The following is a 103,085-nucleotide window of genomic DNA, read 5'->3' as shown; positions in this document are numbered from 1 at the left end:
CCAAAAGGTTGCCGGCTTTATTGTCAAGCATGGATGATTAGAAATTCCATGGATTTCATGAATGCTTTAATGCAACGCTAGTGCTTAACGGCTGCTTTTTCTGGTCCAAAAGTCGGGTTTCCCCCGCCTTACTTCAAGATTTCGCTCATTTCAACGATAAAATGATAGAAGGACTACCCCCTTAAACGAATAAGATATTACGTAATAGGAAGTGATCCGCTGTGTTGGACAGACCGATAATCGAAATACTGCATCAGGCTCAAGCGGGGAACAAAGCCGAGCGGGACCGGCTGATCGACTTCTATCGACCTTTTATCATCCGAGCGGTATCCCATGTATGCAAGAGGCAGGTTAGCTGGAACCAGGATGAGGCAAGTATCGGGATGATTGCGTTAAACGAGGCGATTGACCGATATAATGAGACGTCTGGGAAGTCGTTTGACAATTTTGCTTACATGATCATTCGCCACCGGCTTGTCGATGAATTTCGCAGGCAGGGGAAATATGCGCAAATGGAAAGCGCCGTTTGGAACGGGGAACAGGAGGATTCTGCCCAAATCGCGCTGGAGGTTGCCAGTTCCCTGGAGTTATATGACCGGGAACAATCGGCCCAAGCGCTTGCCGAGGAGCTTCGGTTGTACGATGAGACGCTGCAGCAATACGGCGTTGCCCTGGAAGAGTTGGAAGCATGCTCGCCCAAGCATCGCGACACGAGAAGCCAACTGATTCGGATGGCCCAAACGTTCGGTGAACATCCGCAATGGCTGTCCACGTTGAAATCGACCAAAAGACTGCCGGCCAAAGAAATGTTGTCCGTATTCAAGGTCAGCTCCAAAACCTTGGAACGCAACCGAAAATATTTGATCGCGTTAATTCTGATTTATGCTTGCAGCGAGTTTAAGCGTATTAAAAATACTGTCTCTTTTGCGGAGAGGGAAGGGGAATGAGGATGTACGGAACGGTCATGAAAATTACGGAAAAAAGTATCGTAGTCCTCTGTGAAGACGGAACATTCCGCAATCTCCCCAGGCCATCGGTTCTGCCGGGGCTAGGCGATAAAATCCCGGTGACAGTGACCGAAAGGCCAACCGGCGCGAGAAAACGAAGTTTCAAAGCGGCGAGGATTGCCTGGCCTGCAGCCGCGTCCATACTGCTGTTGCTCGGCATCGTTATTTTGCTGAATTTCATGCCGCGATCTACGGGGCCGCTTACGGTGGTTGCGATCGATATCAATCCGAGCATTGAGCTCGGGGTTGCTTCAACCGGAAAGGTTGAGGAAGTGAAGCTGGTCAACGATGACGCCAAGTCGTTCGTCACGAAACGACAGCTTGAGGGAAAAACGTTCGATGAGGCCGTCGGCCAAATCATCATTGAAGCGGAGAAGCAGGGGTTTTTAGAGGCGGGAACGGCCAAAACCTGGATTTGGATGACCCTCGTTCCGCCGGAGAATAACGACAATCCCGCTTTTGCGATAGACCGATCCTCGATCGCGATCAAGGATAGCTATAAGCTGGAGCTGTTCACGGCGACCCCCGAACAGGTCAAAAAGGCGGCCGAGGCCGATTTATCCATCAACAAATATTTGGTGTATGAGCAGGCCGAAGCGCAAGGCGTTCAGCTCGACATTGCGGAGCTGCGCACTCATTCCATCGTCTCGGTGCTTCAAGCCGCGGGCATCGCGCCAAATGTTCTTATAAAAAACAATGCCGGGGCTGCAGACACGAGCTTCGGGGATTATCCCGCAGGCAACCGTCCGACTGCCGATCCGGCGCACCTGCAGGATCCCGTTATGGACCTGTCCAACGTCAATGAGCAGGATGCGAATAAGAGTATGACGGACGATCATCAGCGATCGACTCCGCAGGCAACCGTCCCGCCTGGGGAAGGGGTTAAGAATAAACCGAGTGTACAGGCTAAGAATCCAAACCTGCAGGCATCGAGTCAGGATTCCAAGCCTACCGGCTCCCCCGGTTCTCCTGCCGAAACGCGAATCAAACGCGATCAAGGGATTGCAGATGAGAAGCAGGAGAAATCATTGGAGGACAACACTCTGGTCAACGATACGCTTCAAAGCTCTGCGAAGCAAGACCCGGCCAAGATGACCGGGAACCATGGACAAGAAAGCGAAAGCGGGTTAACCCCGGCGGAGAGCGAACAGCAAAAAAGTAAAGGCAACGAGAAGAAGAGCGAACCGTCTGTTGATTCACCTCAAGATAAGGCGGCCCGGGAAACGAATGAGGAGGATGTCTTCGAGCCGCCAGCACCACCGGTGGCCGAACAACAACACGAACCCCCGGGACAAACGGATCTTTCCCGGGATGAGGTCAGGCCGCAGGCGGCCCCTCCCGATACCTCTTCCCCCTCCCGACCTTCTTCCGCGGACCAGGCGGCTCCGGGGAACAGCGCAGGGAAAGGAAAACCATAGTGCCCCCCCATAAGTTTCATCATGAAAAGGCGCAGAAGACCTGGCTGAACGTCATAGGTTTATGTGCCTTTTTTTTGGCGTGGCCCCCCACAAATCGATATATTCTATTCGTATTAGGTAATAAGTCGCGAAATAACTTATTTGCGAATACATCAAAGGGGGAAGCACAGATGAGATTAATCCCGATCACCGACTACAACGAACAGACCATGCAGCTGGCAAAGGCCGTTTACGACGGCCGAGGACGCGTGCTGCTGGCGGCTAACCACACAATCCATTCCCGCTTTCTGGAACGTTTCAGGCAAATGGGAATCTCCCATATCGTCGTCGAGGATACCGTATCGAAAGGCATCACATTGGAAGAGATGCTGGATATTCCTACCTGGCTGGAATTAATCGAGCACGTCAAAACGGCCTACGACGCAGCCGCCGGGAACAAGCCTTTTCCCATAAAATCATTGATGCAAGGGGCAGGGAGCTTGGTTGATGAAGTAAAGCGGCGGCCGATCGCCATCTCCGTGCCGGTTACGGCCGTCGTCGCGGAGCTTCACTCCTTTGCCCATGCGGTGAATGTCGCTTTGATCGCCTTACAGATCGCGAAATCTTTATCCTATAACGACCTTCAATTGCGGGATCTGGCAATAGGCTGCCTGCTGCATGATATCGGCAAAGGAATCAGTTTGGAACGGAAGACGCATCCGGAAACCGGTTTTCAATACTTGCGCACAATTCGCGAGATCAGCTTGCTATCGGCCCATGTCGCTTACCAGCACCATGAGCGATATAACGGAACCGGAGCTCCGCGGGGGATAGCCGGATCGGAAATTCATGAATATGCCCAAATTTGCGGCCTGGCCAACTTCTATGAGAATCTGGCTTCCGTGCTGAGGATTCCTCCGCATGAAGCCGTGGAAGCGGTAATGGCTCAGCTTGGGAGCGGTTATGCCGAACGGATCGTCCAGGCATTCGTCCAAGGGGTGGCACCGTATCCGCCCGGATCCAAGGTTGTCCTGAGCAATGGAGAGCTTGCCATCATTACCCGGATCGATTCCCATATGCAGCGGCCGGTCGTACGTTACCTAACCACGGGACAGGAAGTATCGTTAGCAGAATACCCCACCTTGATGATCACGGAGCTTGTGGTTTGCTGAAATTCGATGAGTGTTAGCAGCCAGAAACTTTCCACTTTGCCTTTGGACGGGTACAATAGGTTCGAGACGTACTTTGGAGGGCATTCATGGAGAAAACGAAAATTCTCATCATCGACGACGAAGAGGCGATTGCCGATCTGCTCGCTTACGGGCTGTATAAGGAAGGCTTCGACATCCGCACGGCGGGAACCGGGGCGGACGGTCTTGAAATGATGAAAACGTTCCGGCCCGATCTGCTGCTGCTGGACTGGATGCTGCCGGATCAAAGCGGGCTGGACATTTGCAAAAAAGTGACGGCAGCCTATAACATTCCCATCTTGATGATCACGGCGAAATCCGACATCACCGACAAGATCCTCGGTTTGGAATTCGGCGCCGACGACTATATTACGAAGCCGTTTGATTTGCGCGAGGTACTCGCCCGGATCCGCACGATCCTCCGCCGGGTCCAGCCGGCAGGCCACGGGCTTGAGGAATCCCGCGAGGAAGAGCGAATCCGCATCAGAAACATCGAGGTGATCGAAAGCGAACGGTTTGTCCGCAAGGACGGGGCCCCCGTCGATTTAACGCCGAAGGAATACGATCTACTGCTGCGGCTGTATCATAACCGGGGTAAAATCTATACGCGCGCCGAGCTGTTGGACCTCGTTTGGGGCTACGATTTTGCCGGGGATACGCGCACGGTGGATACCCATATCCAGCGGCTGCGCAAAAAGCTGGACGCCGGCGATCTGATCACGACCGTGTTCGGGATTGGCTACAAATTCGAAAAGCAGGTGGATTAGGGAAATGATCCGCACCATTCGGGGCAAGTTTCTCGTCGGTTTTTTTCTCATTTTCGCCCTATCCTTCCTGCTGCTTAACCAAACTGTCGCTCACATCATCCAAACCAGCAACCAGAAGATTATCACCGATGATCTGATCGGCTTGAAAAATAACAGCAACGTCTATGTGCGCCAGGCTTTCCTGATCAATCACTTTACGAACGACGACCTTTACTTCGGACAAATGGCCGAGGAGATGGTCACGGACCTTAATCGGGCTTCCAGCGAGGTGAGCGCCTACACGGTGGACGGCGTGCTGCTGTACTCCACCTCCGGAGAGGCTTTTGCCGGCGCCTCCGACGATGATTTGAAGCAGGCGATTGCGGGAAAAACCGCATACACGATCTCCTATGAAGAGGGGACGGCTGCCGTTCGCTATTCATATCCGGTCGTGATCGACGGAACCAAAGTGGGAATTCTGCGGTTCGCCAAAGACTTCACCCTGCTGTACGAGCAGACCGGCACGATTTTGAATACGATCACCTATCTGGCGCTGGCGATTTTCGCGGCGGCATTCCTGTTTTCGTATATCCTGTCCCGCAACATTACCATTCCACTGGTCAAGCTTAGCAAAGCTTCCAACGAAGTGATGAACGGGAATCTCGACGTCCACATCGACATCAAACGGACGCGGCGGGACGAAATCGGCCGGTTGGCTGCCAACTTCAACGAAATGATCGGTCAAATCAAGCAGCAAATCGCCCGAATCGAACGCGACCGCGATCGCCTCGAGCATTTGAACCGGCAGCGGAAGAACTTCTTCGACAATGTGACCCATGAGTTAAAAACGCCGTTGACATCCATTCTCGGCTACGCGGAAATCATCCGGCAGCAGGGCGAATCGGATCCGGCCTTTTTCGACAAAGGGATGAACCACGTTGTTCAGGAAAGCGAGCGCCTGCACGCGCTGGTGATGAGGCTGCTGGAGTTATCGCGGGAGACCGCCGGCCAGGAGGAGTTCAGTCGCGTCGAAACGGGACGGATCTTGCGTGATGTATGCGAGGCGCTGACGTTTAAGGCCAAACGCTACCAAAAGACGATTCGCTGCCATATCGCGGAAGAGCTCCATGTATACGCCCAAGGAGACCGGATCCGGCAATTGTTCATCAATTTACTGGATAATGCGGTCAAATATAGCGACGTCCATTCGGAGATCAAAGCCGAAGCCGTGCGTGCCGGGGAGACGGCTCGATTCGTCATTGCAAACCGCGGGGAGACGATTTCACGGGAGCATCTGACGGAAATTTTCGAGCCGTATTATGTGCCGGACCGCCAAGGCGCCAAGGAAGCGGGCAGCGTCGGTCTGGGGCTTGGCATCGCCAAATCGATCGTCGATGATCACGGAGGCAGCATCCGCATGACTAGCGAGAACGAAACAACCACCGTCGTGGTGGACCTGCCTTACATGAAAGCGGAGAGGGAGCGGCCATGAGCAAAAAAATAACGTTCCTGTTGGCTTCGGTCGTGCTGGCCGGCTTCTTGCTGTCCGGATGCATGAGGGATCAGCGCACCCAAACCATCATCATTCCCGACACGGAGGAAGATCGCGAGCAAAGCCAAACCAACGGGCCGTTCGAGGTCAAAACGATATTCCGGCTTCCGGGGGAAGTATGGAGAGGCGGCAGCGTTTTGGGCTGGTACGGACCGGACAAGCTGTTAAGGCTTGCTCAGGACTCCGGGGTTTCCGGGCAAACCCTGGAGAGCCTTGCTGCTCCTTTCGAGTCCGGGAAGAAGCTGTATCAGCTTGACAAGAAGACCGCCATCATGGGCTTGTCCCCGGATGGACGTTATGCCGTATCCTACGGGACGGGAAGCGACGGGCCCTTCTCGTTAAAGTTGATCTCGATCGCCGACCGATCGGAGAAAGTCGTCGACAAGTCCACTTCAAGAGAATTCCTTTCCAAATGGTTCATGTGGTCCGATAATAGCCGCTATCTCTCTTATTTAACTTCCGACGAAAGCATGAAAAGTGTTACCGTTAACGTATACGATTCGGATAGCGGGGAGCTTCGGCACTATGCTATGCCGGGAGGAAGCAAAGAGAATTTTAATGCTGCCGTCAAGTTCTCGGATGACGGAAAAACCGCCCTGATCGTCAACGGTTATTCGGATCGATCCGAATTAACCATCGGGATATGGGAAGGCGATAAGTTTAGCGCTCTTTATCAACATGAGCTTGCCGGCGGGACCCTTGTGGCCTGGATAAATAGCGATCAGGCGGCATTTATCGGCCGGGACGGCGCGCTGTATACGTATGATCCCCGAAACGATGCGGTCGCCGTATTGCTGGAACGCGCGGATGACTTTCAGCTGTCCCCCGATCGGAAATTCATCGCTTATACGAAGGATAAAGATACGATTTATGCCGGGAAGCTGCAGGGGAATAACATTTTGAACCCCAAATCCCTATATCAAGGCGTGATTCCCTGGCAAATGGCGTGGAGCCCGGACAACGGCAAGCTGCTGGTTCAAGGGCAAAAATCTTATACGATTTTGCCGAGCGAGCAAGAGTCAAAAGTGACCGAAATCAAGCCCGGGCCGGTTGGAAATGACTACATGCCTTTTGTTATCGAGTTTAAATAAATTCATATTTTAAACAAGCATCTTGAGGATAACGGAGCTTACTTTCGTAAGGCAGCCGTTTTTCGCAGGATGCTTTTTGTTTTGGAGACATTTTGTTTACAACTCGGCCAAACCTTGATGACATCTCTCCTTTACATTAAAGGGGCCGGTATTTAATCCGATATCGGCCGAAAGGAGGCTTGCGATTATGAAGAAAAAAATATCGCTTGTTTTAGCGAACTGTCTCATGTTATTCACGGTAGCCGCTTGCAGCGGAGGCGGAGGAGGTTCGCAATCCGGTGCATCCGGGACGAATGCGGCCGATTCGAACAAGGCAAAGACGGGAGATAACGCGCCTCAGGATAGCGGCGGCGGGTCCGGAACAGGCGGCAAAAAGACCATCGTGTTCCAAATGTTTTTCCCCGACGAGCGTTTTCAGGAAGCGAAAAAGAAATATGAAGCGCTGCACCCGGACGTCGAGATCAAGCTGGAGGATGTCCAGACCGACGATGCGCATTTGGAAGCGGAGATGGAGAAGTTTCAGACCGGCGTAAGCACCGCGATACTGGCAGGCAAAGGCCCCGATCTCATCCAGCTCGATGACTTGCCGGTGGAAAGTTATGTACGCAACGGGTTGCTTGTCAATCTCGAGACGCTGATGAGTCAGGACGCCTCTTTCAACAAGGACGATTACTTCACCAACATTCTCGAGAACGCCAAAACCGGCGGCGGGATTTATAAAATGCCGCTGTCTTTCTTCCTGTTAGGTCTTTCGGCGAACAAGGAGGCCATCGCACAGTCGGGCGTACAGATTGACGATCAAACGTGGTCGTGGAACGATTTTGCCGAAATCTCCAAAAAACTGGTAAGCAGCGCTTATCCGAACATCATCTACGCAGAGCCGCAAGATATGCTGAATTGGATGGTATCCGACAATGCTTCCTTGTTTATGGATGAGGCCAAGGGCGAGGCATATTTTGATTCCGCCTCCTTCACGGGACTGATGCAGCAGGTCAAAACGATGTCCGAAGACGGCATTATTGGAACGGACGGCAACCCCTTCTTTTTCCCCGTCCAAATCAACTCCCCCGGGGATTATTTCAAAGCGCTTGACGGCGGGGGACGCGGTTTGGATATGAAGCTTATCGTTAAGCCGCATGCGCAGGATATCGGCGTCGGAGGTTATTTTCAGGTATACCGCGGCGTCGGCATCAGCGCGAATTCGAAGGTGAAAGAGCAGGCCTGGGATTTCATCAAGTTCATGATGTCAGATCAAGTCTCGGCTTCCCCGATTCATGCCGGTTTTCCGATTAACAAAAAGCTGTATGACCAGGAAGTCGCCCAGTTGAAAAAGGACGGGACGGTGCCGACCGAAAAAGAGGGGCCGCATCATGGCGTACCCGTTAAGGTCAACGAGGAAGAGCTTGACGGACTGAAGAAGTATCTGACCGGAGCGATCCATCCGGTACCCAGAAACACCAAATCCACGAAGATTAACGAAATGATCCGCGAAGAGTCCAGGGCTTTCTTTAGCGGGCAAAAATCGGCGGAGGAGGTCGCGAAGCTGATTCAGAACAAAGTCACGACCTTTCTCAATGAATAAGCACCGTTCAGCCCTGCGGCTGCGCGGAGACGGCGCGGCGGCGCTGTTGTTTTTGGCGCCAAGCGCGATCGGCTTTTCGCTTTTTTACCTGATCCCTTTTGCTTTCGGCATTTATGAATCGTTTACGGACCGCGCGGTCGGCGGCAAATTCGTCGGGTTTGAAAACTACAAGGAACTGCTCTCCAGCGGTTCCTTCCGGAAAGCGGCGGTGAATACGCTGCTGTTTACGGGGGTCAGCGTTCCGGTCCTGATTGCGATATCGTTGACGCTTGCGCTACTGCTGAATCAACGGCTCTTTTTCCGCCATGGGCTGCAGACCGCGTTTATTTTGCCGCTTGTTGTCCCGGTCGCCTCGGTGGTGACGGTTTGGCAAATTTTTTTCGACTGGAACGGGACCCTGAACGCTTGGCTGCACTACTTTCACATCGGGAGAGTCGATTGGCTCCAGTCGGACGGGGCGATGGCGGTGATCGCCGTGATGTATCTCTGGAAAAACATCGGCTACGACATGATTTTATTTCTGGCCGCCCTGCAATCCATTCCGAAGGATTATTACGAGACGGCACGGATTGAAGGAGCGGGCCCCGTCCGCCAATTTCTCCAAATCACGCTGGTTTACCTGACGCCTGCGATGTTTTTCGTCGTTCTGATTTCGATCATCAACTCGTTTAAAGTTTTTCGCGAAACGTACCTGCTTGCCGGCGGTTATCCCTATGACCGGATTTACATGCTGCAGCATTACATGAACAACATGTTCGCTTCGCTGGATATCCAGAAGATGACGGCAGCGGCAACGCTGATGGTCGCCTGCATCGTCGTCCTGGTCACGGTTCTCCTGTCCGTAGAGCGCCGGTTTCGGGATGTCATGGAGTAAAGGGGGGCTTGTCATGAAAATATCGCAGTGGTTTCCCAAACTCGCTTTAACGGCGGCGATCGGCGGGTTTGCCGTTATCATGGCGGTTCCGCTGGTCCTGACCTTCACGAATTCGCTGATGACGGAACGGGAAATCGGATTGAATTACGACCTCATCGGACAGATGACGGATGTGGCGGCGGGAGGCAAGGACAGCTTCGTGAACCTGAAGCTTCTTCCCGACTGGCTGAGTTTGGGGCAATACCGGCAGGTATTGATCATGAATTCCCAATTCCTGCGGATGTTTTGGAATTCGACCGGCATGGTGGTTCCGATCGTAGCCGGCCAGACGCTCGTCGCCTCGCTGGCGGCCTATGTGTTTGCGAAGCTTCGCTTTCGCGGCAGGGACAAGCTGTTTCTGATTTATGTAATGACGATGCTGATGCCGTTTCAAGTGACGTTAGTCCCGAACTATTTGGTAGTGGACGAGCTTGGGCTGATGAATACGGAAGCGGCGATTGTTCTGCCGGGCATCTTCGGCGCGTTTGGGGTATTTATGCTGCGCCAGTTCATGGCCCACATCCCGAACGCTTATGCCGAAGCGGCGAAAATGGATGGGGCGGGACAGTGGACGATTTTTGCCCGCGTCGTGCTGCCGCTCGTTAAACCGGGGCTCGCCGCACTGACGGTGCTCTTGTTCGTGGATTACTGGAACATGATCGAGCAGCCGCTGATTTTCCTCCAGGATGCGTTCAAGCAGCCGTTGTCGCTGTATCTGGCGCACATTGCGGCGGAGGCGCGAGGGATTGGCTTTGCCGCGTCGGTGTTGTACATGACGCCGATGGTGCTGTTGTTTTTGTACGCGGAGTCTTATTTTATCGAAGGGGTTCAGCTATCGGGCATTAAAGGCTAGAGGACGGAGTGATACGCATTGGATACGCAAGGGAATGAAGAGCGGCGGCATAGCGCCCGGCAACGCAAAATCAGGTTGCTTGCCGGGTTGTTTATCGGCTCGCTGCTGGTATTTACACTGTTGGGCAACACGCTGCAGGGCTTGACGCTGCCCAAAGTGCTTATTGCCGAAGCGAGTCCGGGCGAGTTGGTCCATTCTTATGAAGGTACGGCTATGCTGCAGTATGAAGCCGAGCGGGCTTTACCGAATCCGGCGGGATGGAAGGTCGCCAGGGTGCTGGTTCAGGAAGGGGACAAGGTTCGAAAGGGAGATACGCTGGTCGAGTATGATCCCGGCGAAGCGCAGCAGCAATTGGTCGACATGAAAGCGAGCCTCGAGAAGCTTAAGCTGTCGCTTGGCGGACTGGAGGCAGCTTATAAGCAAGCGGCGCAGGATGGGGATGAAGCGGCGAAGCAAAACGCCAAAGCCGCGATCGAGACCGCGAATATCGATATATCCGCGCAGGGGCAGCATTTGGCGGCCTTGCAGCAAAGTCTGGAGGAAAACCGACGGCTGAAGGCACCGTTCGACGGGATCGTTATCGAGGTAGCGGCGGAGGAAGGGCTGGCTTCCGCCGGCGAGCCGGATATCCGCATGTCCAATGCCACCAAAGGCTTTCGCATGGAACTGCAAATTCCAAACGATGTCGGGGATTTGCTGCGGATCGGCGACGAGTTGGATGTCCTGCTGCCGGACCGGGATAACCTTTCGGTTGCGGGCAAGATTTCCGGCCTGAAAGCGGGAACGGGCGGCGGCGCGTCCGGCAGCGGGACGAACGGTACGGCCGGGGACGCTGCTCCTGGGCAGCTATTGACGGTTTCGCTGCAAGGGGAAGATCTGCGCAGCGGGGAAAAAGCGCGGATCACGGTGGAGAAGTCGGGAAACGCGGGGACGCTGCTGATTCCGAACGCGGCGGTCCGGGAGGATGATGCCGGAGCTTTCGTCTATACGGTCGAGTCCAGGGAAGGCCCGCTCGGAAATGCGCACTACGTCGTTCGGACCGAGGTCGACGTCGCCGGCAGCAACGGGCACGCGACCTCGGTGGTCGGCGGGTTGTTCGAAGGGCAGCAGATCATCGTCGACAGCACGGATCCGATCATCGAAGGAAGCCGCGTGCGTTATTGAGAGGGAGAAGAGGAGAAATCGAGGGGAGACCAACGAAATGGGGAGAATGGCTAAAATACTTTATTTCATCGCGGTAATTATCATCGTGTTAGGTTTGCTGTCCTTCGGCGGCGTTTTTTCGATCGGCGGCGAGCGAACCGGCGCTGGCAACGGGAGCAGTCTTTTGTCCTCTGCGCCACCGTCGGCCGGGGAGGAAACCGTCGTCCCGGGCAAGACGGAAGGGGCGTACCGGATCGTCATCGATCCCGGCCACGGAGGAAAGGATCCGGGGGCGAACAGCGTCAGCGGCATGGAGGAGAAGGGCTTTACGCTTTCGCTGGCGCTGAAGGTCTATGATTTGCTGCGGCAGGAGCCGATGTTCGAGCCGTATTTGACGCGAACCGACGATCGATTCATCAAATTGGAGGACCGCTCGAGGTTCGCCAACGAGATGCAGGCTGACGCATTGATTTCGCTCCACGGCAATACGTTTGAGGGGCCGGAGGAGGTGTCCGGCACGGAAACGTATTATTTCGCCGAGGGGGATGGCAGCAGCGGGCTGGCGCAGGACATTCATCAGCATTTGATCGACGCTTTGGGTTTCGAGGACCGAGGTGTTCGTCAAGAGGACTGGAAGGTGCTGCGAACGAGCGAAGTACCGGCGGTTTTGGCGGAGGTCGGCTTTTTGACGAATCCCGGCAACGAAGCCGTGTTGTTAAGCGAGGCGGGGCAGGAAAAAGCCGCCCAGGCGATGGTGGACGCGTTGAAGCAGTATTTTTCCACGGGGAGTCAAGGCCACTGAAATCGGCGGCCGTCATTTGACCGAGTATTTCGTTTATGATATTTTAGTTTATAAGTAAACGATATGGAGAGTGACGCGAGGGGAATGGATTCTTCCGATAGTATCAAGTCGTTGATTTACGGGCAGGTTCTGCATTATTCCCATTTATATGAACAAATGCTGGATCTGGAGCTCATGGAACTAAAGGCGTGGGGGGAGGCCAGGGAACTGCCGGGTTTACCGGGCAATTTATCGACCATCCACGTCCTGGCTTGCATCGGCGATCACGAACCGATCAACCATTCAGGGGTTGCGGAAAAAATGAATTTATCGAAAGCGAGTATTACGAAGATCAGCACGAAGCTGTTGACGCACGGATATATCGAGCGAATCCAGCTTAACGATAACCGCAAGGAAGTGTATTACCGGCTTACGGCCCAGGGCAACAAGCTGTACAAGCTGCATGAAGCTCTGCATCAAGAGGAAGAACAGCGATTCATGCGGTTTTTGAACGACTATTCCGATAGCGAGCTGCAGACGATTTTGCGGTTTTTTCAAGCGATGGCGAAACAGATAGACGAGTGGAAAACGTAAATTTTTTTACGATTATAGTTTACTGGTAAACAAATTATAGGCGAGAGGGGGATAATGATGGATTTTTCCCAAACGATCCGAGAGCGCAGAACGATCCGGAAATTCAACGCTTCGCCGGTATCTCAGGAACTGGTCGTGGCTCTCTTAAACGAGGCGGCGGAATTATATGAATCCGAAGGAACGCCGCGTTGGCGTTGCATCTACGCCGGTACGCCGGAGTCGCGTGAGCGGCTCGCGGGTTTTATGCTGGGCAGGATGAAGGAAAGCAAATTGGGGAAGCTGATTCCATCCAAAATGATCGATCTCTACGTCAAAAGGGTGGTAGACATTCCGGCGCATCTTATCGTCGTAGCGGAAGCCGCTACCGACCGGCGCCAAAGCGATGAAAATTACGCCGCCGCCAGCAGCGTCATGCAGACGTTGCAGCTGCTGTCCTGGGAGCGGGGATTGGGCGTGCTATGGGATACGGAACCGGTCGTTCAAAGCGAGTCGTTGTTTGCTGGAATCGGTTTGCGGGAAGGGGATCGATTCGTCGGTGTTTTGCACATGGGTTACTTTGATAAAGCTCCGAAAGGAAGGAGAAGAACGCCGGCGGAACGGAAATGGACCGCGATTAGCGGCAGCGTTCAGCCGTCCGGACCGCATGCTGCCGTTTCGATTTCTGAGCATGACGTTCTGGAGGTGCTTAACGATGCGGTCTGGGCGCCGAATGACGGGATGAGGGAACCGTGGCGATTTATTTTCGTGACCGGCGGGGGGGCGACCGGATATCCCGGAGCGACTATCCCGGGAAATGCACCGGCGTATCTCCTCGTCGTGGCGAAGGAAGAGTCGGATCCGCACAAGCGTGAGGAGGATTACGCGGCGGTGTGCTGCCTGATCCAAAACTTTGAGCTGTTGGTCAAGTCCAAACCTTGGGGCGTGCGCCGGACCAGACCCGAATGGATTTACGATCCGCAGCCGTGTCGGCTTTATGGCGTTGAACCGGGGGAGCGGATCGTGGCGGTGCTGGAACTGGGAGGCGAGGAAGCCCATCCGACAACGAAAAAAGCCGCTCCCTGCGAGATCCGGTTCGAACTTTAATTACCTGCCGTTTCTCCCGTCGTCGTAACTGAGCTGCCACTCGATGCCGTATCGGTCCGTAACGTTGCCGTAGCAGGGGCTCCAGAACGTTTCCTGCAGCTCCATGCGGACCGAGCCGCCTTCCTTCAGCCGTTCGAAAGCGGAAGAGATTTCATCGCGGTTTTTGCTGACGAGCGCCAAACTGATATTGGTGCCGACGGTATAGGGCGAACCCGGGAACACGTCGGAGAACATCAGGCTGCTGCCGCTGACCTGAAGATTGGCATGCATGACCGGTCTTTCGCTTCTTCGGGAAGCGTATGACTCGGCTCGGCGGAATGCGCTTCGCCAAAGGTCATGATCTGCGGCTGCTCTACGCCAAACGCTTTGGCATAAAACTCGACCGCTTCGCGGCAGTTGCCGTTAAAATACAGATAAGCTTCAACAGGCATAGGGATTCACTCCTCCTAGGGGATATTTGATTGCCCATCCCCCATCATTGCCACAACAGGCCTCATCGAAACCTATTCGACAGGGACACGCCAATCCTACCAATCCATACTTAAATTTCTTTGCGTTATCCAGTCATCCATCCAAAAATGGATATAAATAACTTCGGCCGTTTGATCCGGAAATTTATTTGGTTTTTACGCGTATTTGCCCGATCCGTCGCTATTTTGGCGCATTTATAACTAAAGTCGGTAATAATATTTAGAATTAAAATTCATAAAGATGAAATAGCTTTAAAATATATCTTCAATTTTAAGGTCTGCCATTTCCAGAAATTTAACCTAATTCGCTTGTTTTTTGGGATGCTAACGCTTAATATATGATTGCGAGTCTAGTAGTTAAAACCATAGTGAGTAGGTAATGAACCATGGCGATCAATGATAATATTCTAATCAAAATCAGGGATATGAAGGAGAACCTGACGCCGGTCGAGCGTATGGTGGCGGAGTATATACTGGCCAATATGGAAGAGATTCCTCATCTGTCGATCAAGAGTTTGGCCAAGCTCAGCAAGACGAGCGACGCCTCTGTCCTCCGGTTCTGCAAGACGATGGGGTATGGAGGCTACCGCAGCTTTATCGTCAGCATCTCCGCCGCGCTGGGCTCAATGGATGACGAGCGGAAGGATCAGTACACCGATATCCAACCCGGCGACGACCTGACGACGATTATAGCCAACATTTCGCGCAACAATATGAAATCCATCGAAGATACGTTAAGCGTACTGGACCGCGGCGAGGTCGCCCGGGCCGTCAAAGCGCTGCGGGCTTCGGGCCGCATCGTGTTTTTCGGGATCGGCGCATCCGGACTAGTATGCCGGGACGGGGAGCAGAAATTCTCGCGGATCAATAAGATGAGCCACGCCTATACCGACGGCCATAGCCAACTGACGGCCGCGACGCTGCTAGGCAAGGGAGACGTGGCGATTTTCGTCTCCAATTCCGGCGATACGGTAGAGATACTGGAAGCTCTCGATATTGCCAAGAAGAACCACGCCATGACGATTGCGATCACGAAATACAATAAGAGCGAACTCGCCGACAAAGCGGATATCCTGCTCGGGATATCGACGCCGGAAATTACGATGCGCAGCGGAGCCATGGGATCGCGAATCGCCATGCTAACGGTGATCGATATGTTGTTTGCCGGCGTAGCCAGCGCGGAATACCAGAACGTGAAGAAGTATTTGTCCAAAACGCATAGCATTTTGGCTGGCAAGCACAAAAAATAAACGCAAATCCTGCGAAAAGAGACAACGGAGAAACCTGGACGTTGTCTTTTTTTGTAGAAAAAAAGGAGTAAAAATTCAAAAATATATTTCACTATAAAATTTTATTTCAAATTCTATTGACGTTGTTGAGCTGACCCCCTTAATATTAGACTCAAGAAACGGGTGTCATCAGATCATCAGTGAGGAGAATGAAACGCCATGGAAGAGTATTTTGCAGGACTGACGACGGAGGCCATGAACCGGAACACGCAAATGATTGATGAGTGCACGACCGAAGAAATGCTGCATCTGCTCAATCAGGAGGATGCCAAGGTTCCCGCCTCCGTAGCTGCGGAAATTCCCCAGATCACCAAGGCGGTTGATATTCTACATCATCTGCTGAAAAGCGGTGGGAGAATGTTTTATATAGGGGCGGGCACTTCGGGACGTTTAGGTGTCCTGGACGCTTCCGAATGTCCGCCTACCTTCGGCGTCGATCCGATGCTGGTGCAGGGTCACATCGCCGGTGGAGATATCGCGTTAAGAGTGGCAGTAGAAGGTTTTGAGGATAACGCAGAGGAGGGGGTTGCACTCATTGAACGGATCGGAGTGACGGACAAGGACGCCGTAATCGGCATTTCCGCCAGCGGCAGCGCCAGCTTCGTCATCGCCGGACTTACCAAAGCCGCCGAAATCGGGGCAACGACCATCGGCATCGTGAACAACAAGCATTCGAAGCTGGAGGGAATTTGCGATATTTGCATCGCCCCCGTGGTCGGGCCGGAAGCGATTGCCGGGTCGACCCGGCTCAAGGCAGGGACGGCGCAGAAGCTGGTGCTTAACATGCTCACGACCTGCACGATGGTGAAGCTGGGCAAGACATACAACAACCTGATGGTCGATTTGAAAGCCAGCAACAAGAAGTTATATGACCGTTCCATTCGCATCATAAAAATCGCCACCGGCGTAGACAGCGAGACCGCGGCCGAGGTTCTGGAGAAAGCGGCGCTCAACTGCAAGCTGGCCATTCTGATGATCAAAACCGGAATGGACGCCGGGCAAGCCGAATGCTTACTGAGCGAATGCGAGGGCAATCTGAAGCTCGCGATCCGCAAGCAAAACGAAGTCTTCTAGCACGATAATCCAGGGGGAGGATTTTCTATGAGAAAAAGGCATGTACTGGCATCCGTATTGGCTTTAACCATGTCCATCACCGTTTTAACGGCATGCGGCACCGGCAACAATTCCGCAAACGGCGGCAACGCCCCGGCCTCGAACGATTCGGCGGGGTCGTCGAATACGAAGACGGAAGCGAAAGATACGATTACCGCGTTGCTTCCGCCGGTATCCGGCAATTTTCAAAGCCATTTCGCGCAGATGGAACAAGACTTCAATGCCCTTTATCCCCATTTGACCTTGAAAATCGAACCGGCCAGCTGGGAAGACATGACGCAAAAGCTTGATACGCAAGTCAATGCCGGCAGTCCTCCGGACATCGCCTTCATCGGATCGGACGGGATCTCCAAATACGTACAGCAGGGCATGCTGATGGATATCACGGATACCGTCACGCCGGACATGATCGGGGACTATGATCCGGCTCCGCTCGAATACATGAAAAAGGCCGAAGGACTTTACGGATTCCCCGCCTACATGGAAGTCCATGCGCTCGGCGGCAACAAGCAGTTCCTGGAGGAAGCGGGCATCGATTGGAAGAGCGTACAGCAAAACGGCTGGACGTACGAAGAGTTCCGCGAAGCGATCAAAAAAGGCGTCGTCAAGGAAGGCGAAGCGACAAAACGATACGGTTTCGTGTTTGCGACCTCCGGCGTGACGGCCAAGGACTATTTGAACATTCTGATCAAAAATGCGGGAATGCCGGCGGCGTTCACGAAGGATTTGAAATTCGCCTATACGAGCAAAAATTACCTGGAAGTGCTGAAAGCGGTGCGCCAGCTCATCGACGACGGCTCCATGCCAAAGGAACTGAGCTCGGTCGATGCCGGCAAACGCTGGAACATGTTCCTGACCGGTCAAACGATGATTACCGGGAAAGGCTTGGCCACCTTCGAAAATTCGGCCAACCAAAACAACGAGAAGCTCAAAGCGAACGACGGCAGCGCGGTGGCGGGCAGCATCCCGGTGGAATACATCGTGCTTCCGGTGCCGGCGTTCCTGGGTCAAGCGCCGATCTCCAGCACGGTCGTGGACGGTTACGTAACCTTCCGCGGCAAAAAGGAACCAACCGCCGAGCATAAAGCGAACGTGGTTAAGGCCGCTTACTTCCTGGCCAGCGGCAAAGTGGCGGCCACGACGAACAACGACCTGTTTGCGGCCCATATCACGAAGAGCGCCAGAGAAGCTGCCAAAGACATGACGGTGAACCGGAATCCGGACAACGTCGCCGCCGTGGAAACGCTGCTGTCGCACGCCAACCCGGCGCGTCCGGACATCCCGGTGGAGTTGGGCGCGCAGGCGATCAAGCTGGAGGACGAGGTGATCATCCCGAAACTGCAGGCCTTGCTGGCGGATGAAATCACGCCGGAGGACATGTATGAGGCGGTGAAAAGCGAAGCGATCAAGCTGTTCGGCGAAGACGGCGTGGTGATCGACTAAACTACGTGGCTTCGGGTAGCCGGGCGGAGATACTGCGGCTATCCGAGCCGTATTTTCCTACTACTTGAGCGAAAAAGGAGTTTGGACGCTATGGCCCAGTTGGCAAAAACGCAGGCGGCAAAGACGGCGAAGAAGACGCGGAAGATCCGGCTCACCGGAGACGCCTCCTGGGCTTATGCTTTTATCGCCGTGGCGCTGGTCGTCTATGCGGTGTTTACGGCATACCCGGTCGTCAGTGCTTTGATCATCAGTTTCCAGGAGTATAAACCGCTGGGCTCCAGCTATGTGGGGTTGGATAATTACGCGAACACCTTCGCGGACTCCCTGTTTTGGAAATCGATCAAAAATACGGTCGTGTACACGCTGCTCACCGTTCCCGTGTCGCTTCTCCTGTCCTTCGCGGTAGCGATCATGATCCTTCCGCTGCGAAAAGGGCTGCAAACGGCTTTCAAGGCGATCTATTATTTGCCGGCGGTGGCCTCCGGCGTGGCGCTTTCGGTCGTTTGGCTATGGATCTTCGACCCGATGACGAGCGGAATCCTGAACCAGCTGCTCGGCCTGTTCGGCATCGGCAACCGGAATTGGCTGGGTTCCAGCGCGACGGCGATGTGTTCGCTTGTGCTGATGGCCTGGCTGTCCAGTCACGGCACCAGCATCATCATTTATTTGGCGGCGCTGCTCGGGATCGACAACAGCTATTATGAGGCCGCGGAGCTGGACGGCGCGTCGTTCTTCCAGAAACTGCGGCATATCGTCGTCCCTTGCCTCAAGCCGACGACGTTGTTTCTGCTCGTCACCGGAGTCATCGGATCGTTCCAGGTGTTCCAGAACGCCTATCTGATGACCGGCGGGGGGCCGGATAACGCGACCACGATGGTGGGGCTGCTCATTTTCAACAATGCGTTCAAATATTTCGAATTCGGCGAAGCGGCTGCGCAATCCCTGGTCCTTACGGTGATCATTGCCGGCATCTCGCTGATCCAATTCAAATTTATGGGTAGCGACGTTGAATATTAGCGCGAAAGAGGAGGAATGAACCGATGGCATTGTACAGCACCCACGCGGGCCGCAAGCCCGTCAAATCTATCCGGAACGCAGGGCTCATGATCGTTCTTCTGCTTTTCGCGCTCGCCACGATTTTCCCCATTTATTTCATGATCATCTCCTCCTTCGGGGACCCGGTGGAAGCGGGGGCGCTCAGCTACTCCCTATGGCCGGGCAAATTCTCGCTCGACTCCTACCGTTTTTTCTTCGATTACAGTGAGCATTCCTACCGCTGGCTGCTCAACTCGCTGGTCGTGGCTGCAAGCGTCATGGCCTTTAACGTGATCTTTGCTGCCCTGGCGGGTTATGCCTTCTCCAAAATCCGCTTTCGCGGCAGAACGGTGCTGTTTTCGATTCTGTTGTGCGCGATGATGATTCCTTACCAGGTGACTCAGGTGCCGCTGTACATTTTGATCGTCAACGTTTTTCAAATTGAAAATACGTACAGTGCCTTGATCCTGCCCGGGCTTGTCACGGTGTACAATATTTTTCTCGCCAAGCAGTTCATGACGTCGATTCCGACCGAGATCCTCGAATGCGCCAAGGTGGAGGGCTGCAACCCGTTCCAAATCTTCACCAAAGTGGTCGTGCCGCTGTCGAAAACGGTCATGGCGGTGATGGCGATCCTCACCTTCATGGATAGCTGGAACACGTTCTTCTGGCCGTTTCTCGTCACGAACACGATGGATATGCAGACGATCCAGGTCGGACTGAAGAACTTCCGCTTCGCCAACACGACGTATTTTGCGCCGATGATGGCGGGAGCGACCATTTCGGCCCTACCGATGTTCGTATTGTTCTTCAGCCTGCAGAAGTATTTCCTGGAAGGCGTGACCGTGGGAGCGGTGAAGGGGTAATAAAGGAGGGAGAGGACATGAGGGGTGCGGACTTTTCGGGCGGAGACACGCAATATGCGGTTGGTCTGATGTCCGGCACCTCCGTCGACGGCATCGATGAGCGTAGCGGTGCTGACGCAGGAGGAGATCGGGCACAGCAGCGACGCCAAGGAGGCGGTTGCGTTTGTGCTGCTCGCCGGCTATGCGTTGGCCGGGTTGCCGAACAATCTGCCGGGCGTGACCGGGGCGTTCCAGCCGGCGGTGATGGGGAAGATCAGTTATAGTTATTCGCCTCTGCAAAGGATGTGACTTGGGATGGGATTTGTGGCAGGGATCGATGGCGGCGGCACCAAGACGACCGTAACCGTAGCCGAGCGGAGCGGGAAGGCGGTCGATACGTTCACGGCCGGAGCCCTGAATTGGAACGGTCAGGATGAAGCCTCGTTCGGGCGGAGCCTGCGGGAACTCCTGACGGTGATGGCGGGAGTCATGGGCGGCTTGGAGCATTGCGAGCATATTTGCCTCGGCGCAGCCGGGGTCAGCAACCCGGAGGCGGAGGAGCGGCTTGCCGCTTGCATCAGGGAACACGGGTATGCCGGCGGGCTGACGATTACCGGGGATCACGAGATCGCGCTGCGCGGCGCGATCGACCGCCCGGCCGGGATCATTCTGATCGCCGGCACCGGTTCGATTTGCTACGGACGAAACGCGGACGGCCTGACGCATCGGACGGGGGGGTGCGGCCACCTGATCGATGACGAGGGCAGCGGCTATGACATCGGCCGCCGGCTGCTCGGCGCGGTCGTCCGGGCTGCGGACGGGCGGATCGCCCCCACCGCGATCACGGAGCTGGTCTATGCGCAGCTGCAGCTTGGCTCGGTGCGGCAACTCATCGGGTTCGTGCACGACAAGCGCACGAACAAGCAGGACATTGCCGCACTGGCCCCGTTGTTGTCGCAAGCCTGCGGCCTTGGCGACGAAACGGCGCTGGCGATCGCGCGGCGTTGCGCGATCGCCCTGGTGGAGCTGGCCGCTCCCGTGGCCGAACGACTCGCCCTCGAGGAGGGCGAGCTGGCGATGGCGGGGAGCGTGCTGCTCCACAGCGGGCAGGTGCAGGCAGTCTTCCGGGAGGCGCTGAACCAGTGCTTCCCGGCGCTCGCCTGCACGCTGCCGAAGCATGACGCGGCCTATGGCGCGGTCATGCTGGCGCTGCGCGAGCGGGGCGCGCAGCAGGAGGGATGACGCCGTGCCGCAGGCCGGCGCCGGCAGCGAAAACGGCGGTTTCCGTTCGGAGTGAACGGTAAACCGCCGTTTTGATTTAGAGGGCAATTAGTACATGAAGGCCCTCCTATATCTCGAATCAGGTTCATGCATCCTTGTTACGTCCATATATGCAAGTGATAAATTATACCATGTTGCTTCATCGACTATCCCTATATTTTTCTTGTTTTTTTTGACTTTAGTTTGATACGCAATAACTGCTTCACGGGTTTTTTCATCAAATTCTCCAGTTACATCAACGGGAGATATTTCTTTCGTAAACTTTTTTTCACGGATTACTTTCAAAAATTCTTGCAAAGTTTTGACACTTGCGTCTACCATCCCCAATTGCAATGGATATCCGGGATATGATTTAGGAATGCCTTCGACAATTTCAGCTGTTACGATTTCAAATTCTATGCCTTGTTTATCGTAATAATACTTCAGCAACTCTTCATAATTAAAGTTGGGCTTAGATAATGATAATTTATTCATCGCTATTTGCGGAATGCCCCGATTTTTACAATAGCCTCCACTTCCTGCGCAATACTGTGCTAATAGAGGTTGCTTCTTACTGGTTATCTTTATATACTTTCTGAAATGTTCGTCCACTACCTCGTCAATCTCCTGAAATATATTTCCCCCTGCCGGGTAGTGTTGGTCCATGTTCACCGAATTTGTAATTGTAAAGTCATATCCTTTATTCTTATAAAACTCCGTATAAACCCTGTTCAAAGCAAATGAATTTACTAATAACAAATTAGCAATAGCGGCTTGTTTAGTTAGTTTCGGAATTCCTCCAAACTCTTGGGTCGATACAAGTTTCAGGTATTTCTTATAGCTTTCTTTTAATATTTTCTTGGCGTTGATAGGCTTTACGGGAGGATTTGGATTTACATAACCTAAATATATGCGAATTTCGGTAGGAACAAATGGTTCTGTTTCAAAAGACCATATCCAATAAGGATTATACGGATCAGGAATATTTAACGGGTCTTGATAAATAGTTTCATTATCGGGTTCAACGATACTATTGTCGGGTATCTCAATAACGTCGTTCCGTGTTTCATCCATACTTTTGATCTGGTTGATTTGGATAAGTTCATCTTGGTTAATCGTTACTTTGTCGCTCCATAGTTGCACGCCTGACTTTATATATTCTTGTGGCTGTTCGTATCTTCCTTCAATAAGCGGTACTTGTACAACTAAATCATATTTTTTATAGGGTTCGGCTGAATAACGATCGTTTCTTGAACTTAACTCAATATTGTTAACTTGACCTATGTCATTGGTTATGACGGTTTTATAAACCTTTTCCCTATTGTTGTGTTCGGTAATTAATACCTTTGCCCCTTTTACTGGATCAGTTTGATTACGATCGTTGATGGAAATATTTAAATAACCCACCATTTACTCACATCCCGTAAAGTGTTTTCTAACACATTACGCAGGACTTTGTATATAGGTGCTTGACTATTATTGGATGCCGGGCCTATGGTCAGACTGTCGTTGGAAGCGCCCGGCACCTCCGCAAGCTATCTCACCCGTCTGCCCAGCAACACGAGCAGCCACACGATGCCCGCTCCAAGGATCATATGGCCCAGTCCGGCGATATAGGGGAGCGCGCTGAGGTCGTTACCGTCGACCTGAAGCATGCCTCGAGCAGCCATCGTGCCCACCGTTACCAGCAGCCCCAGGTTATACACCGCATACCAGGCACCAAACGATTTGGCTTCATGCACGTCGAACAGTTTGCCTAAACACAACACGATCAAGAAGAACAAAAAGCCCAACGCCAAAAGATGCGTATGCAGTGCGCCAAGCACCGTTTCGCCGGTAAATCCGTTGTGCTTGGCTTGGTCACCTCGCGATAGAAGATCCCCGCCAGCAAACCGAGCAGGGCATAGAAAAAAGAAGTATAATAAAGCTTTTTCATGAATCTGCCTCCTATTTATTCACGGCATTAATTAACTGTCCAAATTATACCATGCCAATGCAGCCGGTTATGCGACTAAATATTACAGATTAAGGAAAGGTAAACCAGGCCCCTTTACAGGGCCCGGTCGAGCAAATCCATGATGTGTACGGCTTCCATTCGGTCTTCGAGGCCGGCGCGGAGGATGCCCTGCTTCATTTGCAGCAGGCAGCCGGGATTGGAGGTGACGATCAGGTGGGCATGGGTTTCCCGCACCTGAACCATTTTGTCGTCCAGGATCCGCATCGACATCTCGAACTGGGTGAGGTTGTAGGTGCCGGCGGAACCGCAGCAGCTGTCAGGCTGCCGCATTTCCAGGAGCTCAAGCCCGGGGATCCGGCGCAGCAGCTGCCGGGGCTGGGTACGCACGCCCTGGCCGTGCGCAAGGTGGCAGGAATCCTGATAGGTTACTTTGACCGGCAGCGGCTTGCGAAAATCAAGCGGAGGAAGCTCGGCGAGAATTTCGTTGGCATCGCGGTTCCTGGCGGCGAAGCGCCGGGCGCGTTCCTCCCACTCGGGATCGCCCTCGAACCAGTGGCCGTACTCTTTCAATGCCGCACCGCAGCCGCCGGCATTGTTGACGACAAAATCGACGCCGGCCCGTTCGAATGCCGCGATGTTGCGTTTGGCAAGCTCCTTCGCGCCTTCCATCTCCCCGGAATGGGCATGCATCGCCCCGCAGCAACCTTGCTCTTCGATAAACACGACGTCGCAGCCGGCTTTCGTCAACAGTCGCGCCGTCGCTTGGTTCGTTTCGAAGAACATCACGTCCATGATGCAGCCGGTGAACAAACCGACGGTGTAACGCGTTTCGCCAGCAGCCTTCATCAACCGCTGCCGTCCTTTGCGCTCCCGGGGCGATGCGACGGTGCCAACGCTTTTTTGCATTTCGGCCATGGGACGCGGCAGCAGGCGGATCAACCCCGTCCGGTTAGCGAAAGTTTGCAGCCCCAGCGCCTGCGCCCCCCACAGCAAACGCCCCAGGCGCTTAACACGTTTGGGGTACGGGAATATGTGCTTGAATACCAGATCTCGCACGGCGGAAGGCTTCTTCGCCGTTTTTTTCGTTTCCTGCACGACGTCGCGGGCCGTTTCCAGCAAACCGCCATAGGGGACGCCGGCCGGACAGGCCGTCTCGCAAGCCCGGCAGCCGAGGCAGGCGTCCATATGCTGCTCGAATTCCCCGTTTACCGTCAAGTGGCCCATGGCCACGCCTTTCATCAGCGCGATCCGCCCCCGCGGGCTGTACGTTTCCAAGCCGGTCTGCACATAAGTGGGACAGGTCGGCAAACAGAAACCGCAGTGCATGCAGTTCATGATTTCATCCATATTAAAACGGCGCAGCAGCCCGTTTTCGCCGGGAACCCCCGATTCGGGAAAAGCATGCATGGCCACGCTGGCGCCCCGATCTTTTGAACTGCCTGCCCCGGCGGGATTCAGCCCGCGGTTGGAGGGGATCTTACCCGTGTCTGTGCCCTTGTCAGTCGCGGCTGCGCCATCGCCGATGGCGGTGCACGGAGCCGGTCTCAACCCGGCTGCCGCTTCCTTGGATTCGCCGTTCATCGTTTCACCACCAGCCTGCGGCGTTCGGACGCCGCGAAGATTTTGCCCGGATTCATGATGTGATGGGGATCGAACGCTTCCTTGATCCGCTTCATCAGTTCCAGCCCGAACTCGCCGACTTTCAGATGAAGGTAATTCATTTTGGCCAGGCCGACGCCATGCTCGCCGGTAATCGTGCCGCCCAGCCGGATCGAGGCGTGAAAAATCTCCTCAAACGCCTGCTCCACGCGTTCGATTTCCTCCCGGTTCCGCTCATCCGTCATGCAGGTAGGGTGCAAATTGCCGTCTCCGGCATGGCCGAACGTGCAGATTTGCAGCCCGTACTTACCGGCCACGCGTTCGATCTCGGCAACCATTTCCGCCAAGCGGGAGCGAGGGACCGTGGCGTCCTCCATGATCGTGGTCGGCTTTAGCCGGGACAGGGCGGACAAAGCCGCCCGCCGCGCGGTCAGCAGTTTGGCGCCTTCTTCGGCCGAACCGGCGACCTCCACGCCCGCCGCGCCGTTCGCCCTGGCGATTTTGGCGATGCTCTCGATGTCGCGGACCACGACTTCTTCCGGACCGTCCTGTTCGATCAGCAGCATCGATTTCATATCCAGCGGCAGTCCGAGATGGGCGTATTCGTCGACGACCCTCATCGTGCCTTGGTCCATGAATTCGACCGTTGCCGGGATGATTTTTGCTGCAATGATTTGCTCGACCGTTTTGGCCGCATTCACCAGGTTGGTAAAAAAAGCGACCAGCGTGCGCTTCGTTTCCGGCAACGGCAGCAGTTTGAGCGTGATTTCCGTAATTACGGCCAGCGTGCCTTCGGATCCGACCAGCAGCCGGGTCATGTCGTAGCCGGCGACATCCTTGACGTTTTTGCCGCCGCAGCGCAAAATTTCGCCCGAGGGCAGCACGTATTCCAGGCCCATGACGTAATCCTTGGTTACGCCGTACTTGAGCCCGCGCATACCGCCGGCTCCTTGGGACAAATTGCCGCCGATCGTGGAAATTCGCATGCTGCCGGGATCCGGCGGGTAAAACAGTCCCAGCGCTTCCGCGGCTTGATGCAGCTGCGCGGTCACGACGCCGGGGCCGACCGTAGCGGTCAGATTCCGGGGATCGATCTCAAGAATGCGATTCATGCGGTTCATATTCAGGACGATGCCGCCGTGCACAGGAATGGAGCTGGCCGCCAAATTCGTGCCCGAGCCCCGGGGAACAATGGGAATCCGGTGCTCGTGGGCGATTTGCAGAACCGCGGAAACTTCCCGGGCCGAAGCGGGGAGGACGACGGCGTCCGGCAAGGCTTGATACATCGGGGTTGCGTCGTAGGAGTAGGCGTAAAGGTCGGCGGGACGATCCAGCAGCCACTTGTCGCCGACGATGCTTTGAAGCTGGCGCTTGATTTCCGGGGTAATCAACAAACATTCCTCCATTCCCATTTGTTATAATAAGCATCATATGGTTAGTCAGGTCATCAGATGAATTTTAAATTTGAAATAAATCTATCATATCCGAAAGGGATTGTATAGACTGTTATTTAGGAATAATGTTCGTTAGTATTCATCTGATCGGGAGAGGAAGGAACCATGGAACTAGGCAAAAAAAATGTTGAGATCATCATCGAGGAACTGCAGCGGATCATCGAATCGGGGATGGTTAAGCCTGGCGAAAAGCTCGACACGATCGAAAACCTGGCCAAACTCTACCGGGTCGGGCGCTCCACCGTACGCGAGGCAATCAGCCATTTGAAAGCCTGCGGCCTGTTGGATACGAAGCAGGGCGGAGGGACGTATGTCCGGACACGGGCGTTGGAATCGATGGCTGCCCGGCAGATCCGCGACCGCGAGGATTTGGCGAGGCTGCTTGAGGTGCGGCGCATTCTTGAAGTCGGGAGCATCGAGCTGGCGGCTAGACATCGGAGCGAAGCGGATCTGGACGAGCTCTCGCGCATCGTGCGCCATATGGAGGATGCGATCGGCAACGAAGAAATCAGCCAGGTGCATGATGTCAATTTCCATCTCGCCGTCGCCAAAGCGACGCAAAATCCGCTGCTTGGGCAAATGATGGAAAGCATTTCCGCCATGATGATGCGGACGATCCGGGACAGCCGCAGCCTGTGGTTGTTCAGCGAGCAGGAGTCGGCCCGCCGCCTGTTTCAGGAGCATCAGCAGATGCTGCAGGCGATCCGGGACCGGGACAGCGGTAAAGCGGCCGAGCTCATGGCCATTCATCTGACCAAGGTGGGGAATTCATTGATTGGGGCTGCGGACGAGCAGGGGGCCGACGGAACAAGGCAAGGATTCTAAGTCTAAAAAGATTGCTCTTGGATGCAAAAGCAACAGAGTGAGCATGAACGTGGCTAGTGCCCAAACTTAGGGGGTAGCAACGATCGGCGTATCCCGCTCGACGGATTTGACAGAAACGGTGAATTCTATTCGGTTTTTCGCATATAATCCTTAAGAGTCGCCTGATATTTTCGGATTCCTTGCTGGGGGACGTTGGGTCCACCGTTACCGCAGATTTTCCATAACAAAGACCTGGCCGATTGGCCAGGTCTTTGTTTGCTTACTCGGGAGCGGCTTGCAACTGCAATGCGGTCTCGGCCGCTTCCGCGCCGTTCACGAGCAGCACGATGCGATGCTCGCCGGGATAGTGGCGGCGCGTCGTCAGGTCGGCCCAGCTGTGACGGCGCGTTCCGGTCAAGCGGGCGCCGCCGGGGACGGTTTTGTCCGACAGCAGGAACAGCTTGCGGGAGGTGCGCCCGCCGGCTTTGACAAAGTCTATGCCGTATTCGATGCGAACCTTGGCCGGCTCGCCTTCGCGTACGGTCAACTCGTAGCGGAGGTCGCAGCCGTCGCCGATGCTCAGCACGGCCGGCTCCACCGCGAGCGTCGCCGCCGCCGCAAGCGGCTCGCTCTCTCCCGCGGCGGCGTAGCCGAACAGCTCCAGCACCTCGGGGCCGCCTTTCCGAATCAGGGTGCGACAGCCGTGGCGCACGATCCAGTCGGTATGCGGATGCGCGCCTTTCCAACGACGGGCAATCTCCAACACCAACTGCGGATGATCCTTGGCGATGTCGTTCAGGTTGTTGGCGACGCTCTTGCGCACATACAAGCTGGGATCCGCCTTCAACTGCTCGAGGATCGGCAGGATGGGCGCGGGGTCGCGCTTGAACATCGGCAGGGCTTGTCCCCAGGGGAGGCGCGGCCGGCACCCTTCGCTCGACAGGCGGCGCACATGCTCATTGCCGTGCCCCGACCATTCCACCATCTGCCGCATCATCCGTTCGGGATCGCGCAGCAGGAAGGAGCGTACGGCGAACTCGGCGGACGACTTCGGCGTGAACCGCTCGAACGCCTGCATGGCCAGCGGCCAGTCGGCCTCGGCGCGGCCGAACACCTCCACGAAATCGGGGAAAAACAGATAAGGGAAGCCGGTGCAGGTCTCGTCGATGGCGTACAGCACGCCGACCGCTTCGGAAAAGGCGACGGGCAGCTGCTCGCCCAGCTTCAGCGTGATTTGCCGCATCCGCGCTTTGAGCTCGAGCCCTTCCCACGCGGCATCCATCGTCTGCGCGACGAATCGCTCCGGATCAAACGGAGCGTAAGCCCCGTGCACCTTGCTGCCGAAGCTCCGCAAAAAGGTTTCGCTATATATCGATTTCAACGTTTCGGCCATGATCATTCTCCGTTCCGCGCCTAAATAATAAGGTTCAGGGATCTATTTTACTATTCCCCGTGCCTTGTGTCACGTCGGCGAAGGGCTCGCCTTGCTCGGCCGATCTTTTTTATACAGCGCAAACACCGGCAAAACACCGCGTTAATCCTTTGCTTCTATAATCAAACCATTTGGTAATGGAAAGGGACATGACGATGAACAAATCGGCTGTAAGGTCTTGGATCATGTACGACTGGGCCAATTCGGCGTATTCCACCACCGTGCTCGCGGCGGTGCTGCCCATTTTTTATAGCAGCGTTGCGGCCCAAGGGCTAAGCGATAACTTAGCCGCCTCTTATTTGGCTTATACGCACGCCATCGGCATGGCGTTGGTGGCCGTCATTTCGCCGCTGCTCGGCTCCATCGCCGATCTGTCGGGGCGCAAAACGACGTTTCTGGCCGGGTTCGCACTGCTGGGCATGATATCGACCGCAGGGTTTGCGCTGGTCGGCCCCGGGGATTGGCTGCTGGCCTCGGCGATGCTCGTCGTGTCGACGGTCGGCTTCTCCGGAAGCCTGACGTTTTACGATGCGATGCTGCCCGATCTGGTACCGTCCAGGCACAGGGACGATATCTCGGCCAAAGGATATGCGGCCGGTTATGTGGGGGGAGGCCTTCTGCTTGCGGTCAATTTGCTGATGATCCAGCAGCCGCAGCGGTTTGGTTTAGGGGACGAACTCGCGGGAACGCGTCTTTCATTCCTGACCGTAGGCGTATGGTGGCTGCTGTTCTCGCTGCCGGTCATGCGGAAGGTGCCGAATTTGCCGAAGCAGGCGAACGGCATGACGGCGGGAGGGTACCTGCGGGCGGCCGCGCAGAGAATCGGCGGCACCTGGAAGGATGTTCGGCGCTACCCGCAGCTGTTTCGGTTTATCGCCGCCTTCTGGTTTTATAACGACGGCATCAATACGATCATCCTGATGGCGACGATCTACGGCACGACGCTGGGGATCGGCACCAGCGATTTGATCCTGGCGCTCCTGATTACGCAGTTCGTCGGCTTCCCCAGTACGATCCTGCTCGGCAAAGCGGCGGCTCGCCTGGGACCCAAGCGGGTGCTGATCGCTTCGTTGCTCACGTACGTGCTGATCGTCCTTTTGGGCTTCGGCATGACGAGCGCGCCGCATTTTTACATCCTCGCCGTCATGGTCGGGCTGGTGCAGGGCGGAAGCCAATCGATCTCCCGCTCTATGATCAGCGATTTGATGCCGCCGCATCGGACGGGCGAGTTTTTCGGCTTCGTCAACATCACGAGCAAATTTTCCTCGATATTCGGACCGTTTGCGTTCGGTCTGATCGGACAGCTTACGGGGAACCCGCGCCTCGGCATTTTGTCGCTGCTGCTGTTTTTCGCTTTAGGCATCGCCGTGGTGGCCAAGCTCAACCTGAATCAAGGCAAAGCGGACGCCTTGCGCCATGGCGGAGGCGATGGTAAGGAAGGCGCACTCCCGCAAGCTACGGCTTGATCAACCGGTTCTTTGCCGGCCCCAGATCGGTTCCGCGTAAAGGTTGACCAGGTTGCTGCCGCAATCTTTACCCGTATCATACGAGCGGTCCCCGAGCAGCTGCCGGAAGCTTTCCAGCTTCGGCGCGGACGTCTCGGGGGCTTTGTCGTTCAGCCAGTCGGCCAGCGCGCCTAGCACCCGCCTTGCGTCCTCCAACGCCTGCTCCCACAGCTCCCAGACGCTGTCCTTCCTTACTTCGGAATACAGGGCCGAATGCCGCCACTCGGTTCGTTGTTCGTTCAAGTAATCCGGCATGTCCATGCCCCGGGAGGCGGGAACGGAAGGATAGAACAGGCGCCGGACCGGACCGGCAACCAGCGTCTTCTTCCAACCGCTCGGGTCGTGCAGGAGCCGATGCGCCAGCCGCATATCCCGGTAGGCTTCCTGCCAACTGGCAAAGGGAAGGCGGACGGCCTCGGGGTAGTGGGCTAGGACGGTATCGTGCAGGATTTGCCGAATCGGGCGGGGGAGTCCCGGGCCAAGGTCGATTTCCTTCCAACCGGCCGCGCGCGACACGTCCACCTGCTTCAGCCGTCGCATAAACACGGCGTCGAGGGCGATCTCGAAGCGCTGATGGTCCAGCCGCTTATAGCCGGCTTTCCAGTTGATATAGGGGTGAAGGTTGCGGTCGAGCAGATGATGGGTCAGAAAGCCGAGGAAAAAGAGCTGAGCTTGCGCTCGCACCGATTCGGGGAGCGTCAAGCTTCTCCGCCACAAATCGATCAAGACCGGGCCGCAGCTCCGGCTGTGCATCAGGTTGCCGAGCTTAACCGCCCCGCTGGGCTTGCGCCAGGACAGGAAGCCGTGGAAGAGCAGAAAATCCGGCCCCTGGCAGCCGACGTGGTAGAGGTTGCGATTCGTGTGAAGCTCGTTCAAAATAGGAAAACGGTCCTGAAACTCGGCCGCAAGCCGTTGACCGTATTCAAGATGCATCCAAATGGCCGGCATGGTTTCCCTCCTGCTGCTTTTTTTCTCAGCATAAGGAGCGGATGTTAAGGGAGCGTGAAAACCGATGCGGATTCATGTTAAGATTGGTTCTTCGTCCAGGCCATACGTACGGCGAAAACGAGCAGGACAAGGCCCACGACGAGGTTCAAGGCCTGCGACAGCAGCGGGGTGAAGAATGCGTAAGTCAAACTGCCGAGGAGCGCGATCGAGCTCAAAAAGGCGAAGGTGGCCAGCAAAGCCCCAAGCGCGAATCGGGAAAGACCGGCTCCAGGCAAGCGCATTTCACTCATTTTGGTCGCGAATACCCCGGCCCAGAACAAAATCGTCAACGGGTTCGAAGCGGTCAGCAGCACGGCGTAAACGAACGCGCCGCTTTCGCTGTCGCCAAATCCGGATAGCCCAAGGTTTGGCAGCAGCGCGATCCCCAAAGAGCCGAGTACCATGCTAAGCCCAAACAGGAATAAGATCGCGGCGCCAAGCCGTTGGATCACCGGCCGTATACCTTCATGCTCGAGCAGCGGGCCGATGCCAAGCATGGCGGCCAGCATGAACAATCCGTCGACGAGTACCACGCCAAGCACGCCGTACTCCGCGGCAAGAAAACCATCGTTCGATCCGGTTTGAAAAATAAACAGGCAGACCGGGCCGACGGCCAATTGCAGCAGCATTCCGAATTTGAAACCTCGGATCAGCATGGCTGATCGCCTCCAATCAGATGTTGATATTTTCCTTGAGCGAGGAGAGAGAGATCATCGTGTTGCTCTTCATCACGCCCGGCAATTTCTTGAGGGTCCCGGTTAAAAAAGCCTCCAGCTGCATCGTATCTTCCACCAATACTTTCAGCAAATAATCGTATTCGCCGGCGAGATGATGGCATTCCAGGACCGGCTCGCAGGCCACGATCGCCTCCCGGAACGGTTCAATCTGTTTGGTGTGCTCGATGCCGACCCTTTTGCCGATATCGGAGGCGGTCATGCGGCTATTGCGTTTCAGTGCATTCAGGATGTTGTGGTCCGTGCTGTCCATGCGAATCCCTTCTCTCTGCATTGAATTAACTCCATCATAGGAGGAAGTTAAAAAGATGTAAATCTTTATCGGAAAATGCGTTAATCATTTAGCCAAAATAGATGATAGAGTTAAATAATTACGGCAGCACTAGAGGATAAGTAGGGCCCTGCCAAATGATTTAAGGCGCCGGACCTGTTCCAGGCTATACGGAAATGCTAGGATAATGATAAGAGACAAAGAAGGATAGAAAAGGAGTGGCTGATATGGCAGAGGTCAAGACGAATGCCATGCGGATGCTGGACAAGTCCAAAACGCCTTACCGGATTTACGGCTACGATGCCGAAGACGGGCAAATACACGGGACCGCCGTGGCGGAGAAGATCGGCAAACCGCCGGAGAAGGTGTACAAGACGTTGGTCGCCCACCATGGGGTAGCTCTCTACGTATTCATCATTCCGGTTGCCGAGGAGCTGGATCTGAAGAAGGCGGCCAAAGCAGCCGGTGTCAAAAAAGTGGAGATGCTGCCGCTAAAGGATTTGCAGCAGCAGACCGGTTATATACGCGGGGGCTGCTCGCCGGTAGGCATGAAGAAGCTGTTTCCGACGTTGATCGACAGCCGCGCGGAAAGCCTGGACACCATCCTGGTCAGCGCCGGGAAAGTCGGGATGCAGATGGAGCTGGAGCCTCAGCAATTGGCCGAACAGGTCAAGGCGAAATTTGCCCCGCTTATCCGGGAGGAAGATCGACATGGAAATGATATCCTTTCGTAATGAGATTGGTTCTATTGTAAACAAAGCCATTGCTCTTGAGCAATGGCTTTGTTTGACATGAAGGTCTCTTTGTTTATTGGGCCAGGTTCGACAACACTGCAAATCCTGCCCGTGGAGAATTTTGGCAAGCGGGGCCTATACGGAAATGACGTTTGCTGAATAAGGTGAATTAATTTCAAGCAAACAAGCGAAAAGTCCAGGGGGTGAGGGGATGGTGAACATGAGGGAGCAAGCGCCGAACCGTCCTAAGGCCGACGGGTATCGCATGCCGGGCGAATTCGAACCGCATGAGGGGACGTGGATGCTGTGGCCGGCGCGGACGGATACGTGGCGCCTCGGGGCGAAGCCGGCCCAGGACGCCTACGCTCGCGTGGCGTCGGCAATCGCGAAGTTTGAACCGGTGACGATGGGGGTCATCGGCGGCCAATACGAGCATGCCCGCAACCTGCTTCCCCCGCAGATCCGGGTCGTCGAGTTATCTTATGATGATGCCTGGATGCGGGATATCGGCCCTACGTTCGTCAAGAACGATCAGGGGGAGGTTCGCGGCATCGACTGGGGGTTTAACGCCTGGGGCGGCTTGCAAGACGGGCTGTATTTTCCTTGGAATCAGGATCAGCTGGTAAAGCGGAAGGTCCTCGAGCTGGAGCGGATTTTCCGTTATGATGCCGGGCATCTGATCTTGGAAGGCGGCGCGATGACGGTGGACGGCGAAGGGACGTTGATCGCGACGAAGCAAAGCGTGCTGAATTCGAACCGGAATCCGCATTTATCCCGCAAAGAATTGGAAGAAGAGTTAAAGGCCTATTTGAATGTCCGGAAGATCATCTGGCTGAGACAAGGGCTACACCATGACGAGACGGACGGGCATATCGACGAGGTGGCGGCATTCGTCAGACCGGGCGTCGTGGCTCTGAGCTGGACGGACGATCCTGCCCATCCGCAGTTTCCCTTGCTGCGCGAAGCCTACGAAACGCTGAATATAGCAAGGGATGCCGCCGGGCGGAAGCTGGACATCCGAAAAATCCATCTCCCGGCGCAGCTGTTCCTAACAGCCGAAGAAGCGGGGGGCATCGACCGGTCAAGCCTGAGTTATGCGCGGCCTGCCGGCACGGCCATCGCCGCCAGTTACGTCAACTTTTACATTTGCAACGGCGGCGTCGTGATGCCGGCCTTTGGCGACCCGCTTGACGAAGCGGCTTTGGGGCAGGTACAAGAGCTGTTCCCGGAACGGAAGGTCGTGCAGGTGAACACCAGGGAAATCGCTTATGGCGGCGGCAATATTCACTGCATTACGCAGCAGCTGCCGGAACGCCGGCGTTCAATGCTCGGGCTGTTCCTCCAACAGCTCGATCAATCGCTCTAAATACCGGATGCCGCGCATGCGGTTGCGGTTCTTCACGTTGAGGTAGTGCAGCGCATCTCTGGCGATCCGCCGCGCCTGCTCAAGATTGTTGTGATCCAGCTCCCGAATCACTTCCTTGATCGTGTCGAGCGACCACACGGCCATGCGCAGCGTGCCGATAATGAGGATCTGCCGAATCTGCGTCGGGCTGAAGGAACGGTAGCTGTTTTCCGGATTGCGTCCCACGCGGATCAACCCCATTTTCTCCCAGTGGCGAATCGCCGTGGCCGGAATCAGCGTTTCCCGCGAGACTTCCCCAATTGTCATCCAACGTTTTCGCCCCCGGGCATCCACATTGTCCAGTTCCTTCGTGTCCAGCACCAGAATCGTTTTGTCCGCCATCAATTTCTCCCTATGAAGCTCGGCCTGCGCTTGGGTAACCAGCCACAAGGCTTCGTCGTATTCCTGTTTCAGCAACTTGCGCAGCACGACTTTCGTCAATTCCATGCCGAATCCCGGGCTCATGGCCCGGATGCATTCGAAGTAAGCGATATGCGTGGCCGTGTAGATCCGGTAACCGTTCGATCCTCGCTCTACCGGCGGGATGATGCCCCACTCCTCGTAGTGCCTTAATGCGCTCGTACTGATGTTCAGCTTTTTGGCGATATCGATCGGCCTGATGCTCATTCCCTACCTCCGCTTTGTAAAAAAAAGTTTAAACTGCACGTAGAAACCTTATTCATCAAAAATGCCGATAAATCAAGGGATAATTTGCCCAACCTTACCAATTGCACGAATGTTATAAGATTAAGGTATCAAATTTGCAAAGGAGGAGCAAATGTCGAGAATGGGGTATGCGATTGAAGTGGAGAGGCTGACTAAATCGTACGGCAGCGTGGAGGTGCTGCGGGGGATTGATCTCAAGGTGAAGCAGGATGGAGGTACCCATTGAACGAGATGATCGAAATCCGGGGCGCCCGGGAAAACAATTTGAACAATATTACGCTTCGCATTCCCAAATACAAGCTGGTCGTCCTGACGGGACCTTCGGGTTCCGGCAAATCGACGCTGGCGATGGACACGCTGCAGCGGGAATGCCAACGGCAGTACATGGAATCGATGGGAATGACGGCGGAGGCGCTGCAAAAACCGAAGGTCGACGCGATCGTCGGCCTTTCCCCCTCGATCAGCGTAGGGCAGCACGTCACGAACCGCAATCCGAGATCGACGGTGGGCACTGTGACGGATATCCATACGTATTTGCGGGTCATTTATGAGAAGCTGGGAGAGCGGCCTTGCCCGCACTGCGGGTTTCGCTTTGTCCCGGGGCCGGTAAGCGCGGAGGAGGAGGATTCCCTCGCGGATGAAGCGGCAGGGGAACCGGAAGGGCCTTATGCCAAGATTCGTTGTCCGGAGTGCCGCGGGGAGATGACGCGTTGGACGCGGCGGCATTTTTCTTACAACACCCCGGAAGGGGCTTGTGATGGCTGCGGCGGACTGGGCTTTACGGTCAACCTGGATATGGACGCCGTCTTTGACCAGGAACGGAGTTTGCTTGGCGGCGGGGTCACCATCTGGTACGACATGTACACCCAGTATCAAACGAATACCTTGACCGCAGCGGCCGCCTATTACGGCATCGGCTTCGATCCAGACCGCAAACTGAAGGATTACGGCGAGGCGGAGCGCGATTTGCTGTATTACGGGGTGGAAAGCGAACGGTTTACCCGCCATTTCCCGGATGCCAAACCGCCCAAATCGGTCAGTGCCGGGAAATTTGAAGGCGTGGTAACGGGCATCTGGCGCAGGTACAAGGAAAAAGGCGGGGAATCGGGGGAAGCGGCGCTGTTCCACGAGCAGACATGCGAGCGCTGCCACGGCGCCAGGTTAAAGGAGGAACTGCGCCGGGTTACGGTCGGCGGACGATCGATCACCGAATTATCCGAGATCTCGCTGCAGGATGCCCACGGCTTGCTGCTGCAACTTATGGATGCATTGCGGCCGGACGAGAAGGAACAGATCGAGACGCTGCTGCACGACATGACGGTACGCCTGAAGCGGATCGTCGACGTCGGTCTCGGGTATCTGTCGCTCAACCGCCAGACGGTGACGTTGTCCGGCGGCGAAGCGCAGCGGCTGCGCCTTGCTTCGATTCTCGGCTCCGGTTTGACCGGCGTTCTGTATATCCTCGATGAGCCGACCGCCGGGCTGCATCCGCGCGACACCGCGGGTTTGATCGACGTGCTCAAGCAGCTGCGCGATTTGGGCAATACGGTGCTGGTGATCGAGCACGACGTGGAAATGATGCGGGCGGCCGATCATGTGATCGATATGGGCCCTGGCGCCGGAAGCTTCGGCGGCCGCGTCGTTGGCGAAGGAACGCTGCAGGAGCTGATGGAAAGCGGGGAGTCGGCGACGGGAACCTTCTTGCGGGAAGCCGCCCTCGTGAATGAGCCGCGGTCTAGACGTCCGGGCAACGGACAGGCCATCCGCGTCCATGATGCGTATGAACGCAATTTGAAGCACATCGACGTCACCTTGCCGCTCGGCTGCCTGGTTGCGGTGACCGGTGTTTCCGGTTCGGGCAAATCGACCCTGCTGTTCGATCTGGTCGCCGCCGGCGGCCGGGACGACCAGAAGCGCAGCGGCTGCGGCAGCATCACCGGCTTCGCGGCGGTCGATAATATCGTAACGGTCGACCAATCGCCGATCGGACGCATGAGCCGGTCCAACGTCGCTACGTATACCGACGTGTTTACCGGGATGAGGAACCTGTACGCCGGTTTGCCGGAGGCGAAGGCGGCGGGGCTGACCTCCAAGCATTTTTCCTTCAACACGCCGGGGGGCCGCTGCGAGCACTGCCAGGGTCTTGGCGTCGTGCCGATGGACATGTTTTTCCTTCCCGGCCTGGAGGTTCGCTGCCCGGTTTGCCACGGCAAACGTTTTAAACCGGAAGTGCTTCGGGTTACCTACAAAGACCTGACGATTTCCGATCTCTTGGACCTGACCGTCCAGGAGAGCTTGCCGCTGTTGGAGGTGCAGAGCAAGATGGCTGGGCAGATCGCCCTGCTGCACGAGGTGGGGCTGGGGTACCTGCATTGGGGCCAGTCGCTTCCGACCTTGTCCGGCGGCGAAAGCCAGCGGATCCGGCTGGCCAAGGAGCTCGGCGGGAAGGGGAAACGCCATACGCTGTATTTACTGGACGAACCGTCGACCGGTCTCCATCCGCGCGATACCCGGCAGCTGCTGGTGCTGTTGAACAAGCTGGTCGATGCCGGGAACACGGTGATCGTGGTGGAGCATAACCTTGACGTCATTCGCGAATGCGATTGGGTCGTCGATATCGGCCCGGAAGGCGGCGACGAAGGCGGGCAGGTCGTGGCGATGGGAACCCCGGAAACCGTGGCCTCCGTAGAGGAGTCGCATACGGGGCGATTTTTAAGAGCGTTGATTTAATCAAAGAGGAGACTTTAGCCGGCGGCCGAAGTCTCCTCTTTGATCGGAAAGGATAGCGTAAACCGGGCCCCGCCTTCCGGCCGGTTGCCTGCCGTAATTCGTCCCCGGCAGCGTTCCACGATCGCCCGGGAGATCGCTAGGCCGAGCCCCGTTTCACCGTTCTTGCCCTTGGCGAAGCGCTGGAATAGGCGAGGCAGCAAAGGCTCGGCAATGCCGTCGCCGTCGTCGGCGATTTCGATCAACAAGGCATCGCCGCGGACCGAGGCGCCAATATCGATTTGCCGTTTGGCATAACGGGTGGCGTTCCCGGCAACATTGATCAGCGCCTGCAGCAATTTCTCCCGATCGGCGAAGATCGTACGGTCAAGCGCTCGATCCTCGTCCGACAATCGGAGTTCCAGTCCGTTTTGCACCAGCAGCGGATTGATTCGCATCACGGTTTCGTCGACCAACTCCCGGACGGAAACCCGATCCGCATGAAAAATGCCGTCTTCGCTCTCCAGCTTCGCCAGCAATATCAGCTCCGTGACGATTTTCTTCAACCGGGCGCATTCGCTGATGATGACGCCCAGTCCTTTCTCCGCTTTCTCTCCCTCGAAAACGCCGTCCTTGATGCCTTCCGCATATCCTTGGATCGACATCAGCGGCGTCTTGAGCTCATGCGAGGCGTTCTGAAAAAACTCCCTTTGCGCCAGCTGATATTTATCCAATTCAGCCGCCAGTCGGCAAACGCTCCTGGAAACCTCGCCGATTTCGCCATCCGCCTCCACGAGCCGCACGTCGGAAAAACGCCGATGCTCCACTTTTTTGAGCTCCTGCCGCAGCTTCGACAGGGGGGTTACGAGCCGCTTCGTGATATACGTGCTGAGCAGAAACGCGACGATGCCGCCGCCGGCGAGAACGATCATCATGCGGAGAAACAGGGCGCTTTGCACCGATTCGATTTGGTTCATGGGCGTGGCCATGATCGCGGACACAGCCGGCTCCGCCAGGCCGTTAACTCCGGTAGCGTCGGTCATCGTTTCGACGACATAGTTCCCGCTCGGCTGCCGCCAGACGCCGTTGACGAACTCCTGCGTCCTCGAAAGCTTCAGCCATTCGGTGGCTTTGTCGTCGGGCAGGCTGCTGTAGACGATGCGATCGCGGTAGGCAACCAGGGCCACTTCGCCTGCCGGTACCGCGGGGGCTGACTGGACAGCCTGGACGGCTTCCTTACTTAGGACGGAAGCCGCGCTGCCCGACAACGGCATGCTGCGAGAGGCGACGGCGATCAGCCGGCTGCCCGTGTCGCGCAGCTCTTTCCGCTCGTTATCGATGAGCGAGTTCAGCAACAGTGGGTACATGACCGCGGCGGTCATGGCGATGACGCACAGGAGCAACAGCCCGAACGAAAGGTTTAATCGGTAAATCAGCTTCACGTTATTTCCCCTCGCTTTCCAGTCGCAGCCGGTAACCATATCCCCAAACGGTTTCGACCGGCAGCTCTTTCATCTTTCGGCGCAGACGTTTGACCAGGTCGTCGATCGCCCGGTCGCTGCCGAAGTAGTCCGCGCCCCAAACCAGCGATAACAGTTCATTGCGGGTAAAAGCCCGATTCGGCTGCTCGACCAGCGTTGCTAGCAATTGAAATTCCTTCAGGGTCATTTCGATTTCCGCCTCCCGCCAGAATACCCGGCGTTCCTCCAGGGCGAGCCGCAACGGGCCGAATTCCAACTGTGCCTGCCGCAGCGAAGATACGGGGGACATCGCCTCCTGACGCTGCCAAATGGAGCTGGACCGCTGGAATAACCGATTCACCCGGGCCACGAGCTCCCGGGGGCTGAACGGCTTGGTCATGTAGTCGTCGCCGCCGAGCTCCAGGCCGAGTATCTTGTCCACTTCCTCGTCGCGCGCCGAAATCATGATGATCGGCACTTCCGCTTCCTGGCGGATACGGCGGCACAGTTCGAATCCGTTCATCCCGGGGAGCATGATATCGAGAATCCACATGTCGGGCGGATCGCTTTTCCATAAATCCCAGGCTTCCTCCGCCGAAGCTAACGGTATCGTCCGGTAGCCCTCCTTCTGCAGATAAGCCTCCACAATGGCGCTGATTTGCCGGTCATCATCGACAACGGCGATTTGGTATGACTTCATGCCGGTCATTCCTCCACCCGTGTAATCTGCCCTCATTGTAGCAAATATCCAGGGGGAGAAGGACAATTCCATACTTTTTCCATACTTCCTCCGAAGTTTTGCCATGGCCGGTTTTTATAATGGTTAACCGAGGGGCAAATCGGAAGGGGCCGTTTCGTCGGCTGCCGCAGGGAGGTGGAGAAAATAGGGAAGACATCGCGTTCGGTCCGGCAGGAGTTGTTCGCCGCAGGCTGCTTTTTAGCGCCGAGTCTGATCGGCTTTGCCGCGTTCTATCTGATTCCGTTCCTGCAAAGCATCGGGCTCTCCCTCATGGCGCAGGAGGATGGGGGAGGGCTTACGCTGCGCTATTACGCCGAAGTGCTGGGCAGTTCTTCCTTCCAAAAGGCCGCGGCGAATACGCTTTGGTTTACGGCGATCAGCGTTCCCCTGTTAAGTTGCGCGTCTTTAGGTCTGGCGCTTCTGCTGAATCGGCGGGTCTTCATCCGTAAGTGGCTTCGCGCCGGATTCGTGCTCCCTCTCGTCGTTCCGGCCGCTTCGATCGTGCTCGTCTGGCAGCTGCTGTTCGATTGGAACGGGGCGATCAATGCCGTTATGGCCGGACACGGCTACCCTCGCACGGATTGGCTCAAATCGGACTTCGCGCGGCTTGCCGCGATTTCGATTTACGTGTGGAAATACGTCGGCTACAATGTGGTGCTGTTTCTGGCCGGTTTGCAGAACATCCCGCAGTCCTATTATGAAATTGCCGATCTGGAAGGGGCCGGACCGGTGCGCAAGCTGTTCGTGATCACGCTGACGTATTTGACGCCAACCACGTTTCTGGTCTTGCTGATGTCGATTCTTAATTCATTCAAGGCCTTTCGGGAAACGTACCTGATCGCCGGGGCTTACCCGCACGATTCCATTTACATGACGCAGCACTACATGAATAACATGTTCCTGTCGCTCGATGTCCAGAAACTGTCCGCTGCGGCGGCGTTGACGGCGACCGGGGTATTTGCGCTGGCCGTCCTCTTCCTGCGCACGGAGCGAAGGTTCCGTTCCTACATGGAATGACGGAGGGCGGGCGGAGAGCGAACTTATGATAAGGAAGGGGGAGCGTACTTGAATAAAGAATTTGTACGGTCCGTGCTGCGTACGGGTGTGCTGCTGCTCCTCGTTGCCTTGTTTATCATGCCGGTGGTTTTCACCCTGGTCAATTCGCTGACGACGGAGCGCGAGATCATGGCGAATTACGGCATGCTGGGGAAACCGGAGGTGAACGCCATGGTCAATGTTAAATGGATCCCGGACCGGGTTAGCTTGGATCAGTATGCCAAGGTGTTGGTGGCAACTCCTATGTATTTGCGTCTGTTCTGGAACTCGGTTTTTCTGGTCGTGCCGATCGTTGCGGGTCAAACCGCCGTGGCACTCTTGGCTTCCTTCGCGCTGGGAAAATTGCGGTTTCCCGGAAGGGAAGCGCTATTCTTGACGTATTTGATCACGATGCTGCTGCCTTTTCAAGTCACGCTGGTTCCCAATTACCTCATGGCCGATCGGCTCGGCCTGTTGGGTGATCGCGGCTCCGTCATATGGCCGGGAATCTTCGGCGCTTTCGGCGTGTTCCTGCTCAGGCAATATATGCTGCATATCCCTTCGACTTATATCGAAGCGGCCAAGATCGATGGGGCCGGTTACGCCAGAATCTTTGCTTCCGTCGTGCTGCCGATGGTCAAGCCGGGGATCGCTGCGCTGGTCGTGCTATTGTTTGCCGATTACTGGAACATGGTAGAGCAGCCGCTTATTTTTCTGCGGGATGCGGACATGCAGCCATTGTCGGTCTTCTTGTCCAGAATCCAGCAGGAAATGCTCGGCGTCTCCTTTGCGGCCTCGGTGGTATACATGGTGCCGATGGTGCTTCTGTTCCTGAGCGCCGAGCCGTATTTCATCGAGGGGATCGAATTGTCGGGGATCAAAGGATAGGCCGGCCACATGGCTGCGAAGGGTGAATAACATTGAACGCTTCGCTTGCCGCGGCGTTCCGGCTCAAACGAAAGGGGGGGGGCATTCTGGGCAAGCCAACCTGGATTCGAACGGCGGTAGCATTGTTCTTGTTCGCGATCGCCGTCCTTACGTTATTCAGCAATACGATGCAGACAGCCATGCTGCCGAAGGTGGCGACGGAGAAGCCGTGGACGAAACAACTGGCGCATCCGATCAAAGGGAGCGGTGTTCTCGTTCCCCGGCGCCAAACCGAGTTGTCCAGCGATACCGGATGGAAAATCGGCAAGGTTCACGTGAAAGAGAAAGAACGCGTGAAGAAAGGTCAGGTTCTGGTAACGTTCGACAGTTCGGACGGGGAGTCGCAGCTGCAGGATGCGGAAATTAGCGTGCGCCGTCTCCGCTTAGACATAGAGCTTCTGCAGGATCAATATATCGCCGCGCAGCATGACGGGGACGCCGAGGCGATCCGCAAGGCGAACCGCGATTTGCAAAGCGGGCGTCTGGAGTTGGAGGCGGCGCAGCGAAATGCGGATAAACTGCGGCGGGGCATTGCGGAGAAGCGCGCACTAACCGCGCCCTATGACGGGCAGGTCCGAGAGCTTGAAGCCGAGGAGGGCATGAGCGTTCCGGCTGGCCAAAAGCTGCTGACGCTGGTCAAAAGCGAAGAGGGATTCGAGTTCTCTTTCGAGTTGCCGCAGGGTTCGGCGGAACGGCTCGATTTGAACGAAGAAATCCCCGTTGCCGAGCAAGGCCGATCGTCGGGTAAGCTGATCGGCAAGGTCGCGGAGATCCGGGCCGCATCCGGCGGGGGAAGCGGCCCGGATCAAAATTCAGGATCCGGGGGGATGGAGCTGGACGCCCAACGGTGGACCGTTACGGTGGCCGTATCGGCACCCGATCTTGAAGGCGGGGAAAAGGTCTCGGTGGATATCGAGAAACCGGCTCCGGAGCAAGGTTTGGTCATCGACAAGAAATGGCTCCGGCAGGATGCGGAAGGTACCTATGTGTTTGTGATACGTGAAGAACGAAGCGCGCTTGGCAACACTTATACAGCGCAAAAGGCTTACGTAGTAACGGGAGAAGAGGCCAAGGACGAAATCGTCATCCTGCGGGGGTTATCGCCGGAGGACGAAATCATTGCCGAATCCAGCGATCCGCTTCAGCAAGGCGATCGGGTCGCCTGGAGCGGGTAAGCATTTAAGAGAGGATGATCCGGATTGAAGAAGACAGGTTTGAGGTTGCTGCTGTTCACCATGTTGATCACATTAACGGCTTGTTCCGGAGGCGGCGGGGGAACCGGGGAGAGCGGCGAGAACGGCGGGCGGAAGATCGTCGTGGTCGCCGTCTTGAGCGGCAGCCGGTTTTTGGACGCAGCCGCGCAAAAGTTCGAGGATAAACATCCCGATATCGATATCGAGATCAAGGAGTACCTGTCGCTGCCGAGACCGGCCGAAGGCCAGGCCATGATCGCGCCTTCCCAGACGGATATCGAAAAATACGTGCAAACCCTCACGACGCAGGCGATCGCCGGGGAAGGCACGGATATTATCTCGCTAAGTGCCTTGCCTTTGGATCAGTTCGTGGCCAAGAACGTACTGGCCGATTTGAAAGCCCGGATGGAGAAGGATGCCGCCTTCGATCCGAGTTTGTATTATAACGGAATTTTGGAATCGATGCAGCATGGGGACGGCTTGTATGCACTCCCGATCGGGTTCTATCTGGAGGGGATCATCTCCGCGAACTCCGGCTTGTTGAAGCAGGCGAATCTTTCGATCAACGATTCGACCTGGACCTGGGATGAGTTCAAGGATATTTCCAAGAAGCTTCAGGAGCAGGTCGGCAGCGACTATACCGCGTTCGCCAACGTTTGGCCGTTTCAGTTGCTTTACGAATCCGTGGATGCCAATTATGAGGCGTTTGTCCAGGGGAAGCAGGCGAATTTCGACTCCGATTTATTCCGAAGCTTGATGCGCCAAATCAAATCCATGTATGACGAAGGCGTGTTAAGCGCCACTCCTACGCAGGAATTCAGCAAAACGCTGTTTACTTCCTATGCGCTGGCTACCCCCCGATCCGCGGTCATGGAAATGGCGCAGCCCCAGGCAGCGTTCTATCGTAAACCTACGGTAGACGGGCATGCCGGAGGGATTTCCGTCTCCCCCTTCAATACGTTCGGATTGAACAGCAAGTCGAAGGTACAGGACGAAGCTTGGGAATTTCTGAAGTTCCTGTTATCGGAAGAGATGCAATCCTCTCCGGAACTGGAGGCCTATCCGATGCATAAGCAAGCGGTCGAGAACAAGCTCGAGGAAGTCCGGGCAAGTCTGGAGCGCGGCGACCTTGCCGGGGATGTCCCGGACCCGGAGGCCTTTGCGAAGCATTCGCAAATGCTGAAATCGATGCTGGAACAAGCAGGTACCTCCCGTTCCAGCGATATCAAGATCGTGACCATGCTCGAGGAAGAGTTCGATTCGTACATGAACGGGCAAAAAACGGAAGAGGAAGTGAGTCGGCTGATTCAAAGCCGGGTGTCGACGTATTTGAACGAGTAGGTGGAAAACGCTGGATTTGACGTTTCGTTAACAATCGCCGTCTATACTCGGAGTATAAACTCCATATAGAAAGATGGCTGATCCGATGGGCATTCATACGTACTTTCGGTCATTAAACGAGCTGGAACGCATCTACCGCTGTCCCGGAAGGTTCAAGTTTGAAGAACATAGCGTGGCGGCGCACTCCTGGAAGGTTGTGCAGTACGCCAAAACATTGGCCGATATCGAAGAGCAGCATGGCGCGATCATCGATTGGAAGAAGCTGTACGAGATTACGAGCAGCCATGATTACGGCGAAATTTTCATCGGCGACATCAAAACGCCGGTCAAGCATGCTTCGATCGAGCTGCGGAACCTGATCCAGCAAGTCGAAGAGGGCATGGTCCATAATTTCATTGATGAGCATATCCCCGAGGAGTTTAAAGCCATTTTTCGCAACCAACTGCGCGAAGGGAAAGACGATTCCGTCGAGGGACTGATCCTGGAGGTTGCGGACAAGCTGGACCAGGTTTATGAGGCATTTGCGGAGTTGCAGCGGGGCAACACGGAAAAAGAATTCGTCAAAATGTACCGCGACGCTTTGGTGAAAATCAAAAACATCAAGCTCGAATGCGTCGATTATTTCCTCCGCGAAATATTGACGGACATGGTGAACGAGGGGACGACCTCGCCGATCGACATCAAGCGGATTACGCAGGAAGCGCTGGAACATTGAAGGGATGAAATAGGGGAATATATCGGTAAACGAACGATTTGTGCATAGATCCAGCTCAAAGAACCGCAAGGATTTCCTTGCGGTTTTTAAGCTGCTGAGGAAGAGGCTTGGCCTAACGTCGGAGGAAAGCATCGATCGGTACCGTTTGTGGAATAGTGATGATCAAGAGGAGCGATTTCATGTACGAGGATATTATCGCAGCGATAACTAAAGCTAAAGGGAGAAAGTCGCTGTATCACTTCACGAGAACGGGCAATCTGCCGGCGATGGCGCATGACGACGCATTGCTGTCCAGCTACCGAATCCATCCGCAGGCGGCGGGCATCCGGCGGGTAAATCCGGTTACCACGCGATGGGGTGGACTGGACCGAACCGTCAATGCGAATTTGCGCATCCCGGCATCGATGATCGACGAATCCTCGACGCTGGATGAATTTCGCAATTACCTGGACCGGCACGTGTTTTTTTGGCCCACCCTGAATGACTGCCGGAAAATGCTGGAGACGTACACGCGGAGGGAGCCTGAAGAAAGCTTTGCTGTGTTGGAGTTCGATGCGGCATCCCTGCTTGCCGAACACGCTGCGGACGTGAAATTGTCCAAATACGATTCGGGCAGCTCCCCCCGTTTCCCGGCGAGGTGCTCTTATAAGAAGAGCCCGGACATGTTCGTGCCTATGTCCTTATTCGGCATGCCGACGAAGAGCAGCGTACCGACGCGCGCCTCGGACATCCGGGAGGTCCTGGTCGAAGGGCAGGTCAAGCATCTCGCCCGGCATCTGAAGTCGGTGTACGTTTCTCCCGTCGAAGCGGTGCCTCCTGCCTGGGCCGGCATCGCGCGGCCTTTAGGGAATTTTCCGGGCAGCCCTGAATAAGGATGCTGCCGATGGCCATTTATGTCCCGGAGCTTAATCCCTCCACATATTCGATGAACCGTCTGGCCGCCGGCGACACGTAGCGGTCTTTTCGCCATTTCAGGCCAAGCTCCCACTGCCAGCCTTCTTCTTCGATCGGGATCCAAACCAGCCCGTCGAGCGTCAGTCCCATCGTCTTCGGCAGCACGGAGACCCCCAGGCCGGCCTTGATAAAACCGGCCACGGTGATCAAATCCTCGGCATCATAGGTGGATGTCAGCATAAAGCCGGTGTGCTGGAACCGGGAGAGAATGGTCGCTTTGAGGCCGCAGTTGTTTTTCAGTCCGACGAACGGCTCCCCGGACAGCTCTGTCAGGCTTAACGACGCACGATCCGCGAAGCGGTGCTGCGCCGATACGACGATATAGAGCGGCATCGTTTGGATCACGACCCATTCGTGCAGCTCCATAAAGGATTCCCTGGACGTAATCATGAGATCCGAGAGGCCTTTGTTCAAATGCTCGTCGATATCCCCGAGATTCCCCTGCGTCAGTTCAAACCGGACCTGCGGGTGGCTTTGCCGGTAGTTCCTGACGAGCGTAGGCACCAAATCCACGCCCAAAATATTCAGATAGGACATGGCAACGACCCCCGTATCCGGATTCGTCCATTCCTCCAGCTCCCGCATGCCGTTACCGAGGTTTTGCATCGCCTGTTCGACCCATTTCACGAACATTTCTCCGTATCGGTTCAGCTCCAGGCTGCGTCCGCCGCGTTCGAACAAGGGAACGCCCAGTTCGTTTTCGAGTTTGGCTATGGCATGACTTAAAGCCGGCTGGGTCAAATTAAGCGCCTTGGAGGCTTGCGTCATGTGTTGCAGCCGGGCAACGGTCAGAAAGTACTCCAATTGCGTCAGTTCCAAAGCGGCACCTTCTTTGCACATGAATTATATTTATGATTAACATGAATACTATAAATTAGACATTATAACCGGGTCAAATGTAAAATGAATGCTGAGCCCAGCAACGGAGGTATCTCCAGACTGGAAATCACGGAACACCGATAAGGAGGAACCAAAGATGAACGCATTTTTAGACAATATGAAAACCGAATTCGCCGGCAAAAAAGCGCTGGTCACCGGGGGGACCAAAGGGATGGGACAAGCGATCGCGGCGAGACTTGCCGCGGCCGGGGCTACGGTGATGACGACGGCTAGATCAATGCCGGACGCGCTGGGCGATCCCGAGCTGTTTGTGGCCGCGGACTTGACGACTCCCGAGGGGGCGGACCTGGTTATCCGCGCCGCAATGCAGCGGTTGGGCGGTGCGGACATGATCGTCCACTGCCTGGGCGGATCGAACACGCCCCCCGGCGGAGCCTTGGCATTAAGCGACGAGGATTGGCTGTTCGCTTTGAACTGGAACCTGCTCGGCGCGGTCCGCTTGGATCGTGGGCTGCTGCCGTCCATGCTGGAGAAGGGAAAAGGCGCGATCGTGCATATTTCCTCGATTCAAAGAAAACTGCCGCTATACGAAACGACATTGGCGTACGCTGCAGCGAAGGCGGCGTTAACCAACTATAGCAAAGGCCTGTCCAAAGAATTCGCGCCGCGGGGCATCCGCGTGAACACGGTAGCTCCCGGGTTTATCCAAACGGAGGCGGCCGACGCCTTGATCGACCGGATCGCCACGGAAACGGGCAGCAGGGAAAGCGCATTGCAGCAATTGATGCAGTCGCTGGGCGGCATCCCGCTGGGCCGGCCGGGACTGCCGGAGGAAGTCGCCGAGCTCGTCGCCTTCCTCGTCTCCGATCGGGCCGGTTCGATCACCGGCAGCGAATACGTCATCGATGGCGGGACGATTCCGATCTCTTGATCATACCCGCGCTTCGGCAATGGGGTGGTGAAACGTGCCGTTTCCTTTAGGGGAAGCGGCTTTTTCGCCTATATATAAGGTGCGATATATTGGCGGAACACTTCGGCCGGAGGGCGGTCTTTCTTGCGCTTATCGTCGGTCAGTACGACGACCGTTTCCAGGCCTGGAATGACGTATATGAATTGCCCTCCGTAGCCGCGGGCGTAAAAGAAATCGAAGGCCGGATCCTCGCCATCGCCAAAGACATCCGTCCACCAGTGCCAGGCATAACAGCCCCGGCGGGGTGCCTCGACGTCGATTGCCGGCTGCACGGAACACGTCAAGATATCCTTGCCGATCAGCTGTTTGCCGTTCCACACGCCTTGCTGCAGATAGAGCCGGCCGAAATTCATCATATCGGCGGGGCGGAGCCACAATCCGAATCCGCCGGTGTGGATTCCCTGCGGATCTTGTTCCCAACGGTAAGCCTCGATCCCCAGCGGGCCGAACAGGTACTCCTCGGCAAAACGGGCGGTCGGCATGCCGGAGGCTTGGACCAAAATCGCCGACAGCAGCTGCGAGCCGCCGGAGTTGTATTCCATCCGGTCGCCGGGGCGATCGGCCATCGGCTGCTCCAGCGCAAATCGGACCCAATCCGGGGATCGGGTCATTCGCGGGAACGAATTGTGTCCGCCAAATTCCGTCCAATTCCATCCGCCCGACATCGTTAACAAATGCAGCAGGGTAATCTCCCGTTTCCGGGGATCGGGATCCGTTTCAAGCTCCGGGAAAAATTCGCGCAGGTTCGTGTCGGGAGGCGGTAAGATGCCCTGCCCGAACGCGATGCAGAGCAGCGCGGAGAGAAAGCTTTTCGTGCAGGAGTTGATTTTGGCGATTTCTTCTGAGGTTTGCGGGTTTCTGTAATGCTCGAAGATCAACTGCCCCTGCCGATGGATTAAACAGCTTCTTAAATTTAGGGGCGCAATCGCTATGGATATCGATGACAAGTTCATTATCGTGTTTACCTTTCCATGTCCGTTCAATTTCCGTCCTTGCTTTATCATCGCTTTAAGCTAGGTTGCGGCAAATGACGGTTTTCATGCATAACGGGCGGGATTCCCGCAGCCACAGCCATATCAGGTATCCGCCGCCGATTTCGGCCAAGCCGGCAACCAGAACCAAGAGAATCGCGAGGAGCATAACGCCCATTCCTTTCGCGTTATTTTTACCAAAGATTGTACCATGGATCTGGAAAGATGAAACCTTCATGAAGACTATGGCTTCTTCGCGCGGATGAGCTATAATCTTAATAAGGAAATATTCAAATTTGAACTATAGATTCTGCAATATAAGGAGTGGATTCGTATGGATAGAGTACAATCGGAAACGCAATTCGAGAATCTGATTCAACGGGATCAATATACGGTCATCAAATTCGATACGACCTGGTGCCCGGACTGCAAAAATCTGGACCGGTTCATCGGGGATATCATCGCCGAGCATACGGACAAAGATTTCTTCGCGATGGACGCCGAAGAATTCCAGCCGCTGGCCGAAGCCAACGAGGTGCGTGGCATTCCGAGCCTGCTCGTCTACAAGAACGGGGAGAAGATCGCCCATCTGCACAGCAAATTCGCCAAAACGCCGGGGCAAATCCGCGAATACCTCGAAGGTTTGGCTTAATCCGGCAGATTTGATGATCATCGTCGGACATAGGGAGAGGGAAGCATGAAATTCTCGCGCGTCACTTTAGGGTCGGGGAGGCTGCAGGAGACGAAAGCTTTTTACACCGAAACCCTGGGCTTTGCCCTGGTGGAGCAAGGGCTGGAACATTTCACGATCCAAGCCGGCGCCACGCTGTTAACGTTTCGGGCGGCTGCTGACGGGGAGCGGCCGTTTTACCATGTTGCCCTGAACGTGCCGGAAAACCAATTTGCGGAAGCGAAGCGGTGGGCATCCTCAAGGGTTCCCTTGATTCGCCAGCAAGGAGAAGACGAGGTCTACTTTACAACATGGAACGCCCATGCCATTTATTTCGAGGATCCGTCCGGCAATATCGTGGAGTTCATCGCCCGGCATAACCTGCCCGGCGTCACCGGCCATGACTTCACCGTTCAGGACATCATGGGCGTAAGCGAAGTGGGCATCGTGACCTCGGAAGTCATTCCTTTCGTCCGCCGATTGAATGCGGCAGGCCTGCCCAACTGGAAAGAGGATAGCGATGGGCTAACCCCGGTCGGGGATGAGTGTGGACTTTTAATCGTGGTCCGGGACGGACGGGAATGGTTTTTCTCCAACCGGAAACCGGCACGGTTTTATCCCGTGGAAGTCACGGTGGCTGGAGCGGGCCGTTTCCGTTTTCCCCTGGAAAATCAAGTAGCCAAGTTATGATACCTTTATGCCTTCCTGGCGATCCCGTACAGGAGGGCATTTATTATCCACTCCTGGCCATCTAAGCTATCGCCGCCGAGGAGCAGGCTATCCGCCGACGAGAGATCCTTTCTGTAAAGCTCCAATAGCCTGCGAATAAAGCCCCCCGGAATTTCCTCCGAAAGCTCTCCAGTTGATTTTCCTTCCGTGATAAAGTCTTCAATCAGCTTGTTCGTTTTTCCTGAAAATTCCGCAAGGAACTCATCCTGTCGGATCGCCTGTAGAAGTTCGGGGTGGAATTGCTCAATCATGGCGTTTTTAGAAAAAATAAGCCGCCGAACCTTTTCGCCAAAAAGCTCCTTGGACTGCATGATTCGCTCCGCCTGCTCAAGCTGTTCCGTCAGGATTGTGCGCACGACTTCGCGAATTAACCCTTCTTTGCTCTGAAAATAATTATACAAAGTGACGACGGACACGTTGGCTTTATCGGCAACTTCACGAACGGAAAGCTTCGCGGGGGGGACGGTCTTCAATTGTTCCATAGAAGTACGGATAATTTGTTGCTTCTTGAGCACCGCTCTTCGTTCAAAACCGTTCACGGTCATCACCTCCATAGATATTATAACGAACCGTTGATTTTGTTTCAAAACTTTTTTATAATAGTCGTAAATGAAACGATTTAACAGAAATGTTTCATAATTTCACGAGTAGGTGAGAGCATGAGTCAACTCAATCAAGAGTCTTGGGATCTAAACGGAAAAGTATGCCTGATTACTGGAGCCAATGCCGGGATCGGCAAACGTGCGGCCAAGCGGCTGGCGGGCCTTGGCTCCCGGGTAATTGTCGTCTGCCGGAACCCAGCCAGTGGGGCGAAGGCGGTTCAGGAAATCAAACGTGAAACGGGAAATCACCATGTGGAGCTGATTCAAGCGGATTTGTCCTCGATGAAAAGCGTACGTCAATTGGCGGAAGAAGTTCAGGCGCGGTATGAACGACTGGACGTGCTGATTCACAATGCGGCCAATTTCGACCAAACGCTAAAGCGGCCGATGATGACCGAGGAAGGGCTGGAGACGATTTTCGCCACGAACCATCTCGGTCCGTTCCTGCTGACTCATCTGCTTATCGATCTATTGAAGGAGAGCGCTCCGAGCCGGGTGATCACCATCGCTTCCAAAGGATTAATCGTTTTTCCCAGATTGACGATTGACTTCGAAAATTTGAAGGGGGAGAAATCTTTCTCCGTCACCCGTGCTTATTACCAATCCAAATTGGCCCAGCTCATGTTCACTTATGAATTGGCGGAGCGGCATAAGGACTGCGGGGTAACCGCGAACTGCATTCGGGTTCCAAGCGTAAAGATCGACGAAGGCAGACATCAGCAAGTGCCTGCGGGGATGAAGCTGGCCTACCGGATCAAACGGCATTTTGCCTTGAACCCCGAGGACATGGCCAAAACGTATGCTTATCTTGCGGCCGACCCGTCTTTAGTTCGGACAACGGGAGAATATTTTGACGAACATTATCGGATCGTAAAGTCATCCCGAAAATCCTATGACAGGGCCGTACGGAAAAAATTGTGGAGCGTTAGCGAGCAGCTTACGGGGATCGACCGGTAGCCGCAGCTATATCCTCGCCGGACGCGGCAATTATTGGGCGGCCCAGCTTCCGCGCTGGCTTCCTCGAAGAAGAGTTGCGCTGATCGCGAAACGTATTTTTCAACTGGCGTTGGAAAAAAACCAATAAATCATGTTATATTGTTTATATAGTAAACAGTTTGTTCTATTGCATTGAGGTGCAGATAGGCGGAAATGAACAGGAGACATGGCATATGAGCAATAGCGGGAACAATGCGGACGAACGGCGGTTTACGAAAGGCCTGCCCCATGGCGTGGCTTTGACCTGGGGACTGGTTCCGGAGCCCAAGCGGGGACCGAAGCGGGAACTGAGCATCCCGGAAATCGTGGCCGCCGCGGTCGAGATCGCGGATCGGGACGGGCTTGCCGCTGTATCGATGAATCGTGTCGCCGGCTCGCTGGGTTATACGGCCATGTCGCTGTACCGATATATTCCGAGCAAGGATGATTTGCTGCTGCTGATGCAGGAAGAGATCTGCGACATCTCTCTCCCCGAGGAGCAGGATCCGGACGACTGGCGGGGCATGATGCGCACTTTCGTTTGGAGCACGATCGACGTATACAAGGACCATCCGTGGTTTGGCGATATGCCGATTTACGGCGCGCCGATTACGCCCAACAGCCTGCGCTTCGTCGATTGGGCCTTGCGGGGCATGCGGCATTTCAAGATCAGCGGTTACGCGAAAATGTCGATCATCCTGCTGTTAAGCAGCTATGCCCGGGCATGCGGCATTTTGCAGCGGGATATGGACCGGGCGCTAAGTTCGGGCACCAGCCCTGGCGAATTCAGCGGCTTAAACTACAGTGCGGCGTTGATGGAGCTCGTAACGGCGGAGCGTTTCCCGTATTTGCACCCGCTGGTGATGTCGGGGGAATACACCGGCGAAGATGAAGCCGACAATGACGTAGGTAACGATATCGAATTCGGGCTTGAGCGGATACTCGACGGCGTGGAGCACTATTTGTCGGGCGCCGTAGGGCGATCGTAACAAACGATTGTATGCGAAAAAACAGGGAAGATCGAAGCGATTCGACTCCCTGTTTTTTTGCGTTTTCGTCCGCCGGATTATCGTTTGCCCGACCGGCGATGAAAGGCAGTGCGGCACCAAACGAAGGCTGCTCCGGTGATGAGGAGGCACCAGCCGGCCGCCCACCAGGCGCTGTCGCCGATCGGGGCGCCGGTCAAGAGGCCGCGGATCGTTTCGATGGCCGGCGTGATCGGCTGGTGGTCGGCGAACCCTTGCAGCCAACCCGGCATCGTCTCCGTGGCCACGAAGGCGCTGGACAGATAGGGCAGGAACAACAAGACGAACCCGTAACCGCCCGCGGCGGAGGCGCTCCCGGCGACCAAACCGATCGCGGCGAATAACCAGGTGATGGCCAGAATGAACAGGACGATGATGCCCGCGGCACCGAGCCATTCGCCGAATCCGGCGGCGGGCCGGAAACCGACGAGCAGCGCCACGCCGATGACGATCACGGTAGCCACGAGGTTACGGACCAGGCTGGCGACGACATGGCCGGTAATGACGCCGAGGCTCTGGATCGGCATGGTCCGGAAACGCTCAATGACGCCGTTCGTGATGTCCTCGGCTACTTTTACGGCCGTCCCCGAGGCGCCAAAACCGGCGCACAGCAGGATGATGCCGGGAACGACGTAATTGACGTAGTCGCCGGAAGGATCGAGGGCGCCGCCGAATACGTACGTGAACAGCAGCATCAACATGACCGGCAGCACGATCGCCATAACCAATGCGTCCACGTCCCTTAGGCTGTGGCGAATGCCTCGGCTGATGAATACCCGGTTCGTCGTCCAAACCGACGGTTGCCCTGCGGAAACCGGAGCTTGCATCAGGCCGTCACCTCCTTAACGTCCGAGGTAAGGGCGATAAAGACATCGTCCATCGTCGGGCGCTGAATGCTGACGCGAGAATCCGCCGATACCTGCGGATGCAGCTCGCCCAAAATGCCGACCAGATCGCGGATCGTGCCGTCCGTAGGCGTGCGGGACACCAGCTGGTCGTCGGCGTCCCGGAGCTCGACCATATCGCTGCGGACCCGGGATTTCAGCTGCTCCGCGGTGCCGGAGGCCACGATGCGCCCATCTTTGATGACCGCGACCGTGTCGGCCAATTGATCCGCTTCCTCCAAATATTGCGTCGTCAAAAATATCGTATGGCCTTGCCGCGCCAGTTCCGTGATGCCGTCCCATAACACGCGGCGGCTCAAAGTATCGAGGCCGGTCGTCGGCTCATCCAAAAACAGCACCGGACGGCTGACGACGAGGCCGATCGCGAGATCGAGGCGTCGGCGCATGCCGCCGGAATAAGTTTTGACCCGCTTGCGGGCTGCGCCGGTCAGATCGAACCGCTCCAGCAGTTCGCCGGCCCGTAACCGGGTGGCGGTGGAGGAGAGGCCGGAGAGACGCCCCATCATCAACAGGTTCTCCTCTCCGGTCAGCACCTCGTCCACGGCGGTAAATTGCCCGATCAGGCTGATGGAGCGCTTGACCTCGTTTTTGTGGGAGACGATATCATACCCGGCTACGCGGACCGTTCCCGCATCGGGAGCGACCAGCGTAGAGAGAATATTGACGAGCGTCGTTTTTCCGGCGCCGTTAGGACCAAGCAGAGCGTAGACGGTTCCCGCGGGCACTGCAAAATCGACCCCATTCAGCACCGTTTGTTCGCCAAAGCGTTTGTATAGCCCGGAGACTTCAATGGCATGGTTCATCAGAAAGGCTCCTTTCCCAAAACAAAATTATTAACTGTATATAATATAAACAGTATATAACGTAAACATAAATGTTGCAATCCTGATTTCCACGGCAAGTTAAGTAGTACTATTTTCCTGTTTTTAGGAGTTAACAGGGAAAACTCTACACAATGGCAAACGAGCGGTCGATAATCTTTGATGGAGTGGTACTTTTTTCCACAAAAGGAACCTCTCCGAAGGATCATTCTACAATGTGGGGAGATATGCGATGAAAGTGAACTGCCGAATGAGCGTGGATGGGAGATAGGTTTCTTGCTTCAGGGTTTAAACAATAACGGAGGAGAGAAATCATGAAGAGAGCGTTCGCAAGCAAGCGCAAAGCCCGGATGATTTGGGCGCATTTATTGACCGCTGTCATTTTGTTGATCAGCAGCGTGCAAGCTTTACCCGCTCCGGCGGCTCATGCCGCAGAGAGTGATTATTTGCTTTCTCTATATAGACCGGTCTACAGTTCGTCGTCGCTGGGCGGGAATACGCCGGACATGGCGGTCGACGGCAACGAAAATACCCGTTGGGAAAGCGTGTGGCAAAAAGACCCGCAGTGGATTTACGTCGATCTGGGCGCAAGCGCGACGATTTCGAAAATTTCCGTCAAATGGGAAAACGCCTATGCGACGGATTTTGCTTTCGAGGTGTCCGACGACGAAATTCACTGGGACCCGGTTTATTCCACGACCGAGGGCAAGGGCGGCTTGACCGAAAAGGAAGTAGCCGCTAAAGCCCGCTATGTCCGCGTCTTCAGTACGAAGCGGGCACAGCAGGCTTACGGGGTGTCGATTTACGAATTTAACGTCTACGGCACCGGCGGCGCCAGCCTTCCGCCGAAGCCGGCCGCGGCCAATCTGGCGCTGGGCAAGCAAGTCGTAGCTTCCTCGCTCGAAATCGACGAGCCTAGCAAGTCGGCCGAGGATAAAGCCAAAATGGAAGAGAAAAACTACTTGGCGAAAAACGCGACCGACGGCAGCAACGATACCCGCTGGTCCTCGGTCTACAAAGACAACGAGTGGATTTACGTCGACCTTGGGGAAGTCCGCGAAATCGGCAGCGTGTCCTTCAATTGGGAGGCGGCTTACGGGCGCGCCTACGACGTTCAGGTGTCGGATGACGCGGAGCATTGGAAGACGGTGTACCGCGAACTGAACGGCTCGGGCGGCCGGGAAAGCATTCCGGTCTACGCCAAAGCCCGGTACGTGAAAATGGCCGGCCTCGGACGCGGCTCCACGAACGGCTATTCGCTGTACGAATTCGGCGTTTACGCCTACCGGGATGGCGATCCGAAGTCGACCCACGACATTCCGGACATTCCGGCGGCCTCCGCGGTGCAGGTCGGCGCGGGCAGCTACGAAATCAACGACGTGACGATGCTGGAGCCGAAAAATCCGAAATACCGCACGTCCAACGTCGAAGCGCCGATTCCGTCCAACGACTGGTGGCAATCGATCCTGATCACCAACCTGGGCGACGGCAACAGCCTGGTGACGCTGCCGCTGAAAAACCGCTATACCAAGCAGGGGCTGAACATCCTGAATCCGGGAGCCGGTTACGCTTCGGCCGACGGCGGGTCGATCGACGCCGACGGCGAACCGGACTTGATCCTGTCGACGAACAACATCAATCCGGCTGAAGCCGTCACGAAAATTTCCGGCTATGGGGATTACTCCGCGAACGTGGTTATGAGCGATGACGATACGGCCAAGATGACCACGACGTTCGTCAAAGGTTCGCCGTTCCTGTACAACACGTTCGAACATCCGGATGCGGCGATCCTTCAATCGCAGTACATGACCCGGCTGTACGACGATAACAACCAGCCGATCCTGCTGAATGACGGGGACGTGCTGACGGCCGATCATATCGGGATCGAGGTGACCAACCAGGACAAAGCGCCAAAGCCGCAAACGTTCGTACGCAACTACGGGGTGTTCGCTCCGGAGGGCACGTTGTTCATGAAGTTAGGCAATACGATCAAAATCAAGTTCGGCCAAGGCGAAAACTATCTGTCCCTGGCTGCGCTGCCGTCCGCGGCGGATTTGGGCAACTTTTATCCGCATGCCTATGCCTTCGTGACGGATACGAAAGTGGACTACCGTTACGATGAGGCGGCTTCGCTCGTCACGACGACCTTCAACTCGGTCACCGAGCTGAAACGTCCGGGCTTTTCTTCGGAAACGCTGATGGCGCTGCTGCCGCATCAATGGAAAATCACCGCGACGCCGACGACGGACCTGACGTACCCTTCGATCCGCGGCTTGCTGAAGGTGAGCGAAGGCAATACGTTTACGACGCAGGACCGTTTTTACGGGATCATCCCGCAATTCGTGGAGCCAAACGACCCGACCTACTCGCGTGCGCAGCTTATCGCGTATCTGGATCAGTTGGACGCCGACGTGGCGGGCGGCTTGATGAGCGACGACCCATACTGGCAGGGTAAAAAGCTGCATCCGCTGTCGCTCGCTGCACTGATCAGCGATCAGCTTGGCGATACCGAGCGGAGAGACCGGTACCTGTCCCTGCTGAAAAAAATCCTGACCGATTGGTACTCCTATTCGCCGGAAGAACGGCTGCATTCGTATTATTTCCATTACTCCGACGAGTGGGGAGCGATCTTCCCGTACGGCAGCGGCTTCGGGGTTAACACGGGCTTGACGGACCATCATTTTACCTACGGATACTACATCTTCGCTTCCGCCGTGCTGGCGACGTACGACAAGCAGTTCCTGAACGATTACCGCGATATGGTGGAGCTGCTGATCCGCGATTATGCCAATCCGTCGAAAACGGACGGCCAATTCCCATGGCTGCGCAACTTTGATCCGTATGAAGGCCATTCCTGGGCGGGCGGTTATGCGGACAACCGCAGCGGCAACAATCAGGAAGCCGCCGGCGAAGCGCTGTTCAGCTGGGTCGGCGAATACATGTGGGGTCTCGTGACCGGCAACGACGAATACCGCGATACCGGCATCTGGGGCTTCACGACCGAGGAAAAAGCCGCCGAGCAGTACTGGTTCAACTACGACCATGACAACTGGGTGGAAGGGTACAATCATGCGACCGTAGGCCATGTGTACGGCAGCGCCTACTTGTTCGGCACCTATTTCTCCGGGGATCCGGAACAAATTTATGGCATTCACTGGCTGCCGCCGGCGGAATGGATGACCTATTACGGGCGCGATCCGCAAAAAACGAACGAGCTGTACGCCGGTTTGATCAAGGATCTCGGCGGCCAGCCGGAGCGTTCGTGGCAGCATATCATCTGGCCGTTCGAATCGATCGGCGACCCGGAAGGCGCGCTGGCGAAATGGGATACGAGCAAGATGCAGCAAAACGAAGTGTTCAACGCGTATTGGTTCATGCACAGCATGGTTTCGACGGGAACCCGCACGATGGATATTTGGGCGGACGATCCGGCGGTTACCGTGTATGAAAAAGACGGGGTCTACACCGCGCAGATCTGGAATCCGTCGGACAGCGCCAAGACGGTGCATTTCTTTGGCGCGAACGGTCCTTTGGGCTCCGCGGTCGTTTACGCCAAGGCACAGGTAAAAGTCAATCCGCTGGAAAATACGGTGCTGGACGGTCCGGACCCTTCGCAAGGCGTTCAATATCTGGACCGCAGCGGTTGGACGATCACGGCGACCTCCAGCTCCGAAGCGGCGGAACGAATGGTCGACGGCGATCTCGCGACCCGCTGGTCCTCGGGACGGACGCAAGCGCCGGGCGACTGGCTGCAGATCGACCTGGGCGCCGAGCAGTCGTTTGACACGGTGTTCATGAATTCCGGCACGAACTGGGGCGATTACGCGCACGGCTACGAAGTTTATATGTCGGCCGACGGCGAAACCTGGAACGAAGCGGTCGCCTCCGGCACGGGAACTTCTCCAAGCTTGGCCGTATCGCTAACGGAACAAAAAGCCCGTTTCGTCAAAATCGTGCTGACCGCTCCGTCGGACAGCTGGTGGTCGATTTCCGAGCTGAAGCTGGCCAAATTCGGCGCTCCGGAGCCTGTAAAGCCTCAGCCGGCGGACGGCTCGCTTGAAGACCACTCCGGTTGGGTCGTGACCGCCTCCTCCTCGCAAGGGGGAGACGTTACGTCGAACATGCTTGACGGCAACCGCGACACGATTTGGACGAACGGCCGCGAGCAGGCGAACGGCCAATGGGTAAAAGTGGATTTGGGCGCGATGCATCGCTTCGACTCCATCGTCCTGGATCCGGGCAACGCGGGTGAAGATTATCCTCGTTCTTATAAGCTTTACGTCTCGAACGACGGCGAAACCTGGGGCGATCCGGTCACCGGCGGCCAAGGCCAGGCGGGAGCTGTATCGGTCACGTTCCCGGCGCAAACCGCCCGTTACCTGAAGCTCGTGCAATCCGGCGAAGCGAACCGGTGGTGGTCGATCGCCGAACTCTATGTGAACGATTACGGCATCGGCAAGCAAAAGCAGCTGACGCCTGACGGCTGGGCCGTAACGGCTTCTTCGGGCGATGGAGCCGCGGCAGTGCTGGACGGCGAGGGCGGCACCCGCTGGACGTCCGGCCGCGAGCAAACCGGCGGCGAGTGGATCCAGCTCGATTTGGACGCGGCGCAGCCGGTTGACCAAATCGTGATGGACAGCGTGCACAGCCGCGACGACTATGCGCACGGCTACGAAGTGTACGCGTCCCTGGACGGCGAGACGTGGGGCAGTCCCGTCGCCTCCGGCGTCGGCCAAGGTCCGGTCGTTACCGCCGCCTTCCCGCTGCGAACGGCACGCTACTTCAAAGTCGTGCAAACGGGGACGGATTCCCACTGGTGGTCGATTCACGAAGTGAAGGTGTATACGGCCGACCTGACGCCTTGGGTACCGGAACCGGAGGAAGGGGACAATGTGCTCCTGAATGCGCTGGACCGTTCGGGTTGGACGGTTACGGCTTCGACCTACGCCGACGTCGCGGCACTGCTGGACGATAACTTTGGCAGCCGCTGGACGTCCGGCGTGGGGCAGAGCCCGGACCAATGGATTCAGCTCGATTTGGGCCGCGTGCAAAACTTCAGCCGGCTGAGCATGGATTCGGGCGGCAGCGAAAACGACTACGCCCGCAGCTTCCAAGTTCTCGTGTCCGAGGACGGCGAGAATTGGACGGCGATCACGGAGGACGCAGGAACGTCCGAGCAAATTTGGGCGACGTTCCCGAAACAAACCGCCCGGTACGTGAAGATCGTACAGACGTCCGCTACGCCGGAGTGGTGGTGGTCGATCGCAGAATTGAACCTTTACCATTAAATGATAGCGCATGATTCAAGCAGCTCCCGGCCGGAAATATCCGGTGACGGGAGCTGTTGTTTTAACTCGAAGCAAAATTCAAGAACGTCGGTGCAAAATAATACTTTACCGATCGTTCTCAATATGATAAAGTCAAATCGAAAGGAGGGGATGCCAAGATGGCCAGAGCCAAAGAATTTGACGAAGATACGGCGCTGCTGAAAGCGATGAAGCTGTTTTGGGCACAAGGCTATGAGAAAACATCGATGCAGGATCTGGTCGAGCATATGGGCGTTCATAAGCGCAGCTTGTACGACACGTTCGGCGATAAGCATTCCCTGTATCTCAAAACGCTTAACCGGTATCGCGAACTGATCGAGAAGCGCATAACAGCCTTGTCGGGCGGCGCCCGTTCCGCGAAGGATGCGATCCGCGCCATGTTCGAAATGGTTATCCAACCGGAGGAAGGAACTCCGATGGGATGCCTGATGGTGAATACGGCCGTGGAGTTGGCGTTGTTTGACGCCGAGTCCAAAGCGTTCGTCGCCAAGGGATGGGACCATTCAGAGGAACTGATCCGCCGGCTTATTCTGGAAGGTCAACGATCGGGCGAACTGGATCCGTCGCTGAACGCAGAAGAACTATCGGCCTATTTCAATAATGCCTTGGCCGGCCTGCGGGTCCTGGTAAAAACAGTCGACGACAAAGAGAAGCTGGGCCGGATTATCGATACGACGATGTCCGTATTGAAGTTGAAGTAATTTTTTTTGCTTATTTGAGAATGAACGTTCTCAAAAAATAAACCTAGAAATGAAGGAGCGATATTACATGGGAAAATTGAATGGGAAAGTAGCGTTAATTACCGGGGGAAGCAGCGGGATCGGTTTCGCCACGGCGAAATTGTTCGTGGCCGAAGGCGCCAAGGTCGTGATCACGGGCCGGAATCAGGACAATTTGAATAAAGCGGTGGATGCGCTGGGGGCGGCGAACAGCATTGGCGTGGCATCGGACGCTGCGGATCCGGCGAGCGCGGAAAAAGCTGTTGCCGCTGCCGTGGATACTTTCGGCGGGCTGGACATCGTCTTCGCCAACGCCGGCATCGCCGGGAATACGCCATTAGGCGGAACGGAACCTGCCCTATTTAAAAATATCGTCGATATCAACATATCCGGCGTGTTCTTCACGGTTCAAGCCGCCTTGTCGCATCTGAGAGCGGGAGGTTCGGTGATCTTGAACGGCTCCGTTCTGGCCAAGGCCGGCAGCCCGGGTTACGCCGCTTATGCCGCAAGCAAAGGGGCGGTCACGAGCATGGCCCGGGTTTTGGTGTCGGAACTGGCGCCGCGCGGCATCCGCGTGAATACGGTGGTTCCCGGTGCCACGAGAACGCCGATCTGGGGCGACACCGCGTCCCCAAGTTTTAACCAACTGGAAGAATACCTGAAGAGGGGGATTCCGCTGAACCGCTTAGGCGAACCGGAGGAACTGGCCAATACCGTTCTGTTCCTGGCTTCGGACGATTCGTCTTACGTTAACGGCGCGGAAATCAGCGTCGACGGCGGAGCAGGGTCTTCTCCGATGGGCGCGCCGGTTTTTCTTCAGCGTTGACCAACACCTCCTATCGGCGAGTTGATAAAATCCGCTAACGGACTTCAGTGACCTTATATCTTCCCGTATCGGCATCTTAAAATATTAACGGACCAGGGAGACTTTATTTCCTTCGAATCATCGAAAATGTCTCGGTTTGGGGCGAAATAAATCCCTGGAGTCCGTTACGGGATGATCTCATAAACTATGAATTTGTTGTGACATGGATTGTGAAAAACAACACAATAAATGTGAAATTAATCACATTTAAATATAACGTTTTTTTTTATAATTCAAACTGAAGATAAAAATAGGAGGGAAACAAAATGAAAATGGTCAAAGGTTTGGTAGTAGCAGGAATCGCGGCGGCTCTATTGGCAGGGTGCGGTTCGAATAGCGATAATTCGGCAGCCAATGCGAATAAACCCGCTGAGCAAACGGACGCCACAACAACGGCATCGATCGTAAATCAAGCGGATGCATTCACCAACGCAGTTAGCGAAAAGGGGACTTGGATCATTGCGACTTTGGGCGATCTGACGGTTGACAACGACGTGGTCGTAGCCGGCGAATTCCATGACAAGGGCGATGCCGCGAAAGACATCTACCGTAAAATCGCGCTGTATACCCAAGACGCGGATCACAACATTACGGCTTCGTTTACATTGACCGTACCTAAACTGACGGTTCAAAGCGAAAACCTGAGAATTCAAGGCGGTACCGTGAAAGGCGACGTATACGTAGAAGCCAATGGTTTCAACTTGGATAAAACCGCGACGATCGACGGCAACCTGTACTTCGCCAGCGAAGACGTGAAAGCAACAGCTGCCATCGACGGGAAAGTAACCGGCGCAAACGAAGTAAAATAAGTTCGAATTTAAACGCCATCAAGGCCAACCGATTTGGGTTGGCCTTTTCTATGCGTACGAATGCCGATACCCAGATGTATTTCACGAACAGGTAAACACCGAACCCCATGATGATCACGTCTTTCCAGGGGCGAGGTTGCGGTTTGGCTGCCAATGTGGTCTAATCGCAGTAGTTGCGATCGTTACGAGAGACCGACGAACGGAGGCGAATCAGCCGCATGAGCCTGAAAAATCTCTTCTTCCATATCCATTATTGCAACAGCAAGCTGCCGAACGACGGCAAGAAGCTGCGAAGCAAAATCACCCGCACGCTTCAGCATCACGAGCTGCTGCTCGTCACCGGGGGAAAAGGCAGCTTTACGCTGGACCGCAAGAAGCATCCCGTCCAGGACGCCTTGTTGTTTTACATACGTCCAGGCGTACCCCATACGATCGAAATCGATGAAGCGGAACCGATTTGCTTCTATTCCGTTCATTTCAGCTATGCGAGCGTCGGCTTCGACGACGGCGCCTGGTCCATCGGCCATGATCCGGGGAGAATGCCGTTGCAGGCGGTGCAACTGCTGCAAAACGGCTATCAGGTCGAGGACGCCTTTCGAAAGCTGGTGGCCGGCTGGTATGCCAAGCTGCCGGGGTATGAGCTGCTGACCAGAGCTTGCTTGCAGCAGATGCTGTACGAGGTGTTTCAAAACCTGAAGAAGCAAAACCAAAACCACGCCGTCTCGCTTAAAGTCGAGAAGGTCATTCAACACATGCATGACCACCTCGGCGAACGGATCACGCTGGCTGAGCTCTCCGAACTGGTCCACCTGTCATCCTACTACCTGTCGCGGGCCTTTAAGCAAGCCACGGGATATACCGTCATCGAGTATTTCAACAAACTCAAGATCGATAAAGCGAAAGAGCTGATCCTGGAAGGCGACAGGAAGATCAGAGAGGTCGCGCTGGAGCTCGGTTTTGCCGACGAGTTTTATTTCAGCCGCATTTTCAAAAGGACGGAAGGCATCAGTCCCTCGGAATTCTACAGCAAAATCGTCCATGGAGTTTAAGATAATGCATGGTTTAGAGCCGTTTCTTGCGTTAAGATCATCCTACAATATTGTTCATTGCGCGTGCGTGCATGACAGGGTGACTTACAGAAGGAAGGCTTTTTTGTTATGCCGATTTGGAAAAGAAACTTGATCGTTTGCTGGTTCGGCATGTTCGTGACGGGAGTGGGGATGAGCCAGATCGCGCCGATTTTGCCGTTGTACATCAAGCACCTTGGCGTCGACAATGCGGATGCGATCGCCCAATACTCCGGATTTGCGTTTGGCATTACGTTTATTATCTCGGCGGTTTTTTCGCCGATCTGGGGCCTTGCGGCGGACAAATACGGCAGGAAACCGATGCTGCTGCGGGCCAGCCTAGGGATGGCCGTGATCATCGGATGCATGGGTTTTGCAACCCATGTTTACGTGCTCATCGGGCTTCGGCTGCTGCAAGGGGTAATTACGGGATACGGCACGGCCTGCACGACGCTCATCGCGACGCAGACGGATAAGAAACACGCGGGTTACGCGTTAGGCACATTATCTACGGCCAATATTTCCGGGTCCCTGCTGGGACCGACGATCGGCGGTTTCATTGCGGAGAATCTCGGCTTGCAGGACGCTTTTTTCCTGACCGGAGGGTTGATGCTGATCGCTTTCCTGACCACGGTGTTTTTCGTCAAGGAAACGTTCGTGCGAACCGAAACCAAAGTGCCGGGCATGAAGGAAATCTGGCGGACGGTGCCGGAAAAAAGCTTGACGATCACGCTGTTCGTGACTTTCTTCATGCTGAGCGTCGCCTTGTATTCGGTGGAGCCGGTCCTAACGGTGTACGTCAACCAAATTTCCCGGAATGCAAGCCATGTGGCGCTGCTGGCCGGGATAATCTTCTCGGCTTCGGGACTGGCCAATATCGTGGCCGCACCAAGGCTGGGTAAGCTGTCCGACCGGATCGGCGCGCATAAAGTGATGCTGGCCGCGCTGGTGGCGGCGGGAATCTTCTTTATCCCGCAGGCGTTCGTGCGCAATCCATGGCAGCTGATGGGACTGCGGTTTATGCTGGGGCTGGCCTCGGCGGGGTTGAACCCCTCGGTCAATACGCTGATCAAAAAAATCACGCCCGATGCGTTGACGGGCCGGGTGTTCGGGTTCAGTATGGCGGCCGGATATTTGGGCGTTTTTGCCGGATCGGTGCTGGGCGGGCAGGTCGCGGCTTGGTTTGGGATTCCGTACGTATTTTTGGCGACCAGCGCATTGCTCCTGATCAACGCGGCATGGGTGTATTTCAAGGTGTATAAGAAGCTGAGGGATCCAGCCAAACAGGCGGTCCTCCAGGGGTAATCGACTTTAGAAGGAGCGGATGAGAAATGACGGAGATGAATCAAACGGAGAACAAGACGGTGGTCATTGCGGAAAAAACGGCGCTGGTCGTCATTGACCTGCAGCAAGGGATCGCGCATCCCTCGCGGGAAAGCGCCCCTTACCGGAGCGACGAGGTGGTGGGGAACGCCGGCCGGCTGGCGCGGGCGTTTGCCGAGGAAGGCGGTTTCGTGGTGCTGGTCCGCGTCTCCTCCCTGGACGGGAAGGACATGCTGAAGCCGGATACGGATTTGCATCTGAGCCCGGGGGCGTATCCGGAGGGTTGGGACGAAATCGTGCCCGAGTTGGCCGAAGTAGAAGGGGCGCATCTCGTGACCAAGCGGCAGTGGGGCGCGTTTTTCGGAACCGATCTTGATCTGCAGTTGCGCCGGCGCGGCATCGATACGATCGTGCTGTGCGGCATATCGACCTCCATCGGCGTGGATACGACGGCCCGGGAAGCGTTCCAGCACGGATACGACCAGATCTTTATCGAGGATGCCATGACCGCGTCGACCCAAGCGGAGCACGACTTCGTCTGCAAGTATATTTTCCCGCGCATCGGCAAGATCCGGTCGACGGAGGAGGTGCTTACGGCGCTGCGGTAACCAATTCAAGTGAAATTTGCCAAAAATAAAACAAGCAGGAGATAAGACTCTCCGGACTTTTTGAGGTTGACAGACTAACAGTTGTTAGGTAATCTAAAGTTGCCTAACAACTGTTAGTCAAGGGATGGAGGTTGACCATTGAACAGTTCGGAACAGACCACGAAAGAAAAAATTCTTGCTACTGCATTGAATATGTTTTCCGTAAACGGGTATACGGCGGTGTCCATTAGAGACATCGGGCGGGTTGTCGGCATCAAAGAAAGCTCCATATACTATCATTTCAAAAATAAGGAAGATATCCTCCAGACCCTGTTGCAGCAGGCAGAGCGTTGGGCGCTAGACATGAAAGCCGGATTCAATCAGGCTTTAAGCGCCAGCATTGAAGTGGACGGCCTCAAATTCATTGCATCCGGCATCTCTTATATCGAAAAATATTTACTGGATGAGAAAATTTATAAACTGATCAGGATGCTGACTATTGAGAATCAAGTGAGCGATGCTGCGGCAGAAATGTATCACCAGCTGTTGTTTACCGACCCGCTCGAGCATCAGAAAAAGGTCTTTGCCTCGCTGATGGAAAGAGGGTTTATCCGAAGAGACAACCAAGCGGATCTCGCATCAGAATATCAGTCCATCATTCTATTCGTGTTTCTGCGTTATTTTTCGGGTCCTGTTTCCGCAACTCCCGAAGCAAAATCGGCTGCAAAAACTGAACTGACCTCGTTGCTTAGACGATTCTATAATCGTTATTTTGACCGGGAGGTAAGGGCGCATGAAAATTTATAAATCGCAAAAAGCTGAAAAAGCCATATTATCGACCTATGACCTCTTGCTTGAGGCATGGAATACTTTGATGACGCAGCTTGATGTTCCGACACGTTACGGCAGAACGCATGTCAACGTTTTTGGAGCGGCGAACGCTCAGCCGATATTACTGTTTCATGGTGTCGGCGATGACTCCGCCTTGATGTGGATCTACAACGCCGCTGCGCTTGCGCCGCATTTTCGGCTTTATGCCGTCGATACGCTAGGAGGACCCGGAAAAAGCGTTCCGAATCACAACTACAACAAGGCTTTTGACGACGCGATTTGGATTGATGAAATACTTGACGGTCTGGGGTTGGAGCAAGTGAACATGGCAGGCGTGTCCCATGGAGGATACCTTGCCCAATATTATGTTTTACATAGACCACAGCGCGTCAGCAAGGTGCTGAGCATGGCGGCAAGCGTCCCCGCGGTGGGCGGTAATCCTATGAAGACAATGATCAAAATCTTTCTTCCGGAAGCGCTGTTTCCCACCAAACGCAATGCCGTCAAATTGCTGAATAAGCTTGCGGGCCGCAATAGTGCCGCCTTTACGGAAAATCCGCTAGTCTTCGAGCATTTTACGCTCCTTTTAAAGGGCTACAATAATATGGCCATGAAGTATCACAAGGTTGCCGGTTTTACGGATGAACAGATCGGGAGTATTCGAGACAAGGTGCTTTATTTATCGGGAGAGGCGGATCCCTTTATGATTCTTGGCGGAAAAAACGAGCTTGAGAAACATCAAATGAACGCCCGCTTTTTTGCCGAAGTGGGACATGGCATAAATCATGAAATAGCCGATGAAATCAACGCTATATTTATTGAGTATTTTAGCTAAATCGAGTACTCGGCTTAGTCTTCTTCGTTGCTGGTGTTCCCGCTATATCCATGGCGGTGGGGAATCATTCCGTTTACGGTCGTGAAGCCTTCAAAATGATGATAATGTCCACCTCTGGGCAAGGGAATGGCCGGACCGGTGGTTCCGCGAATCGTGTGAATGTGACCCGCATCAAAGGAGGTTTCTACAAAGTAGGCGTGCACGTGCGGTACTCCGCTGGCGGCGGGCTCCGTTACGCCGGCGTAATGGTGCCTGTGTCCCACGTCAAAGGAAGTATTTCCGGAAAAAGAATGAACGTGGACAGGCCTTCCATCCCAGGAAGTAATATAAAGCTTATGCGAATGAGGAGATCCGGAACTCTCGGAATCCAAAATGAAACCGGTAACAGGTATTTCCATATTTAGGTTCCCTCCCTAGTTAAATTCAATCTTTAAATTTTATGCGGTGAAGAAAAGAAGGGTTCCGGTGTTTCTAAAGCATTCGTTTACTAAAGAAGCGACTTGTGAGCTATCAACGAAATCAAACGCAACAAAGACCACTAGGCATAAGCACAAGTGGTCTTTTCATTTTCGGAGCGCCGGTCAGAACTGCAGCACGACCATCTGGTGGCAGGACCATGACGGCAAGGTGTAGCTGACGGTGCCGTTCTCCTGGCGGAAAGGCAGCGGCGTACGCTGCGGGGCCAAATAAACCTCCCGCACCGGCTCAGGGACGGTGATGGTGACTTCGGTATCGAACAGGGTCGGCAGGTCCTCGATCACTTCGACGTTTTGTCCCCGGCGCACCGGAGAGGCATACAGTAGATGGTGGATCCAGCGGTTTTCGGCGCGTTGCGCCTGAATGGCCGTTACGCCCTGCGCAGGCAAGTTCGTGCTCAGCGTCTTACGCTCCAGTAAGCGATCCAGCGCATAACAGAGCATCTCTTTGACGGGAAGGCTGCCTTTCAGGGCGTAATCCTCGAACAGATTCCAGGCGGCATAGATGCCGGCGGGGCCTTCCGCCATGCCGGGACCGGCGTCCAGCAAATTCGACGGCGTATGCTGATGCGAACAGAAGGTGAACAAGTCGCGGTTGAAATACGGGTTCTCGCGGCTGCCCAGCTTGGTGCCGTTCGGCAAGAGCTTGACGTCCTGGCCTTCGGCGTAGATGACGAAGGAGGCGCTGCGAAGGGAGGGAAGCTCGAAGCCCGGTTTGAAGTAGGAAGGCTTGAAAGCGGACTCGCCCAACCACTCCACGCCTAAATCCAGCTCGAACCGCGATCCGTCCGGCGATAGCCCGGAACGGCCGGTGGCCAGCAGCTTTCCGCCCTTGGCGACGAATGCGGCCAGTTTTGTTTTAAGGTGGCTGTCGATGGCGATGCCGTCCGGTAAAATGATCACTTTGTATTTTTCCAAATCGGCCTGTGTATCCACAATGTCAAAAAGATAGTTCCCCTCCAGCAAAATCCGCACGGCTCCCGTGTCGGCATGTTGCGGACCCGATGACTGCCAGCCCGCCGCCTCGGCGGATAGCAGCCCAATGTCGGCCACGGCGGTCACGTCTCCGCACCAGGCTTCCTTCGTTTCGACTTCCCGGTAAGCTTCGCCGATAAGCGCATAGGTGGCAGGATCCATAAAGCCGGCCGGATGCAGTTGGTCGCCGATGGAGATGCGAGCCCCGTTAGCCAGGCTTAACGCGGTTTCGTACCGCAGCGCATTAGGATGCTTATATCCGCCGAACTCGCCCCACGACGTATGGAATTTCCCGGTCATCCCCAGAAAATTCATCCCAATTCCTTGGGCATACCGCGCCGACAGCGGAAAGTGGTCATAGCCCCAGCCGCCCGTCGGCAGCGATTCAAGCTCCAGATGGGTATTTAACTGCGCCAGGTCGCGGCGGCCGCGGGCCACATGGCTGCTGTTGTGAAAGACGGGAAGTCCGGGCTTGACGGCGTGAACGGTTTCGTTCATTTTCCGCGCATAATGGATATACGTTTCTTCCCACATTGCCTTCATATCCTCCAGATTGCGCGGATCGGAACCGCGTCTCCGAATTTCGGCCACGCAATACTGGCAGTAGCACTGGCGAACGCCCACGATGTCGAGGAAAATGCCGTCCGCGTCGTAATGGGCAACCACTTCATGCACCTGGGCGGCGAGAATGTCGAGATAAGGCGTATTCATGCAAAACTGATGGTAGCCCGGCGTCATAAAGTCGGGCGACCAGCTGACTTTCTCGTGCGGATCGCGGACGAGCCATTCCGGGTGCCGGCGTGCGAGCTTCTCATCCAGCCCTGCGGATAGATAAACTGGTGTTTTGACGCCGATCTCGTGCGCGGCTTCGATTTGCGCGCCAAGCAGGTCGAACGAGAGGTGCGGGTGCATTTCGTTGGCAGTGGTTGGGTGATAGGCCCAGCCATGATGGCATTTGGAGAAAACCGTGATCGAATCAACGTGGCCCAGCTTCAACATATCCTGGAACTGCTGTTTGGAGAAACGGCTGCCGATCCCTTCGATGGCTTCGGACGTATGGAAATCAAGATGAACCTGGCGAAATCTCATGTTTGGTTGTCCTCCCGTTTAAGGAATTAGGATTAGGCATCGTACGATACCTACCATTCTAATGAATTCGATTGGCTGTTACAGCTGATAAATACGACTAAATATAGTACAATTTCTACATTAGTAAGGGGAGGCGATGGGATGCTTGTATTGGAGTTTCAGGCGCCGCCGGTTCCGCTGCTGGCCACGGTAGGTTATGCCTTATGGCAGGCCGGAGTCACGCATGCCGATCGGGTATTTGATGCGTACGATCTGATCGTGTGCGCCAAAGGCGCTTTATATATGGAGGAGGAAGGGATCGAATACGAGATCGAGGAGGGGAAGCTGCTGGCGTTGGAGCCGGGAAAAAGACATCGCGGTTACCGCCCGACCGAGCGGGAGACCGAGGTCTACTGGATCCATTTCCGGCACCCCGAATCCGCTCCGCCAAGGCTGGTGGACAAACAGAGCTGGCTGCAGCCGCTGCTCGCGCGGACCGACCAGGATACGGAGCCGCGGCCGGCGGTGATCGACGTCCCGAAATTTGCCGGGGTTGAGCTGCCGGCGGTGCGGCCATTGCTGGATGAAATGATCGCGCTGCATCGGGTGCTTACGCCCTATCGATCCTTTGAGCTGCAACTGCTCTTCGGCCAGTTTCTCGTACAGCTGCAGAACGGGATGCGTCAAAACAGTCCGCATGCACGCTCCTATGTGCTTAGCGAACGGGTAGCGGCTTATTTGGCCCAGCGGCTGGAGCTTCCATTCGACGCCGGGCAAATGGAACGCGAGCTGCATTACCATTTCGACTATCTGGCGCGTTGCTTGAAGCAGCACACGGGAATGAGCCCGCTAAGGTACCGGCACCATTTGCAGATCGACCGGGCGAAACGGCTGCTCGCGCATACCGAATTTCCGCTCAAAAAAATCGGGGAGCAATGCGGCTTCCAGGACCACAATTACTTCACCCGGCTGTTCAAGCGCGAAACCGCGCTCACGCCGGGGGAGTACCGGAAGAGAAATCAGGTATTCCGGGTCGAGTAATCTTTCACAAAGGCCATGACCCCATGATACGGGTTAGCTCTAAATGAGGTCTGTATTCTTTCGAAGATTAACACGCTGCCCGGACGCTTTGCATGATTATCCCCTTTGATCAGATAGCCGAGAAATGGACAAGAGCTCGCCTCACTCCGGGCCCCTGGCCCCCCTGAACGAGAGGGATAAACGTGCAAAGGCAGCATGAGGGATACCAAGGCACGAACCCTATAAGGGGTTGCACGGATAGTACATGAATAATTGCAAATGTGCAGCTATTCGGTCCAGATGAAAGGTTTGGAGTGAAATACGAACAGAAAAATTTTGTAAACCGGTTTACGTTCAGGCGTTATTCTGGTAATATAATCGCAACATGAAATGCGATGACGAGAAGAGTAGATCATTGAAACCTTTCCCAGAGAGCTCCGTCCGCTGAAAAGGAGCAAAGCGTTTCTTGATCGAAAAAAGCCTCCGAGCAGCACATCGGAACTTGTATGGTCAGGGATGGTGTGCCAGGAGCTCCTGTTACAGAGCTAGAGTATACGCATGCGGGCGCAGGCTGTACTTGAAGAGGTTAATATGGCGACATATTAACGAAGCTGGGGTGGTACCGCGGGCATACCAATCTCGCCCCCAAGACGGAAGACTCGTCTTGGAGGTGGGATTTTTTTGTTTGGCAAGATCGTTAAGGACTTAGAACACAAAACCAACATGGAAAGGACAGATATTCAATGGGTGAGAGATTGAAAGTAGGCATCGTCGGGGGTACGGGAATGGTAGGCCAGCGGTTCGTGCAGCTGCTGGATCAGCACCCTTGGTTCGAGGTGACGGGCATCGCGGCGAGCGCGAATTCCGCGGGCAAAACGTATGAAGAGTCCGTGCGGGGCCGTTGGAAGATGTCCACACCGATGCCGGAAGCCGTTAAAAACATCGTCGTGCAGGATGCGGCGAAAGTAGAAGTAGTGACGGCGGACGTCGACTTCGTATTCTGCGCGGTCGATATGAAAAAGGCGGAAATCCAAGCTTTGGAAGAAGCTTACGCCAAGACCGGCACGCCGGTGATTTCCAACAACTCGGCTCACCGCTGGACGCCGGACGTCCCGATGGTGATTCCGGAAGTGAATCCGCAGCATATCGAAGTGATCGCCGCGCAGCGCAAGCGTCTTGGGACGAAGGCAGGGTTCATTGCCGTTAAGCCCAACTGTTCCATTCAGAGCTATGTACCGGCGTTGAACGCCTTGCTGGACTTTGAACCGACTACCGTGGTCGCTTCGACGTATCAAGCGATCTCCGGAGCCGGCAAGAATTTCACGGATTGGCCCGAGATGCTGGACAACGTGATCCCTTATATCGGCGGCGAAGAAGAGAAAAGCGAACAGGAACCGCTGCGCATCTGGGGCCGCGTGGCCGATGGCCAAATCCTGAAAGCGAGCGCTCCGCTGATTACGACGCAGTGCATCCGCGTCCCCGTGACGGACGGACATTTGGCGACCGTGTTCGTGTCGTTCAAGAACAAACCGGCCAAGGAACAAATCATCGAACGCTGGCGGCAATTCCAAGGCAGACCGCAGGAGCTGGGGCTGCCAAGCGCGCCGAAGCAGTTCATCACCTATTTCGAAGAAGAGAACAGACCGCAAACCAAACTCGACCGCGATCTGGAGCAGGGCATGGGCGTTTCGGTCGGCCGTTTGCGCGAAGATTCCCTGTACGATTATAAATTCGTCGGCCTCTCGCATAACACGTTGCGCGGAGCGGCCGGAGGCGCCGTACTGATCGCCGAGCTGCTGAAGGCGGAAGGTTACATTCAGCCGAAATAGGAACGAACGCCGACCACCCGGGAGAATTGCTTCGTTTATAAGGCAACTTGCTCATGGGGAGGAATGGACTTGGAGCACACCGATATCGTAAATCGCGTCCTTGAAAAATTGGGCCATGAAAGCTTGATTTCCGAGCTAACCACGAGGTTATCGCACTCGGATGTCTCCACGCTTTTGCTTGCGCTTTACAAAGAAATAACGGAACAAAGCTCAGCAAGCGGCTTGCTCGGCAAGTACGCGACCAACCGGTTCGTCAAGCCTGCCGCATGGAGTCCAATTCGATTGAAGCGGATTGAGCTTGCCATGCTCGAATCGGCTGAATGCCACGGTTTTGGGCCGATTGAGCTTTCGCCTGCCAGTATCCTTGGCAGCTGTTCGGTCGTGGCCAAGGTGGCCCAGAATAAAGTCGTTTCCGCGGCGAGGGGCGTCGAATTGATTTCGGACAGCACCAACATGCTCGCGATCTATCTGGCGAACGGCATCAACAACAAGACCATCGATAACGCCGCAAGCGATGTTCAAGTGTGTTCGGCTTGCAGAGTCACGCGCGCCCAACAGTTCGAGGGGAATCTGGCGATTCCCCACTTCGGATTGTTCTCGCTCGTCAGTTCGGGCAAAGATACGGGGTCCTATCGCTTCGAAAAAGAGGCGATGGCCAAACAAATCGAATACTACATCCACTATTACGGCGATCGGTTGGGGAAAGAGGTAAAGGTATTTCTTCACATGAGGAAGGGATACACGGATTCGGACGGTTTCATGGATAGAATGTACGAACATTTGATAGGAAGGTTTCCTTCATGCTCGTTCATCAGGGATAGGGAAGCCAGCGACAATGCCTATTACCGGGGAATCAATTTCAAAATCGACGTGAACGGCGCCAGTATCGTGGACGGCGGTTTTGTAGATTGGACGCAGCAATTGCTGGGCAATAAAAAGGAGCGGCTTCTGATCAGCGGCACAGGGATCGACCTGCAATTGATCACGGGATTGGTTGAATAATCTCTCTTCTGCACAATAGGACTTCTATCATCAAAATTAAACTATCTAGCAATAAACGAGGAAGAGGGAGGACACGGTTTATGGAAATCAGGCTGGACGACTTAAGCGGGCCCGAGATCGCGGCCTTAATCGGCGAGCACTTGGCGAATATGGCTGAGAATTCTCCGCCCGAAAGCATTCATGCGCTGAATCTGGAGGGGTTAAAGAAACCCGGCGTCACCTTCTGGAGCGTTTGGATCGACGGCGAATTGGCGGGTTGCGGAGCGCTCAAGGAGCTGGACGGCCGGCATGGCGAGGTAAAATCGATGCGGACCGCCGACTCGTATCGCAGAAAAGGCGTAGCCAGACAGATGCTGGCTCATCTCCTCGAGGAAGCGAAACGGCGCGGATATCATCGGGTGAGCCTGGAGACGGGGTCGATGGAAGCTTTCGCCCCGGCCCGCAGGCTGTATGAAAGCTTCGGCTTTGCGTACTGCGAACCCTTTGCGGATTATGCGGAGGACCCGAACAGCGTATTTATGACCAAAGTATTGTAAAGCAAAGAACTCGAACAAAAAAAGCCAAACCCCGATTTGCGGGTTTGGCTTTCGTCGTATGGGCTCGCTGAATGCGAAGTTATACGATGACGGCCGTTCCGCTGACGGAAACCATCAACATGCCTTCGCGAACGACCTCATAATCGATATCCACCCCGACGATGGCCGTAGCTCCCAGATACGACGCTTGCTCCTTCATTTCGGCGAACGCGGCATCTCTCGCTTCCTGAAGCTTGTTCTCGTAAGCGCCCGAACGTCCCCCGACGATGTCGGTAATGGAGGCCATGAAGTCTCTGACGACATTGGCGCCCATGATCACTTCGCCGGTGACGATGCCGAGGTACTGCCTGATTGGAGAACCTTCAATCGTGGGAGTTGTGGTAATGATCATTTGATTTATCCTCCTAAATGTGGAATTCCTAACTTGTATGTTGTTACGAATGCTTGCCGATTCGGTTTCATTTTGACAAGTAACAGGCGGCCTCGAAGGAGCGTGCGCCTAACGTACAGGCTTCATCCATCCGCTTTGTTATTGATTCTGTATGATTTTTCATATATAATTCGTCGAAATCGACAGAAATAATTAATTCTATATGATTAATCATATAGAATTTGCCCAGAATCGACAGAAATGATGAATTCTATACGATTTTTCATATAGATTTTCGGTTTTGCCTTGACGAGGAAAAATTCTGTATGATTTTTCATATGAAATCTCACACTACAACGTCTTTCATGGTTAAGATCAGCGTTCCAGTATACCCACATTATTAATTAAATACCAAAGGATGCTATAACATGCAAAAGTTTATTGTTATCGGAGCCGGGATATTAGGCGCTTCGGCGGCTTACCAGTTGTCCCGAAGCGGGGCCGAAGTGATCATCGTCGATCGGAAGGAGCGGGGACAGGCGACCGATGCCGCTGCGGGGATCATCTGCCCGTGGCTGTCCAAGCGCCGCAATCGGGCCTGGTACAAACTGGCCGTGGAAGGGGCGCGTTTCTACCCCTCGTTGATCGAAGAGCTGGAAAGGAAGGGGGAAACCGACACCGGTTATGCCCGCGTGGGTGCCCTGCGTATATATCGAGAAGACGAGAAGCTGAAGCTGGTCGAACTTGAGAAGCTGGCGGCGAAGCGCAAGCAGGATGCCCCGGAGATCGGCGACGTCAATTTGCTTTCATCGAACGAAGTGAAGCGACTGTTTCCGCCGCTCGAAGACGGTTATACCGCGCTGCATATCAGCGGCGCGGCCCGCGTCGATGGTCGCGCGCTTCGGGATGCGCTGCTGCGTGCCGCGATCCGAAACGGCGCTTCTCTGCTGAACGGAGAAGCCAGACTCCGTTTTAAGGGAACCACGGTGACGGGCGTAAGGGTAGGGGACGCATCGATCGACGCAGACGCCGTTTTGGTCTGTGCTGGTGCGTGGGCCAATCCACTGCTGGAGCCGTTAGGCGTGGATTTCAAAGTCACTTTCCAAAAAGCGCAGATCGTCCATTTGGCGCTGCCTGAGACGGACACGAACCATTGGCCCGTCGTTATGCCGCCCGGGGACCAGTATATATTGGCTTTTGCCGATCACCGGATCGTCATCGGCGCCACCCACGAGAACGATCCGCCAGGGTACGACGCCCGCGTAACGGCAGGCGGTTTGCAGGAGGTGTTTTATAAGGCATTGGAAGTTGCCCCCGGATTGGAGAACGGGACTTTTCTGGAAGCCCGGGTAGGGTTTCGCCCGTTCACGCCGGGATTCCTCCCGGTGATCGGGGCTTTGCCCGGCTGGAACGGCATCTGCGTGGCCAACGGGTTGGGGGCATCGGGGTTAACCATGGGGCCTTATATCGGAGCCCAAATGGCCAAGCTGGCGCTTGGATTGGAACCCGATATCGATTTGCAGGAATACGGCGTGGAGGGGGCTATGGCGCCGTAGCACATCGAATACTTGTGAAAATTAACGCACAGATATTTCCACTCTCCCACAAGTGGAGCTATCCATGGTAAACTAACGCTATGCCTCATTACAGCGTCGCAACAATGCTTAGTTGTACTACTTTATCTTGATCAACCGGAGGAGAAATCATGAAAGCAGTCGTACTCAGGTGGAACCGATTGAGTCTCGTTAAACGGATTTTCGCGGGAATTGTGGTTGGTATCATCTTGGCTTTGTCCGTTCCAAGTGCAACAGGTCTCACGATTTTCGGTTCTTTATTCGTGTCCGCCTTAAAAGCGGTTGCCCCCGTGCTGGTTCTGCTGTTGGTGATGTCCGCCATCGCGAACCATAAAAAGGGCCGTCAAACGAATATGAAATCGATCCTCGCCTTATACGGAGCAAGCACGTTTTTGGCGGGTCTGATCGCGGTGACGGCCAGCTTTATCTTTCCGGTCAGCTTGTCGCTTGCGACGTCGGGAGCCGGAGATTTGACTCCGCCGGGCGGTATCGTTGAAGTATTGAAGACTTTGCTCTTCAAAGTCGTGGACAACCCGGTCAACGCCTTGATGAGTGCCAACTATATCGGCATTTTGGCTTGGGCGCTCCTGCTTGGCGTGGCTTTGAAAGGCGCCAATAATCACACCAAAGACGCGCTTACCCATTTGTCGGACGCCGTATCGCAAATCGTGAAATGGGTCATCCAGTTTGCACCGTTCGGAATCATGGGACTCGTATTTGAGTCGATTACCGCCAACGGCCTCGCTTCCTTGCTCGATTATGGCAAATTGCTTCTGGTTCTGATCGGTTGTATGTTATTTATGGCTTTGGTAGTCAATCCTTTGATCGTGTTTCTGAACGTTCGCGCGAATCCCTATCCGCTTGTATTGACCTGCCTCAAGGAGAGCGGGATCACGGCTTTCTTTACACGCAGTTCGGCGGCCAACATTCCGGTCAATATGAGATTATGCGAAAAATTGGGTTTGAATAAGGATACGTATTCGGTATCCATTCCCTTGGGCGCTACGATTAACATGGCGGGTGCGGCGGTAACGATTTCCGTCTTGACGCTGGCCACCGTGCATACGCTGGGCATTCAAGTGGATTTCGGAACGGCGCTGTTGCTTAGCATATTGTCTGCCGTGTCTGCTGCGGGCGCCTCGGGCGTTGCCGGTGGATCGCTGCTGCTGATCCCGCTGGCGTGCAGTCTGTTCGGCATCTCGAATGACATTGCCATGCAAGTGGTCGGCGTGGGCTTCATCATCGGCGTGCTGCAGGATTCCTTCGAAACCGCGCTGAATTCATCCTCCGACGTTCTTTTTACGGCAACGGCGGATTATGCGAAGAAGCGTAAAGAAGGCGAACTTCCGCTGGTGAACACGGCAAGTTTGGACTAAGACATTTGTAAAAAGGGGCTGGCGACTATTCGCCAGCCTTCTTTGCGCGAAGCTGCCGCTCCAGCTCATCCCAATGGGGCGTCGGGACCTTGGCCCGCTGTTTCCATTCGTTGAATCTCCGGGCCAAGGCCTCCACTTCGCTAAAGTTACCGTCGATCATCCGGCTGACCGGCAGCAGGTGATAGATTTTCAGAAAAAGCCGAACGAGCTGTTTGTGTTTACGAATGAACGAAGCTTGACCGGCAGGGATTAGGGGATAACCAAGCGCTTCCAGCACGCGGAAGCCTTCATCCATAGCGGTTACCGCATGGCTCAGCAGCTTCCCGTCCCGGGCAACCTCTTTCATTCGGCCCTTGTGGATTTGAGTCACATAGTTAAGCGCCATAATCGGCACGATATGATTTTTCAACCAGGCGTCCATTTCGTTGTGGTAGGCGAGTTTGTACTTGGCTTTGGCAAAGGCTTGATCGAGCAACACTTGAAAGGAGATGGGCCCGTCCAAGCTGCCAAGCACCATCTGCCCGCCGCCGCCGCGGACGCAGACCATTCGGCCGGTTTCCCGGCGCCCTCCGGACAGTTGGAACCCGAAGGCGACGTGTTTCTCCGCATCGCTTCGTTCCAGGAGTTCGTTTTGCATGTCCCGGGCTTCGGCATTATTGCCGACCAGCACGATGTTGCTGCTCCGGTTGCCCGCCAGGATCGGCAGGACCTCCCGGAAATCCGTATATTTCATCACCACAAAAATGAGATCATAGAGATCGTCCGCCTCCAACGACCGGATGACCCGCACCGGATCCACCGTCGTTTTGCGCTGCACATAATGCCGGATGACCAGGCCATCCTTCTCCAACTCCTCCGCACGCCCTCCCCGTGCCAGTACGGAAACATCGTTGCCTCCGCGAATCAGCGCATGGGCCAAATAGCTGCCTAGCACGCCTGCTCCGTAAACCAATACCTTCATGGATTGTTCTCATCCTCTCTTTGTAATCAACAATTGTTGAATAATCAACGATGATTTAATAAAATTACCTTATCATTGGCGTTAGCTTTGCTTCAATCGCTAATTCATTGCGGTTTTGTTGATAAATCAACAGATAGGCCTCGTTTTGTTGAGAACGGGGCGCAAGGAGGCGGCATGGACAGAAGAATCATGAAATCGCGGCAGGCGATCATGGAAGCTTTCGTAGGATTGCTCGGCGAAAAAAGCTTCGACAAGGTCACGATCAACGATATTGCCGAGCGTGCGAATGTGAATCGAGGAACCGTTTATTTGCATTTCACGGACAAATTTGACTTGCAGGAGCAATGCATCGAGACGTATTTACAGCAGTTGCATGACAGTTGCCTATCGGACGGGGATGTCACGGCGGTTTCCGCCAAAGACCTGCTGCTGCGGGGTTTCGAATATTTGGGGGCGAATGCCTCGATTTATTCCACCTTGATAGCGGGCAAAGGGGTCCCGGTGTTCAGAGAACGCATGATGGCCTTGATGGAACAGGGCGTTCAGGATCATCTGGGAATGTACGGAATTCCTTCCGCAACGAACAGGGATGTTGAGGTTCAGTTTCTGGCTTCCGCCGCCGTTGGCCTGATGGAATGGTGGATCAAGCGCGGTATGCCTTACTCGCCGGCCGACATGGTGGAACAGCTGTTTACACTGCTGCTTCGTCATTTCCAACTGCCGGCCGTGGCGGACGTCAAATGAAATTCGCATCGTTTTACGAGCGGCAACACTGCGCTCTTGCAGAACATGCCAAGAAACTCTCAAGGCTGCTGAGCCTGAGAGTTTTTTTGTCAAAAGAAAACCATACGCTATGCGTATGGTTCGGGAGAGCTTTCAGCGATGTATCAAAAAAAATTCCTCCCAGTGTTACAATAAATTTGGTTCGCCAACCGAATTTATCGCACAACAGGAGGAATACAGATGTCATCTGATGTGAACAGTTTAGCACATACAAAATGGAATTGTAAGTACCACATTGTACACGGCCCCGACCCGTCAACAGGTGGAAAACGACATCTTTACAGTGTAGGGCATCGTGCAGAAATATAACTGCGCACTCAAACGGCTGGACTTTCAGCAGGAGCGGGGGGATATGTCGAGCCTGTTCCTCGGCGTACGCCATTCAAAGAGCCAGGAAATCTGATTTTTAGAAGTTTTGACATTGATAGGATAACGAGTTATGCTGTGCTTATAGTGCATACACACTAGTTGATTTTTGAGGTGATATGATATTGAATATAATTATTGTAAATTCTGCGGAAGTACCTATTTACGGGCAGATTATGAACCAAATTAAATCCGCTATTTTGTCCGGCGAATTAAAAGAAGGAGATGTTTTACCATCTGTTAGGGGCTTGGCAAAGGATTTGAACGTTAGCGTTATTACGACAAGGAAAGCATATGAGGGTTTGGAAGCGCAAGGATTTACTATCAATATGATGGGAAAAGGGTCTTTTGTTGCACCACAAAATATGGAGCTTTTAAAGGAAACCCGATTGGTGGAAATTGAAAAAAAGCTTACAGATATTATTGAGTATGCAAAGCCTGTTGGAATTTTAGGAGAAGATTTGAAAAAAATTATAGATGAATTAGGCAAGGAGGAATAAGATTGGATATGGTTTTGGAAATTTGCAATCTATGTAAAAGCTATGAGGAATTTAGTTTGCGGGATATAAATATGTCGCTGGAAAAGGGAACACTTACCGGCTTCATAGGGCCGAATGGCGCAGGAAAAACGACAACCATTAAAAGCATATTGAACATTATTAAACCGGATGATGGGAAAATTACAGTTTTGGGTATGGATAGCGTTAACAATGATTTAGAAATAAAATCAAAGCTAGGCATTGTTCTTGACGACGGTCATTTTTATGAAGATTTGACCTTAAGGAAAATGAAAAATCTGATTGCCCCCATGTACCATACATGGGACGATAATGCGTATCAGCTCTACATAAAAAAATTCGAATTACCGGAGGGTAAGAAGATTAAAGATTTGTCCAGAGGCATGAGAATGAAATACGCGCTTGTGCTTTCTCTTTCGCATGGCGCTGACCTTTTTATTCTGGACGAGCCTACATCTGGTCTTGATCCGTTGGTGAGAAGTGAACTGATAGAAATACTGAAAGACATTGTGTTTGAGGGCAATAAAACTGTTTTGATGTCAACACATATCACTTCTGACCTTGACAAAATAGCTGACTATTTGTATTTCATATATGACGGTAAAATTATCCTGAAAGGGCAACAGGATGAAATAAAAGATCAGCACGCCATTGTAAAAGGCGATACTGCGGCATTATTGCCAGATTACAAAAATTACTTTGTTGGTATAAACAAATCCTCTTACGGTTTTGAAGGGCTGACAGATAACAAAGCAGCACTCAAAAAGGTACTGCCGGACAAAACAGTTTATGAAGTCCCCTCAATAGAGGACATTATGCTCTACTATACAAGGAGGTTCAAATAATGCGCTTAAACTTTTTTAATTTTACAAAAATGCAAATTTCAGCATTAAGCCAAATTGTTTGGCTACAGCTTCTTTGTATTGCATTATACCCGATGTTTTTTAATCAAATCAACGTAAACAATGATTTAGCTAATATCATCATTTACGCTGCGGGACTGCTGATGCTATCCTATTTACTTTTGCGAAATTTTGCATTTAATGACGCAAAGTATAAGACTAAGTTACTATTCAGTATACTACCTGTTAGGTCTACATCAATTATAGGGGCAAGGGGCATAATTATTTATCTTTTCTGTTTAATTGCTACACCTCTCTTGATTTTGTTTTCCAACATAACACATGCTATAAAGCCTGAAATGTTTGCAGTTGTTCAAACGCATATTCTTCCTTTTGGGCTATTGTTGATTGCTGTTTTTATACCAATAGAATTCTTAATATTCTATATGTTTGAAACTCAAAAAGCGGATATTATTGGTGCGCTTTCAATTTTTCCGTATATGGCCCTTATGGCCTTTTTATACAACTATTTAATGAATAGTCCTCTTTTGATTTGCGTGATTGTTGTTGCAATTTTTATGAATGTGTTTTGTTACAGCTTTTGCAATAAACTATATAAATGTAAAGAACTTTAAGTTGTTTCAGATTTTAAAAAATTGCTAATCTGCCCTGTGGCAAATAAAAAAAACCGCAGTTTTGGCAGAGGGTTAGTTTTGCGCTAAAATTGCATAGATGAGCCAATCGGCGGTTTTTGATATAGAATCAAAGCTGCCGATTTCCGCATTAAAAACAGAAATTTGGAGGGTGTGATAATCACGCCCATTTTTCATACGACACCGTTCGAGTTTTTTTCTCGGATAGGTGTCTTTTTATTTACTAACCTTTCTTTTCTCAATAATTTTCCAAATATGGCGTAACCAAGACCGTTGGAAATTGTTTATGTAGGTATGAAGCTAAATAGCGACATATGCATAAAAATGCAAATGAATAGTTTTGTAGTAATCCCGATACTCGTAAACGCCGCGAAAGCGGCGGACACAAAGCCATGGGTCTAAAGCTGGGGTCCCAGCCATGATTGCCAGGTTGCCGAAGGAAACAGGGCAGGGTGCGATGTCTTTTCCTGATATGTTCATATGGGGAATGGACATCTTTTTTTGTGCGGGAAAAAGGACCGGGAACACCATCGGCGTCGCTTATTTAGCAGCTTAATGATGACAGGGGGAAATGGTATGGACACGAACATGGTGAGCGTGGAGGAGCACCCTTTAAGTGCTTATCAGAAGGATATCTGGCTTGAGCAGTGCATGTACCCGGACAAGCCGATCTACAATCTGGGCGGTTACATCGAGGTGAAGGGGGAGATGGACCCGTCGATTTTCAATGCGTCCATCCGGTTGCTGATCCGCCAGAACGATTCCTTGAGAGCCCGTCTGGTCGACCGTCAGGGGGAACCTTATTTAGCGATTCGGCCGGAAGTGGATTACACGGTTCCGTTCCATGATTTTTCGCAGCGGGACAAGCCGAATCGGGCGTGCGTCGAGTGGATGAAGCGGGAGTTTCTTAAGCCGATTCAGTCGGAGCCGCAATTTTTTGAATTTGTATTATTAAAAGGCGATGCGAATACATATTACATTCTGCTCAAAGTTTACCATATGGTCATCGACGGCTGGGGATTTGCGCTGCTGTTCGGGCAAATGTTCGAAAACTACAATACGCTGGCGCAAGGCGGGCATATCGACCGAACGTGTTATGCGTATACCGATTTTATCGCGGACAACCGGCAGTACCTGGATTCGGCGGTTTTTGCGAAGGACCGGGAGTTTTGGAAAAGTCGGTTCGAAACCCTACCCGAGCCATTGCTCAGCCGGGGCATGGACGGGGAGGACGATGCGGAAAGCGACGCGCTCTGGAGCGATCGGCTGATATTGACGATTCCGAAGGATATCTATAACGGGATGATTGAATTTTGCGAAGAGGAAGGGTGTTCGTCGTTCCATTATTTCCTGGGTCTCCTGTTCGTCTATTTCAGCCGGGTGTGCCAGCGGAGCGAGATGGTGATCGGCGTGCCGGTATTCAACCGGGGCCACGCGAGATACAAGCAAACTTTGGGGCATTTCGCCAACGTATTGCCGCTGCGGATCAGTCCCGGGCAGGACTTGACCTTCAAAGAGCTGATGAAGCTGATCAAGAGAGAGCTGATGCAGTGCTACCGCCATCAAAAAATATCGTTCGGGGAAATCTACCGCGCGGTGTACGAGAACGTTAACGACAAAGGCAATCTGTTCGATATTTCGCTATCCTTCGAGGAACAGGAGATGCGCCACAAGTTCGATCACGCCGAATGCCGCAGCGTCAGCATGACGCACCACCACGAACGGAATGCGCTAACCCTCCTGATCTGGGGACATGAAGGGGCGGCCGACGTCACGGTCAATTTCGACTATCGGATCAAGGCGTTCGAGAAGTTCATCTCCATCGAGAAGGTGATCTCCCACTTTAACCATTTGTTCAAGCAAGCGATGGAACAACCGGAAACCCCGCTGTCGCAGCTGGAAATCCTGCCGGAGGATGAACGGGACGCGCTGCTGCGCGATTTCAACCGGACGGAGGCGGAATATGCGCGAGAGCAAACGATTCACGGCATGTTCGAGCGGCAGGCGGAGCTGCGGCCGGACCATCCGGCGCTGGTGTTCGGGGAGACGGAGCTGACCTACCGCGAACTCAATCAACGCGCCGACCGGCTGGCAGATCAATTGCGCGCGCAAGGCGTGCAGCGGGACGGCATCGTGGCGCTGATGGCAGAGCGTTCGCCGGATATGGTGATCGGGATGCTCGGAACGCTGAAGGCGGGCGGAGCGTATTTGCCGGTGGACCCGAATTATCCCGGGGATCGGATCCGGTACATGCTGGAAGACAGCGGCGCCGGCGTATTGCTGACGCAAAGTCATCTGCGGGACAAGCTCGCCGGGACGTATGGCGGACGGATCATCGAGCTGGATCGCGAAGCTGTGGGGGAAGTCGTCACCGACAACGGGGCCGGCGATATGGGCACGCCGAAGAAAACCGTCGGGCGCCCCGATGATTTGGCCTACATTATCTACACCTCGGGTTCGACCGGGAAACCGAAAGGCGTCATGGTGGAGCATCAGGGCGTGGTCAATCTCCAGCATTTTTTCGCGGAACAGTGGGGCGTAGGCGAACGGGAACGGATGCTGCAATTTGCCAGCAGTTCGTTTGACGCCTCGGTTTGGGAGGCGTTTACGGTCTTGCTGGGCGGCGGAACGTTGGTGCTGGTCGCTCGGGAAATCATCAACGACCTTCATGAATTTGAACGGTATATCAACGAACATAAAGTCACGATAGCCTTGCTGCCGCCTACGTATCTGGCGGGACTTGCGCCCGGCAGGCTGCCGGCGCTGAAGAAGCTCGTCACCGGCGGGTCGGCGATCACGAAGGAGCTGGCGGCGCGGTGGAAGGACCGCGTGGAATATATGAATGCCTACGGTCCCAGCGAATACAGCGTCATTGCCACGACCTGGACTTACCATGAGGAAGAGGCGCGATCCGCCTTCTCGATACCGATCGGCCGCCCGATCGGCAATACGCGGATTTACATATTGGACGCGCATCAAAAGCTGCTGCCGGCGGGCGCGGCCGGGGAGCTGTGCATCGCGGGGGACGGATTGGCGCGGGGGTATTTGCACCGGCCGGAGCTGACGAGCGAGAAGTTCGTGGAGAGTCCGTTCGCGGCAGGCGAAAGACTGTACCGCACGGGCGATCTTGCGCGCTGGCTGCCGGACGGCAATCTCGAATACCTGGGCCGCATCGACGACCAGGTGAAGATCCGGGGCTTCCGGATCGAGCTCGGCGAAATCGAAACCCGGCTGCAGGAGCATCCGGCGGTCCGGGAGGCGGTCGTGATCGCACGGACCGACCGGGCGGGCGAGAAATACTTAGCCGCCTATTTTACGGCCCCAGCGGAGGGAAGCCTCGATACCGAGCGTTTGCGCGAACATCTGCTGCAGGGGTTGCCCGATTACATGGTGCCGGCCTATTGGATTCAATTGGATGCCATGCCGTTGACGCCCAACGCGAAAATCGATAAAAAAGCGCTGCCCGAACCGGACCTGAACGCCCGGACTGGAGCCGAATACGCCGCGCCGCGGAGTCGCGCAGAGGATATATTGGCCGAGGTGTGGGCCAAGGTACTGAAGGTCGAACGGGTCGGCATCAAGGACAACTTCCTTAGCCTTGGCGGCGATTCGATCAAGGCGATCCAGATCATCTCCCAACTGCACGGACATAAGCTGAAGCTGCAGCTCAAGGATCTGTTCGATCACCCCGTCATCGAGCAATTAAGCGCCTACGTCCAGTCGGTGGAACGTATCGCGGATCAGAGTACGGTGACCGGAAGCATTCAGCCTACGCCGATTCAAAGCTGGTTATTCGAGCAGCCCTTCGCTGCCAAGCACCACTTTAACCAGGCGGTGCTGCTGCATAGACGGGAAGGCTTTGACGAGCAGTTGCTGCGAAACGTGCTGAATCGTTTGGCGGAACACCATGACGCGCTGCGCATCGTCGTGAGGGAACAGGCGGGGGAGCCGCTGTTGTTCAATCGGGGAATCCATGATGACGGGGAGCTCTATTCCCTGGAGGTACGGGATTTCACCGGGACGAGCCTTGTCGCCGAAGCGGTGGAGGATGCGGCGGACCGCCTGCAAACCGGCTTCGATTTACGGCAAGGACCGCTATTTAAAGCCGGGTTGTACCGGACGATCGAGGGCGATTATTTAGCCTTGTGCATTCATCATTTGGCCATTGACGGCGTATCCTGGCGGATTCTGTTCGAGGATTTGGCGTCGGGTTATCGGCAGGCCGAGACCGGAGAAGCGATCCGATTCAGGGACAAAACGGACTCCTTCCGGGCTTGGTCGGAAGCGCTGCAAACGTATGCCGCCAGCGCCAATCTGCAGGACGAAATCGCTTATTGGCGGGAGCTCGAGCAGATGGAAATCCTCCCGATTCCGAAGAATCATCCGGTGGAAGCCAGAAGGGTGGGCGATTTGGACTACTTCGACGCGGAGCTGAACGAGACCGAAACCGCCAAGCTGCTGAAAGACGCTAACCGGGCCTATAACACGGAGATCAACGATATTTTGCTGACGGCGTTAGGCGAGGCCATCCAGGGTTGGACGGGCGAATCGCAAGCGCTGATCAACCTTGAGGGGCACGGCCGCGAAGAGATTCTGCCCGAGCTTGACGTCAGCCGCACAGTCGGTTGGTTTACCGCGCAGTATCCGGTCGTATTGGATCTGGGCGGCAGCGAAGACGCAGGAGATCGCTTGAAAGCGGTCAAAGAAAGCCTGCGCCGCATTCCGCGCAAAGGGATCGGTTACGGGATCCTGAAATACCGTCGATTCGTGCGCGAGGAAGGCCTTTTGCGGTTCCGGCTGCAGCCGGAGATCAGCTTCAATTACCTGGGGCAATTCGATGAGGAGCCAGTTGCCGGGGTCTTTGCGTTGTCCGGGCTTTCGACCGGGGCGGCCGTATCCCCCGATATGCCGAGTCCTTACGTCCTGGATATCGTCGGCCGCGTAACCGGGGGCAAACTGCAGCTTCGCTTTGCTTACCACCAAGGCGAGCTCGAAGCCGTTACGCTGCATCGGGTGGCCGAAGGTTTCAAGCGCAGCCTGCTGCGAATCATCGACCACTGCGCGTCCCGCGGTTACGCGGAGCTGACGGCCAGCGACGTCAGCTCCAAGCGGGTGACGTCGGCGGAAGTGGATGGGGTCTACCGCGCGATGGGGAGCCTGGCTCCCGAAATCGCCGATATCTACTCACTGACCCCGATGCAGCTGGGGATGCTGTACCACTCCTTGCGCGAACCGGCTTCGGCGGCGTATTTCGAACAAGCCTTCTTGGAATTGGAGGGCCGCATCGATCCGAACCTTTTTGACCGTGCGTTCCGGCTGATCGTGCAAAGACACGATATCTTGCGCACGGCGTTCGTGCACGAAAAGGTGCGGCAGCCGGTTCAGGTCGTACTCCGCAACAGGCCCGCCAACATCTTCCATGCGGATATTTGCGGATTGGCCGAAACGGAGCGGGAAGCGTATCTGTCCGCTTATGCGGCGGAGGACAAGGAACGGGGCTTCGATCTCTTGCGGGATCCGCTGATTCGCGTCGCCTTGATTCAAACGAGCACCGATACATGCCGGCTTATTTGGAGCTTCCATCATATCGTGATGGACGGCTGGTGCCTGGGCATCGTGTTCAAGGAGCTGTTGGAAGGGTACCGCGCTTTGCGGGAGGGAAGCGAACCGAGAGTAAGTCCGGTTCGCCCGTTCAGCGATTATACCCAGTGGCTGGAAAGCCGGGAGGATCAGGAATCGACCACGTACTGGGACGAGTACCTTGCCGAATACGAGCAGCCGGCGCTGCTGCCGAAATGCCGCAGCGAGGCTGATGATCGGGCTTACGCCCAGGAGGAATACGATTTCTCGATCGATGCGGACGAGAAGGCCGGTTTGGAGGAGCTCGCCCGCGCCAACCGCGCCACGTTAAGCACGGTGCTGCAGGCGATTTGGGGGATTGTGCTGCAAAGGTACAATAACACCCGGGACGTGGTGTTCGGCACGGTCGTTTCCGGGAGACCGGCGGAGCTCCCCGGCGTGGAAGAGATGGTTGGCCTCTTCATCAATACGGTTCCCGTACGGGTCCGCGCCGGCAAGGAGATGAGCTTCTCGAGCCTGGTTACGGGGCTGCAAGAGGAGGCGCTCGCTTCGGAGCCGCATCATTATGATTTATTGGCGGACATCCAATCGCGGACCGCTTTGGGGGCTAATCTGGTGCAAACCCTGGTAGCCATTGAAAACTATCCGCTGGAGGAAGCCGTAAAAAGCCAGGAAACGCGCGGATCGGCATCGCTGTCTGATGTCGAGAACGACGGCGGCGGGGGAATCCGGCTTCTTTCCGCCCGGGTTTCGGAGCAGACCAGCTTCGATTTCAATCTGATCGTGGTGCCGGAAGCCGGGCTGAAGATCAAATTCCGCTACAACCGCCGCGTATACGATCAGGGGCTGATGGAGCGCGTTGCCGGCCAACTACGCCTCATCGTTAGCCAGGTAATTGCGAGACCGGACATCCTGATCGGAGAGCTCGAGATCGTCTCCGGGGAAGAACGGCGGCAGCAGCTGCATGATTTTAACCGGACGGAAGCGGCATACGCGCGGGAGCAAACGATTCACGGTATGTTCGAGCGGCAGGCGGAGCTGCGGCCGGATCATCCGGCGCTGGTGTTCGGAGATGAGGCGCTCACCTATCGGGACCTGAATGAACGGGCCGATCGGCTGGCGCAAGCGTTGCGAGCGCAGGGCGTGCAGCGGGACGGCATCGTGGCGCTGATGACGGAGCGTTCGCCGGAGATGGTTGTCGGCATGCTCGGAACGCTGAAAGCGGGCGGGGCGTATCTGCCGGTGGATCCGAATTATCCCGAGGACCGGATCCAGTATATGCTGGAAGACAGCGGCGCCGCCGTATTGCTGACGCAAAGACATCTGCGGGACAAGCTCTCCGGGGCGTATGGCGGACGGGTCATCGAGCTGGATCGCGGCGGTGCGGGGGAAGTCGTCGCCGACAACGGGGCGGGCGATATGGGTACGCCGAAAAAGTCCGTCGGCCGCCCCGACGATTTAGCTTACATTATCTATACCTCGGGTTCCACCGGAAAACCGAAGGGCGTTATGGTGGAGCATCGGGGCGTGATCAACCTTCAGCACTGCTTCGCGGAACGATGGGGCGTGGGTCAGCAGGACCGGATGCTGCAGTTTGCCAGCCACTCGTTTGATGCTTCGGTCTGGGAGGCGTTTACGATCTTGCTCGGCGGCGGGACGTTGGTTTTGGCTTCGCGAGCTATTATTAACGACATTAATAAATTTGAAAAATACATCGACGATAACGGCATATCCATTGCGCTGCTGCCGCCAACCTATTTGGCGGGGCTTGCGCCCGGCAGGCTACCGGCGCTGAAAAAGCTCGTCACCGGCGGGTCGGCCATCACGAAGGAGCTGGCGGCGCGATGGAAGGACCACGCGGAATATATGAATGCCTACGGCCCCAGCGAATACAGCGTCATCGCTACGACCTGGAATTACCACGAAGAAGAGGTGCGATCCGCCTCTTCGGTACCGATCGGCCGACCGATCGACAATACGCGGATTTACATTTTGGACGCACATCTAAAGCTGCTGCCGTTCGGGGCGGCGGGGGAGCTGTGCATCGCCGGGGATGGACTGGCCCGGGGCTATTTGCACCGGCCGGAGCTGACGAGCGAGAAGTTCGTGGAGAGCCCGTTCATAGCAGGCGAAAGGATGTATCGCACGGGCGACCTGGCGCGCTGGCTGCCGGACGGCAATCTCGAATACTTGGGCCGCATCGACGACCAGGTGAAGATCCGGGGCTTCCGCATCGAGCTCGGCGAAATCGAGTCGCGGCTGCAGGAGCATCCGGCGGTCCGGGAGGCGGTCGTGATCGCACGGACGGACCGGCAGGGCGAGAAGTATCTGGCTGCATATTACACGGCGGAAGCGGCGGAGGCGGAGGCGCAGGCGCAGGCTTGGACCGGCGCAGAGGCGGATTCCGTGCGCGAATATCTTTTGCGGGAGCTGCCCGAGTATATGGTGCCGGCCTTTGTGAGCTTGCTGGACGCCATGCCGCTGACGCCCAACGGGAAGATCGACAAAAAGGCGCTGCCCGAGCCGGAACGGCGGATTGCGGGCGGCCTGGGCGTCAGCCTGCCGAGAACCGAAGCCGAACGGAAAATCCGGCAGGTTTGGCAGGAACTGCTGGACATGGAGCCGATCGGCATCGACGACGATTTCTTCCGGCTGGGCGGCAATTCGATCAAAGCGATTCAGGTTGTTTCGCGGCTGGCGCTGGATTTCGAAGTCGGCATCAACGACCTGTTCCAGTACCCGACGATTCGCGCGCTGGCCGAGCATATTCGCTATTCTAAAGACCGGTTGAAGGAAGTGATTCGCGCGATGCAGGAAGCCGCCGCGTCCAGGGAACAAGGCGGTTCGGCGCTGGATAGCCCGGCCCGGGACGCGCTGCGGGATTACCGGGAGCGGAACCGGCGGTATGACGATCTCGATTTCGGCGCGAAAGCGGGCTATCGCCATATTTTGCTGGCCGGGGCCACCGGCTATCTGGGCATCCACATCTTGCACCGGCTGTTGCAATCGACGGATTACGCGATTCATGTGCCGGTGCGCGGAAACAGCGACCGCGAGGCGCGGGAACGGGTGCTGGCGAAGCTGGAATTCCATTTCGGCGACGCGTTCGCCGGGAGGGAAGCGTGGCTTGAAGACCGGCTGCACGTCTACAGCGGGGATTTGACGCAGGACCGGTTGGGACTCAGCCCGGAGCGTTATTCGGAGTTGGCGGACATCGTTGATGCGGTCATCAATTCAGCCGCGAACGTGAAGCATTTCGGGCATTACGCGGAATTCCACGCGGTGAACGTGGAGGGCAATGAGCGGCTGATCGAGTTTGTCCGTACCGGGAAGCCGAAAGCCTATAACTTCATATCCACCACCAGCGTCGGCAGCGGCTGGGTCGAAGGCGCGGGCAGCCTCGTGTTCACCGAATACGATTGCAATGTCGGGCAGAGCTCGGACAACTATTACGTGATGACCAAGCTGGAAGCCGAGAAGCGGATTGCGGAAGCGCGGGAGCAAGGGATAACCGCCAATGTGTTCCGGGTCGGAAACCTGGTATTCGATTCCCGCTCGGGGATATTTCAGGAGAATATCGGGGATAACGCCTTTTACGCGCTGGTGAAGTCGCTGATCAAGCTTGGCCGGTTCCCGGCCATCCGCGACAAAACGTTGAATTTCTCCTTCGTGGACCAGGTGGCGGAAGCCGTGGTGCTGCTGTTCGACCGGATGCATTTGCAGGACGAAACCTACCATCTCTTTAACGGCTATCAGGTGAACTTGCTTGCATTTGCCCGCCTGCTGGGCGAAGCGGGGGTCAGCGTCGATACGATGCCGGTGGAGGCGTTCGCCGGGTATATGCTGGACCGTTACGACGAGCCGGAGGCCCAGGAGGAGGTCACGCGGATCCTGGTGCATTCCAACGTCTTTTTCGAAGGCGCAAGCAAAACGTTGTTCCTGGTGCAGAACCGGAAGACGGACCGCCTGCTTCAGGCGCTCGGGTTCAAATGGTCCAGGCTGGATCGGCGCAAGGTGGAGCTCATGCTGGAGCATTGCCGCCGGGTCGGGTTTATGGAAGCAGGACAGCGAGAGGAGAGGAAGCATTCATGAATGCGATCAAATTGGCAAGCACTTATTTTTTCGGTACGGAGCCGTTTGTGAGAGGCAACAGCATGATCGCCACGGTCACATTCAAAACGGCCATCGCCTACGACCGGTTATTTGCCGGCTACCGCCAGCTGGTTATGGATCATCCCATGCTGCAGTCCAAGCGCGTGGAGCTGCCGGGCCAAGATACGTTCGAATGGGGACGTTTCACGGACGAAGAGCTGGAGAAGCTGTTGAACGACGAGATGGTGCTGTTGTCGCGTTTTTACACGGAGGAAGAGGTACTGGGGCAGTATGCCCCGACCAATGCCCGGCTGCCTTTCCATCTGTTTCGGATCGACGAGTTTACGATCATGTTCTCGCTGAACCATGCCTTGGCGAACGGGTTAAGCCTGGTGTACTGGATCCGGCGGTGGCTGGAATATTACGCGGGGGAAAGCAGAGCCAAGCCGGGTTCTGCGGGGGAGAGCGGCGGGTGGCAGGAGAAGCTGCTGCGGCTGCAAAAAAGAATCGCCGCCTTTCTGTGGATGCCGGCGTTCGTGCTGGGGTTCATCGCCAAGGCGTACGGGAAAGCGCCCCGTCCCGGGGATACGGTCGATTTGAGCGGCGGCGAGCTGCCGTTGCCGGGCGGCCGTTACGTGAAGAAGCCGTATCGTTTCGGCAAACAGGAGACGAAAGCGATTTTGCGGCGCTGCCGGGAGAAAGGCATGACGTTGACCGAATACCTTTGCTGCCAGTTGACGGCGGGCCTGCTGGAGCAAGCGCCGGATCAGAAGCGGGTATTCGTTTCGATGCCGATGGATTTGCAGCTTTTGCACCCGTACTCGCCGGAAACGGCGCACGGCAATTATGTGGCCAGCCTGCCGATGCAGTTTTTTCGCGGCGGGGATTTGGCCAAGCAGGTGAAGGGGGCGTTCAAATGGTTTAAGCGGGGGGTTCCCTATGCATTGGCGCTCTTCTTTGCCTCCTTCTCGAATTCGTTTCGCAAGTACAAGCAGCAGTGCCTGGAGCTGAGCATGAAACCGATGCCCCAGCGGTTCCCTTTGTGGAATTTTACGATGACCTACTCCAATTTGGGGGTGCTGTCGTATCCGATTTTTGAGGAGTGGGTCGATTCGGTCTATTTTTCGATCAAAAACCAGTCGATTCTGCTGACCTCCGCGTCGCTATCCGGATGCTTGATGATGGAGCTGGGCGTACTGGACGGCTTGTATGACGCGGAAGCGGTGTTCGGCATGTTCGACCGGATTTTGTCCGCGGAGAATTTGCTGGGCTCGGCGGAACCGGAGTTTGAGTCTGTGCCGGATCCGCGATTGAAAGCCGTATAACGAGCTGATGAGATAGGTGTCGCCGGGTTATTTTCGCGCAGGATAAACCTCGTTTTTCTCGAACAGCTTCCATAGCTGGTCGGCCATAAACTCCGGCGGGTGCGGCATGCCGTGCTGAATCCACCACTCCACGGTGCCGACGAAAGCCGAAGCCATGAATTGCGCGTTCAGCTCGCCGTCGATCTCCGAATGCGGGGTGCGCCGATCGAGTTTCTCTTTGACGTTGACCGCCACGAACGCCATGAGGCGTTGGCGGAACAGAGCGGCTCTCGAGGTGGAGAGCATGGCGGAGAAGAACAGGAAGTGATCCCGAATGTAGGCGAATACCGGCAAAAGTTCTCCCACCAACGGCGTTTCCCCATGGGGATCGCAAAAATGGATCAGCTTGTTCAAATGGTCATCGATCAGCTTGTCGAGCAAGTCGTATTTGTCGCTGTAATGCAAATAGACGGTTCCCCGGTTCACGTTGGCCCGGTCCGCGATGTCGTTGATGGTGATGTGTTCGAGATCTTTTTCGGCAAAAAGCTCCAGGAACGCTTTGGTGATCGCCTCTTTCGTTCTGACGATGCGGCGGTCGATTTTGGTCGGGGTCTCCATGTTGGCATGGCCTCCTTCTCGTTAATAAACAATTTCGCGCCGGATGTTGAGTATGCCACAAACGCGCGCGGATTAGCGATTGTTTTCCTTTCGGACCTCTCTATAATGATAATCAACGGACGTCAGATAATCAACACGAGTTGAATAAAAAGGCGCCTAAATTGAATATCTAAAAGGAGTGTATCGCCATGGAAAACCTAACATCGAAGGTCGTCATTATTACTGGAGCCTCCAGTGGCATAGGAGAAGCCACGGCCAAGCTATTGGCCGCGAACGGCGCAAAGGTGGTCTTGGCTGCGCGAAGAGAGGAGCGCCTGCAGCAAATCGTGAGCGAAATTCGCGGGGCGGGGGGAGAAGCGGCTTCCTTCCAGGCGAATGTGGCTTCCTCCGGGGACATGCAGAAGCTGGCGCAATTTGCGCTGGAACGTTATGGTCGGGTGGACGTGCTGGTGAACAATGCCGGCATCATGCCGGTGTCGCGGCTAAGCGAGCTGCGCGTCGAGGATTGGGATCAAATGATCGACGTGAACGTGAAAGGCGTGCTCTACGGTATCGCCGCCGTACTGCCGATCATGCGGGAACAGAAGTCGGGGCACATCATCAACGTGTCTTCGGTAGCGGGATATACGGTAAGCCCTACCTCGTCGGTCTATAGCGCGACCAAATTCGCCGTCCGCGCAATTGCGGAGGGGCTTCGCCAGGAGGAGTCCCCGGGATCCGGGATCCGCTCCACGATCGTTGCTCCGGGGATGGTCGAAACGGAATTGCTGAACACCGTCACCAGCCCGGAGGTGAAACAAATGGGCGAGATGATACGCAGTTTGAGCATTCCTGCCGACCGCATTGCCCAAGCGATCGCCTACGCCATCGATCAACCGGCAGATACGTCGGTGAACGAGATCGTGATCCGGCCTACGGCTCAGCCGATGTAAGGCGGAAGCCGAAGCGGATATTGATGCAGAAACGCGAACAACCGGTCCATATGGATCGGTTGTTTATGCTTTGCTGGTGAGGACCGAATCGAAGAGTTTATAGAAGCAGGGCAGGTCATTTGACCGTGGCTCGATTTCGGATTTATGATGAAATCAATAAATCGAAGTGTAAAGGAGACCCATTGCCGATGTCAGCTATCGCAAGACCTCTTTGTTAATTCGGATTTGCCCGGCCGCCCCGAGCGCCTCCAAGCTAATTGAGCGATAACAAGCCCATTAGATACGAAAGAGGTGCTCCCGTGAAAGACAGGCATAATATTCAATTGCTGTATGCGATTCGATTTTGCTCCAGCCTCATTCCGGCGTACGTGATCTAGCGGCTGTACTGGGAACAGCGCGGTATGACCATTCCGCTGGTCATCTATGCCGAAATCATTTACGCGCTGACGGTCGTTCTGCTGGAAGTTCCGTCCGGCGTGTTATCCGACAAGTGGGGCCGGAAAAGAATGCTCCTGATCAGTGCCGTTCTGGTCTGCTGCGAATTTCTGGTCTTGCTGTACGCCGCGAATTTCTGGCACTTCACTTTGGCCGTGTTTCTCGCGGGGATCGGCCGTTCGGCCAGCAGCGGTTCGGAGAACGCTTTGCTTTACGAGACTTTGCAGCGGCAAGGGAAGGCAGCATCGTTCGAGAAACGGCTTAGCCGGTTGAACGCCTGCGACTTTCTTGCCGCCATGCTGGCAGCCTTGTCCGGCAGTTGGCTTGCGGGCAGGTTCGGCTTGGAGTTGAATTATTGGATTTCGCTGGGAAGCGCGCTAACTGCGCTGCTGCTGACCTTTCTGCTGAACGATTCGGCAGCGAAAGCCGACGGCCAACCGTCCGGACAAGGATTTTCGTTTGCGCGTTACGTTACGGAAGCCCTGCGTTTCTTCCGGACAAATCCGGGCGTTCTTCTGGTCATCGCTTCCGGGATGGTTACCGGCGCAGCATTAACTTACATCTATGAATTTTGGCAGCTATACGCCGAACGCTTGAGTATGCTGATCGCTTTCTTCGGTGTGTTGTCCGGCGCCATCATGCTGGTGCAACTGCCCGGAAGCCTGCCGGCACATGCGCTGATTGCCCGGTTTCGACCGCAAACTTTGATCGTCTGCGTACTGGCGGTCCATGTGATCGGCTTCGCCTACGCCGCGGTCAACCCGGATTATACGGGCCTTGCCGCCATGATCATTATCTTCTGGTAGGCCTTGGCTTCGGTTATTTTTCCCTCCGGTACGACGTGTTTGGCGGGTATGGATTTATGGCGGTGCTGTGCGGTGTTTTTCTGATCGGGTTTATAGCAGCTTCGCGTCAAATCTGGAGGTAACGAACACACCCGGGCCCCTATTTCCATTGGTCCCGGGTGTGTTCATTAAATGGCTTGTGCACGGCTATTGCCTCGGTTCCGGCTGCCCGGTCAAGCGAAGAGTTCACGCATTGAAACTTGTAATCCCTGGAATAGCTGCGAGGTCACAAGCTCATCTCCAATATTCGTATAGACCGTCATGTCCGTTATTTTACCGTCGTCCAGGGCGTAAACGATGACTTGCGCTTTCACCGGATCGACGACCCAGTATTCCTTCACGCCGGATGCCCTGTATAAGTCGAGCTTGTAGATCAAATCCTTGCTGCGGGTGGAAGGGGATAACACCTCGACGACCAGCTTTGGCGTACCCTGATATTTGCCGCGATCATCGATTTGGTCCTGATCGCAAATGACGACCAGATCCGGTTGAACCACGCAAATATTCGACTTTTCCTTCTCCAACGTGATGTCGAACGGAGAAGTAAGCGGCGTACAAGGTTTACCTTTAAACCAAGTGTAAAACGTACCAAGAAGTTCTTGTACGGCAAGTTGGTGTTTGTACGAAGGAGAAGCCAGATTAAAGACGATGCCATCGATGAGCTCGAAACGCTGTTCCGAAGTTTCAGTCAGTTCGAGGAACTCCTCATAAGTTACCCAATCACGATCGGTGCTGTATAGCGCGTTTTCCTCCCTAAGGATGGTTTCGTCGATCCCGGCACAGGCCGTCAATTTGGCGATATCTCTGCCATTTTTGGTCACAATGACTTCCTCATGGGCTTCCGCAAATTTCAAATATTTGCCAAAGTGGTTTTGCATCTCGGTGGAAGGAACCCGCATCAAACCTCACTCCTTGATTAGCTATTATATACATAATATTAGCTAATTTATCGAAGTTTTTCAAGAGTATTAGCTAATTATTCGTGAAGGAGCAGGTTCCTTGTGATTGAAACCATTAGGTAGACACAGATGGTAAACGGCGGGCGGACGCGTTCCCAGGCTGTCGTTGCCGACGGCTCTTACAAATCGTAGGCCGCTTCTGCCGTTTCCCGAACACGGGCATACGTGTCGGCCCAAATAACGGTATCTTCCGCCAGTCGCTCGATTCGGAATTTGACATCGTCATTGACGATTTCTTTGCGGAAGAAGTCTTTTTCCTCGATAAAAACATACGTCTGCACCAGTTGTGCCTTCAAATAAGACAAAATCGGTTTTAACTGCTGCTCGGGGACGAGATAATGCCGGGATGACCCCGCCGTAGCCAGGATGCTCACCACTTTGCCTTGCAAGGCATTTTGCGGAAGCAGATCGAAGATGTTCTTTAACGTTCCCGGAATCGACGCCTGGAAAATCGGGGTGCCGATGATCAGGACATCCGCATCCATGATCGTTTTCGCCACGTATCCGGTATCGCCGTCATATTCCAAATAATTGCGGCCGTCGCTAAACTGCACTTGGTATTGGGCCAGATCGATAACCGCCGTTTCCGTGCCGGGATATTTATCGGCTATGGTTTTTATCGTGTAGTCGATCGCCGTTTTCGTTTTGGAACCTACGATGGTTCCGGATAGTCCAACCACTTTCATTTGTTTGCCTCCTCAGGATTTCTTCGTATATTTTCGGATCGCCGGCAAAATATCCGTGCCGATCAGCTCGATATTCCGCTGCAGCCGGTCAAACGGCATGCCGCCGAAATCGATTTGGGCAATATAGCGTTGATGGCCGAACATTTCGTGCTGATATAGTATTTTTTCGATGATTTGCTGCGGGCTGCCGACGTTCATGATGTGATGCGGATCGCCTCCCTGCATGAATAGCTGCTTATAGAATCCTTGTCCGTTGGTCTTCTTCATGCCTTCGTTGATGTAGGGATACAGTTCCTGCAACGCCTGCTGCGAGGTTTCGGCCGCATAGAAGAAGCCTGCTGTGGCGACAGGCAGCTCAGCCGGGTTGTGTCCTGCTTCGCTTGCGGCCTCACGATACATATCCACCGTCTGTTTAAAGGCCGAAGCAGGACCGCCCAAATGTGCCATATACATCGGAACGCCGGCATATCCGGCTTTGATCGCGCTGGCCGGGCCTCCGCCAACCGCCCGCCAAATCGGCATGGAGCCGTTCTGCGGACGGGGGAGAATCTTGGCATTACGCAACTGGGCGCGAAATTCTCCGCTCCAGTTGACGACTTCCTGTTCATTGATTTTCAGCAAAAGATCAAATTTCTCTTCGAACAATTCTTCATAATCGTGAACATCGTAGCCCAATAAATCAAAGAGCCCGACTCTGGAGGCGCGGCCTGCCACGATTTCCGCCCGGCCGCCCGAGATGAGATCGATTGTCGCAAAATCCTCGTACGCCCGGACCGGATCCAAGGTGCTGATAATCGTCGAGGAACTGCCAATCTTGATTTTACTCGTGGCCTGCGCAATTGCGGCCAGCACCACCGTGTGCGCCTGGGTCGCGAAATAGTCCTGATGGCTTTCCCCGACGCTAAAAAAATCAAGCCCCGCTTGTTCGGCGAGCTTCGCGTATTCAATAATTTGCCGAACTCGCTCCTGGGCCGAAATTCGCTGCCCCGTGTTTGGGTCGGGCAAATGGTCGCCCAAGGTATATATGCCAAACTCCAGGCCTTTGCCGGGATCGATACGGTATTTGTTCATAGGTTCCTCACCTCTTATTTTTCTGATGATTCGTTTTCTTGCCCTTATTATATTTCACTTACGAAAATTTAGTAAGTACGCACTTAAAAGTGGTATAGTTACTTATAAGAAACCAAGGAGGACTTTCCTATGGAAAAAAGCCCTAAGCTTTGCCGCGTCGACGACGCCCTGGAAATATTGGTGGGGAAGTGGAAGCCGGTTATTTTGTTGTACTTGCTGCAGGAGGGCACGAAGCGGTTCAGCGATTTAAAGCGCAAGCTGCCTGACATTTCCCAAAAGATGCTGACCCAAAAGCTGCGCGAATTGGAGGAAGAGGAGATTATCGAACGGATCGTTTACCCCGAGGTCCCGCCCCGGGTGGAATATTCGATCACGGAATACGGCAGGAGCCTGGAGCCGATTTTGGACGCGATGCACGAATGGGGCACAAGACATGTGCAGCGCAAGGTGCAAAAGCAGAAGCAAGTGCATTGAGTCGGTTGATCCGGGAGCGAACTCAATGGAATTTCAATGATTCCTTAAGAGAGGGGATTGCCATGCTTAATCGAAATGAAGGGAACGGAAACAACGCAAACGAGAGCATCAACAGCACCCGGGCCAAAATCATGGGCGATTATTTGAAATCGCGCCGGGCCCGGCTGCAGCCGGAACAGGCGGGACTGACAAGAACGTACGGCCAGCGCCGAACGCCAGGTTTGCGGCGCGAGGAGGTGGCGATTTTGGCGGGGGTTAGCGCAACCTATTACGCGTGGCTGGAGCAGGGAAGGGAAGTGGCCGTGTCCCGGGAAGTGATCGAAAGCATCGGCAAAGCGCTTCAGTTAAGCCAAGACGAGCATACGCATTTGCTCGAGCTGTGGAATGCCAATGAACCTGAAGCGGTGACGACCATTACAACGGAAGTCAAACCGCAGTGGAGAGAGATCGTAGGTGCGATGGCTTATCCTTGTTTTATCAGCAATGATCGGGCTGAATTGCTCGCCTGGAACCGTGCGGTCGATGAACTTGTTGCGGATGTTTCGACGCGGCCGCGGGGTCAACAAAATATGATGGCTATGCTGTTCACCGACCCGGAGATGCGAGAACGCTTGATCAACTGGGAAGAGATGGCGGCACATTCCGTGGCTATTTTCCGTACCTCCTATGACAAATATGCCCATGACCCGTGGTTCGCGCAGTTCGTCAATGAGCTTTCCGGGAAAAGCGCCGATTTTGCCGCCTTGTGGAAGCAGCATCGCGTGGAAGTGAAAAAGGTTACTCGGGTTTTCTACAAAAAACCTGGCGAAAACCAGATTCAGGCTTACGATATCAATTCGTTGGCATTTACGACGGATCATCCCGATCTGCATCTATGCATCTTTTTTCCGGTGTCGGACTAATGCCTACGGAAGCTGCGAGCCTGTTATTGCCGTTACTAGCATAAGCGTACGGTGGCTGTTCCCGGAACCGCGTTTTAGAATATGATCATGCACCAGCATCCATAATTGAAACTGCGGAAAGAGGGGAATCAGATGGGAAAGGCGATCACGCAACGAAAACTGGGAAGCCTGGGGCTTGAAGTGTCGACCCTTGGTCTGGGCACGATGATGATGCCGGACAACGAAGATTCGGTACGGACTATTCACGGTGCGCTGGATCTTGGCATCACGCTGTTCGACACGGCCGACATTTACGGCGAGGAATTTATGCAAGGAAAGTTCGGGGGCAACGAGCGCTTGGTCGGCCGTGCCTTGAAAGGGCGACGGGACCAAGCGGTGATTGCGACCAAATTCGGCATTGTATCACCTGAGCTGAAAACGCACGGACACCCCGCTTATGTGAAAAAATCGGTTGACGCCAGCCTTCTGCAGCTTGGCATCGATTATATCGACCTGTATTATCAGCACCGCATCGATCCGAATACACCGGTCGAGGAGACGGTAGGCGCCATGGCGGAGCTCGTCCAGGCCGGAAAAATACGCTATATCGGTCTGTCGGAAGCGACCGCCGACCAGATTCGCCGGGCCCATGCGGTCCACCCGCTCGCCGCGGTGGAAACGGAATACTCGCTTTGGAGCCGCGAAGTGGAGGACGAGGTGCTGCCCGTGCTGCGCGAGCTCGGCATCGGCTTTGTTCCGTACAGCCCACTGGGCCGCGGTTTCCTGACTGGGCAAATCCGAACCTTCGACGATCTGCCCGAAGATGATTACCGCCGCTTTTACCCCCGTTTCCAAGGCGAGAATTTCCTGAAAAACCTGGAGGTCGTAGCGCTCATCGAGAAATTTGCCGAACGAAAAGGCTGCACGCCGTCTCAACTGGCGCTCGCCTGGCTGCTGGCGCAAGGGGAACAGATCGTTCCGATTCCCGGGACGAAGCGTTTGGACCGGGTCCGGGAAAACCTCGGCGCCTTGGAGGTGACGCTCTCCGCGGAGGAATTAGCGGAAATCGACCGTATTTCACCGAAAGGGGCCGCAATGGGAGCGCGTTATCCGTCCTTTTTGCAGTCTTGAAGCAGTCAGGATGGAGGAACAACTGAAGAGCTAGATGTAGAAAGCCGCTTCGCCAATCAAATAAGATTTGCGGAGCGGTCTTTTGCTCTGTGCGGAAGAAAAAGCAAAAAAGCGGGCCTGGCAACTCATGTCGTTATGCGCATTGACAAGAAAAGGAAATTTCAATAAAAGAATTGATCGTTTCCATCATCTAACGCTTGCCACAGAACTTATTTCCCCCTAAATCATCGCTCTGCGATTTTAACGCTTGCCACAGAGCTTATATCGCTTTTCTGCTACCGAAACCATGGATTTTTGCCGCAATAGAGTGTCTCAGCGTCGTTAGAATCTTTATATCGTCGGATTCGCCATAACAGTGCTTATCATCAGCGTTAGAGTCAATCCTCCGTAGTTTTGTCGGGGCAGCGGGCCGGAAGAGCACCCAAGAGCACCCGTACACGGGTGCAGCGCCGGCGCGCATACGTGAGCGAGCTCCCGGGCCCCTTGATCAGTTGATGCGGAGTACGCTATTTGCATGGTTGGCGAGAAAACTACCGGGAGGGTCTTGACCAAGGCTGGTATTTGGTCGGAACGAAGGATTTCGTCGATTATCGGGAAGATGGATCCTGCAAGATTGAAGGCGGAACCGGCCATATTCTGAAAGTGGACGGGATCTATCATATGTTCTACTGCATATTTCCTCCGGGCAAGCAGTTGGTCTGCCATGCGATCAGCAGCGACTTGAAGACCTGGGAGTCCTTTCTCGAAGATACCTTTGCCGCGGATGACCGCATCTATGAACTGTCGGATTGGCGCGATCCGTTTGTGTTCTGGAATGAAGAGGAGGGCCAATACTGGATACTGCTTGCGGCGATGGCCAAAGGCCCAACAAACCGTAAAGGGTGTACTGCGCTGTTATCATCCAGGGATCTAAAAACTCGGGAATACCGAGAGCCTCTATATGCGCCGAATTTGCACGTAGGGGCCCATGAATGTCCTGATTTATTCCAGATCGGGGATTGGTGGTATTTGATCTATTCCTCCTATACGGGACGTTTTGCGACCTTTTACCGGATGAGCCGCTCCCTGGATGGCCCGTGGCTGACTCCTCAGGAGGATACCTTCGACGGCCGGGCTTTCTATGCGGCCAAATCCGTGTCCGACGGGCGAAGACGTTATCTGTTCGGGTGGAATCCCACGAAAAACGACGATTTATTCGGTTGGAATCCGACGAAATCCCGAGGCAAAGACTACAATACCTGGGATTGGGGCGGGAATCTGATCGTCCATGAAATCGTTCAGCGGCCGGACGGGACGCTCGGCGTCAAAGTGCCGGATACGGTTGATGCGGCGTTTTCGCTGCCGCTGCCCGTACAATACCAGGGCGTTACGGGAGATTGGCTCTTTACGGATCGCAAGCTCTCCTGCGTGTCGCCGTACGGCTTTGCCGGCTGCACGAGCCGGGAAGAGCTGCCTGAGCAGTGCAAGATTTCAGCCAGCGTCTCCTTCTCCGGGCCGACTCAAGGGGTTGGCTTCATGCTGCGAACAGAAGACGCGTTGGATGAGGCCTATTCTGTTACCCTGGAGCCGCAGCGGAATCGCCTTACCTTTCGCGGGAAGATCATGCAGTCGGAAGAGGGCGGGAAGACGTTCCCTTATGAGGTAGAGCTGGAGCGTCCGATAGAGCTTATTCCCGATCGTCCTTACGAGTTCAAAGTGTTTATGGACGGATCGATTTGCGAAACTTACGTGGATGCGAACATAGCGATGAGTGCCAGAATGTACGATATCCCGCGAGGGAAGCTTGGCTTGTTTGTCAGTCAAGGCTATGCTGAGTTTAGCGATGTGCGGATCAAGGGCCCCCGGGGGGACATATTCGGAGATTATTTCAAGAATGTTCAAGGGAGTCAGATCCTGAACGTGTTTAATATGGTATCCTTGTTTCAATAAAGTTTTCCGGATTGTTAAAAAGGAGCCTAAAATGAAAATTGAGAATCTGATCAGTGAAAAGTACAGTACGTTTAGTGAAGGAGACGTATTCCTAGCAAAATTCATTTTGAACAACAAGAAACTAATTCCGAATTTAAGTATCACCGAACTTGCTAATAAAAGCCTGACTTCTAAATCCTCCGTATTACGATTTGCTCAAAAGTTGGGATTCTCTGGATTTACCGAACTGAAAAATTTCATGAAATGGGGGGACTTTTTTTCCGAGAATTCAATGGCACATCGTGATTTTGGCGAGTATATCCGTAACAGTATCCATAATACGCTGGAGCATATCAAAAATATAAATTATCATGACATTCACAAGGCCTTTGATGAAAGCGAACATATTTACTTAATCGGGACAGGGCTGGCACAGCAGCTTCTGGCCGCAGAAATGCAAAGGGTTTTTTTAGGAATCGGCAAGGAAATGCAGGTTCTTCCCATCGGCATGCAAAACAATCTGTATCAAATCCTAATTGAAAGAATGGGTGAAAATGATTTGCTGATTATTTTCTCTCAGTCCGGAAATAACCAGACGCTTAAAGAGGCGCTCACCACACCTATTCTGAAAAATGTAAAGATACTTTCCATCACCGCTGATCAGAATAATTGGTTGGCTCATCATTCGACGTTCCATATTGCAACCCAGGTTGAACCCTCCAGTATGACGATGTTGAACTTGAACAGCACTTACCATGTAGTGATTGAAATGTTGGCTTACAGTTATTTAAAATACAAAATGTAAAAGGAATTGTATAGCACCTTTAAGAGATACCCCCATGTCGTAAGATATGGAAGTTGGTCAAGCCCCAATTTTGTAGACATTGAAAAAAGCCCTTAAGCTGCAAGCTGGCGCCGGAACTCTACCGGTGTCAGCTTGTTTA

General features: G+C 54.8%; 89 protein-coding genes, 3 pseudogenes, 1 riboswitch and 1 other annotated feature. Of the genes and pseudogenes, 65 read left to right on the top strand and 27 right to left on the bottom strand.

The genetic code is table 11. The features are described 5' to 3' along the window. Positions 1 to 224: 224 nt before the first annotated feature. The 13 genes from sigI to ACQ4N8_RS12865 all read left to right on the top strand — a co-directional run bounded on the left by sigI (position 225) and on the right by ACQ4N8_RS12865 (position 13,932). Positions 225 to 947 carry an RNA polymerase sigma-I factor gene (gene sigI / locus ACQ4N8_RS12925; RefSeq protein WP_430704774.1) on the top strand — a complete coding sequence of 241 codons (723 nt, stop codon included), beginning with the start codon at positions 225 to 227 and terminating at the stop codon, positions 945 to 947. Continuing rightward, the gene (locus ACQ4N8_RS12920) at positions 944 to 2,425 is read left to right on the top strand and encodes an anti-sigma-I factor RsgI family protein (RefSeq protein ID WP_430704773.1); all 1,482 of its coding nucleotides are present in this window, start codon (positions 944 to 946) and stop codon (positions 2,423 to 2,425) included. Before sigI ends, ACQ4N8_RS12920 begins: the two co-directional genes overlap by 4 nt. A gap of 170 nt (positions 2,426 to 2,595) precedes the next feature. Next, positions 2,596 to 3,576, top strand: a complete 981-nt coding sequence (locus ACQ4N8_RS12915) for an HD-GYP domain-containing protein (RefSeq protein ID WP_430704772.1) — start codon at positions 2,596 to 2,598, stop codon at positions 3,574 to 3,576. A gap of 86 nt (positions 3,577 to 3,662) precedes the next feature. After that, the gene (locus ACQ4N8_RS12910; protein ID WP_430704771.1) at positions 3,663 to 4,361 is read left to right on the top strand and encodes a response regulator transcription factor; all 699 of its coding nucleotides are present in this window, start codon (positions 3,663 to 3,665) and stop codon (positions 4,359 to 4,361) included. Positions 4,362 to 4,365: 4 nt separating this feature from the next. Beyond that, positions 4,366 to 5,832: a sensor histidine kinase gene (locus ACQ4N8_RS12905; RefSeq protein ID WP_430704770.1), complete on the top strand. Its 1,467-nt coding sequence runs from the start codon at positions 4,366 to 4,368 to the stop codon at positions 5,830 to 5,832. Next, positions 5,829 to 6,983: a WD40 repeat domain-containing protein gene (locus tag ACQ4N8_RS12900; protein WP_430704769.1), complete on the top strand. Its 1,155-nt coding sequence runs from the start codon at positions 5,829 to 5,831 to the stop codon at positions 6,981 to 6,983. The genes ACQ4N8_RS12905 and ACQ4N8_RS12900 overlap by 4 nt, the downstream gene beginning before the upstream one ends. Before the next feature lie 187 nt (positions 6,984 to 7,170). Beyond that, positions 7,171 to 8,565: an ABC transporter substrate-binding protein gene (locus ACQ4N8_RS12895; protein WP_430704768.1), complete on the top strand. Its 1,395-nt coding sequence runs from the start codon at positions 7,171 to 7,173 to the stop codon at positions 8,563 to 8,565. Then, positions 8,558 to 9,439: a carbohydrate ABC transporter permease gene (locus ACQ4N8_RS12890; protein WP_430704767.1), complete on the top strand. Its 882-nt coding sequence runs from the start codon at positions 8,558 to 8,560 to the stop codon at positions 9,437 to 9,439. The genes ACQ4N8_RS12895 and ACQ4N8_RS12890 overlap by 8 nt, the downstream gene beginning before the upstream one ends. Positions 9,440 to 9,452: 13 nt before the next feature. Beyond that, on the top strand, positions 9,453 to 10,331 hold the full coding sequence (locus ACQ4N8_RS12885; protein ID WP_430704766.1) for a carbohydrate ABC transporter permease: 879 nt from the start codon (positions 9,453 to 9,455) through the stop codon (positions 10,329 to 10,331). 18 nt (positions 10,332 to 10,349) lie between these two features. Next, positions 10,350 to 11,495: an efflux RND transporter periplasmic adaptor subunit gene (locus tag ACQ4N8_RS12880; RefSeq protein ID WP_430704765.1), complete on the top strand. Its 1,146-nt coding sequence runs from the start codon at positions 10,350 to 10,352 to the stop codon at positions 11,493 to 11,495. 37 nt (positions 11,496 to 11,532) lie between these two features. Beyond that, complete coding sequence (locus ACQ4N8_RS12875) at positions 11,533 to 12,276, top strand: N-acetylmuramoyl-L-alanine amidase family protein (RefSeq protein WP_430704764.1); 744 nt, start codon at positions 11,533 to 11,535, stop codon at positions 12,274 to 12,276. An 84-nt stretch (positions 12,277 to 12,360) separates the two neighbouring features. Next, positions 12,361 to 12,849, top strand: coding sequence for a MarR family transcriptional regulator (locus tag ACQ4N8_RS12870; RefSeq protein ID WP_430704763.1), 489 nt, complete (start codon positions 12,361 to 12,363; stop codon positions 12,847 to 12,849). A gap of 57 nt (positions 12,850 to 12,906) precedes the next feature. Beyond that, positions 12,907 to 13,932, top strand: a complete 1,026-nt coding sequence (locus ACQ4N8_RS12865) for a nitroreductase family protein (RefSeq protein ID WP_430704762.1) — start codon at positions 12,907 to 12,909, stop codon at positions 13,930 to 13,932. Here the strand turns inward: ACQ4N8_RS12865 and ACQ4N8_RS12860 are convergent. Next, a pseudogene (locus tag ACQ4N8_RS12860) lies at positions 13,933 to 14,363 on the bottom strand (VOC family protein). It lies immediately after the preceding gene. 425 nt (positions 14,364 to 14,788) lie between these two features. Between ACQ4N8_RS12860 and ACQ4N8_RS12855 the strand changes: the two are divergent. The 7 genes from ACQ4N8_RS12855 to ACQ4N8_RS12825 all read left to right on the top strand — a co-directional run bounded on the left by ACQ4N8_RS12855 (position 14,789) and on the right by ACQ4N8_RS12825 (position 21,369). Beyond that, a complete protein-coding gene (locus ACQ4N8_RS12855; RefSeq protein ID WP_430704761.1) occupies positions 14,789 to 15,652 on the top strand; it encodes a MurR/RpiR family transcriptional regulator in 864 nt (287 codons plus the stop codon). A 198-nt stretch (positions 15,653 to 15,850) separates the two neighbouring features. Continuing rightward, on the top strand, positions 15,851 to 16,765 hold the full coding sequence (gene murQ / locus ACQ4N8_RS12850) for an N-acetylmuramic acid 6-phosphate etherase (protein ID WP_430704760.1): 915 nt from the start codon (positions 15,851 to 15,853) through the stop codon (positions 16,763 to 16,765). Between the two features lie 27 nt (positions 16,766 to 16,792). Further along, positions 16,793 to 18,247: an ABC transporter substrate-binding protein gene (locus ACQ4N8_RS12845; RefSeq protein WP_430704759.1), complete on the top strand. Its 1,455-nt coding sequence runs from the start codon at positions 16,793 to 16,795 to the stop codon at positions 18,245 to 18,247. A gap of 90 nt (positions 18,248 to 18,337) precedes the next feature. Next, positions 18,338 to 19,264, top strand: coding sequence for a carbohydrate ABC transporter permease (locus ACQ4N8_RS12840; RefSeq protein WP_430704758.1), 927 nt, complete (start codon positions 18,338 to 18,340; stop codon positions 19,262 to 19,264). 23 nt (positions 19,265 to 19,287) lie between these two features. Then, positions 19,288 to 20,148: a carbohydrate ABC transporter permease gene (locus ACQ4N8_RS12835; RefSeq protein WP_430704757.1), complete on the top strand. Its 861-nt coding sequence runs from the start codon at positions 19,288 to 19,290 to the stop codon at positions 20,146 to 20,148. Positions 20,149 to 20,244: 96 nt separating this feature from the next. Next, positions 20,245 to 20,436 carry an anhydro-N-acetylmuramic acid kinase gene (locus tag ACQ4N8_RS12830; protein ID WP_430704756.1) on the top strand — a complete coding sequence of 64 codons (192 nt, stop codon included), beginning with the start codon at positions 20,245 to 20,247 and terminating at the stop codon, positions 20,434 to 20,436. A gap of 6 nt (positions 20,437 to 20,442) precedes the next feature. Then, positions 20,443 to 21,369, top strand: a complete 927-nt coding sequence (locus ACQ4N8_RS12825; RefSeq protein WP_430704755.1) for an N-acetylglucosamine kinase — start codon at positions 20,443 to 20,445, stop codon at positions 21,367 to 21,369. An 87-nt stretch (positions 21,370 to 21,456) separates the two neighbouring features. On the opposite strand, the gene ACQ4N8_RS12820 is transcribed toward ACQ4N8_RS12825, so the two are convergent. From ACQ4N8_RS12820 to ACQ4N8_RS12800, 5 genes are all read right to left on the bottom strand, one after another. After that, entirely contained in the window at positions 21,457 to 22,797 is a 1,341-nt protein-coding gene (locus ACQ4N8_RS12820; RefSeq protein WP_430704754.1) for a peptidoglycan-binding domain-containing protein, read from the bottom strand. A 125-nt stretch (positions 22,798 to 22,922) separates the two neighbouring features. Further along, positions 22,923 to 23,213 (bottom strand): DUF2871 family protein, encoded by a 291-nt coding sequence (locus tag ACQ4N8_RS12815; RefSeq protein WP_430704752.1) that lies wholly within the window; start codon positions 23,211 to 23,213, stop codon positions 22,923 to 22,925. Further along, positions 23,159 to 23,323, bottom strand: coding sequence for a DUF2871 family protein (locus ACQ4N8_RS12810; protein WP_430704751.1), 165 nt, complete (start codon positions 23,321 to 23,323; stop codon positions 23,159 to 23,161). The genes ACQ4N8_RS12815 and ACQ4N8_RS12810 overlap by 55 nt, the downstream gene beginning before the upstream one ends. 114 nt (positions 23,324 to 23,437) lie before the next feature. Continuing rightward, positions 23,438 to 24,751: a (Fe-S)-binding protein gene (locus ACQ4N8_RS12805; RefSeq protein ID WP_430704779.1), complete on the bottom strand. Its 1,314-nt coding sequence runs from the start codon at positions 24,749 to 24,751 to the stop codon at positions 23,438 to 23,440. A 170-nt stretch (positions 24,752 to 24,921) separates the two neighbouring features. Then, positions 24,922 to 26,334: an FAD-binding oxidoreductase gene (locus tag ACQ4N8_RS12800; protein WP_430704750.1), complete on the bottom strand. Its 1,413-nt coding sequence runs from the start codon at positions 26,332 to 26,334 to the stop codon at positions 24,922 to 24,924. Between the two features lie 168 nt (positions 26,335 to 26,502). Here ACQ4N8_RS12800 and ACQ4N8_RS12795 point away from each other — a divergent pair, with 168 nt between their 5' ends. Further along, the gene (locus ACQ4N8_RS12795) at positions 26,503 to 27,222 is read left to right on the top strand and encodes a FadR/GntR family transcriptional regulator (protein WP_430704749.1); all 720 of its coding nucleotides are present in this window, start codon (positions 26,503 to 26,505) and stop codon (positions 27,220 to 27,222) included. A gap of 259 nt (positions 27,223 to 27,481) precedes the next feature. Here the strand turns inward: ACQ4N8_RS12795 and ACQ4N8_RS12790 are convergent, their stop codons facing one another. Continuing rightward, positions 27,482 to 28,594, bottom strand: coding sequence for a hypothetical protein (locus tag ACQ4N8_RS12790; protein WP_430704748.1), 1,113 nt, complete (start codon positions 28,592 to 28,594; stop codon positions 27,482 to 27,484). 194 nt (positions 28,595 to 28,788) lie between these two features. Between ACQ4N8_RS12790 and ACQ4N8_RS12785 the strand changes: the two genes are divergently transcribed. Continuing rightward, positions 28,789 to 30,099: an MFS transporter gene (locus ACQ4N8_RS12785; protein WP_430704747.1), complete on the top strand. Its 1,311-nt coding sequence runs from the start codon at positions 28,789 to 28,791 to the stop codon at positions 30,097 to 30,099. Here the strand turns inward: ACQ4N8_RS12785 and ACQ4N8_RS12780 are convergent, their stop codons facing one another. The 3 genes from ACQ4N8_RS12780 to ACQ4N8_RS12770 form a co-directional block, all read right to left on the bottom strand. Then, a complete protein-coding gene (locus ACQ4N8_RS12780; RefSeq protein ID WP_430704746.1) occupies positions 30,100 to 31,086 on the bottom strand; it encodes a zinc dependent phospholipase C family protein in 987 nt (328 codons plus the stop codon). 77 nt (positions 31,087 to 31,163) lie between these two features. Next, positions 31,164 to 31,781 (bottom strand): LysE family transporter, encoded by a 618-nt coding sequence (locus ACQ4N8_RS12775; RefSeq protein ID WP_430704745.1) that lies wholly within the window; start codon positions 31,779 to 31,781, stop codon positions 31,164 to 31,166. 16 nt (positions 31,782 to 31,797) lie between these two features. Further along, entirely contained in the window at positions 31,798 to 32,133 is a 336-nt protein-coding gene (locus tag ACQ4N8_RS12770) for an Lrp/AsnC family transcriptional regulator (protein WP_430704744.1), read from the bottom strand. A 224-nt stretch (positions 32,134 to 32,357) separates the two neighbouring features. Here ACQ4N8_RS12770 and ybaK point away from each other — a divergent pair, with 224 nt between their 5' ends. Beyond that, positions 32,358 to 32,864, top strand: coding sequence for a Cys-tRNA(Pro) deacylase (gene ybaK, locus ACQ4N8_RS12765; protein WP_430704743.1), 507 nt, complete (start codon positions 32,358 to 32,360; stop codon positions 32,862 to 32,864). A 220-nt stretch (positions 32,865 to 33,084) separates the two neighbouring features. Beyond that, on the top strand, positions 33,085 to 34,230 hold the full coding sequence (gene aguA / locus ACQ4N8_RS12760) for an agmatine deiminase (protein ID WP_430704778.1): 1,146 nt from the start codon (positions 33,085 to 33,087) through the stop codon (positions 34,228 to 34,230). Here aguA and ACQ4N8_RS12755 read toward each other — a convergent pair. Next, entirely contained in the window at positions 34,186 to 34,896 is a 711-nt protein-coding gene (locus ACQ4N8_RS12755) for a MerR family transcriptional regulator (protein ID WP_430704742.1), read from the bottom strand. The genes aguA and ACQ4N8_RS12755 overlap by 45 nt on opposite strands. A 261-nt stretch (positions 34,897 to 35,157) precedes the next feature. On the opposite strand from ACQ4N8_RS12755, the gene uvrA reads away from it, so the two are divergent. Beyond that, on the top strand, positions 35,158 to 37,665 hold the full coding sequence (uvrA, locus tag ACQ4N8_RS12750; RefSeq protein ID WP_430704741.1) for an excinuclease ABC subunit UvrA: 2,508 nt from the start codon (positions 35,158 to 35,160) through the stop codon (positions 37,663 to 37,665). A 14-nt stretch (positions 37,666 to 37,679) separates the two neighbouring features. Here uvrA and ACQ4N8_RS12745 read toward each other — a convergent pair whose 3' ends face one another. Together ACQ4N8_RS12745 and ACQ4N8_RS12740 are read right to left on the bottom strand one after the other, a co-directional pair. Further along, entirely contained in the window at positions 37,680 to 39,083 is a 1,404-nt protein-coding gene (locus tag ACQ4N8_RS12745; protein ID WP_430704740.1) for a sensor histidine kinase, read from the bottom strand. A gap of 1 nt (position 39,084) precedes the next feature. Next, the gene (locus ACQ4N8_RS12740) at positions 39,085 to 39,801 is read right to left on the bottom strand and encodes a response regulator transcription factor (RefSeq protein WP_430704739.1); all 717 of its coding nucleotides are present in this window, start codon (positions 39,799 to 39,801) and stop codon (positions 39,085 to 39,087) included. Positions 39,802 to 39,975: 174 nt separating this feature from the next. On the opposite strand from ACQ4N8_RS12740, the gene ACQ4N8_RS12735 reads away from it, so the two are divergent. From ACQ4N8_RS12735 to ACQ4N8_RS12710, 6 genes are all read left to right on the top strand, one after another. Further along, positions 39,976 to 40,857 carry a carbohydrate ABC transporter permease gene (locus ACQ4N8_RS12735; protein WP_430704738.1) on the top strand — a complete coding sequence of 294 codons (882 nt, stop codon included), beginning with the start codon at positions 39,976 to 39,978 and terminating at the stop codon, positions 40,855 to 40,857. A gap of 48 nt (positions 40,858 to 40,905) precedes the next feature. Then, the gene (locus ACQ4N8_RS12730; protein WP_430704737.1) at positions 40,906 to 41,763 is read left to right on the top strand and encodes a carbohydrate ABC transporter permease; all 858 of its coding nucleotides are present in this window, start codon (positions 40,906 to 40,908) and stop codon (positions 41,761 to 41,763) included. Positions 41,764 to 41,795: 32 nt separating this feature from the next. Then, entirely contained in the window at positions 41,796 to 42,977 is a 1,182-nt protein-coding gene (locus tag ACQ4N8_RS12725) for an efflux RND transporter periplasmic adaptor subunit (protein ID WP_430704736.1), read from the top strand. A 24-nt stretch (positions 42,978 to 43,001) separates the two neighbouring features. Further along, positions 43,002 to 44,336: an ABC transporter substrate-binding protein gene (locus tag ACQ4N8_RS12720; RefSeq protein ID WP_430704735.1), complete on the top strand. Its 1,335-nt coding sequence runs from the start codon at positions 43,002 to 43,004 to the stop codon at positions 44,334 to 44,336. Positions 44,337 to 44,421: 85 nt separating this feature from the next. Continuing rightward, positions 44,422 to 45,051, top strand: a complete 630-nt coding sequence (locus tag ACQ4N8_RS12715) for a YfbR-like 5'-deoxynucleotidase (RefSeq protein ID WP_430704734.1) — start codon at positions 44,422 to 44,424, stop codon at positions 45,049 to 45,051. A gap of 179 nt (positions 45,052 to 45,230) precedes the next feature. Beyond that, positions 45,231 to 45,923, top strand: a complete 693-nt coding sequence (locus ACQ4N8_RS12710) for a DUF7002 family protein (protein ID WP_430704733.1) — start codon at positions 45,231 to 45,233, stop codon at positions 45,921 to 45,923. 19 nt (positions 45,924 to 45,942) lie between these two features. Here ACQ4N8_RS12710 and ACQ4N8_RS12705 read toward each other — a convergent pair whose 3' ends face one another. Continuing rightward, the gene (locus ACQ4N8_RS12705) at positions 45,943 to 46,824 is read right to left on the bottom strand and encodes a LysR family transcriptional regulator (protein ID WP_430704732.1); all 882 of its coding nucleotides are present in this window, start codon (positions 46,822 to 46,824) and stop codon (positions 45,943 to 45,945) included. A gap of 157 nt (positions 46,825 to 46,981) precedes the next feature. Here ACQ4N8_RS12705 and ACQ4N8_RS12700 point away from each other — a divergent pair, with 157 nt between their 5' ends. Next, a complete protein-coding gene (locus tag ACQ4N8_RS12700) occupies positions 46,982 to 47,776 on the top strand; it encodes an SDR family oxidoreductase (RefSeq protein ID WP_430704731.1) in 795 nt (264 codons plus the stop codon). A gap of 68 nt (positions 47,777 to 47,844) precedes the next feature. Here ACQ4N8_RS12700 and ACQ4N8_RS12695 read toward each other — a convergent pair whose 3' ends face one another. Next, complete coding sequence (locus tag ACQ4N8_RS12695; RefSeq protein WP_430704730.1) at positions 47,845 to 48,693, bottom strand: serine hydrolase domain-containing protein; 849 nt, start codon at positions 48,691 to 48,693, stop codon at positions 47,845 to 47,847. A gap of 166 nt (positions 48,694 to 48,859) precedes the next feature. Next, a pseudogene (locus ACQ4N8_RS12690) lies at positions 48,860 to 48,955 on the bottom strand (YnfA family protein); the annotation flags it as partial. A 165-nt stretch (positions 48,956 to 49,120) separates the two neighbouring features. Here ACQ4N8_RS12690 and ACQ4N8_RS12685 point away from each other — a divergent pair. Further along, on the top strand, positions 49,121 to 49,438 hold the full coding sequence (locus ACQ4N8_RS12685; RefSeq protein WP_430704729.1) for a thioredoxin family protein: 318 nt from the start codon (positions 49,121 to 49,123) through the stop codon (positions 49,436 to 49,438). A gap of 45 nt (positions 49,439 to 49,483) precedes the next feature. Then, on the top strand, positions 49,484 to 50,146 hold the full coding sequence (locus ACQ4N8_RS12680) for a VOC family protein (protein WP_430704728.1): 663 nt from the start codon (positions 49,484 to 49,486) through the stop codon (positions 50,144 to 50,146). A 5-nt stretch (positions 50,147 to 50,151) separates the two neighbouring features. On the opposite strand, the gene ACQ4N8_RS12675 is transcribed toward ACQ4N8_RS12680, so the two are convergent. Further along, positions 50,152 to 50,724 (bottom strand): TetR/AcrR family transcriptional regulator, encoded by a 573-nt coding sequence (locus ACQ4N8_RS12675; protein ID WP_430704727.1) that lies wholly within the window; start codon positions 50,722 to 50,724, stop codon positions 50,152 to 50,154. A 120-nt stretch (positions 50,725 to 50,844) separates the two neighbouring features. Between ACQ4N8_RS12675 and ACQ4N8_RS12670 the strand changes: the two genes are divergently transcribed. Together ACQ4N8_RS12670 and ACQ4N8_RS12665 are read left to right on the top strand one after the other, a co-directional pair. Next, positions 50,845 to 51,744: an SDR family oxidoreductase gene (locus ACQ4N8_RS12670; protein WP_430704726.1), complete on the top strand. Its 900-nt coding sequence runs from the start codon at positions 50,845 to 50,847 to the stop codon at positions 51,742 to 51,744. Positions 51,745 to 51,956: 212 nt separating this feature from the next. Beyond that, positions 51,957 to 52,751 carry a TetR/AcrR family transcriptional regulator gene (locus tag ACQ4N8_RS12665; protein ID WP_430704725.1) on the top strand — a complete coding sequence of 265 codons (795 nt, stop codon included), beginning with the start codon at positions 51,957 to 51,959 and terminating at the stop codon, positions 52,749 to 52,751. Positions 52,752 to 52,828: 77 nt separating this feature from the next. Here ACQ4N8_RS12665 and ACQ4N8_RS12660 read toward each other — a convergent pair whose 3' ends face one another. Both ACQ4N8_RS12660 and ACQ4N8_RS12655 read right to left on the bottom strand, forming a co-directional pair. After that, positions 52,829 to 53,614 (bottom strand): ABC transporter permease, encoded by a 786-nt coding sequence (locus tag ACQ4N8_RS12660; protein WP_430704724.1) that lies wholly within the window; start codon positions 53,612 to 53,614, stop codon positions 52,829 to 52,831. Next, positions 53,614 to 54,498 carry an ATP-binding cassette domain-containing protein gene (locus tag ACQ4N8_RS12655; RefSeq protein WP_430704777.1) on the bottom strand — a complete coding sequence of 295 codons (885 nt, stop codon included), beginning with the start codon at positions 54,496 to 54,498 and terminating at the stop codon, positions 53,614 to 53,616. The genes ACQ4N8_RS12660 and ACQ4N8_RS12655 overlap by 1 nt, the downstream gene beginning before the upstream one ends. Positions 54,499 to 54,827: 329 nt before the next feature. On the opposite strand from ACQ4N8_RS12655, the gene ACQ4N8_RS12650 reads away from it, so the two are divergent. From ACQ4N8_RS12650 to ACQ4N8_RS12610, 9 genes are all read left to right on the top strand, one after another. Next, on the top strand, positions 54,828 to 59,801 hold the full coding sequence (locus ACQ4N8_RS12650) for a discoidin domain-containing protein (RefSeq protein WP_430704723.1): 4,974 nt from the start codon (positions 54,828 to 54,830) through the stop codon (positions 59,799 to 59,801). A 158-nt stretch (positions 59,802 to 59,959) separates the two neighbouring features. After that, positions 59,960 to 60,541 (top strand): TetR/AcrR family transcriptional regulator, encoded by a 582-nt coding sequence (locus ACQ4N8_RS12645; protein WP_430704722.1) that lies wholly within the window; start codon positions 59,960 to 59,962, stop codon positions 60,539 to 60,541. Positions 60,542 to 60,608: 67 nt separating this feature from the next. Continuing rightward, positions 60,609 to 61,385 carry an SDR family NAD(P)-dependent oxidoreductase gene (locus tag ACQ4N8_RS12640; RefSeq protein WP_430704721.1) on the top strand — a complete coding sequence of 259 codons (777 nt, stop codon included), beginning with the start codon at positions 60,609 to 60,611 and terminating at the stop codon, positions 61,383 to 61,385. A gap of 305 nt (positions 61,386 to 61,690) precedes the next feature. Then, positions 61,691 to 62,233 carry a polymer-forming cytoskeletal protein gene (locus ACQ4N8_RS12635; RefSeq protein ID WP_430704720.1) on the top strand — a complete coding sequence of 181 codons (543 nt, stop codon included), beginning with the start codon at positions 61,691 to 61,693 and terminating at the stop codon, positions 62,231 to 62,233. Positions 62,234 to 62,451: 218 nt separating this feature from the next. Next, a complete protein-coding gene (locus ACQ4N8_RS12630) occupies positions 62,452 to 63,282 on the top strand; it encodes an AraC family transcriptional regulator (protein WP_430704719.1) in 831 nt (276 codons plus the stop codon). 108 nt (positions 63,283 to 63,390) lie between these two features. Next, the gene (locus tag ACQ4N8_RS12625; protein WP_430704718.1) at positions 63,391 to 64,605 is read left to right on the top strand and encodes a multidrug efflux MFS transporter; all 1,215 of its coding nucleotides are present in this window, start codon (positions 63,391 to 63,393) and stop codon (positions 64,603 to 64,605) included. A 26-nt stretch (positions 64,606 to 64,631) separates the two neighbouring features. After that, entirely contained in the window at positions 64,632 to 65,231 is a 600-nt protein-coding gene (locus tag ACQ4N8_RS12620) for a hydrolase (RefSeq protein WP_430704717.1), read from the top strand. Positions 65,232 to 65,369: 138 nt separating this feature from the next. Next, a complete protein-coding gene (locus tag ACQ4N8_RS12615; protein WP_430704716.1) occupies positions 65,370 to 66,017 on the top strand; it encodes a TetR/AcrR family transcriptional regulator in 648 nt (215 codons plus the stop codon). After that, positions 66,004 to 66,876, top strand: coding sequence for an alpha/beta fold hydrolase (locus tag ACQ4N8_RS12610; protein ID WP_430704715.1), 873 nt, complete (start codon positions 66,004 to 66,006; stop codon positions 66,874 to 66,876). Before ACQ4N8_RS12615 ends, ACQ4N8_RS12610 begins: the two co-directional genes overlap by 14 nt. Before the next feature lie 14 nt (positions 66,877 to 66,890). On the opposite strand, the gene ACQ4N8_RS12605 is transcribed toward ACQ4N8_RS12610, so the two are convergent. Both ACQ4N8_RS12605 and ACQ4N8_RS12600 read right to left on the bottom strand, forming a co-directional pair. Further along, the gene (locus ACQ4N8_RS12605; protein ID WP_430704714.1) at positions 66,891 to 67,274 is read right to left on the bottom strand and encodes a YmaF family protein; all 384 of its coding nucleotides are present in this window, start codon (positions 67,272 to 67,274) and stop codon (positions 66,891 to 66,893) included. A 183-nt stretch (positions 67,275 to 67,457) separates the two neighbouring features. After that, on the bottom strand, positions 67,458 to 69,416 hold the full coding sequence (locus ACQ4N8_RS12600) for a beta-galactosidase trimerization domain-containing protein (protein ID WP_430704713.1): 1,959 nt from the start codon (positions 69,414 to 69,416) through the stop codon (positions 67,458 to 67,460). A 141-nt stretch (positions 69,417 to 69,557) separates the two neighbouring features. On the opposite strand from ACQ4N8_RS12600, the gene ACQ4N8_RS12595 reads away from it, so the two are divergent. The 4 genes from ACQ4N8_RS12595 to ACQ4N8_RS12580 all read left to right on the top strand — a co-directional run bounded on the left by ACQ4N8_RS12595 (position 69,558) and on the right by ACQ4N8_RS12580 (position 73,782). After that, positions 69,558 to 70,436, top strand: a complete 879-nt coding sequence (locus tag ACQ4N8_RS12595) for a helix-turn-helix transcriptional regulator (protein WP_430704712.1) — start codon at positions 69,558 to 69,560, stop codon at positions 70,434 to 70,436. Positions 70,437 to 70,801: 365 nt separating this feature from the next. After that, positions 70,802 to 71,065 (top strand) — a binding site (T-box leader). A 93-nt stretch (positions 71,066 to 71,158) separates the two neighbouring features. Beyond that, positions 71,159 to 72,244, top strand: coding sequence for an aspartate-semialdehyde dehydrogenase (gene asd, locus ACQ4N8_RS12590; RefSeq protein ID WP_430704711.1), 1,086 nt, complete (start codon positions 71,159 to 71,161; stop codon positions 72,242 to 72,244). A 69-nt stretch (positions 72,245 to 72,313) separates the two neighbouring features. Next, positions 72,314 to 73,246 carry a hypothetical protein gene (locus ACQ4N8_RS12585; RefSeq protein ID WP_430704710.1) on the top strand — a complete coding sequence of 311 codons (933 nt, stop codon included), beginning with the start codon at positions 72,314 to 72,316 and terminating at the stop codon, positions 73,244 to 73,246. An 80-nt stretch (positions 73,247 to 73,326) separates the two neighbouring features. Further along, positions 73,327 to 73,782 carry a GNAT family N-acetyltransferase gene (locus tag ACQ4N8_RS12580; RefSeq protein ID WP_430704709.1) on the top strand — a complete coding sequence of 152 codons (456 nt, stop codon included), beginning with the start codon at positions 73,327 to 73,329 and terminating at the stop codon, positions 73,780 to 73,782. A 79-nt stretch (positions 73,783 to 73,861) separates the two neighbouring features. On the opposite strand, the gene ACQ4N8_RS12575 is transcribed toward ACQ4N8_RS12580, so the two are convergent. Beyond that, positions 73,862 to 74,173: a YbjQ family protein gene (locus ACQ4N8_RS12575; protein ID WP_430704708.1), complete on the bottom strand. Its 312-nt coding sequence runs from the start codon at positions 74,171 to 74,173 to the stop codon at positions 73,862 to 73,864. 407 nt (positions 74,174 to 74,580) lie between these two features. Here ACQ4N8_RS12575 and ACQ4N8_RS12570 point away from each other — a divergent pair, with 407 nt between their 5' ends. Both ACQ4N8_RS12570 and sstT read left to right on the top strand, forming a co-directional pair. Further along, positions 74,581 to 75,708, top strand: coding sequence for an NAD(P)/FAD-dependent oxidoreductase (locus tag ACQ4N8_RS12570; RefSeq protein WP_430704707.1), 1,128 nt, complete (start codon positions 74,581 to 74,583; stop codon positions 75,706 to 75,708). 149 nt (positions 75,709 to 75,857) lie between these two features. Beyond that, positions 75,858 to 77,102 (top strand): serine/threonine transporter SstT, encoded by a 1,245-nt coding sequence (gene sstT / locus ACQ4N8_RS12565; RefSeq protein WP_430704706.1) that lies wholly within the window; start codon positions 75,858 to 75,860, stop codon positions 77,100 to 77,102. A 25-nt stretch (positions 77,103 to 77,127) separates the two neighbouring features. Here the strand turns inward: sstT and ACQ4N8_RS12560 are convergent, their stop codons facing one another. Further along, positions 77,128 to 78,063 (bottom strand): ketopantoate reductase family protein, encoded by a 936-nt coding sequence (locus ACQ4N8_RS12560; RefSeq protein WP_430704705.1) that lies wholly within the window; start codon positions 78,061 to 78,063, stop codon positions 77,128 to 77,130. A gap of 174 nt (positions 78,064 to 78,237) precedes the next feature. On the opposite strand from ACQ4N8_RS12560, the gene ACQ4N8_RS12555 reads away from it, so the two are divergent. From ACQ4N8_RS12555 to ACQ4N8_RS12525, 7 genes and pseudogenes are all read left to right on the top strand, one after another. Beyond that, entirely contained in the window at positions 78,238 to 78,807 is a 570-nt protein-coding gene (locus ACQ4N8_RS12555; protein WP_430704704.1) for a TetR/AcrR family transcriptional regulator, read from the top strand. Between the two features lie 219 nt (positions 78,808 to 79,026). Next, positions 79,027 to 79,095 (top strand): annotated as a pseudogene (locus tag ACQ4N8_RS12550) (IS200/IS605 family transposase); the annotation flags it as partial. 242 nt (positions 79,096 to 79,337) lie between these two features. Then, complete coding sequence (locus tag ACQ4N8_RS12545; protein WP_430704703.1) at positions 79,338 to 79,712, top strand: GntR family transcriptional regulator; 375 nt, start codon at positions 79,338 to 79,340, stop codon at positions 79,710 to 79,712. 8 nt (positions 79,713 to 79,720) lie between these two features. Beyond that, positions 79,721 to 80,575 (top strand): ABC transporter ATP-binding protein, encoded by an 855-nt coding sequence (locus ACQ4N8_RS12540; RefSeq protein WP_430704776.1) that lies wholly within the window; start codon positions 79,721 to 79,723, stop codon positions 80,573 to 80,575. Further along, a complete protein-coding gene (locus ACQ4N8_RS12535; protein WP_430704702.1) occupies positions 80,575 to 81,207 on the top strand; it encodes an ABC-2 transporter permease in 633 nt (210 codons plus the stop codon). Before ACQ4N8_RS12540 ends, ACQ4N8_RS12535 begins: the two co-directional genes overlap by 1 nt. A 367-nt stretch (positions 81,208 to 81,574) precedes the next feature. Then, positions 81,575 to 81,663, top strand: a riboswitch (cyclic di-GMP riboswitch). 138 nt (positions 81,664 to 81,801) lie between these two features. Beyond that, positions 81,802 to 90,897, top strand: a complete 9,096-nt coding sequence (locus tag ACQ4N8_RS12530) for an amino acid adenylation domain-containing protein (RefSeq protein WP_430704701.1) — start codon at positions 81,802 to 81,804, stop codon at positions 90,895 to 90,897. After that, a complete protein-coding gene (locus tag ACQ4N8_RS12525; protein ID WP_430704700.1) occupies positions 90,894 to 92,222 on the top strand; it encodes a hypothetical protein in 1,329 nt (442 codons plus the stop codon). The genes ACQ4N8_RS12530 and ACQ4N8_RS12525 overlap by 4 nt, the downstream gene beginning before the upstream one ends. Positions 92,223 to 92,249: 27 nt before the next feature. On the opposite strand, the gene ACQ4N8_RS12520 is transcribed toward ACQ4N8_RS12525, so the two are convergent. Continuing rightward, positions 92,250 to 92,819 (bottom strand): TetR/AcrR family transcriptional regulator, encoded by a 570-nt coding sequence (locus ACQ4N8_RS12520; protein ID WP_430704699.1) that lies wholly within the window; start codon positions 92,817 to 92,819, stop codon positions 92,250 to 92,252. A gap of 188 nt (positions 92,820 to 93,007) precedes the next feature. Between ACQ4N8_RS12520 and ACQ4N8_RS12515 the strand changes: the two genes are divergently transcribed. Then, positions 93,008 to 93,751 carry an SDR family oxidoreductase gene (locus ACQ4N8_RS12515; RefSeq protein WP_430704698.1) on the top strand — a complete coding sequence of 248 codons (744 nt, stop codon included), beginning with the start codon at positions 93,008 to 93,010 and terminating at the stop codon, positions 93,749 to 93,751. A 401-nt stretch (positions 93,752 to 94,152) separates the two neighbouring features. Continuing rightward, positions 94,153 to 94,992, top strand: coding sequence for an MFS transporter (locus ACQ4N8_RS12510; RefSeq protein WP_430704697.1), 840 nt, complete (start codon positions 94,153 to 94,155; stop codon positions 94,990 to 94,992). Positions 94,993 to 95,204: 212 nt separating this feature from the next. On the opposite strand, the gene ACQ4N8_RS12505 is transcribed toward ACQ4N8_RS12510, so the two are convergent. From ACQ4N8_RS12505 to ACQ4N8_RS12495, 3 genes are all read right to left on the bottom strand, one after another. Then, positions 95,205 to 95,930 (bottom strand): type II toxin-antitoxin system prevent-host-death family antitoxin, encoded by a 726-nt coding sequence (locus tag ACQ4N8_RS12505; RefSeq protein WP_430704696.1) that lies wholly within the window; start codon positions 95,928 to 95,930, stop codon positions 95,205 to 95,207. A 179-nt stretch (positions 95,931 to 96,109) separates the two neighbouring features. Further along, positions 96,110 to 96,676 (bottom strand): NADPH-dependent FMN reductase, encoded by a 567-nt coding sequence (locus ACQ4N8_RS12500; RefSeq protein WP_430704695.1) that lies wholly within the window; start codon positions 96,674 to 96,676, stop codon positions 96,110 to 96,112. A gap of 12 nt (positions 96,677 to 96,688) precedes the next feature. Further along, positions 96,689 to 97,747 carry an LLM class flavin-dependent oxidoreductase gene (locus tag ACQ4N8_RS12495; protein WP_430704694.1) on the bottom strand — a complete coding sequence of 353 codons (1,059 nt, stop codon included), beginning with the start codon at positions 97,745 to 97,747 and terminating at the stop codon, positions 96,689 to 96,691. 129 nt (positions 97,748 to 97,876) lie between these two features. On the opposite strand from ACQ4N8_RS12495, the gene ACQ4N8_RS12490 reads away from it, so the two are divergent. From ACQ4N8_RS12490 to ACQ4N8_RS12470, 5 genes are all read left to right on the top strand, one after another. Next, entirely contained in the window at positions 97,877 to 98,221 is a 345-nt protein-coding gene (locus tag ACQ4N8_RS12490) for a winged helix-turn-helix transcriptional regulator (protein WP_430704693.1), read from the top strand. A 62-nt stretch (positions 98,222 to 98,283) separates the two neighbouring features. Further along, positions 98,284 to 99,123 (top strand): helix-turn-helix transcriptional regulator, encoded by an 840-nt coding sequence (locus ACQ4N8_RS12485; protein WP_430704692.1) that lies wholly within the window; start codon positions 98,284 to 98,286, stop codon positions 99,121 to 99,123. A 144-nt stretch (positions 99,124 to 99,267) separates the two neighbouring features. Beyond that, positions 99,268 to 100,233 (top strand): aldo/keto reductase, encoded by a 966-nt coding sequence (locus tag ACQ4N8_RS12480; protein ID WP_430704775.1) that lies wholly within the window; start codon positions 99,268 to 99,270, stop codon positions 100,231 to 100,233. Between the two features lie 510 nt (positions 100,234 to 100,743). Continuing rightward, on the top strand, positions 100,744 to 102,162 hold the full coding sequence (locus ACQ4N8_RS12475; RefSeq protein WP_430704691.1) for a GH32 C-terminal domain-containing protein: 1,419 nt from the start codon (positions 100,744 to 100,746) through the stop codon (positions 102,160 to 102,162). Positions 102,163 to 102,193: 31 nt separating this feature from the next. Next, on the top strand, positions 102,194 to 102,946 hold the full coding sequence (locus ACQ4N8_RS12470; RefSeq protein ID WP_430704690.1) for a MurR/RpiR family transcriptional regulator: 753 nt from the start codon (positions 102,194 to 102,196) through the stop codon (positions 102,944 to 102,946). The last annotated feature ends 139 nt before the right edge of the window (positions 102,947 to 103,085 follow it).

Origin of the sequence: Paenibacillus macerans, assembly GCF_050565405.1 — a bacterium.
In the GTDB taxonomy this organism is placed as follows: Bacteria; Bacillota; Bacilli; order Paenibacillales; family Paenibacillaceae; genus Fontibacillus; species Fontibacillus macerans_B.
Note: the sequence above shows the minus strand (reverse complement) of the source record. Positions and strands in the feature narration are given on the sequence as shown.

Coding starts and splice junctions, on each gene's coding strand:
- ACQ4N8_RS12920 (WP_430704773.1), top strand. CDS start 944: ATGAGGATGTACGGAACGGTCATGAAAATTACGGAAAAAAGTATCGTA.
- ACQ4N8_RS12915 (WP_430704772.1), top strand. CDS start 2,596: ATGAGATTAATCCCGATCACCGACTACAACGAACAGACCATGCAGCTG.
- ACQ4N8_RS12910 (WP_430704771.1), top strand. CDS start 3,663: ATGGAGAAAACGAAAATTCTCATCATCGACGACGAAGAGGCGATTGCC.
- ACQ4N8_RS12905 (WP_430704770.1), top strand. CDS start 4,366: ATGATCCGCACCATTCGGGGCAAGTTTCTCGTCGGTTTTTTTCTCATT.
- ACQ4N8_RS12900 (WP_430704769.1), top strand. CDS start 5,829: ATGAGCAAAAAAATAACGTTCCTGTTGGCTTCGGTCGTGCTGGCCGGC.
- ACQ4N8_RS12895 (WP_430704768.1), top strand. CDS start 7,171: ATGAAGAAAAAAATATCGCTTGTTTTAGCGAACTGTCTCATGTTATTC.
- ACQ4N8_RS12890 (WP_430704767.1), top strand. CDS start 8,558: ATGAATAAGCACCGTTCAGCCCTGCGGCTGCGCGGAGACGGCGCGGCG.
- ACQ4N8_RS12885 (WP_430704766.1), top strand. CDS start 9,453: ATGAAAATATCGCAGTGGTTTCCCAAACTCGCTTTAACGGCGGCGATC.
- ACQ4N8_RS12875 (WP_430704764.1), top strand. CDS start 11,533: ATGGGGAGAATGGCTAAAATACTTTATTTCATCGCGGTAATTATCATC.
- ACQ4N8_RS12870 (WP_430704763.1), top strand. CDS start 12,361: ATGGATTCTTCCGATAGTATCAAGTCGTTGATTTACGGGCAGGTTCTG.
- ACQ4N8_RS12865 (WP_430704762.1), top strand. CDS start 12,907: ATGGATTTTTCCCAAACGATCCGAGAGCGCAGAACGATCCGGAAATTC.
- ACQ4N8_RS12855 (WP_430704761.1), top strand. CDS start 14,789: ATGGCGATCAATGATAATATTCTAATCAAAATCAGGGATATGAAGGAG.
- murQ (WP_430704760.1), top strand. CDS start 15,851: ATGGAAGAGTATTTTGCAGGACTGACGACGGAGGCCATGAACCGGAAC.
- ACQ4N8_RS12845 (WP_430704759.1), top strand. CDS start 16,793: ATGAGAAAAAGGCATGTACTGGCATCCGTATTGGCTTTAACCATGTCC.
- ACQ4N8_RS12840 (WP_430704758.1), top strand. CDS start 18,338: ATGGCCCAGTTGGCAAAAACGCAGGCGGCAAAGACGGCGAAGAAGACG.
- ACQ4N8_RS12835 (WP_430704757.1), top strand. CDS start 19,288: ATGGCATTGTACAGCACCCACGCGGGCCGCAAGCCCGTCAAATCTATC.
- ACQ4N8_RS12830 (WP_430704756.1), top strand. CDS start 20,245: ATGAGCGTAGCGGTGCTGACGCAGGAGGAGATCGGGCACAGCAGCGAC.
- ACQ4N8_RS12825 (WP_430704755.1), top strand. CDS start 20,443: ATGGGATTTGTGGCAGGGATCGATGGCGGCGGCACCAAGACGACCGTA.
- ACQ4N8_RS12820 (WP_430704754.1), bottom strand. CDS start 22,797: ATGGTGGGTTATTTAAATATTTCCATCAACGATCGTAATCAAACTGAT.
- ACQ4N8_RS12810 (WP_430704751.1), bottom strand. CDS start 23,323: ATGAAAAAGCTTTATTATACTTCTTTTTTCTATGCCCTGCTCGGTTTG.
- ACQ4N8_RS12805 (WP_430704779.1), bottom strand. CDS start 24,751: ATGCATGCTTTTCCCGAATCGGGGGTTCCCGGCGAAAACGGGCTGCTG.
- ACQ4N8_RS12795 (WP_430704749.1), top strand. CDS start 26,503: ATGGAACTAGGCAAAAAAAATGTTGAGATCATCATCGAGGAACTGCAG.
- ACQ4N8_RS12790 (WP_430704748.1), bottom strand. CDS start 28,594: ATGGCCGAAACGTTGAAATCGATATATAGCGAAACCTTTTTGCGGAGC.
- ACQ4N8_RS12785 (WP_430704747.1), top strand. CDS start 28,789: ATGAACAAATCGGCTGTAAGGTCTTGGATCATGTACGACTGGGCCAAT.
- ACQ4N8_RS12780 (WP_430704746.1), bottom strand. CDS start 31,086: ATGCCGGCCATTTGGATGCATCTTGAATACGGTCAACGGCTTGCGGCC.
- ACQ4N8_RS12775 (WP_430704745.1), bottom strand. CDS start 31,781: ATGCTGATCCGAGGTTTCAAATTCGGAATGCTGCTGCAATTGGCCGTC.
- ACQ4N8_RS12770 (WP_430704744.1), bottom strand. CDS start 32,133: ATGCAGAGAGAAGGGATTCGCATGGACAGCACGGACCACAACATCCTG.
- ybaK (WP_430704743.1), top strand. CDS start 32,358: ATGGCAGAGGTCAAGACGAATGCCATGCGGATGCTGGACAAGTCCAAA.
- aguA (WP_430704778.1), top strand. CDS start 33,085: ATGAGGGAGCAAGCGCCGAACCGTCCTAAGGCCGACGGGTATCGCATG.
- ACQ4N8_RS12755 (WP_430704742.1), bottom strand. CDS start 34,896: ATGAGCATCAGGCCGATCGATATCGCCAAAAAGCTGAACATCAGTACG.
- ACQ4N8_RS12740 (WP_430704739.1), bottom strand. CDS start 39,801: ATGAAGTCATACCAAATCGCCGTTGTCGATGATGACCGGCAAATCAGC.
- ACQ4N8_RS12715 (WP_430704734.1), top strand. CDS start 44,422: ATGGGCATTCATACGTACTTTCGGTCATTAAACGAGCTGGAACGCATC.
- ACQ4N8_RS12710 (WP_430704733.1), top strand. CDS start 45,231: ATGTACGAGGATATTATCGCAGCGATAACTAAAGCTAAAGGGAGAAAG.
- ACQ4N8_RS12700 (WP_430704731.1), top strand. CDS start 46,982: ATGAACGCATTTTTAGACAATATGAAAACCGAATTCGCCGGCAAAAAA.
- ACQ4N8_RS12685 (WP_430704729.1), top strand. CDS start 49,121: ATGGATAGAGTACAATCGGAAACGCAATTCGAGAATCTGATTCAACGG.
- ACQ4N8_RS12680 (WP_430704728.1), top strand. CDS start 49,484: ATGAAATTCTCGCGCGTCACTTTAGGGTCGGGGAGGCTGCAGGAGACG.
- ACQ4N8_RS12670 (WP_430704726.1), top strand. CDS start 50,845: ATGAGTCAACTCAATCAAGAGTCTTGGGATCTAAACGGAAAAGTATGC.
- ACQ4N8_RS12665 (WP_430704725.1), top strand. CDS start 51,957: ATGAGCAATAGCGGGAACAATGCGGACGAACGGCGGTTTACGAAAGGC.
- ACQ4N8_RS12660 (WP_430704724.1), bottom strand. CDS start 53,614: ATGCAAGCTCCGGTTTCCGCAGGGCAACCGTCGGTTTGGACGACGAAC.
- ACQ4N8_RS12650 (WP_430704723.1), top strand. CDS start 54,828: ATGAAGAGAGCGTTCGCAAGCAAGCGCAAAGCCCGGATGATTTGGGCG.
- ACQ4N8_RS12645 (WP_430704722.1), top strand. CDS start 59,960: ATGGCCAGAGCCAAAGAATTTGACGAAGATACGGCGCTGCTGAAAGCG.
- ACQ4N8_RS12640 (WP_430704721.1), top strand. CDS start 60,609: ATGGGAAAATTGAATGGGAAAGTAGCGTTAATTACCGGGGGAAGCAGC.
- ACQ4N8_RS12635 (WP_430704720.1), top strand. CDS start 61,691: ATGAAAATGGTCAAAGGTTTGGTAGTAGCAGGAATCGCGGCGGCTCTA.
- ACQ4N8_RS12630 (WP_430704719.1), top strand. CDS start 62,452: ATGAGCCTGAAAAATCTCTTCTTCCATATCCATTATTGCAACAGCAAG.
- ACQ4N8_RS12625 (WP_430704718.1), top strand. CDS start 63,391: ATGCCGATTTGGAAAAGAAACTTGATCGTTTGCTGGTTCGGCATGTTC.
- ACQ4N8_RS12620 (WP_430704717.1), top strand. CDS start 64,632: ATGACGGAGATGAATCAAACGGAGAACAAGACGGTGGTCATTGCGGAA.
- ACQ4N8_RS12610 (WP_430704715.1), top strand. CDS start 66,004: ATGAAAATTTATAAATCGCAAAAAGCTGAAAAAGCCATATTATCGACC.
- ACQ4N8_RS12605 (WP_430704714.1), bottom strand. CDS start 67,274: ATGGAAATACCTGTTACCGGTTTCATTTTGGATTCCGAGAGTTCCGGA.
- ACQ4N8_RS12600 (WP_430704713.1), bottom strand. CDS start 69,416: ATGAGATTTCGCCAGGTTCATCTTGATTTCCATACGTCCGAAGCCATC.
- ACQ4N8_RS12595 (WP_430704712.1), top strand. CDS start 69,558: ATGCTTGTATTGGAGTTTCAGGCGCCGCCGGTTCCGCTGCTGGCCACG.
- asd (WP_430704711.1), top strand. CDS start 71,159: ATGGGTGAGAGATTGAAAGTAGGCATCGTCGGGGGTACGGGAATGGTA.
- ACQ4N8_RS12580 (WP_430704709.1), top strand. CDS start 73,327: ATGGAAATCAGGCTGGACGACTTAAGCGGGCCCGAGATCGCGGCCTTA.
- ACQ4N8_RS12575 (WP_430704708.1), bottom strand. CDS start 74,173: ATGATCATTACCACAACTCCCACGATTGAAGGTTCTCCAATCAGGCAG.
- ACQ4N8_RS12570 (WP_430704707.1), top strand. CDS start 74,581: ATGCAAAAGTTTATTGTTATCGGAGCCGGGATATTAGGCGCTTCGGCG.
- sstT (WP_430704706.1), top strand. CDS start 75,858: ATGAAAGCAGTCGTACTCAGGTGGAACCGATTGAGTCTCGTTAAACGG.
- ACQ4N8_RS12560 (WP_430704705.1), bottom strand. CDS start 78,063: ATGAAGGTATTGGTTTACGGAGCAGGCGTGCTAGGCAGCTATTTGGCC.
- ACQ4N8_RS12555 (WP_430704704.1), top strand. CDS start 78,238: ATGGACAGAAGAATCATGAAATCGCGGCAGGCGATCATGGAAGCTTTC.
- ACQ4N8_RS12540 (WP_430704776.1), top strand. CDS start 79,721: ATGGTTTTGGAAATTTGCAATCTATGTAAAAGCTATGAGGAATTTAGT.
- ACQ4N8_RS12535 (WP_430704702.1), top strand. CDS start 80,575: ATGCGCTTAAACTTTTTTAATTTTACAAAAATGCAAATTTCAGCATTA.
- ACQ4N8_RS12530 (WP_430704701.1), top strand. CDS start 81,802: ATGGACACGAACATGGTGAGCGTGGAGGAGCACCCTTTAAGTGCTTAT.
- ACQ4N8_RS12525 (WP_430704700.1), top strand. CDS start 90,894: ATGAATGCGATCAAATTGGCAAGCACTTATTTTTTCGGTACGGAGCCG.
- ACQ4N8_RS12520 (WP_430704699.1), bottom strand. CDS start 92,819: ATGGAGACCCCGACCAAAATCGACCGCCGCATCGTCAGAACGAAAGAG.
- ACQ4N8_RS12515 (WP_430704698.1), top strand. CDS start 93,008: ATGGAAAACCTAACATCGAAGGTCGTCATTATTACTGGAGCCTCCAGT.
- ACQ4N8_RS12510 (WP_430704697.1), top strand. CDS start 94,153: ATGACCATTCCGCTGGTCATCTATGCCGAAATCATTTACGCGCTGACG.
- ACQ4N8_RS12505 (WP_430704696.1), bottom strand. CDS start 95,930: ATGCGGGTTCCTTCCACCGAGATGCAAAACCACTTTGGCAAATATTTG.
- ACQ4N8_RS12500 (WP_430704695.1), bottom strand. CDS start 96,676: ATGAAAGTGGTTGGACTATCCGGAACCATCGTAGGTTCCAAAACGAAA.
- ACQ4N8_RS12495 (WP_430704694.1), bottom strand. CDS start 97,747: ATGAACAAATACCGTATCGATCCCGGCAAAGGCCTGGAGTTTGGCATA.
- ACQ4N8_RS12490 (WP_430704693.1), top strand. CDS start 97,877: ATGGAAAAAAGCCCTAAGCTTTGCCGCGTCGACGACGCCCTGGAAATA.
- ACQ4N8_RS12485 (WP_430704692.1), top strand. CDS start 98,284: ATGCTTAATCGAAATGAAGGGAACGGAAACAACGCAAACGAGAGCATC.
- ACQ4N8_RS12470 (WP_430704690.1), top strand. CDS start 102,194: ATGAAAATTGAGAATCTGATCAGTGAAAAGTACAGTACGTTTAGTGAA.